The organism is Nonomuraea sp. NPDC003709 (assembly GCF_040610775.1).
In the GTDB taxonomy this organism is placed as follows: Bacteria; Actinomycetota; Actinomycetes; order Streptosporangiales; family Streptosporangiaceae; genus Nonomuraea; species Nonomuraea angiospora_A.
In genome coordinates, this window is record NZ_JBEXMW010000013.1 from 1 (window position 1) to 114,093 (window position 114,093).

Here is a 114,093-nt window from a genome sequence, read left to right on the forward strand (position 1 = left end):
ACGATCACCAGGTCGTGGCCCGCTGCCCGGCAGGCGGTGATGACCTCGTCGACCCGGCGCGCGGCGCCCGGGTCGCGACGGCCGGGTCCACCGCATCGGGCCTGGTCACGGACGGCACCGGCGGGGTCCGCTCGCGGCCAGGTTCCTCGGGGGCGCGCGGGGGCCGTTCCATGTCGATCTCGTGCTCCTCGTACGCCTCCGTCTCCTCCGCCGCGGGCCGTCGGAGTCTCGTCGCGGGGACGGCGGGCGGCCGGGCGGCCGGGGCGGGGTCCGGCGCGTCGGAGAAGGCGGGCGGTTCGGCCTGGGCGCGGCTCATCGGCGGCTGGTCCTCGTACAGCGAGGCCGGGCGGGGGCGGATGCCGGTCACCGGTTCGCGGCTGCGCGCGATCAGCCGCTGGACCAGGCCGCTCACGATCTCACCAGCCCCAGGTAGCACTGCCGCCGCCAGGCGCTCAGCGCGAGGACCTGCGGCTCGGTCCAGCCGTAGGCGGCGGCCAGGTCGTGCACCTCCAGCAGGGTCCTGCGGCACCAGCCGTCCAGCTCCGACCACAGGTAGCTGACGATGTCGAAGGACTCGGCCCACTCCAGCCCGCAGCCGGGGCACGCCAGGCACAGCTCCACGTCCACCAACGGGTCGGCCGCGGCCCAGGCCGCGGCCGTCTTCTCGATGTCATCCGCTTCGGAGCAGCGGCCGACGAGGGCTTCGCACGGGTCGCGCTCGGACAGCGCGGCGGCGACGTCGGCGCTGGTGGGCAGCCGGCACGGTGCCGAGGACGGCGGGTCGAGCAGTTGCTCCTGGTCGAAGGAGACCTCCACGTCCGTGCCGCACTCCGGGCACGTGGACACGCCGTCCAGGCTGGAGCCGAACAGCGCGGCGCGCAGCTCGAACAGAGCCCGGTCGCGCTGCCCGACGGTCAGGTGGGCCAGCTCGCCGGGGGTGCGGCCCGTACCGGCCGCGAGCAGGGCGAGGCCCCGCTCCAGCGGCGTGCGGTCCCAGCCCGCCTCCCACGCGTCGAGCAGCTCAGCAGCACCGGCCACCACTGTCACCAGGACCGCCCCTCAGGAGTCCTGCTCGGTGGGCTCGGTGACGCTCAGGTCGCGCACCCATCCCTCGTTCTCCAGCTTCAGGTGCTGGATCGCGATGGCGTTGGCGTTGGCGTCGAGGTCGGGCAGCGCCTGGAACTCCGACACCCAGCAGCGGAAGACCTGGTACGCCAGCACCTTCTGGCCCGCCTCGTTGAAGACCTCGATGACGAGGTCCTTCCTGAAGGAGGCCAGCGCCACCTCGCGGTCGCGCTGGTCGGGGCCGGCCTGGGCGTTGGCGTAGTTCCACACCTTGTTGGCCCACTGCTCGAACTCGGGGTCGTGGGTGACCCCGCGTTCCAGGGTGATCGGCTCGTACTTGGTGCGGCCCGGCGACTTGCGCGAGCTGGAGTGGTCGCCGCCGTCGCGGTGCTCGACCACCTCCGTGGTCCGGCGCAGGGCGCTGACCTTGCTGATCCCGGCGACGTACTTGTTGTCCCACTTCACCCGGAACTTGAAGTTCTTGTACGGGTCCAGGCGAGTGGTGTTGACGGAGAACTGAACCAATGTCGCTCCTAGGGAGTGGCCGATCGTCAGGCGTCGGGACGCTTCTGCTGGATCCGGATGCGCACGAACTCGGCGGGTTTCAGCGGCTGGAAGCCGACGTCCACGTTGACGACGCCGACGTCGATGTCGGCCTGCGGGTTGTTCTCCCTGTCGCACTTGACGAAGTACGCCTCCCGGGCCGTCCTGCCCTGGAAGGCGCCCTGGCGGAACAGGCCGTCCATGAAGGCGCCGACGTTCAGCCGGATGGAGGCCCACAGCGGCTCGTCGTTGGGCTCGAACACCACCCACTTGGTGGCGCGGAACAGCGTCTCCTCGATGAACAGGGCGAGCCTGCGGACGGGGACGTACTTCCACGGGTCGCCCACCTCGTCGTTGCCCCGGCAGGTCCGCGACCCCCACAGCACGTGCGAGTAGACGGGGAAGGTGCGCAGGCAGTTGACGCCCAGCGGGTTGAGGCCGCCGTTCTCCGCGTCGGTCAGCGCCACGGTCGCCGAACGTACGCCGGCCAGCGCCGCGTCCACCCCCGCCGGCGCCTTCCACACCCCGCGCAGGGTGTCGGTGCGGGCGAACACCCCGGCCACGGTGCCGATGGGCCCCACGGTCAGGTCGGGGCCGCCCGCCGGGTCGGAGATCGTGAGGCGCGGGTAGAAGACGGCGGCGTTGCGCCCGGCGACGCCGGTGACCGGCAGCCCCGCGCCCGCCCCCGAGGTCGCGTTGGCGACGGTGGTCCAGGAGAAGGGCGGATCGAGCAGCAGCATCGCCCTGCGGTCCACGCACAGCCGGGCCGCCGCGTCGATCACCGGCGCCCAGCGGGCGTCCCTGTCGTCGGGGGTCCCGGAGGCGGGGGGCGCGAGCTGCGGCGGGATCACCAGCAGGTTGAAGATCGGCACGTCGAGCAGGGCCTGCATGCCGGTGCGCCGGACCGGGTCGCCGATCACGTCGGCGGCGTTGAGCGTCACGTCGGCCGCCGCAGTGACGGTTTTGTCCCCTTCGGGGGGCCGCTTGTCGACCGCGCTGCCGTCGGCCGGCCCGACCAGCCGGGAGGTCTCCAGCGCCCGGTCCAGCCACCTGCCGCGCAGGGCCGCGTCGATGGAGATCTCGTACGTCTCGGTCGCCTTGCCGGAGACCTTGATCGTCAGGGTGTAGTGCTTGCTGTCGGCGGGGTCGTGCTTGACGGTCGCCGTCAGCGTGTTGCCCGCCGTGCCCGGGGCCGTGGCCCGCAGCTTGACGCCGTCACCGAGGTCGATGGTGGCGTACTGGGTGTCGGCGCCGACCCGTACGACGATCGCCTTGGCGCCGCCGTTGAGGAAGAACTGGTAGACCGCGTAGCTCAGCTCGCTGCCGGTCCACAGCCCGCCGAAGGTGCTGTCGTACTCGGTCCAGCTGTTGATCGTCGTCGGGGTGCGCGGACCCTCCAGCGCCAGGCCGACGAACGCCGCCACGGACGTGTCGACGCCGACGATCGGCCGGACCGCGCTCTCGATCTCCTCAAGATAGACACCGGGATAGGTGAATCTCGTCGCCATCGGCCTTCCTCGTCCTGTAGCCGCAGAGCCTCTGCCGGTAGTGTCGGCCCAGGCCATAACCCGGCCGTCACCTCACCGTCACTGCGCCATCACCCAGGCCCTGGACGAGCCCTTTCCCGGCTGGACCGCCGCGGGCCCCGTGGGGCCGATCGGGCACACTCGTCCTATGCGTAACGGACGGCTCTTCACCATCGTGGGCGGGATCTTCGGTCTGATCGGGCTGGTGCTGCTCTGCGTCGGCATCGCGATCGCCGCCTCCACGGCGGGCTTCCTGGCCTCGGCCGAGCGGACCGACGGCACGGTGGTCGAGCTGACCGCGCGGACCAGCACGACCCGGAGCTCCGACGGCCATACCCGCCGCGCGACGTACTGGTACCCGACCGTGGAGTTCACCGTCGGCGGCAGGCGGTACGCGTTCCAGAGCTCCACCGGCAGCAACCCGCCGTCCCATCAGAAGGGCGAAAGCGTGCCCGTCGCCTACGACCCGGCTGATCCGTCCGACGCGCGGATCGCGTCGTTCTCGTCGGCGTTCCTCGCTCCGCTGATCGTCGGCGGGCTGGGGGTGGTGTTCACCCCGATCGGTACGGTCCTGTTCGTCAAGGGACGGCGGATCGCCCGGCTGCGTGCCTGGCTCCGGGAGCAGGGACAGCAGGTGTGGGCGGAGATCGAGCACGTGGGACGCGACTTCAGCGTGCGGGTGAACAACCGGCACCCGTACGTCGTCCATGCGACGTGGCAGGACGAGCGGACGGGCCGGACGTACACCGCGGCCAGTGACCACCTCCGCGACGACCCGGGTCCCCGCCTGCGGGGCCGGACCCGCGTTCGCGTGCTGTACGACGCCGCCGACCCCGATCGCAACCTGATCGACCTGGACGCGCTGCCGTCCCCGTCCTGACGGGCCCGCGAGCCGGCTAGAGTGGCGCGCCGATCGCGAACACGTCCATCAGCTGCGCGAGAGTGCGGTAGTAGCCGATGAGGACGACCAGCTCCACGACACCCTCGCGTCCGAGCGGTCCCGCCGCGGCTGCGTACTCCTCGTCGTCCAGCGGGCGCGGGTCGTCCTGCAGCCGCCGGCACAGGCGGTAGGCCGCCGCCTCGGTGGGATCGGCGGAGGTGAAGGTGCCGGAGGCGAGCGTGGACAGCTCCTCTTCGGTGAGCCCGGCCGCGCGGCCCACCCGCTCGTGGGCGTACCTCTCGAAGTCGCTCCCGGTCGCCGCGGCAACGGCGAGAATCGCGATCTCGCGGGTGCGGGCGCTCATCCGCGTGCGGTAGCGCAGTGCCGCGCCCAGCTCCTGGAGCGGGCCGCCGAGGAGGGGCGCGTGCAGCATCACGCCGAAGGGCCCGTTGAGCGCCCCGTCCTGGTCCTGGAGCGCGAAAAGCTGGGGCCCTGCGGCGCGGGGACCCGAGGTGATCTGCCGGTAGAGGGCCAGCTGTTCCTCGCTCAGCTCGGCCTCGGTCAGTTTCGGAAGCCGCGGGGCGGGCGTGTCGCGCACGTCGATGTCCTGTTCGCCGGTGTGACGGTGGGCGGGGCGAGCGTACCTGTCATCGCCCTGAGGTGATCGCCGGCTCCCGCCGCACCGGCGCGAGCCGCTCGTGGAATCCGCCGTCCGGGGACCGCACGATGATCCCGGTCTCCACTCCGTGCTCGGCCACGTCGCGATCCGTCTGCTGGAGGGCCAGGCAGATCCACCGGGTGATGACGAAGGCGATGACGGGGCCGATGAGCACGGCGTACCTGAAGAAGATCGTCACGGCATCGACCGTGAGCTGGAACTGGTGGGCGAACTGATCGTTGGCCGCGGCCGCCCACAGCAGGCCGTAGAACGTGACGCCGGCGACCGCGACGGCCGTCTTCACCGGCGTCTCGCGGGGCCGATCGAGCAGGTCGTGCGCGAGCGTCTCGCGGGCCATGCGGCCGGTCGTCTTGGGCCGGCCCAGCGCGTCGCGGCGGCCGCGTCGCGAGGCGAGGAAGCGCTCGGCCATCGGGTACGCGGCCAGTGCGGTGAAGAAGACCCCGGGGATCACCAGCGTGGGGACGATGACCGCGAGGCTGAGCGTGTAGTCCCCGACGGTGAGCTCCCATCCGGGCATGATCCGCAGAGCGCCGTCGAGGAACCCCATGTACCAGTCGGGAACCGAGCCCGCCGAGATCTGCGTCGGCGTCGCCGGGCCGTACAGCCATATGGGGGCGATCTGGAACCCGAACCCGAGGATGATCAGCATGCCGATCGTCGCGAACGCCATCGTCGGGCGCACGCTCCGCCGCGCCGGCAGCGAGGCGACGAACCGGGAGTGGCCGTGCCGCCGTACCAGCAGCTCCCGGGCGATCAGCAGCGCGGCCATGATCACCGCGACCAGCAGGTGGCCCCCGTACATGACCGGAATGACCCTGTCACCGGGGAAGTCCGGGCCGAACAGCAGCGACAGCGCCCAGGTGCCCACCACGGGGATGGACTGCACGACCGACTTGATCAGCCACAGGCTCCCGCCCGACAGCAGGTCGTCGGGCAGGGCGTTGCCGGTCTCGCCCGCGGCCATGCCCAGCGCCAGCAGGGTCACCCAGATCAGCCACTGCCCGGTGCGCGGGCGGCGGAACGCGCCGGTGAGGAACATCCGCAGCAGCTGCACCGCGACGGCCGCCACGAAGACGAGCGCCGCCCAGTGGTGGACCTGGCGGATGAGCAGGCCGCCGCGCACCTCCAGGCTCAGGTGCATGGTCGAGTCGAAGGCCCTGCTGACGAGGAGTCCGCGCAGCGGGCCGTACGAGCCGTCATAGGTCACCTGGGACATGCCGGGGTCGTAGAAGACCATCAGCACCGCCCCGGTCACCGCCAGGACGACGAACGACCAGACGGCGATCTCGGCGAACATGAACGACCAGTGGGAGAACTGAAACGAGCGGCGCTTGGCCGGCAACGAACGCATGTGAGCCCCCTAAAAGTGCCTCACTCACAAGACGAAATCGGGACGGGAGGTGTGACACCGAAGAGGCGCCGGTGACGGTGATTCACGTCACCACGGCCCGAATCACCGGCGGATTTCGCGGAGACCCCAACCGTTCACCGCCTCCCGAGCGTCTTGTTTACATGACGGATTCCGAGGCGTTCGAGGCCTTCGTCACCGCCTGGCACCCGCGGCTGCTGCGGGCGGCCATCCTCATCAGCGGTGACAGGCATCTGGCCGAGGACGTCCTCCAGGATGCCCTGATCAAACTGGCGCGCCGCTGGTCGAAAGTGCATACCGACCCGGTCAATTACGTACGTACCACCCTGTACAGGGACGTGGCGTCCAGCTGGCGGAGGCGGCGGGAATTCGCCTACGGGGAGCCGCCCGACCTGGCGGATCACGACACCTCGGGAGCGTCGGACCTGAAGGTGGTGTTCGCCCGCGCGCTGGCCAGGCTGCCGGTGAAGCAGCGGGCGGTGCTGGTGCTGCGCTTCTACGAGGACCTGCCCGTCGGGGAGGTCGCCGCGATCCTCCGGGTCTCGCCCGGGACGGTGAAGAGCCAGACGCACGCGGCGCTGAAGCGGTTGCGCGAGGTCGCTCCCGAGCTGGAAGAGGTGTTGATATGACGGACCAGAGGCTGCGGGAGCTCTTCGACGATCTCGCCGAGACGCTGCCCGAGGGGCCGTCCCGCGCGGGCGAGTTGTGGCGGCAGGGCAGGCGGAGCCGGGCCCGCCGCCGGTGGACGGTGGCCGCGGTGGCCGCGACGCTCACCACGCTCGTCGCGGTGGAGATCGTCGTGTCCCCGGAGCCGGTCGAGCGCGGCATCACCGTGTACCCCAGCGCCACCCCCACGCCCACGATCCCGTCGACCCCGCCCATGGACACGGCGCCGCCGCCCAGCGGCGAGGCGGGGCTGCCCGCGCTGGCGACCGGGCTGCCGCAGAAGTGGGCCGGCATCCCCGTCGTGACCTCGGTTCCCGGACCCGTGCTGGCGCTGGCCGAGTTCGGCGACGGGCGGATCTACCTGGTGAAGGCCGACGGCCGCGTCCCCCTCGATGTGAAACTGAGCGATTCCGTGGACTCGGCCGGCAACGGCGGGACGGCGCTGAAGCCCAACTCGCTCTCCCCCGACGGGACGATGGCCGCCTTCCCGCAGAAGGACGCGGTGGTGGTCGTCGACCTGGTGATCGGCCAGACCAGGCGCTACAAGGTGCCGGGGTTCAACGAGGTGGTGCTCTGGCGCGGCGAGCAACTCCTCGTCGAGCAGGAGAAGGCGAACTACCTGCTCGACCTGGCCACGGGGAAGGCGCGACGGCAGTCGTACCAGGGCTTCACGGGTGTCGCGGGCTATCGCGACCTGAGGATCGTCTCGCCCGGCGAAGGCGGCCGGACGGTCATCCAGGAGGGCGGGTCGGAGGTGGCGCTGGACGTCCGGGGCCTCACCGGCGAGGGCGGCATGCCCGTGGGCGTCCTGGGCAACCACGGATGGCAGCGCGGCGACCTCGTCGCCAGGTCGGCGTTCGCCCGCGGAGACCAGTCGGAGAACGCCGACGTGGTCGTCGTGGCCGACGCCGACACGGGACGGGTGGTCAGGACGCTGCTCCTGCCCTGGGGCGACGCTCCTGACACGAGGTGCGGGAAGGGCGGCTGCCCCGTACGCGGCTGGATCGGCCAGGACACGGTGATCATCGAGAGCGGGGACAGGCTGCTCGGCTGGAACATCGGCACCGGCGCGCTGTCCCGCGTCGCCGAACTGCCCGATGAGGTGACCGCCTACTCCCTGCGCGGTTGGTGAGCCCGCGATTTGATCATCAAATACCCAGACAGGAGAGTTTACCGGAACAATTCCCCGCTAGTCAGATCAGTAATATGGCCAAATCCCAATTCTTATACGGAATGCACACGCACAATCACATACCTTCCGTAACTCATGTGTAGTGATTAAACTCACACAAATGACGACGCATCTAGCTCGTTACCTCACACCGATGGAGGACAGCTCTCGGTGGGACGGGTTCCAATTCCGGCCTGGCGACATCGTCATCAATTCCCCGGCCAAGTGCGGCACCACCTGGACCCAGATGATCTGCGCGCTCCTGGTCTTCCAGACGCCTCAGCTGCCCGCGCCGCTGTCGAGCCTCTCACCGTGGATCGACATGCTCGTACGTCCGAAGCAGGAGGTCTGGGACCACCTGTCCGCGCAGCGGCACCGCCGTTTCATCAAGACCCACATCCCGCTCGACGGCATCCCGGCCGATCCGCAGGTCACCTACATCACGGTGGGCCGGGATCCGCGCGATGTCGCCATCTCCCTGCGCAGCCACGGCAAGAACCTCAAGCGTGAGGTGATCCGCCGGCTGATCCACCAGGCCGCCCAGCCCGGCAACGGGGCGGCCGAGGCCCCGGTCGACGGTCATGACGAGAGGGACCTCCTCGACGAACGGACGTACTTGTTACGTTGGGTCGACAACGACGACTCGCCGTACGCCAACCTCGACTCGCTGCGCGCGCTGATCTGGACGCAGAGCCGCGCATGGGTCCGCCGCTCGGAGCCGAACGTCATCCTGCTCCATTACGCCGAGCTCTCCGAGGACCTCCCCGGCCAGATGCGACGGCTCGCCGGACGGCTCGGCATCGAGATCGACGAGAGCAGGTGGCCGGAGTTGGTCGAGGCGGCAACGTTCCAACAGATGCGAAATCGCGCGGACGAACTCGCACCCGATGAGCAACTGGGCTACATCCGCGATCGCGAACGCTTTTTCCGCAGCGGTAAGTCGGGCCAATGGCAGCAGTTCCTCACCGTTGAGGATCGAGCGCACTACGACCGCCGGATAGCCGAGTTCGCGGAGCCAGACCTGCTCGAATGGCTCCATCACGAGCCCGGCTGACCGTGACTGCGGTGTTTCGATGACGCACCAGAAAATTCCAGAAATACAGCCAGAAGTGCCCGGGCTCGTGACGGTCGAGCGCGTCCCCTCGTTGGACGACATCGCCGGGCGCGCGTGGGATGACGTCGCCGACCCGCGGGACCTGTTCCAGAGCCGCGCGTGGCTGCGGGCTCTGGAGCAATCCGGCGAAGCACCCGTCACCTACCTGATCGCCCGTCAACCCGGGCATCCTCGAATCCTCGGCGCCCTTCCCCTCTATGACTCGCTCCCCAGTCGTGGTGACTTCCTGTACTGGCCGGAGCTCCACTTCCAGGACCTTCTGCACGCCGCGGGTCCGCCCGGCGGCCGGCTGGGACTGCTCGCCGGTTCCCGTGCGGGATTCAGCACGCGGCTCATCGTCGACCGCACCCTGCCGGCCACGACCAGGACGGCGGTCCTGCACGCGCTTCGGGACGCCGCCTGCGCCGTGGCGGTCGAGCGCGGGCTCCCGTACACCTTCTTCCTGTTCCTCGACGCCTCCTCATGGAGAGATCTCGCTCCGGTCGTCGGCGACGGAGATCACCACCGGCTGGCGAGCGTCGCGCAGACCGAGCTGGAGCTCCCCGGTGGGGGCTTCGAGGATTACCTCGCGACGCTGCCACGGAACACCCGCACCAGCGTCCGCAGGGAGGTGGGGCTCTTCGCCAGGACCTGTGCGACCGAGACCGTCCCTCTCCGCGAGGCCATCGCGACCGTCGCGCCGATGATCGTGAACGTGCGGGCCAAGCACGGGATGGCGTACGGCGTGGACGCGGTCACGCGCCGCCTCGCGCAGTACTCGGCCGCGCTGGGAGACGCCGCGGCGACGGCCGTGCTGTGCCGGGTGCGGGGCCACGTCGTCGGCGCCGGAGTCCTGTGCCGCTGGCATGACCGGCTGTACGTGACGGACTTCGGGCGCCTCGACGACGGCGCGCCGGACCCGTTCGTGTACTTCAACGCCGCGATCTACGAACCCGTCAGGCACGCCTATGCGATGGGGCTGTCGAGCGTCGTCACCGGGGCCGGGGCGGAGCTGGGCAAGGCCAGGCGTGGTTCGGCCGTGCTCCCGCTGACGCACCTGGCGTGGGCGGCGGCCGGGGATCGCCCGGCCCGCCGGATCGACACCGCGCCGGCGGAGCAGCGCAGGAAGCACTGGAGCGAGCTACGCGGCGCGCACCCCAGGTACTTCCACTCGGCGTGGGATGAGCTGTTATGACCCGATCCGAGGGAGGCTAGCGTGAGCCGAGGGGACGAGCTGATCAGTCCCGTCCGTGACCCGGCCGGCATTGCCGCGCCGGGGCTTCTCGGACGGGTGCCACGCGATCCGGGCAGGGTCGCCCTGGTCCACGAGGGCCGTGACATCACCTTCGGCGACGTCGCCGCGCTCAGCGAGGACGTCGGCGACGTCGTACGGGGTCACCGCCTGGAGGGCCGCGTGGTGGGCGTGCCGGCGGAGCGGAGCCCGGAGTTCGTCGCGCGGATCGTGGGGGTCTGGCGCGCGGGCGCCGTCCCGGCGATCCTCGGGGACTGGGGTCCTGAGCGGGTACGCGGAGCGTTGACGGCCACCGGTGCCGCGGCGGCCTTCGGGCCCGCCCTGACCGGTCTGGAGCCGCTGGACACCGGCCGGCAGCTCCATGGCCAGGACATGGGAGAAGTCAGCCATGTCCTCTTCACGTCCGGCACGACGGGCAGGCCCAAGGGGATCGTCGTCGGACGGGCGGCCTTCGAGGCCGCCAGCGTGGCGTTCTTCAAGGAACTGCCCATGGACGAATCCGATCGGATCGCCTTTCTCAGCAGGCCCGGCCACGACCCGAGCCTGCGGGAGCTGATCGCGCCCTGGCTCACCGGCGCGACGTTGTTCATTCCCGGCAGCCGCACGGCCTCGGATCCCCGGCTGACGGCGGCCTGGCTCGCGAAGCATTCCATCACCGTGCTCCAGGGCTCGCCGGTCCTCCTCCAGCTCATGGCCGGCTCGTCTGGGCTTCCCGTCGAGAGCCTGCGGCTGGTCTGCTCGGTGGGCGCACGGCTCACGGCGGCGGCGCTGCGGTCGACGGCCCGGTTCGCCCCGCGTGCCACCATCGCCAACTGCTACGGCGCATCGGAGACCCCGCAGGTCGTGTGCATGCACCAGGTGCCGCCCGGTGAGGGGGTCGCGAGCGAGGACCCGGTTCCCATCGGACGCGCGCTCGGCCACGCCTCCGTCAAGATCGACAGTGCGGGCCGGCTGCACGTGGAAGCCGCCGCCTGCGCGCTCGGCTACACCGACGGAACCCCGCTGCCGGCTCCCGGCCACGACGGCCGGCGCTGGTACGACACCGGCGACATCGTCCGCCGGCTGCCGGACGGCTCGATGTGCTTCCTCCGGCGGGCGGACCGGCAGGTCCAGGTCAACGGCACGCGGGTGGAGCTGGACGAGATCGAGGGCGCGGCCGCCCGGGTCGCCGGCATCGTCGACGCGACGGCGACGTTCGTCGAGGACGGCAACGGGGTCGGATCCGTGCGCCTGACCGTCGTGCGCGGCCCCGCGGCGGCGTTCGACGGCGACGAGGTTCGTGCGGTGCTCAGCGACTTCCTGGACCCCGCGGTCATGCCTTCGAGCATCGAGGTGCGCGACTCGCCTGGCGGGCAGGGTGCGGACCGGGCGGCGACGCTGTGGGAGGTCCTTCACGAGAGCGCGCAATCCGCTCTCGGCCGAGGCGGAGGCGGAGGCCGGATCGACCCCGACGGCGGGTTCTTCGAGGCGGGTTTCACCTCGATGTCTCTCATGCGTTTCGTGGCGGAGGTCTCGGTGCGTCTCGGAACGGAGATCTCTCCCGTGCTCGTCTTCCAATATCCCACCCTGAATACCTTTGCCGATCACCTGCGGGAGAACCTGAAAGAAGGACGACATGGGTGACCTCGTTGAGCCGATCGCGATCATCGGGATGGCCGGTCGTTTCCCGGCCGCGGTCGACACCCGGCAGCTCTGGAGCAACCTCGTGGCCGGGGAGGAGGCCGTGCGCTTCCCGTCCGCGGACGAGCTCCGGTCGAGCGGCGTGTCACGCGAAGCGCTGGACGACCCGGCCTACGTGCGGGCGGTGGCGGAGCCTGAGGGCATCGACCTGTTCGACGCCGAGTTCTTCCGCCTGACCCGGCGCGAGGCCGAGGCGTGCGACCCGCAGCTGCGGCTGTATCTGGAGACCTCGCACGCCGCCGTCGAGAACGCCGGCTACGACGCTTCGAGGCTCGGCAGAGCGGGCGTGTTCTCGTCGGTCGCCGCGAACCGCTACGGGATCGGCCGCGTCCTCGGCAGCCTGGAGGCGCTGCGGAGTGCCACGGGCATGGCGGCCGGCATGTGGAACAACCCCGACAGCGCCTCGACGCTGGTCTCGTACAAGCTGAACCTGCACGGCCCCAGCATGACCGTGCAGAGCGCGTGTTCGAGCTCGCTCGTGGCCGTGCATCTCGCCGTGAACGCGCTTCGGCTCCACGAGTGCGACGTCGCCCTGGCCGGCGGCGCCGACGTCGAGTTCCCCGTCGGTCACGGGTACTGGTGGGCCCAGGACGGCCCGCTGAGCCGGGACGGCCACTGCCGCCCCTTCGACGCGGCGGCCGGCGGCACGGTCTTCGGCAGCGGCGTCGGCGTCGTGGTGCTCAAGCGGCTCGCCGACGCCCTGGCCGACGGCGATCGGATCTCCGCGCTGATCCGCGCCGTGGCCGTCAACAACGACGGCGCGAACAAGGTCGGCTTCACCGCGCCCAGCGCCGATCGGCAGGCGGAGGTCGTGCTGAGGGCCATGGAGGTCGCCGGCGTGGGTCCCGGGGACATCGGGTACGTCGAGGCGCACGCCACCGCGACCCGGCTGGGTGACGCCATCGAGATCGCGGCGCTGCGGAAGGCGTTCGGCGCCCGGGAGACGTCGGGGCAGTGCCCCATCGGATCGATCAAGGGGAACGTGGGCCACCTGGGTCACGCGGCGGGGATCACCTCGCTGATCAAGGCCGCGCTGTCGCTGGCCCATGAGCAGATCCCCGCGAGCATCAATCTCGAGGAGGTGAACCCGCTCCTCGGGCTCGGGGACTCACCGTTCTTCGTCAACGACACGCTGCGGCCCTGGCCTCGATCGGCCGGCCGCCGCCTGGCGGGGGTCAGCTCGTTCGGGATCGGCGGCACGAACGCGCACGCGATCCTCGAAGAGGCGCCGCCCCGCGCGGTCGCCCCGGCTCCGGGACCCACGCAGCTGATCGTGTGGTCAGGACGGACGCCGTCCGCGGCCGAGGCCTACCCGGAGCGGCTCGCCCGTTCCTTCGAGGAGAGCGCGGACCCGCTCTCCGATGTCTCGTTCACGCTGCAGAAGGGACGCACGCCGCACCCGGTCCGAGGCGCCGTGGTGGTCGAGAGCCTGTCCGACGCGGCCACCGCCGTGCTCGACCGCGCGAGGCGAATCGTCACGCCGGAGGAGCCGGCGGACCGGAGCACGGTGTTCCTGTTCCCGGGAGAAGGGGCGCAGCACGCCCGCATGGCGGCGGAGCTCTATCGCACCGAACCGGTGTTCGGCGCGGCACTCGACGAGTGCTTCGAGCTCTTCGAGGCCCACGGCCTGGCGCAGCGGCAGATCTGGGAGGGGGCGTCGGAAGGGCTGGAGGACACCACCTTGCTCTTCAGCGTCGAGTACGCGCTGGGGCGCCTGTGGCTGGCGCTCGGCGTCGAGCCCGACGTGCTGCTCGGCCACGGCATCGGGGAGTTCGCGGCCGCCGCGCTCGCCGAGGTGTTCACCCTCCAGGAGGCGGTGCGGCTGGTGAGCGCCCGCGCCCGGGCGATGGGCGAGGCGCCCCAGGGCGCGATGGTGGCGGTCGCGGCCGACCTGGACACCGTGACGCCGCTGCTCTTCGGGAGCCTCGGCGTCGCCGTGGTGAACGGCGACCGGCAGACGGTCGTCGGCGGCTCGGTGGAGGACGTGCGCCGCTTCGAGGACGAGGTCCTCGCCGGGACGGGGCTCGCCGCCTCCCGGCTGAGAGCGCGGCACGCCTTCCACACCCCGGCCATGACGGGCGCCGCCGAGCGGTTCCGATCGGCCTTCGACGGCATCCGGCCACGCAGCCCGCGTTGGCAGGTCTGCTCCGCGTCCGCGGGCGGCCTGGTGGAGGCGGCGCAGGTGCGCAGCGTGGACTTCTGGGTCCGGCAGCTCACCCGGCCCGTCCTGGTCAAGCAGGCGCTCGATGCCGTGTTGTCCGGCGGTGACCGGGTGCTGGTGGAGGTGGGCCCCGGGCGGACGCTCACGACCCTCGTACGGTCACATCCTCAGGTGCGCGCCACGCGGCACCTGGCGGTGCCGACGCTCCCGAACGGGCCGTCGAAGGGCGCCACCGAGCGCGCCTCGTTCCTTCACGCGCTGGCCCGGATGTGGACCCTCGGCGCGGACGTGAACTGGTCGGCGCTGAGTGCCACGGGTCCTCGGCAACGCGTGCCCCTGCCGGGCTACCCGTACCAGCGCGAGCGGCACTGGATCGAGCAGGCGTCGCCGGGCGGTTCGCCCGCTCAGGAGGCGCGGGAGCCGGCGGGCCGCGCGGTGTACCGGCTGCCCACGTGGGTGGAGGCCGCACCGGGCGGGCACCGCGACACCCCCGCTCGGGACCGGCCGCTGGTGTTCCTGCCCGACGATCCGCGACGGGCCGGCGAGCTGGCCGCCCTGCTCGGCAAGGCCGGGTGGGACGCGTTACGGGTGCGGCACGGCTCCTCGTATTCGGAGGCGGCGGACGAGTTCGTGATCCGCCCCCGGCACCCGGCGGACGTCGTCCGGCTGCTGGACGAGCTGAGAGAGTCGCGGCGATACCCGGACCTCATCGTCGACGCGACGCAGCTCGGAGACCCGGCCGAGCCTGACCTGGGCAACATCGACGACCAGCTCGACGCCGGTTTCCACCGGATCGTCGAGCTGCTGCAGGAGGCGGCCCGGCGGGCGCCCGACAAGCGCGCCCGCGACGTCCTGGTGGTCACCGAGCTGTCCGCGGACGTGACGGGCGGCGAGAGCGTGCATCCGGTGCGGGCCATGCTGCTCGGGCTCCTGCGGAGCTACATGCTCGAGAACCCGCGTGCCAGGTGCAAGCTCGTCGACGTCCAGGGTGGCGCGATCGACGATCGGCTGCTCGGGGAGCTGCGCGGCCCCGAGCGATCGGAGATCGTCGCCCTGCGGGGGGATCGGCGTTGGGTCCCCGGCGAGCGGGAGCTCGTCCCTGGCGGGGTGGGCCCTGCCGACCTGCGGCGCGGGGGTGCCTACGTCATCACCGGCGGGCTCGGCGGCCTCGGCCTGGCCGTGGCGCGCGGCCTGGCGGACACCGGCCTGCGACCGCGGTTGCTGCTGCTGGGCCGCCATGCGACAGGCGGGCACGACGCCGAGCTCGCCGAGATCCGGGCCCTCGGAGCCGAGTGCCGCGTCGAGGCCTGCGACGTGACCGACGTGGAGGCGCTGCGGCGCGCGATCGACCGGGCGTCGGACTCCTTCGGGGGCGTCAACGGGGTGTTCCACCTCGCCGGCGTGGCGGGAGGGGGCATGCTCCAGTTCCGGACGCGGGAGCAGGTGTCGGCGACGCTCGCGCCGAAGGTCCACGGTACGTTGGCCCTGGTCGAGGTGCTGCGGGGCCGGACGGACCTCGACTTCTTCGTGGCCTTCTCCAGCCGCGCGGCGCTCAGGGGCCTGGTCGGCAGCGCCGACTACGCCGCGGCGAACGCCTTCCTCGACGCGCTGGTGCGCCGCCAGCCCCTGGCCGGCTGCGCCTCGATGACCATCAACTGGCCGTCCTGGGCCGAGGTCGGCATGGCCGCCCGCCAGGGGCGGCAGCCGCAGGCCGGGCGCTCCGGACCGGGGGCGGAGGTGCGCCGGTGGTCGACCCCGCTGTCGGCCGAGGACTATCCGATCCTGGACGAGCACCGGATGAACGGCGTGCCGGTGCTGCCGGGCACGGCCCAGGTCGACTTCGTCCTGCGCGCCTTCCGCGAGGCGATCGATCACCCGGACGGGCGGCCCGCGCAGCTGCGCCACATGGTCTTCCGGCAGCCGATCACCACCCCGGAGCCCGTGTCGCTCGAGGTGGGCTTCGAACCGCATGAGGACCTCTGGCGATTCACCGTCCGCTCCGCGCCGCTCTCGCCGTCCCCCGGCGCGTCCGGCGACTACCGCGTCCACACGACGGGTGAGATCCGGCTGGCGGACGCCGGTGCGGGCACGGTGGACCTGGACGGGCTGCGCGCGTCGCTGCCCGAGCGGCGGGTGCCCGCGAACGATCCTGACAACCGGCTGTTCACCATCGGTCCGCGATGGCCGGGAGAGGAGATCTGGATCTCCGGGGAGGACGCCGGCACGAAGCTCGCCGTACTCACCTTTCCCGAGGCGTTCGACCATGAGCTCGACGAGCACGCCCTGCACCCCACCCTGCTGGACGCGGCGGTGTCCCTGGCGCGGGATCCTGACCACGAGCCCCCGCACGCGCCCTTCGCGTACCAGTCGATCGTGGTGCACCGGCCGATACCGGGGCTCGCGTACAGCCACATCCGCCGGCGTCCGAGCGGTTCGGACACGATCGTGGCCGACATCGACGTGCTGACGGCCGGCGGTGACGTCGCCGTCGAAGTCAGGGGCTTCACCATGCGCCGCGTCGACGAGTCCATGGTCGCCCCCGAGACCTACCGTGAGGAGCGGGACCCGGGGATCACGCCCGCGGCCGGGGTCGGCATGTTGCTGCGCATCCTGGGCGGGCCCGGCCACAGACAGGTGGCGATCACCTTGGCGGGCGAGGACGCGGTGCTGAAGAACCCCGAGGTCACGCCGGACGATGATGCGGAAGAGGACGCATCGCCCGATCGCGTCACGGATGAAACGCCGTCGGACGGGGCCTCGCTGGAGGCCCGGCTGACGGAGATGTGGTGCGCCGAATTCGGTGTGGAGTCGGTCCGCCCCGACGAGGACTTCTTCGAGCTGGGCGGCGACTCCTTCGCCGCCGTGGGGCTGGTGGAGGAGATCCGCAGGGGTTTCGACGTGGACGTCGGCATCGCCGTGATCTTCGACCACCCGACGGTGGCCGAACTGTCCGCCGAGCTGCGACGGCTGCTCAGCCGCGAACCTTCCTGACCCATTCGCGAAGGGTCTCGGCAGGCAACTCCTCGACGATCTGGTGACCGCCGTCGATCAGGTGGACCGAGAGCCACTCCGTCGTGTACTGGCTCCAGTCGTCGAGGCACTCGGCGTCCCAGGAGCTCGCATCGTCTCTGGCGCCGACCGCGACGATCGGCGCGTTGAGCACCGGGCGCGGGTCCGACTCCAGATAGCGGTTGAGGAGGCGGTACTCGGACCGCCAGAGACGTGCGTACTCGGGGAGGGCGACCGTGTCCAGGATGTGCGGCGGCGCCTCGATCTCCTCGGCCAGCGCCCGGTCCGGCAGCTCCGCCAGAGGCGAGACAGGCGTGCGATGCGGCGGGTACTGGCACATGACGACGATGCCGCGAAGCTGCCGCTCCAGGTGTCTGGCCGCCTCCAGGCAGACCAGAGCACCCATGCTGTGCCCCACGAGCACGACCTCCGTGACACCGGAGTCCGCGACGAGGGACGCGAGCACCGCGCCGCGCTCGTCGACGGAGGGCACGCTCATCGGCTCGCTCCAGCCGGCCCGGCGGATGACAGGTTCCCGGCCCGGTTCGTTCCACCGGTCCACGAACTTCGTCCGGCCCCCCAGGCCGGGAACGAAGATGACGGCCTGGTCGCCATCGAGTGACGGGCTGACGACGTAACTCGCAGATTCCTGACCACTCATGTAATTCGCTCCTAATTAACCCCTGACAATACTGGATCATTTAAATGGATCTATGGCAAAGTGTGATAGGTGTCCACGCTGCTTGCCGCCGCCGTGATCATCCTGATTGCTTCAACGGTGCACGCCGTGACCGGATTCGGGTACGCCCTCGTCGCCACCCCGCTGCTGGCCCTCGCGGTCGACCCCCATACAGCGGTGGTCTCCACCACGATGTCCGCCCTGGCCATGACCATCACGATCGCCGTGCGCCAGCGTCACCACGCCGAGTGGAAGGTGGCCATGATCGCTATGGCCGGCATCGTGCTCGGCCTGCCGATCGGCCTCTGGGTGTACGGGGTGACGTCCGAGCGGTTGCTCACGGCGCTGATCGGGGTCGGAGTCTTAGGCTGCACGGTGATGGTGTGGCGGCGCGTGAAGGTGCCCGGAAATGTCCCCGTATTGGTGGGAGTCGGTCTCGTGTCCGGCGCGCTTTCAACGTCCACCGGCACCAATGGGCCGCCGATGGTCGCCGCCTTCCAGGGCATGGGCTATGAGCCCGCCAAGTTCCGCGCCACCCTCTCGGCGGTGTTCGCCGGCACCAGCGTGTTCAGCCTGATCGGGTTCGCCGTGGCCGGCCAGGTGAACACCCAGTCGCTCTGGATCGGGCTGGTGGGCCTGCCCGTCGTGCAGCTGGGGTGGTTCGCCGGCAACGCGATCTTCAGCCGGATCGATCCGGATCGTTTCCGCAAGGTGGTGCTGGCCGCTCTCCTCGTCAGCGCGGCCGTGACCCTCGCCAGCGCGCTCAACGGCTGACGCCGGCGAGCGAAACGCGCACTCGGGGACAATAGTGACGGAAGTCTTACGGGACTCCGCCTTTCCGCGCAGCCAGGAGCCGCGGGTGCTCGAATCGCCCATGTGACCCATGAACGACATTCAGCGGAGAGCGGCCCGCCCATCGCGCGACGGGTGATGCTCTCGATGCTCGGCGCGGGCGCCGCCGGCCTCGCCGCCGCGCCTCTCGTGCGGAGCGGCTGGGAACGGCTCCTCGGGGCGGCCTCCCAGAACGACCCCACCGGGCTCAGCGGGCTGCTGCCCAACCCGGGCGGCTTCCGGTACTACAGCGTCGCGGCCTCGGTGCCCAGGAAGACCGCGGCCGACTACCGGCTGGAGATCGGCGGCCTGGTCGAGCGGCCGGGGACGTACACGCTGGACGGGCTGCGCGCGCTGCCCCAGACCCGGGTCGTCGGCGAGGCACGGTGCACCGACGGCTGGCGGGTGCCGGACGTCCCCTTCTCCGGGGTGCTGCTCTCGCACCTCCTCGACGCGGCGGGGGTGCGTCCCGAGGGCAAGGCGGTCCGCTTCACCTGCTTCGACGGCGTCTACAGCGAAAGCCTCACGCTCGAACAGGCCCGCCGGGCCGACGTGCTGGTGGCCCTGGACATGCTGGACGCGCCGGTCACGCACGCCCACGGCGGCCCGGTGCGGCTCTACGTCGCCCCGATGTACTTCTACAAGTCCGCCAAATGGCTGTCCGGCATCTCCGTCACCGACCAGGTCATCCCGGGCTACTGGGAGGAGTACGGCTATGACGTCGACGGCTGGCTCGACCCGGCGGCCTGAGGGCTCGCGGCGGCGGTTCAGCCGGGGCGAGCGGCTGGTTCACCGCGCGACCGCCGGGCTCATGCTGCTGTGCGCGGGGACGGCGGCCTGCCTGTACTTCCCGCCGCTGGCCCAGCTGGTCGGCCGCCGCCATCTGATGGTCGTCGTGCACGAGTGGTCGGGGCTGCTGCTGCCCGTGCCCGTCCTGCTCGGTCTCGCCTCGCGGGCGTTCCGGGCCGACCTGCGCGGGCTCAACCGGCTGGCGCCGTACGACAGGGAGTGGCTGCGCGGGGTACGCGGGCGGATCCCGGGACCGCGCCCGGCCGGCAAGTTCAACGCCGGGCAGAAGGTCTACGCCGGATGGATCGCCGGGGCTGTGCCGGTCATGACGTTCACCGGCCTGCTGATGTGGTTCACCGGCCTGCTGCCGGGGATCCCCCGCGCGAGCGCGATCTTCGTGCACGACCTGACGGCGGTGGCGATCGCCGCCGTCGTGGTCGGGCACATCCGGCTGGCGTACCGGGACCCGGAGGCGCGGCGCGGGATGCGTACGGGCTGGGTGACGACCGCGTGGGCCAGGAAGCACCATCCCCGCTGGCTCGACGACGGGAAAGACGGCCAGTCACCGGCTTGAGCAGTGACGGAGATTGCACGGCGAGACGTCACCTGTCAAACTGGTGATGTGAAGCATGTCTTTCTGTGCGGCAACCCCGCGCTCGACCTGGCCTGCACGCTCCGGGCGCGCCGCACCACGCGCTTCGAGACGCTGGACGCCCCGGACCGGCTCGACGCCTGGTATCTGGAGTCCGGCATCGTCGACGCCGTCTCCCCCTGCCAGGAGGCGGACCTCGTCCATGCGGTGGCGGTGCGGGAGGCCGTCTACGCGCTGGTCACCGCCCGGCTGGCCGACGACGGATATGACGACGAGGCGCTCGCCCTGGTGAACGAGACGGCGCGCAAGCCGCCGGCGACACCCCAGCTCACCGCCGAGGGGCGGTGGGTCGAGGCGACGCCGGCGCAGGCACTGTCCACCGTGGCGCGGCACGCGATCGAGCTCCTCAGCGGCCCGGAGGTGCCGCTGATGAAGGAGTGCGCCAACCCCGAGTGCACCAAGGTCTTCATCGACCGCTCGCGGGGCGGGCGGCGGGAGTGGTGCGGCATGGAGTCCTGCGGCAACAAGATCAAGGCGGCGGCCTACCGGGCCCGCAAGAAGGAGACGGCCGGGGCCCGCTGACCCCGGCCGGCGGCGATCAGGCGGGGTAGTCCTTGGGGTTGATCTGCGAGGTCTGCGCCTTGCCGCCCTTGACCGGGTGGAGGGTGATGGTCCAGATGCTGTACGAGGTGGCGGTGGTGACGAACTTCAGCCGCTGGTTGAAGCGCTGGTAGGCGGCCCCCACGGCGAACCTGCGCTTGCTGGTGCTGAAGCGGGAGCCGGTGGTGAAGTAGATCCGGTACGAGCCGTCCCTGACGTCCTTGATGCTCGCGGACGACTTCGCTCGGACGTAGATGCTGATCGCCTTGGTCCTGCCCTTGACGAGGGTGACGACGCCGTCCCTCGGCGTGCCGTTCTTGATCTTGAGGACGCCGCGGCCGCCGCTGAGGCCGTCGTAGATGATCCTGCCGTTGCCCGGGCGGGCCGCGGCGGCGTTCTGCGAGGCCAGGGCGACGGACTCCGTGCCGGTCGCGGCGGTGGCGCCGGCCGGGGAGGCGGTCAGCAGGCCGGCGGTCAGCGCGACGGCGACGGCACCGGCCCGCAGGGCGGCTCCTTCAAGAGGCTTCTTCACGACGAACATCTCCTTGGGCACATGGTCACAGCCAGGGACAAACATAGAAGAAACCGGGCGGATCGCGTACCTGTTATGTCACAGGAGTGCTCTTCACGAAGTCGCGGAGGTCGCCGGACAGCTCCCGCAGGCTCGCCTCCACGCTGTACATCATGTGTCCCCCGGCGTAGGCGGCCGTCCTGACGCGTGCCTGCCCGCCGCCTACGCCGCCCGCAAGCCGAGCGCGCTGTCCGGTGGCGAGCGCCAGCGTGTCGCCATCGCCAGGGCCATCGCGGTCCGGCCCCGCCTGCTGATCTGCGACGAGCCCGTGGCCGCGCTCGACGTGTCCGTCCAGGCGCAGGTGCTGGAGGTGCTGCGCGAGGTACGCCGGGAGCACGGCACCAGCATGCTCTTCATCACCCACGACCTGGCGGTGGTGCGGCAGATGACCGATCGCGCCATCGTGCTGCGGCACGGAGAGATCGCCGAGAGCGGGGACACGGGCACGATCCTGGACTCCCCCCGGCACCCGTACACGATCAGCCTGGTCGAGTCCGTGCCCCGGCACGAGTGAACACTTCGACATACTGTTGAGATCGATCCTGCGAGACACGAGACAGGGGTACGGCCAATGACAGCCACGTCCGCGGACGGCGAGCCGACGTTCACCACGAACGAGCGGGCCCACGCCGCCCTGGTGGTCGAACTGCTGGGCCCGGTCATCCCGGCGCTCGCCCAGGCCATGGGCCCCAAGACCGAGGCGGTGCTGCACAACCTGACCACGATGCCCAACACGATCGCCGCCATCGGCGGCACGCTGACCGGCAGGGACATCGGCGGTCCGCCCACCGACCTGGGGCTGCGCACGTTCAAGGCGGGCTGGACCGAGCACCTGATCGGCTACCGGTCGGAGACCGCCGACGGGCTGGTGATGCGCTCGTCGAGCATCTTCTTCCACGCTCCGTCCGGCAAGTCGGTGGTGTGCCTGTGCGTCAACACCGACATCGGCGACCTGAAGCGGGCCGAGGAGATCCTCCATGCGATGACCGCCCTCGCACCCGGGGCGGGCCCGATGCTCGACACCCCTCCCGGCAGGCCGGCGGAGACCTTCCCGGTGTCGCTGGAGAGCCTCGGCGAGGGGATCCTCGACAACGCGATCAACGGGGCCGGGGTGCCGGTCGACCTGATGAAGAAGTCGCACAAGGTCGCGGTGGTCGAGGACCTCAACAAACGCGGCTTCTTCACCCTGCGCGGCGCGGTGGACCAGGCGGCCCAGCGGCTCAACGTCAGCCGCTTCACGATCTACAACTACCTCAACGAGCTCCAGGCCGAGACCGTCGACTGAACGTCCGGCCTCAGGTGTCGTCCCGCGCTCCCACGACGATCACGCCGGCCGTGTGCAGGCTGGTCAGCAGGGTCCAGTCGTCGGCCGGGTCGAGCCAGACCTGGAGCTCCGCCGGCCCCGACGGCCGCGGCAGCGCCCCGGCGGGCTCGTAGAAGGCCGAGACCAGCACCAGGGGCACCGGCGCCGCCCATCGGGAGGGGGCCGGTGGCTCGTGCCGGCCCCCGAGCAGAATGGCGCGCTCGGCCTCGTCGCAGGCGTCGAGCTGCGGCCCGGCCGCGAGCTGGGCCTGCACCCTGACCTGCACGTCCATCGCGAGGCCGACCCGCGCCGCGGCCCGCTCGCCGTCGGTGGCGAGCGAGGCGTAGCCGGGGATGAGCATCCCGGTCAGCTCGGCGGCGTCGTCGGCGTAGCCGCGGTAGGTCCCGTCCGCGTAGATCATTTCGTAGCGGTACGGCCGGCCGTCGCCGTTGACCGGGGCGGGCGGAGGCGGCTCCGCCGCCGAGGAGTTGCGGATGATCACGGCCACCGGCCGGCCTCCCGTTCCGTGGTGAGGTCGTTCATGCCGCGGGCGCCCAGCGGGTGGCGGCGAACAGGGCGGTGAGCTGCTCCTTGTCGGCGGCCCGCCAGAACAGCTCGTCCATCAGGACTCGGAAGGAGAGGCTGCCCCGCTCGGTGAGGTCCAGCCCGGGCTCCAGCTTGAGGAGCTCGGCGTGGGCGCCCAACTGGTCGAGCCGGCCCAGGTTGGGCAACTGACCCAGCGTCGCGGTGCGGAAGGCCGCCTCGACCTCCGCGAGCGACACCTTCACACGGGACTGGATCACGGCGGGGTCGAGCGAACCGTCCCACAGCCGCCACTCGACGTGGTCTTTCGCGGTCCCCTTCATGCTCTCCATGTTCATCGCGGACTTGCGGCCGTTGAGATTGCGCACCGGGGCTATCGACCGGTAGCCCTCCGTGGGGAGCCGGTTGGGCTTGCATTGCGCCACGCCCCGGTGGCTTTCCCGCTCCGGATTGTGCCCGAGCCTGAACAGGGTGTCGGTGTGCAGGCCCCCGTGGTTCAGCAAGCTGGTGTAGTTCTCCACGATGTGGTCGAAGTCGTGCGTGCTCACGTGGACGTGCCCGCCGGTCGAGGCGCCGGCCGTGCCGCCGTGCGCGCGGATGATCTCGGTGGCGACGAGGAGGTTCTCCCACGTCGCCGGCTCGTCGTACAGGATGGGCGAGATCAGCTCGCCGTCGACCGTGCCGTCCTGCTCCAGCCTCCAGAGGCCGCGCCCGCCGTTCTTGCCCGACCGGTAACCCTCGTCCCGCATGGTGTGGTAGTTGTCCACCTTGGCATCGCCGGTCAGGCCGGCCTTGTGCAGGGCACGGGCGATGGCCTGCAGGGCCTGGCGGGCGTTGTGCTTCGGCAGCTCGAACTCGATCTCCACCCCGAAACCGCGCCCACCGTCCCGGGCCCCCAGGGACGCGGTGGCGTTCTCCCGCATGTAGGGGATCACCGCCTCGCCCCTGACCGCGCGTTGCACCGCCTGATCGTAGGCGTGCCGGTACGCCGCGAAATCCCCCGTGAAAGAGACCTCGGGGCGCTCCGGCCAGCGCTGCCACGCCCGGGTGCGGGCCTCCAGCGAGGCCACCATTTCCTGCCTGGCCACGACCAACGGGTCCTGGCCGACCAGGCGCGACACGGTGCGGCGCAGGGAGGACTGGTGGAAGGCCTCCTTCGCCTGCGCGTGCGCGTGGACCGCGGCCTGCCGGGCGTCCCGGACGGCCGCGGGCGACAGGTCGTGCAGGCCCGGCGGGACCTGCTGCGGGTCCGGCCGTACGACGTGCGTAGACAGGACGTCGAGCACCTGCTGCCTGTCGAGCGGCCCGAAGGGGTCGACGCCATGCGGTAGTGCCACGGCGGCATACCGCACCAACTGCTCGACGGAATGGTGGTGACCCGTGTCCCCCGCCAAGCGGCGCAGCGGATCGAACACCCACATCCGGGACGGCGACTCGGAGGCGGTGATCTCGGCGAGGCGGGAGAGGATGCGCGCCTCGTCGTTGCTCAGCCGCGTGAGGCCGCGCTCGGCCGCGATCCGCAACCCGTCCCAAAGGTACGGGTCGCGCGCCCGGTAGGCGGCGAGGCGGCCGACAAGATCCGCGCGGTCGGCCGCCCGTGCCAGGTCGGCGCCGTCCGCCTGCGCGTCCGCGGCCAGGCGGACGAGCTGCTCGGCGGAGCGGCCCAGCCCGAGGTCGCCGGCCAGGCTCTCCAGCGGCGGGACGGCGTCACGGCCGGAGTGCGCGACGATCTCCTCCAGGCGCGCGGACAAGCGCGCGGTCGGGTCGTGCAGATCGGGCAAGGAGTATCTGTCGGCGAGCAGCACCCCGTTCCACAGGTACGGGTCGTCCTGCCAGAACCGGTCCATGGCCGCGCGGAACTCCGCCTCGGTCGTCCCGGCCGGGAGGTAGCCCTTCTCGTGGGCCGCCCGGACGACCGGGAGCAACTCCCTGACGTCGCCGATGCCGTGCCGGTCGAGCACGGGTTTGACGAAGTTCCGGACCTTGGCGGAGGTGACGGGCTCGCCCATCATCTCGACCATGAGCCCGATCGTGCGGGCCTGCGCGGGGGTCGCCTCGGGGAGGGAGAAGCGGGCTTGGTAGTGCTGCCCCGTCCAGCGGTAGGAGTCCGCCGCCATGGCCGTTCTGAGAGCATCGACCAGGCCCGTACGGCCGCTCGCTTCGTCCGGGTTCACGCCGAATCGCCGGGCGTTCTCGTAGACCTCCACCAAGGCGTCGAGATCGAGGTTCAGGCCGAGTTCGGAGGCCAGGTCGTGGAGGGCCCTGCGCGGGTTCGGCCAGTTGAGGGTCCGGCTCATCGAGGCCAGGGCTCTTGCCGTCGTGTCGCTCCCGTCGATGACGGGCAGCTCTTCCACGAGGCGCCGGCCCTCCGCCAGGAGGACGTCGTCCGCCGCGGCCGGGGGGTTGCTCAGCAGGTGTTCGATCCGGTTCGGCGGGCCGCCCTGGTGCGGGCCGTTCTGGTGCGGGCGGTCGTTGCCGGGCGACCAGCGGTGGACGGTCGCCGCGGCTTCCGCGAAGTTCCGTGGCCGCGGATCCGCGATCGGCGAGAATCCGTCGGTGTCGGGCAAGCCGGGCATCTCGTGCGTGTTGGCCGGGTGCGGTGGCCTGGGACGCGTGTCGGGAGCCGCCAGGACGCGGTCGAGTTCCGTGCGTACGTCCGGCCAGGCCCGGGCGAGGTCGGGGTGCAGGTTGAGGGCCGGCACCTCCTCCAGCGGCACCCACACGTTCTCGAGCGACTCCCGGGAGGCAGGCCAGACGTCGGCCTGGTGGGACATCTCGCCGATGACGGTGTCGTACGCCCAGCCGCCGTGGTCGTCGTGGTGGACCCCGCGCACCTTCACCTCGCTCGGGTCCAGCCGGTTCTCCTCGCCGGCTTCACGGAAGCCGCCGTCGACCGGGTCCTCGCCGCGGTGGAGGGCGCCGCCGGGCAGCCCCATGGTCCCTCCGTGCTGCGTCTCCATGGAACGCAGCTGCATGAGGACGTGGACCTCGCCGCCGGGAGCGCGGTGGAAGAGCAGCAGACCGGCCCCGCCTTCCGTGCCCCAGTGCCGGTGGCCCTGCTCGCACTGGGTCCATCCGTCGCTGGGCTTCGAGACCTGCCAGCCGGGCGGAAGGTCGGAATACGTGGTGGGCGTCTCGCCGACGTGCGGGGGTCGCAGCACGGTGACCTCGCCGGGCGTGGCGAGCACGACGAACTCGTTGAGAGGCAGCTGGCCCATCCCCGTCCACGGGGTGGACAGCACCTGGGAGGCCGGGAAGACCCCCGCCATGACCGCCCCCTCCCCCAGGCCGGTGTACCGCTTGGCGACCCCGGGCATGGCGCTCCACGCCTGCAGCGGCAGCGCCGGCGGGGCCGGCACGACGTCGCCGTTCGCGGCCTCCGCCAGGACGGGGACCGGATGCTGGTCGAACGTGATCCCCCGGTAGAGCACCAGCTCCTCGATGCCGCGGCTTTCGAGCTCGCGCTGCGTCTGCGCGTACTGCTGCCGCAGGAAGTCGCGCAGCATGTCCCCGGAGCGGGCGTGGATCTTCGCGGCCGTCCTGGCGCGGTTGAGGTCACCGTACGCCGACAGGTCGAGGACCCCGGTCAGCCCGAACTCGTCGAGCGCGGCCATGTGCATGGCCAGCCGCTCCGGCAGCATCTCGCTCGCGCCGTATCCCCACGTGCGCAGCAGCTCCTCGACGGCCAGCCGCCGCGCCGTCCGGTGCGCTTCGGGCGAGTCGAACGGCAGTTGCCGGATGATCTGGCGTTCGCCTTCCGCGTACGTGCGGGCGCCTTCCACGAAGGCCGGGAGCTCGCTCCGTTCGACCGCCTGCCAGGTCCTGACGGTCTTTCCCATGACGCGGACCTGGCTCTGGACGAGGTCGCTGGCGGGGTCGCCGACCGCCGCCTGCAGACCTCGTTTGCGGCCCACGCCGAGCATGTCCTTCGTCGAGGACCGCATCGTGTCCGCGAGCCGGTCCACCGTGGCGGTGTGGGCGGCCTCCCAGGCGGGGCCGCTGATCGGGTCGTAGGCGCCGTCCCGGCTGAGCAGCTCCGCCACCTGCCGCGACACCGGCTCGATCCGGCGCGGGTTCTCGGGCAGCGGGCTGGACCTGGGCACGACGGTCTGGCCGCCCTGGAGGTCCGTACTCGCGTGCTGGGGCGTCGTTGTCTGCCGGCCGGTGACCGGCGGATCGCTGTCCTCGCGCGCCGAGGGAGTGGAGTCGTCCGTGTGCCGATCTTGGACGGCCGGCGCGGTTTCGGCGTCTTTGGGAGGCGGGCTGTCCTGGCCCTGGTGGTGGTTGTCCTGTTCGCCGGCGCCGGGGCTGTCGGGGGTCGGGGTGATGATCGCCGGGACCGTGGCCGGGAGCAATGACGTGTGAGGGAGGCTGCCCGGAGTCGCGGGCTCGGCCCGCGGGACGGCAGGGGCTGTGTCGCCGATCGGGGGCCGGACGGCGGGGAGGTTCTGCTGGGGTCGTGCGAGGGTGCCGCCCGGCTCGGCTGGGCTGTGCAGGAGCACGTCGTGGCGCCGGGTGACCTCGCCGACGATCACCTGGCCCTGGTGCGGCTGGGGGAGGTTGGTGCCCGGTTCGGACGGCCGGCGGTTGATCAGGGTGGCGACGTCGGCGTGCTGGTCGGGCCGAGGGTGGTGCTGTGCCAGGGCGGTGGCGTCGTGCCCTGTGAGCCGCGGTGCGGCGTCGTGCGCCACGGGCGCCGAGGCGGCGTCGTGCGCCACGGGCGGCCGGGCGGCGTCGTGCGGTACAGGCAGCGGGGCGGCGTCGTGCGGTACGAGTCGGGGCGAGGACGGGAGCGCAGGCGAGGGTGAAGGCGGGGGCTGGTTGCCGGATGACGGCGGCGGGTCGGCATGCGGGGCCGTGGCGGACGGAGTGTCGCCGAGCTCCGCGACCGCCCGCATCGGGTAGTGGCTCACCCGTGCCGACGCGGGGATGTCGAGGCCGCCCGCGACACCGGAGATGAAGGTGTACGCCAGGTGCTCGCCGTCGAGTTGGCCACTGATCGCCAGCCCCGGGACGGCTCCGGCGGTGCCCGCCACTCCGCCCAGCAGCGCCTGGCCGTACATGCTCTGCGCGATGGCCGCGATCTTGTCGCGTACCGCCAGTTCGGCCTCGGAGGCGACGTACACCATCCGCCGGCTCAGCAGACGTGACAGGGCCGCGTTCGCGCCGGCGAACAGGGCACCGGTCAGCGCGCCGCTGCCCACCGACATCGCCAGCGACGCGAGGTCGAAGTCCCCCGCCTCGCGATCCCCCCAGATCTGCTGCGCCACCTGCACGCCGAAGTCCAGGCCGCCCATGATCCCGGCGAACTTCAGCATGTTGACAAGGATCAGCCGCTTCAGCGTCTGGATGTTCACCTGGGTCATCAACGTGTTGTGCTGGATCAGCCGGAGAACGGCCGGGCCGTTGACGTAGATCCACACCAGCAGCTTGACGATCATCGCGCCGAGCAGCGCGAGCGAGGCGTAGATCATCCACTCGGTGTGCTGCATCCGCACGCCGTGCTCGCGCAGGGATGCCGCCTCCTCCCGGAGCGCCTTCTCCATGAGGTCGATCAGCGTCTCGTCCGAAGGGGGGCCGTCCGCGTCCGGCTGTCCGCCGAGCACCTTGAAGACCTGCTCGAACGTTTCCTTGGCGGCGCCCTGCCATTGGTGATCCCGCAGCGACCGCACGACCGCGGCGGCGTCGTCCGACTTGATCGTGGCCAGCAGGTCCGCCAGGTTCTCCAGCACCTGCGCCTCGGCGATGACCCCGTCGACGTCGGTCTCCGGAAGCGCCCCGCCCGTCAGCGGCAGCGCCAGCGGCCGCACGATCTCGGGCACCAGACTGAGGTCGAGTCCCATCACCGCGGCTCGGGCGTACCGGGGTGCGGCAGGAACGACTCGAAGTTCGTTCCCTCGCCGAACAGGTCCTCGAACGGGAGATCCGACACGCCGAAGGGCTCCATCAGTTCCTTCATCTCGGTGGAGACCTGCCTGGTCGCCCGCCCGATCTGCTCGACGACGGAGGCGGACAGCTCCGACGGAGACAGCTTGCGGTAGACCCGGGGGTCGAACTCGATCGTGCGCACCTCACCGCGGGGACCGACGGTCACGGTCACCATGCCGTCCTTGGACTTCGCCGTCGCCGACAGCTCCCGAACCCTCTCCTGCATCTTCTTGAGCTGTTCGGTCTGCTGGTTGACCTCCTGGACGAGTTGTTCCAACAGCCGCCACGGTTCGTCCATCGTCACCTCCGTCCCTCACGAGCACCAAAAACCTCAGAAGCACCATTCTTTCCCGATTCTTCCACTCATGTCTGCACATGCCAGCTAGGCTCCCGAACCGTGGTGTTCGACGGCGTCGTCTACAGCAAGACCCACCTCCACCGGCTGGCGAGCGCGGCGGACGGCATGGCCGGTGACGTGTCCGGCGCCCACACCCGGTTCGAGGCGGCGTCGAGCGCGGCACACACCGCCGTCGGCGACGACGACTACGGCCGCGCGTACTGGCAGGCGCGCGGGCAACGGATGGAGAGCATCGGCAGAGGGCTCGACCTGCTCGCGAGCGCGCTCAGGGAGCAGGAGAACCGGCTCCACCTGGCGTCGAAGACGTACAAGGCCGGCGAGGACGCCAGCACCCTGCGCACCTGAGCCCGACGGCGGGCCGGACCGCCTACGTGTCAGTGCGTACCGGGCCGAGGTCCTTGACGATGGCGCCCGCCTTCATGACGAGCTCGATGTGCCCCGGGTCGGCCAGCGCGTGGATGTCCCCCAACGGGTCGGCGTCGGTGACCACGAGGTCGGCGAGCTTGCCCGCCTCCAGCGTGCCCACCTCGCCGGAGATGCCGAGCAGTTCGGCGGCGGTCCGGGTCCCGGCGACGATGGCGGCCATCGGGGACATGCCGAGCTCGACGAGATGCCCGAGCTCGCGCAGGTTCTGCCCGTGCGGGCACACGCCGGCGTCCGTGCCCAGCGCGATCCTGGCTCCGCGCGCGATCGCGTGGCCGATGTTCTGCTTGGTGATCTCGGACCACTTCACCTTCTTGGCGTAGTGGTACGGCTGCATCGTCTCCTTGTTGATCGCGAACACGGTCGACAGCGTCGGGACGAGGAAGGCGCCGCGCTCCTCCAGGAGGTCGAGTCCCTCGTCGTCGATGCCGTACCCGTGCTCGACGCTGGTCACCCCGCCCCGGAGGGCGGTCAGGATCCCCTTGCGTCCCTGCGCGTGCGCGGCGATGGGCTTGCCGCCGTGCCGGTCGAGCTCGTCGGCGATGGCCCGCACCTCGTCCAGGCGCAGGCCCTCGTCGTCGGGGTGGTCGTGCCTGCTCCCCATGCCGCCGGTCGTGCAGATCTTGATGAGGTCGGCTCCCTGGCGCAGCACCCGGCGCGTCGCCTTGCGGACCTCGTCGACGGTGTCGGCGATCTCGATCAGCTCGGGCACGGTGGGCGCGATCGTCCCGCCGTACAGGTGCATGTCCCCGTGCCCGGCGGTGTGGCTGATCGGGCTCACCGCGAGCTTCAGCCGCGGGCCCGGGATCAGCCCGCGCTCGATCGCCTCGCGGAAGCCCGAGGACAGCCCGCCGAGGTCGCGCGCGCTGGTGACACCGGCCTCGAGGGTCGCCCGGAGCCGCGCGGCGGACTCGAGGACGGTCAGGGCGGGGTCGTTCTGGAGGGCGTGGAAGGGGCCGTTCCCCAGGGAGAAGCCCATATGCACGTGGCAGTCGACGAATCCGGGCAGGAGCGTCCTGCCGCGCAGATCGCGTACGTCGGCGCCGTGGACCTCCGGGGCCTCGGCCGCCGGGCCGGCGAACCCGATGGCGCCGTCCGGGGTCACGTCGAGGACGCCGTCCTCGACGGGCGGCGCGCCGGTGCCGTTGATGATCCTGACGTTGGCGAGGCGGAGCTTTCGATGGGTGGTCAAGCGGAGTCCTTCTGACGGGGTTCGATGTCGAAGCCTGGAGCGCCCGGTACGGAGTCGAGCAGGGTGCGGGTGTACGCGTGCCGCGGACTCCGGTAGAGGTCCGCGGCCGGGGCGTGCTCGACGACGTCGCCGTGGTAGAGCACCACGACCTCGTCGCTCACGTGCCGGACGACGGCGAGGTTGTGCGAGATGAAGAGCATGGTCAGGTTGAGTTCGCGGCGCAGCTTGGCGAGGAGGTGGAGGATCTCCGCCTGGACCGAGACGTCGAGCGCGGAGGTGATCTCGTCGGCGATCACCACCTCGGGCCCGATCATCAGACCTCGCGCGATCGCGACCCGCTGGCGCTGCCCGCCCGAGCACTCGTGGGGGTAGCGGTCGATGGTGTCGGCCGGCATCCTGACGGCCTCGAGCCACCGGACGATCTCGTCCCGGTGCCGCCGCACGTCCGCCCGGCGCGGGTCCACGGCCTCGGCGAGCGCCTCGCCGATCGTGCGCCTGGGGTCGAGCGACGAGTACGGGTCCTGCGGGATCATCTGGACCTTGCGCCGCAGCGCCCGGCGGCCGGCGCCGCGCGCGGAGGAGATGGGGACGCCGCCGATCCTGACGCTCCCCGCGGTCGGCCGGACGAGCCCGACCAGCGCCTTGGCCAGCGTCGACTTCCCCGATCCCGACTCGCCGACGATGCCGACCGTGCGGCCCCGGGCGACGTCCAGGGTGATGCCGTGCAGGACACGCGTCGCGTTCTTGCCCCACCCGTAGCCCACCTCGAGGTCGCGCACCTCGACGGCCGTCTCCTCATCCATGCGAGTGCTCCTTCGTGCGCGGCGGGGTCCACGACGCGTCGATGTCGGGGGTGGCCTCCAGCAGGGCCCTCGTGTATGAGTGGCGGGCGGTCTCCACGGTGAGCTCCCCGGCGGCGACCTCCTCGACGATCTCGCCGCGGTACATCACGAGGACGCGGTCGCACAGCGCGCGGACCACCCCGATGTCGTGCGAGATGAACATGATCGAGGCGCCGAACTCGCGGTTGACGCGCTTGAGCTCGCGCAGGATCTCCGCCTGGACGGTGACGTCCAGGGCCGTGGTCGGCTCGTCCGCGATGATCAGACGCGGCTCGACGGCCAGCGCGGCGGCGATCATGGCCCGCTGCCGCATGCCGCCCGAGAGCTCGTGCGGATGCTGCTTCATGCGCTGCTCGGGCCTGGTCAGGTGGACCACCCGGAGCGCGTCGAGGATGCGCTGCGCGGCCTGTCGCCCGCCGAGGCGCTTGTGGGTACGCAGCACCTCCGTGAGCTGGGTGCCCATGCGCAGCGCGGGGTTGAACGTCGAGCCCGGGTCCTGGTAGATCAGGCTGACGGCCTCCGCCAGGAGGGCCGGCGGGACGGGCCGGCGCAGGTCCAGGTCGCCGACCGCCATGCGGCTCGCCGTCGAGGTCAGGCCGTCCGGCAGCAGCCGCGCGAGCGACATCGCGGTGAGGGTCTTGCCCGATCCGCTCTCCCCCACGATGCCGACGATCTCACCCCGCCCGATGCCGAAGGAGATGCCCTTGACCAGCGGCGTGTCGCCGGCGTGGATCCACAGGTCGCGGACGTCGGCGAGCTGGTCACTCGTCGCCTCCTGCGCGGCCGGGGGTGTCTCGCTCCGGCCCGGCGCCGTGTGCCCCCGCGGGTTCGCCGCCGCGGCGAGGCCGTCGCCGATCAGGACCGCCCCCAGCCCGGTCAGGACGATGAGGCAGGCCGGGCCGACCATCTGGAAGGGCCGGTCGGCCAGGAGCGAGGGCAGGGCCTCGTTCAGGAGCTTGCCCCAGTCGTAGGAGGGCGACTGGACGCCGAGGCCCACGAACGACAGCGCGGAGATCGCCGTGAGCGTGGCCGCGAACGTCGAAGCCGTCAGCACGAGCAGCGGCTCGGCCATGTTCGGCAGCATGTGCCTGATCGCGATCCGGGCGCGGCTGACGCCCAGGAGGCCCGCGGTCGACACGTACTCCTGCTGCGAGACCTTCGCGGCGAGGTTCGCCGTGAGGCGCGCGAAGTAGGGGATGCCGGACAGGCCGATGGCGATCACCGCCGAGGAGCCGCCCGCCCCGAGCACGGCCGCCACGACGAGCGCGAGCAGGAGCCCGGGGAAGGCCACCATCGCGTCGATGACGCGCAGGCAGACCTCCCTGACGCGGGGCCGCACGAGCCAGACGCCGGTGCCCAGGACGACGCCGAAGACGACCGACATGGCCGTCGCGCCCACGGTCATCAGCAGGGTGAGGCGGGTGGCGACCAGGCTGCGCAGCAGGACGTCATGGCCGGCCGCGTCGGTGCCGAGCCAGTGCCCGGACGAGGGCGCGGCGAACCGCGGGCCCAGCACGGCCGCCCGCTCCGTGAACAGGATCGGGGCCGGCACGGCGATCAGCACGATGCCGCCCAGCAGGGCCAGGCCGAGCACGAGCCCGGGGTTGCGGCGGCGCGGCCGGCTACGCGGAGACATGCGACCCCCCGAGGGTCCGCTGGTCGATCAGCCCGAGCAGGACGTCGACGAGGAGGTTGACGAGTGCCGCGATCATGCCGATGACCAGCACCATGCCCTGGATGACCGGATAGTCGCGGTCGAGGATGGCCTTGATGATGCCGCTGCCCAGGCCGGGCAGCGCGAACACCGACTCGATGATGATCGCGCCGCCGATCATGCCGGTCAGGATCAGCCCGCTCAGGGTGAGCGTGGTGGTGAGCAGGTTCGGCAGCGCCCATCGGACGTGGCGCCGCAAGGCGGGCAGCCGCCAGCCGCGGGCCGTCCGCATGTAGTCGGTGTCGAGCACGACCGCCGTCTCGCGGCGGACGACCCGGGAGATGGTGCAGATCGGGCCGATCACGATCGCCGCGACCGGAAGCACGAACGACGCCGCCCCGAAGCGGGGCGCGTAGGCCGGCGGGAAGAGCGGCACCAGCCCGATGCCGAGGGCGAACATCACGACCAGGAACGACGCCATGATGTAGCCGGGGATCGAGTCGAGGAAACCGGTGACCACCCCGAAGGCGGCGTCCAGCCACCTGCGCCGGCCGCCGCGCGTGAGGACGCCGATGACCATGCCGAGCGGTACGGCGACCAGCAGGACGACGGCGATTCCCGTCACCGCGATGGTGGCGGTGAAGGGGAGACGGTTCATGATGATCGTCTCCACCGGCTGCCGGTACATGAACGACGTGCCGAGGTCCCCGGAGAAGACGCCGCCCGCGTGGACGAGGAACCGTTCCCAGATCGGCCGGTCGAGCCCCAGCTCGGTCCGGACCCGCTGGACGTCGGCGAGATCGGCGTTGGCCCCGGCGACGCCGACCGCCGGGTCACCGGGAATGAGCTGGACGATGAGGAACGACACGACCAGCAGCGCGACGAAGATCACGACAAGGCTGGTGAGCCGCCGCACGGCGAAACCGAGCCAGGCGGAGGAGCCCCGCGACCGGGCGCTCGGACCAGGCGTGGAAAGACTCGGACCAGGCGTGGAAAGAGAGGTCATGTCGGCTACTTGAGGATGCGCAGGGTGGCGGGGTCGAGGTAGTCGTCGAAGGTCCGGATGGCGAATCCGTCGGCGACGACGGTGGTGGTGGGCAGGGTCGACAGCGGGATCGCGTCGACCCGCTGGAGGAACGACTTCTGCGCGGACTGGAGGGCGGCGCACTGTCCGCCGCTGTCGGTCACGCTCATGGCCTGGGTGACGAAGCCGTACCCCTTCTCGTTGACCGATCCCGTCTTGTTGCGGCCGCCCTTCTCGGTCACCGGGCCCATCACCCGGAGCAGGGAGGAGGTGAGGGTGCCCAGCTGGTTGTTGTCGCCCTGGACGTTGATGTCCCAGTCCGAGCCGCCGGCCGTGGTCACCGTGGCCCAGTTGGCGTTGTCGAGGGAGCTGACGGTGACGTTCGCGCCGGCGTTGCGCAGCGCCTCGCCGATGTAGTCGTTGCCGCCCTGCAGCAGGGTCGTGCCGACGATGCGGACGCGTACCCCGGCCAGGGTCTTGGCGGCGGCGCCGGAGTCCTGCGGGACCAGCAGCGACCGGTCGGTGTTCACGCAGGGGAGCTTGGCCGAGCCGACGGACAGGATCGTGCTGCCCCGCTTGCCGCTGATGATGTCGCTGAACGCCTGCGGATCGACGGCCTGGGCCACCGCGGCGCGCAGCTCGGGCCGGTCGGCGAAGGCCGTTCCCGGACGCTCGTTGAACAGCAGGTACGTCGTGGTGTTGGAGGCGCTCGACGTGGAGAACCGGGTGTTGCCGTCGAACCGGGCCACGTTCTCGTCGGAGACCACGCCGACGTCCAGGCTGCCGGCCAGCAGCTGGGTGGCGATGGTCGCGTAGTCGGTGATCGGCGTGAGGTTCAGCTGCTTGGCGGGCACGCCTTCCAGGGGCTTGGCGAACGCCGGCCAGCCCGCGTAGCCGTCGCGCAGCGTCAACTGGTAGGACACCGCCGCCTGGGACGAGGTCAGCGTGTAGGGGCCGGAGAACGCCCCGGTGGCCTTCCCGGCGGCGAGTCCCTTGAGATCGCTCAGGCCCGCCGGGCACACGATCCCGGCCTGCGGCAGCGTCAGCCCGGTGAGGAAGTCGGACCACGGGACGGACAGGGCGGCCTTCACCGTGTTCGCCTTGTCGTCGGCGGTGAACGTCGCGGTGCCCGATCCCAGCGCCAGCGTGCGGCCCGAGGAGCCCGTCTCCTTGGCCGCGAACCGCGTCAGCGAGGCGGCCACCACCGACGGAGTGATCGGCTTGCCGTCCGAGCAGGTCAGACCGCCGCGGATGGTGAAGGTGTAATGCGCGGCGTCCTCCGCCTGCCAGGCGGACGCGATACCGCCGACGAGGGAGTTGCCCGAGTCCTTGCGCACCAGCGTGTCGAACAGCAGCCGGGCCATGCCGAAATCGTCGCCGCCCTTGGCCAGCGCCGGGTCGAAGGTCGCCGGATCGGTGTTCAGCGACATGTTGATGGTGTCGGTCGCCCCTTCGGCGACACCGCATCCGGCCAGGCCCGCCACGAGCGCCATCGCGAGAATGGAATTGCGAAACACTGATCCTCCAGCGCACTCGCGAGAATGAATGGCGCCGAGCCTAGGTGTCGCCTGCCGAATCCAGGTCTTCCGTGACGCAGAGCGCACGGAATTGAGTGATATCGCGGCCCGGGCGCACGATCTTTCCCGCGGGCTTCGCCGGAGGTTTCCCTCGCGTTACGGCTTCCTGCACATGACCGTGTAGCTGTGAGCCGATCCTACGCGGCGGTCCGGCAGGCGATACACGCTCATGGGCGGATCCGGCGTGTCCGTGCAGGATGAGGCGCATGGTCGACGGGCTGGACTTTCAGATCATCAACGCGCTCCAGATCCATCCCCGGGTCCCGTGGGTCCAACTCGGGAGGATCCTCCGGGTGGACCCTTCGACGATCTCGCGCCGCTGGTCGGCCCTCACCCAGCAGCGGCAGGTGTGGACGAGCTGCTTCGAGTGCGAGCCGCGCACCGGCCAGCAGGAGATCTCGGCCCTGGTCGAGATCTCCTGCGCGCCCGGCCAGCGCGGCGACGTGATCGCCGAGCTCAGCCGGCAGGGGCCCATCATCAGCGTGCACTGCACGTCGGGCGCCCGCGACCTCTATGTCATGATCTCGATGCGCACCCTGCTCTCCATGGACCGCTACATCGACGAGCACATCGCCGGCGTCCCCGGCATCGTCGGCACCCGTACCCACTACCTGCGCCGGATCTTCCTGGAAGGGTCGGGCTGGCGGCTCAACGCGCTCTCCGACGAGCAGGCCCGCGCGTTGCACCTGCTGCGGCCGTCCGAGCCGCCCGAGCACCGCAAGCCCGCCCACCTCGACGTCATCGCGGCGCTCAGCACGGACGTCCGCCGCACCGCCGCCGACATGCAGCGGGAGCTGGGCCGCTCGATCTCGGTCATCTCCCGGGACATCGACGCGCTGCTCGCGGCGAACTGGGTCCGATGGCGCGTGGACCTCGCGCACACCCTCCTGGGCTGGTCGGCGGCGGCGGTGCTGTGGCTCGACGTCAAACACCCCGACCTGGAACGCCTCATCTCCTCGCTGCGGCTGCTCTGCCACGTGCGGATGTGCGCCTCGGTGACCGGTGAGGCCAACCTCGCGGTCTTCCTGTGGCTGCGCAACCTGCAGGAGCTGGACGAGATCGAGGGCAGGCTGTCGTCGATGTTCCCGAAGCTGCTGGTCAAGGACAGGTGGATCGTCCCGAGGATCGCCAAGCGCACGGGCTACATTCTCGATCTCGACAGCCGGCGCCTGCGTTACGTGCCCGTCGGCGGCCAGCCGGTGTTCGACGACCAGCTTCGTGCGGGCTCGGCTCGAAAATCCGATGTTTCATGCGGGATCAACGCCGATCGACGCCCATTCGCGGCGCCTTTCCTAGCCTGAGCGAAACGACCGCCCGGCCGTTGATCAGTGCGCAGAGAAAGAGGTCGTGTGGACATCGAGGAGCTCAGGGCATTCCGGCGAGAACTGCACCGCAATCCGGAACCCGCATTCGTGGAGATCGGGACGGCGGCCCGGATCGCGCGGGCCGTCGAAGACCTGCCGGTGACCGTCCTGACCGGAAAGGACGCCCACGACCTCTCCCCCGTCGTGAACTACCCGTCGCCGCGCACGCTCGCCGAATGGGCGGCCCGTGCCGTCGATTCCGGCATCCCGCCGGAGAAGGCCCGGTACTTCCAGGAGAACGGCACGGCGCTGGTCGTCGACCTGGACGGCGTCCGGCCGGGGCCGCGATGGGGCCTGCGCGCCGACATCGACGCGCTGCCGATCCGGGAGTCCGCCGATCCGGCCCATTTCCCGGCCGCGAACGGCTTCGCGGCGGCGAACGGCGCGATGCACGCCTGCGGCCACGACGCGAACGCCACCATCGGCGTGGGCCTGCTGCACCGCCTCGCCGACCGCGACTTCGCGGGCTCGCTGAGGGTGCTGTTCCAGCCCGCCGAGGAGGGGGTACGCGGAGCGCAGACGATGATCGACGCCGGGGTGGCCGACGACATCGACGTCATGCTCGCCGTGCACATGGCGGGCGAGCTGGGCGTCGGCGATGTCGTGGGCAGCTTCACCGGCGGCATGGCCACCCGCAAGCTGAAGGTCGACTTCACGGGCCGGGCCTCCCATGCCGCCGGCTCGCCCGAGTCGGGGCGCAACGCGCTGCTCGCCGCCGCCATGGCCACGCTGGCGATCATGGCGCTCCCCCGCTACGGGTCCGCGGACACCAGGCTCAACGTCGGCACGCTCGTCGCCGGTGACGGCGTGAACATCGTCCCGGCCTCGGCGGTGATGACCTGCGAGGCGCGCGCCACCGATGACGAGGTCGTCGACGAGCTGGTCGACCGGATCCGGTCCATCGTGGACGGCGCCGCCCGCACGCAGGACGTCGAGGCGGCGCTGGTCGTGACGGGCCGCTCCGCCACCGTGACACCCGACGATGACCTGGTCGACCGCATCGTGGACGTGGCCGGAGCGCACCCCGGCGTCGTGGAGGTGATCAGGACCCAGGCGTTCGCCGGCAGCGACGACGCCAACCTGCTCATCCGGCACGTCCAGCGGCGCGACGGCAAGGGCGCGTACCTGATGATCGGAGGCGGCAGCCCGGGCCCGCACCACAGCGCGGGCTTCGACGTGGCGGAGGAGTCGATCCCGCTCGGGATCGACCTCCTCGAATCGCTGATCCGGCAGGGCTGATCAGCGGAAGGCGGGGACGGTGGGCGGCAGGCCCATGAGTACGGCGCCCGCGGCGTCGTACATCGCCGGGCTGAGGAAGGCATGCTCCTGCGGCACCAGCGCGTCGCCGAGCAGGGCGGGCAGCGGGTGGTCCTGGTAGATCGCGGCGGTGCCGGACAGCGAGACGACCTTGTGGACCACCTCCGACGCGGTCCGGGCGAGGTGCGCGGCGGACAGCCGCAGGTGCGCGTTCTGCTCGTCGCTGACCAGGCCGCCGGCGACGAGCGTCTCCCAGGCCTCGTCGGCGGCCTCGTAGAAGTAGGCGCGGGCGGAGCGCAGCGTGGCCTCGGCCTCGGCGATGCCGGCGCGGTAGTAGGCCCGGTCGGCGAGCCTGGGTGCGCCGGTGATGCTGCCCCGGCCGCTGCCGACCCCCTCGGCGAAGTCGAGGGCGGCCCTGGCGACCCCGGCGGAGACCACGGAGAGCGACTGGGCGACGTACGTGATCGCGGGGTAGCGGTAGAGCGGCTCGTCGACCACCGGCTCCCCGCCGCGGATGAAGGTCCACTCCCGGTCGACCTCGACGTCCTCGGCGATCAGGTCGAAGGAGCCGGTGCCGCGCATGCCGACGACGTCCCAGTCCTGCACGATCTCCAGGCGTTCCGGACGTACCAGCGCGCCGCGCGGCTTGCCCGAGGTCAGGTCGTCGCCGGGGATGCCGACGCAGATGATGTCGGCGGCCATGCAGCCGCTGGCGAACTTCCACCGGCCGTTGACGAGGAAGCCGCGCTCCGTCGGGGTGGCCTGCTGGATCGGGAACAGCGCCCCGGCGAAGACGACGTCGGGGCCGCCGGCGTACAGCTTGGCCTGGGTCTCCAGCGGCAGCGAGCCCAGGTAGACCAGCTGGGAGCCGAAGCTCGCGACCCAGCCGGTGGAGCCGTCGACGGCCGAGATCCGCTCGATCTTCTTCAGGAACTCGGCGGGCGCCATCGTCTCGCCGCCGAACCGCTCCGGCGTCGCGCAACGGTACAGGCCGAGCCGCTTGAGCCGCTCGACGAAGTCTCTGGGGACGTAGCGCTGCTCGCGGAACTCCTGGCGACGCTCGGCCAGCTCGGCCAGCATCGCGTCGAACGCGGCGGGATCGTCCTGCGCCATCCTTGCTCCTCATGGGTCTGACGGTGTGCTCCGAGGTTAGGAAGAACGCTTGCGCCCGTCAGTCGTCATTTCCTCACCTTGACGTAGGGGATATCTTCATCCCCGGCCCCCACACCGGGTGACCTACCCTGTGTCGGTGCGAGTAGATCCGCGGGCTCCCGAGCTCGTCGCCGCGGACTTCGTCGCGATGATGAACGCCTCCCGGATGTGCGTCCTCATCCACGACGCGGCGACCAAGGACATCCTGTGGGCCAACCCGGCCGCCTGCGAGCTGCTGGAGTTCGGCCTGAGCGAGATCCGGCCGCTCAAGGCCGATCACATGAGCAGCTCGGCGCAGCAGTACGACCGGGTGATCGGCCGGGCCTGGCTGCAGGACGCCGTCGAGAAGGGCGCCAGCCGGATCGAGTGGCACTACCGCTCCAAGTCCGGCCGGGTGATCCCGACGGACGCGCTCGCGGTGCGGGTCGAGCTCGCGCAGGGGCCGGCGGTGATGGTGCAGTTCCGCGACATCGAGCGGGAGCAGCGGGTGGAGCGCGAGCTGCGGCTCACCACGTCGTACGTGGACGCGCTGGCCCACTACACCTCCACCCTCGCCCTGATGCTGGACGAGACCGGCACGATCAGGTTCGCGACCGACACCGCGCTCACCGCGATCGGCGCTCCGGTGGACGGGCCGATGCGGCCCTTGACGGCGTTCGCCCGGCTGCGGCTCGACGGCCGCGACGCGAGCTGGGCGGACGTCCTCGCCCGCGCCACCCCGGTCACCCCCGTCCAGCTGGAGGCGGGCCGCGTGTGGCTGGAGGGCTCGCTGGAACGGCTGCGGGAGGAGGACGCCACCGCGCTGCTGATGATCCTGCACGACGTCTCCGACCGGGTCCAGGACCAGGTCCGCCGGGCCCGGGAGCTGCACCGGGAGAACTACCTGGCCCGCTACAACGCGATGGGCGACATGGCGATGGCGATCGCCCACGAGCTCGGGCAGCCGCTGGCCGCCGCCGCCAACTTCCTGGCCGGCGTGCACACCCGGGCCGCCCGGCTGCCGGAGGCGTCGCCAGCGCGGTCAGCCAGATCGAACGCGCCGCGGCGATCGTGAGCTCGGTGCGTGCCTTCGTCGGCCATCTGGAGCAGGTGGAGCAGGTGGCCGACCTCAACGACGTCGTCGAGGAGTGCCTCTACTTCGTGCGGCTGCGGGCGGCGCCGCTCGGGGTCGAGGTCCGGGTCCGGCTCGCCCCCGAGCCGGTCCTGGTGCGCTGCGAACGGGTGCTGACCGGCCAGGTGGTGCTCAACCTCTGCTTCAACGCCGTCGACGAGATGGAGCAGTCGCCGGCGGCCCCGAAGCGGATCGACGTGGCCACCGCCCCCGACGGCACCTTCACCGTCGACGACCGGGGCCGGGGGCTGCCGCGCGACCCGTTCGCGGAGTCGTTCACGTCCAAGGAGCACGGCAGCGGGATCGGCCTGGCGCTCAGCCACCGGATCATCACCCGCCAGCACGGCACGATCCGGGCCGAGAAAAGGGCGGAGGGCGGGTCGCGGTTCGGGTTCACGCTGCCGCTCGCCGAGCCGGGCGCGTAGGGGAAATCCTCAGCCGGCGTGGATGAAGTCTCGATTTCGACGCCGAGGGCCGCGGCCTAGGTTCGGAGGCAGCCGATCACTTTCAGGAGGCAGCCGTGACCGAGGCGCAGCGCCGTTTCCGTGCCGCGATGGCGAACCTGTCCGCCGCCGTCAACGTCGTCACCACCGATGGCCGGCATGGCCGGGCCGGGGTGACCGTGAGCGCGGCATGCTCGGTCACCGACTCCCCGCCGACCATGCTGATCTGCGTCAACCGCTCCAGCAGCTCGCACGACATCGTCATGGCCAACGGGCGCGTCTGCGTCAACGTGCTCGGCACCGACCAGGAGGAGCTGGCGATGCACTTCGCTGGTGCGACGAACGTGCCCACCTCCGAACGGTTCGACGCGGGCTCCTGGGACTTCGGCACCTACGGCGTGCCGGTGCTGCGCGACGCGCTCGCCTCGGTCGTCGGGCGGATCGTCACCAGGCGCCGGCAGGGCTCGCACACGGTGGCCTTCGTCGAGATCGACGCGGTCACCTCACGCCTGGACAGCGGTGCCCTGGTCTACTTCCAGCGGCGCTTCCACAGCCTCACCGCCTGACGCCGCCGGGCTCGTCAGAGCTCGATCCGGCACTGGAGGACGTCGCGGACCAGCGCGCCCAGGCTGTCCGCGCCGGTCTTGGCCTTGATCCGGGCCCGGTGCACGTCGACGGTCTTGACGCTGGTGCCGAGCCTGCGGGCGATGAGCTGGCTGGGCAGGCCGTCCACGACCAGCCTGAGCACCTCGCGCTCCCGCGTGGTGAGCGACTCGACCCGCTCGCCGACGGCCCGCCGGTCGGCGTGCTCGCGGAAGCGTCGCTCGGCCTCCCGCAGCTGTTCCTGAACGACGTCGAGCATCTGCTGCGGCTTGTACGGCTTCTCCAGGAAGTTGACCGCGCCCTGCCGCAGGGCCCGTACCGACATCGCGATGTCACCGTGGGCGGAGCAGAAGATGATCGGGGCGGGATAGCCGAGCCCGAGCAGCCGCTCCTGCAGCTCGAACCCGCTCAGGCCGGGCATCCGCACGTCCACGATCAGCACGGCGGGCTCGGCGGCGTCGTACTCGGCCAGGAACGTCGCGGCGTCGGGATAGGTGAGCGCCTGGACCCCGACGCTCTCGAAGAGGAAGACGAGCGAGCGCCTCAGGTCGTGGTCGTCGTCGACGATGTGCACCACCGGGCCTGCCAGGGCCGATTCAGTACCGCTCATCTTCCCGTCCTCCGCAGGCCACGTGCTCGTACTATGCGCAGCCCGCCGGATCGGGGCAATCCCCCCGGTTCGACCAGCGGACTGGCGAGCTTGGTGAGCGGGCCGCGCCGGACGTTGACTTCCATCGGTCCCGTACGCAACCAGAAGGACGGAAAACACGTGCACCACCGCATCGGCATCCTCGGCACCGGCAACATCTTCGGCCGCTACGTCACCGGCATGGCCCGCTACCCGGAGCTGGAGATCGTCCGCGTCGGCGACATCGACGTCGACAGGGCCAAGCGGGCCGCGGAAGAGCACGGCATCCCCGCCTGGGGGGACGGCGACGAGCTCTACGCCGACGACTCGATCGACATCCTGGTGAACCTGACCCCGCCGGCCCACCACGCGAGCACCGTCATCCGGGCCCTGGAGTCCGGCAAGCACGTCTATGTCGAGAAGCCGCTCGCCGCGACCGTCGCCGAGGCGCGGGAGGTGCTGGCGGCGGCCGGGAGCAGCGGCCGCGTGCTGGGCTCCGCGCCGGACACGTTCCTGGGCAGCGCCTCCCAGACCGCGCGCAAGGCGCTCGACGACGGGCTGATCGGGGAGCCCATCGGCGTGTCGGCGTTCATCCGGCACAGCAAGGCCGAGACCTGGCATCCGGACCCGCGGTTCCTCTTCCAGCGCGGGGGCGGGCCCGTCCTGGACATGGGGCCGTACTATCTGGCCATACTGGTGAACCTGCTCGGCCCGGTCAGGTCCGTGGCGGGGGCCGCTCGCGTCGGCGCGCCGGTGCGCGCGGTGACCGCGCCGGACCGCGTCGTGGACCGGATCGACGTCGAGGTGGCGACCCATGTCTCCGCCGTCCTCGTCTTCGATTCCGGGGTCATCGGCACCACGCTGATGAGCTTCGACGTCTGGGACAGCGACCTGCCCGCCATCGAGGTCTACGGCACCGAAGGGACCCTCACCTTGCCCAACCCCAACCACTTCGACGGCGACGTACGGGTGCGACGGCACGGGGACGCGGACTGGTCGGTCCTGCCGCCCGTCGTCGGCCTGTTCGGCGCGGTCGGCACCAAGGAGCAGGCCCGCCGCGGGCTCGGCGTCCGGGATCTGGCCGACGCGATCGAGGGCGGCCCCCACCGCGCGAACGCCACGTTCGCCTTCCACGTGCTCGAGGCCCTTTCCGCGATCGACGGGCCCGGCCAGGTCGTCCGCCTGGAGAGCACGTGCGAGCGCCCGGCCCCCCGCTTCGCGGAGTGACCCCGGGGCAGGCCGCGACGCTGGGCGCGGTGGTCGACACGATCGTCCCCGCCGACGATCATCCGAGCGGCACCGAGGCGGGGGTCCTGGACTACCTCGCCGGGCAGTTCGGCCGTGACCTGGCCGGTCTGCGCGCCTACTACGAGGCGGGGCTCAACGCCGTCGAGGCCGAGGCGCGCGAGCGGCACGGCGCCGGCTTCCCCGAGCTCCCGCCCGGGCGGCGCGAGGAGCTGCTGCGGGCGCTGGAGGCGGGCGACACGCGCGTGCCGTGGCCGTTCGACGCGGCGGCGTTCGTGGAGACGGTGGTCGGGCACGTCATGGAGGGCTTCTACGGCGACCCGGGCAACGGCGGCAACCGCGACGCCGCCTCCTGGCGGATGATCGGATTCGAGGTACGGGACTGATGCGGGCCGTGACCGGATGCGAGGTACGGGGCTGATGCGGGTGGACGCGGTCGTGATCGGGTCGGGCGCCGGGGGCGGGGTCGCCGCCGCGGTCCTGGCCGAGGCGGGCAAGCGCGTGCTCGTGCTGGAACGCGGCCGCGACCTCACCTTCGAGGAGATCGGCCGCGACCATCTGCGCAACCACCGCCTCACCCGCTATCCGCACCGCTCCGGGCCCGACTACGAGGACGGCCCGCGCGTGGTCGTCGACGCCACCGGCGGCGAGCACGTGGTACGCCCGCACGAGCCGGGCTTCCACGGCAACGCCACGCTGGTCGGCGGCGGCACCCGGCTCTACGGGGCGCAGGCGTGGCGGTTCCTGCCCGCCGACTTCACGATGGCGAGCACGTACGGCGTGCCCGCGGGCAGCAGCCTCGCCGACTGGCCCATCGGATACGACGACCTGGAGCCCTACTACGGGCGCGCCGAGAGGGAGATCGGCGTCTGCGGCGACCACGCGGCCGGCAGCCGCCACTGGAGGCGCGCCAAGCCGTACCCGATGTCCCCGCTCCCGGAGGGCCTGCAGGCCGCCGCCCTGCGCAGGGGCGCGGCCGCCCTCGGCTGGGACGTGCTGCCGGTGCCGCTGCTGATCAACTCGGAGCCGTACGGCGGACGGGCCGCCTGCACCCGCTGCCAGCACTGCATCGGCTTCGCCTGCCCGGCGGACGCCAAGAACGGCTCCCACAACACCGTGCTGAGCCGCGCGCTCGCCACCGGCCGTGCCCGGCTGCTGCCGGAGGCCGTCGCCGAACGCGTCGAATGCGACCCGTCGGGCCGCGTCACCGGCGTGCGCTGGGTGGATCGCTCGGGGGCCCGCCACGTCGTCGAGGCCGAGGTCGTGATCTGCGCGGCCGGCGCGATCGAGACGGCCCGGCTGCTGCAGAACTCCCCGACCCGGCGCGAGCCGCACGGGCTGGGCAACAACCACGACCAGGTGGGACGGCACCTGCAGGGCCACGCCTACGCGTGGGCGCTGGGCGAGATGGCCGAGCCCGTGCACGACGGGCTGGGCCCCGGCGTCTCGCTCGCGACGCTCGACTTCGTCCACCACAACGACGGCCTGGTCGGCGGGGCGATGCTGGCGGACGAGTTCACCGTGCTGCCCCTGGCCTTCTGGGCCCGGAACCTGCCGCCGGACCTGCCCCGCTGGGGCGCGCGCAACAAGCAGTACATGCGCGACAACTACCGCCGCGTCATGCGGGTGGGCGGGCCGGTCCAGGAGATCCCCAGCCCGGAGGCGAGGACGCGGCCCGACCCCCGCGTGCGCGACCGGTGGGGCATCCCGGTCGCCCGCCTGTCCGGCACGACCCATCCGGAGACCCTGCGTACCGGGGACTTCATCGCCGAGCGCGCCCGTGAATGGCTGCTCGCCTCGGGCGCGCGCCGGGCGTGGGCGGCACGGGCGCCCCTGGGCCTGCACGCCGGGCAGCACCAGTCGGGGACGTGCCGGATGGGCGACGACGAGCGGACGTCGGTCGTGGACCGGTGGGGCAGGGTCCACGGGCACGACAACCTCTATGTCGCCGACGCCTCCGTGCACGTCACCAACGGCGGGGTCAACCCCGTGCTGACGATCATGGCGCTGGCGTTCCGGACCGCCGAGCGGCTGTGCGCCGAGTGGTGACGCCTGCTCAGGATGATCGCGTGGTGACGTCGAGCACCACCTTGCCGGTGGCGTGGCCGTCCTCCACGAGCGCGAGCGCGTCGGCCGCCGCGGCGAACGGGAACACCCGGCCGACGCGCGGATCGAGCTTCCCCGCGACCACCAGCCCGGCCAGGGCCGACAGCGTCTCCGGGCCGCCGACGCGAGAGAGCGGGCGGGCGCCGAAGCGGGCAGCGGTCTCCTCGCCGGCCACGGTGAGCACGCGCGTCCCGGCGGTGAGGACCTCCGCGACACCATGGAGGGCGTCGCCGCCGACCAGGTCGAGAACGGTGCCGGCGCCCTCGGGAAGAAGCTCCCGCAGCCGGCCCGCGACGTCCTCGCGATCGTAGGCGACCGCCGTGGCGCCGAGTGATTCGACGAACGCCCTCTTCGCCCCGCTCGCCGTGCCCACGACGCGTACCCCGTCCATGGCCGCGAGCTGGGCCGCGACCGTGCCGACTCCCCCGCCGGCGCCCAGGATCAGCAGCGTCCGACCGGGGGCCGGGGCGAGGGCGGCGAGCCCCTCGTAGGCGGTCCCCGCCGCGATCGGCAGCGCCGCCGCGTCGGTGAAGCTCAGCCCGTCCGGCAGGCGCGCGGCCCGGTCCTCCGGCAGCACCGCCAGCTCGGCGTACCCGCCGCTCCCGCTGGCCGTGCTGCCGAAGACCGCGTCCCCGACGGCGATCCCGGTGACTCCCGGCCCGATCCGGACCACGGTCCCGGCCACCTCGCGCCCGAGGATCGCGGGCAGGCGCAGCGGCAGGAAGGCCCGATGCATGCCGGCGCGGACCTTCCAGTCCACCGGGTTGACGCCGGCCGCCCGCACCTCGACGAGCACCTCGCCCGGTTGCGGCTCGGGCGCGGGAACGTCGAGGTAGCGCTGGACATCCGGACCGCCGTAGTCGATGAACCCGTAAGCGAGAGGCATGGTCAGGGACGCTACCGACCGGGTGCGAACCGGGGTGAAGGCCTGTTCCGGTCAGCGAACCGGCGCGGGAGCCGCCCGAATCGTCCGGCTCTAGGGTTTGAGCCCACCACCTGAAGAACGGTGACTCCGCGTCCGGCAACAATTCGGGCAATTAGTACGATGCCCGACACCTCGTTACACCGCACGCCCCCAGATTGTCTCGAGGAGTACCTATGTCACTGACGAAGTCAGTATGGCGCCGTCGACTCGCCGCGGGCGCCACCGGCGCGGCCATGCTCGCCTCCGCCGCGTGCAGCGCCGCCAACCAGGGCGCCATCGGGAACTCCGCGAGCGCGAGTACAGGCCCGGTGCGCGGGGGCGGCACCCTCATCGTCGCCCAGACGAGCGACGCCGACCCGGGTTCGTTCCTCAAGACCTCCTTCGGCAACGTCGTGGCGGAGTACGCGGTCTTCGAGACGCTGACCCTCATCGACGGCAAGACCGGGCAGCCCAAGGGCGTCCTGGCCGAGTCGTGGACCCTGGCCCCCGACGGCAAGAGCCTGGATCTCAAGCTCCGCGACGACGTGACCTTCCACAGCGGCCGCAAGCTGACCGCGGACGACGTCGTCTTCGCCATCCAGAAGGTCCAGGACCCGGCCACCGGCGCGGCCAACCAGTCGATCGCCGCCCAGATCTCCGACATGAAGACCAAGGGCGAGCACGAGCTGACGCTGACGTTCAAGCAGCCGCTGCCGAACATCTTCGACCTCTTCGAGACGATGCCCATCCTCAACAAGGACTCCTACGGCGACTACGCCGCGGGCACGAAGGTCGACGGCACCGGGCGCTTCACGTGGAAGTCGTGGACTCCCGGCGGCAAGCTGGTGCTCGGCAAGTACGCGGGCTACCGCGACGCGGCGGGCACCCAGCTCGACACCATCGAGATCAACCTGATCAAGGACCCGACGGCCATGGTCGCGGCCATCCGCAGCGGCCGCGTCCAGTACGGCGTCGGCATGGCGGCCCTGGACGCCAGGACCCTGAGCCAGCAGCCGGGCTTCTCCCTCGTGACCTCGGGCGGCGCGGCCATCCCGCTGGCGTTCGACGTGACCAAGCCGCCGTTCGACAACAAGGCCGTGCGCCAGGCGGTCCATTACGCGATCGACCGCGACCGCATCGTGCAGCAGGTCATGGGCGGCCAGGCCGACCCGACCAACGTGCCGTGGCGGGCCTCGACGGTCGGCTACGACGCCGCCCAGGCCAAGCAGTACGCCTACCAGCCGGACAAGGCCAAGCAGCTGCTGGCCGAGGCGGGGGTGAAGAACGTCTCGTTCGACGTGCTCACGCTGAACTCGCCCGAGGCCACCGGCGTCTTCCAGATCGTCAAGAACAACCTGGCCGCCGTGGGGCTGAACGCCAACCCGGTCGTCGTGCCCGTGGCCGACTACGACGCCAGGATCGCCAAGAAGGACCTGGGCGCCCCCGCCTTCCTGATGCAGAACAGCAACGGCCTGTCCCCCGCGACCGCCGTCGTGAGCCGGCCGGAGCTGCTGGCGGACGGCAACGTCTCCCACTTCAAGAGCCCCGAGTACACGAAGCTGGTCAAGGCGGTCACCAGCGCCAGCACCACGGAGGACCAGCAGAAGGCCCTGCGCGACTATGACGCCTACTTCATCGACCAGGCGTTCGTGCTCCCGCTGGTCACCCGCCCCACCCTCACCCTGCGCGCGAACTCCGTGAACGGCATCAAGTCCACGCAGATGGGCTTCCTCGACCTCAGCCAGGCCTGGCTGTCCAAGTAACCGGAGGCAGGACGATGGTCCGGTTCCTGATACGCAAGCTCCCTTCGCTGGTGTTCGTGCTGCTGGCCAGCTCGATCGTGGCCTTCGCCCTGCCTCGCCTGGCGCCGGGCGACGTGGCGGTCACGCTCGCCGGAGCGGACCCGACCGCGGCCAACATCGCCGCGATCAGGCAGCAGCTCGGCCTGGACCGCCCCCTGGTGATCCAGTACGCGGACTGGATGGCCGGGCTGCTCCGGGGCGACCTCGGTCAGTCCTACCTGCTGCGCCGCAGCGTCGCAAGCCTCATCGGCGACCGGCTGGGGAGCACGGTCGAGCTGGCCGCCCTGGCCACGCTGCTGGTCATCGCGATCGGCACGGCCCTGGGCGTCGTGGTCGGCTCGGTCCGCAGCCGCTGGGCGCGGGCCGGCCTCGACCTGGTCAACAGCGTCCTCGTGGCGGTCCCGTCGTTCGTCACGGGGCTGGGGCTGATCCTCGTCTTCGGCGTGCTGAACCGCTGGCTGCCCGTCAGCGGCGAGGTCGCCTTCCTCGACAACCCGGTGATCGGCTTCCAGTTCCTGATCCTGCCGGCGATCGCGCTGGCGCTGCCGCCCGCGGCGGTCGTGGCCCGGCTGCTGCAGGCGGAGATGCTGGTCGCCAGGAACGAGGACTACGTGGACCTCGCGCTCAGCAAGGGAGCCTCGGGCGCCCGGATCACGATCCGGCACGTGCTGCGCAACAGCGTGGGCACCGCGGTCGTCGCGGTGGGCCTGCAGGTCGGGAACCTGCTCGCCGGCGCCGTCATCATCGAGGCGATCTTCAACCGCAACGGCCTCGGCCAGCTCGCCGTCTCCAGCGTGCAGACCCGCGACTTCACCGTGCTGCAGGTGCTGATCCTGGCCGTCGTCTTCGTGGCGGTGATCTGCCAGATCCTCACCGAGATGATCCTGGCAGCACTCGACCCCCGGATCACGTTGGGAGCGTAGGTATGGCAGACATTCCACTCGAAGGGGGAATCCCGCGCGCACGCCGGCTGAACCCGACGCTGGCGCGCTACCTGTCGGCGTTCCGCACGCCGAAGGGCGTCATCGGGCTGTCGATCCTCGCCGTCATGAGCCTGGCCGCCCTGCTCGCCCCCGTGCTCTTCCCCGGCGGGTACGACGAGCAGGGCCGCGAGGCGCTGACCGGGATCTCGGCCGGGCACATCTTCGGCGTGGACGAGTTCGGCCGCGACATCTTCGTCCGCAGCATCTACGGCCTGCGCATCGACCTCAGCCTGATCTTCACCGCGGTGCCGCTCAGCATGGCGATCGGGGTCCTGCTCGGGCTGAGCGGCGCGCTGTCGGAGCACCTGGGGTCGGCGGTGCAGCGGCTGCTCGACGTGATCATCGGCTTCCCCGGCCTGATCCTGGGGATCTGCCTGGTGGCCATCCTGGGGCCGGGCTGGCCGGCGCTGTTCCTGACCATCCTGATCAGCGGACTGCCCACCGCCGGCCGGCTGGCCCGCGGCGCCTGGCTGGCCCAGCAGAGCAGGGAGTACGTCCTCGCCGCCCGGGTGCTCGGCGTCTCCCGCCCGCAACTCCTGGTCCGGCACGTCCTGCCGAACGCCATGGACTCGGCCGTCGTCAACGCGGCCGTGTGGATGGTCGTCGGCGTCTACATCGAGGCCGGGCTGAGCATCGTCGGCCTCGGCGTGCAGCCGCCGACACCCTCGCTCGGCGTACTCCTGAACAACGGGCTGCGGTTCGTCACCCAGTCCCCCACCTACATCGTCGGCCCCGCACTCCTGCTGCTCCTGGTGGCGGTGGGCTTCAGTCTGGTGTCCGACGCGCTCAACGAGGCGGTGAACCGCCGGTGACCTCCACCGAATCCCTGGCCCCCGTGACGGCGAAGGACGTGCCGTTGCTGCGGGTCGAAGGCCTGCGCACCGAGTTCCGGCTGAGGAACGGCGGCGTCAAGGCCGTCAACGACGTCAGCTTCGACATCTACCCGGGCGACGTGCTCGGCATCGTCGGCGAGTCCGGATCGGGCAAGTCCGTGACGGCGCGCTCCATCATGCGCATGCTGCGCCCGCCGGGCGAGGTCGTGGCCGGCTCCGTACGGCTCGGCGGCGAGGACCTGCTCGCCCTGCCCGAACGCGAGATGCGGCGCCGCCGCGGCAGCAAGGTCGCGATGGTCTTCCAGGACCCGCAGGCCGCCCTCAACCCCGTCATGAAGGTGGGCGACCAGATCGCCGAGGCCATGACGCTGCACGGGGTCGACAGGCGGACCGCGCGCGGGCGCGCGATCGAGCTGCTCGACCAGGTCGGCATCCCCGACGTCCGGACGAAGATCGACCATTACCCGCACCAGTTCTCCGGAGGCATGCGCCAGCGCGTCGTCATCGCGATCGCCCTGGCCAACGACCCCGCGCTGCTGATCGCGGACGAGCCCACGACCGCCCTCGACGTGACCATCCAGGCGCAGATCCTGCGCCTGCTCGCCCGGCTGCGCACCGAGCTCGGCATCGCCATCGCGATCATCACCCATGACATGGGGATCGTGGCCGAGCTCTGCACCGACGTCGTCGTCATGTACGGCGGCCGCACGGTCGAGAAGGGCACCGTCGAGCAGGTCTTCGAGCAGCCGCGGCACCCCTACACCGCGGCGCTGCTGGCGGCCATGCCCCGCCTCGACGACGACCGGATCGGACAGCCGCTGCCCGCGATCCCGGGAGCGCCGCCCGACCCGGCCGCGCCGCCGCCCGGCTGCCCGTTCGCCCCCCGGTGCCGCTTCACCGAGGACGTCTGCGAGCACGAGCCGCCGGAGCTGCTCCAGATCGGCACCGACGGGCAGTCGGCGGCCTGCTTCGTCGCGCAGCGCGCCACCACCGACGTCTCGGTCCGCGCCCCCGAGCCGCCCCCGGCCGACATCTCGGTCCACGTCCCCGAGGCGGCCACCCAGGACGCCACGACGCCCGTCCTCGAGGTGCGCGACCTGCGGATCGACGTCGGGTCCCGGCGGCGCGGCCTGTTCCACCGCGACCCACCCGTGTACGCGGTCGACTCCGTGAGCCTGTCGGTGCACGCCGGTCGCACGCTCGGGCTGGTGGGCGAGAGCGGCTGCGGCAAGTCGACGCTGTCCAGGAGCATCGTCGGGATCAACCGGGTCTCCGGCGGATCGGTCCTCGTCGACGGCGCCGACGTGAGCACGATGGGGCAGGCGGATCTCGGGCGGGTCAGGTCCTCGGTGCAGTACCTGTTCCAGGACCCGTACGCGTCGCTGAACCCGCGCCGCACCATCAGGCAGTCGCTGTCCGAGGCGCTCGCGTTCAGAGGCGTCGGCCGGCGGGAGCGCGAGGAGATGGCGCGGTCGCTGATGGCGCAGGTCGGGCTGCGCGCCGAGCACCTCGACCGCTACCCCCACGCGTTCTCGGGCGGCCAGCGCCAGCGGATCGGCATCGCCCGCGCGCTGGCCAGGCAGCCGCGCGCGCTCATCCTCGACGAGCCGGTCTCCGCCCTGGACATGTCGATCCAGGCGCAGATCATCAACCTGCTGGAGCAGCTGCAGAACGAGCTCGGGCTCGGCTACCTGTTCATCGCCCACGACCTGTCGGTGGTGCGGCACCTCAGCGACACCGTCGCGGTCATGTACCTGGGCCGGATCGTGGAGTACGGCGACGCCGCCGACGTCTACGGCAACCCGCAGCACCCCTACACCGCCGCCCTGATGTCGTCCTCACCCGTCCCGTCGGTCTCCGCGCGCACGCGCGAGCGCATCGTCCTCCCCGGTGACCTGCCCAGCCCCGCGAACCCGCCCTCGGGCTGCCGGTTCCGCACCAGGTGCCCGATCGGCCCGCTGGTCAACCCGGAACGGACGATCTGCACGGAGATCGACCCTCAGCTCACCCTCACGGCCACCGGCCAGCGGGCCGCCTGCCACTTTGCCGACAACGGAAAGGAAACCGAATGACCGCGAAGATCGCGCTCAACCCGATCCAGTGGATGGCCAGCGCCGACGGCTGGCTGGACCCGTCGCTGGCCCCCGCGCCGAAGGAGCTGCTGACCCAGATCAAGCGGGCCGGGTTCGACCACGTCATGTCGGAGGTGCCCGCCGGCCTCGACGTCGAGCAGTACCGAACGCTGCTGGACGAGGTCGGCCTGTCGCTCGCGCCCGGCTACTTCCCCTGCCGCTCGGACGGCAGGGACGGCAACGAGGACACCGTCGTGGCCGCCGCCGCCGAGGTCGCCCGCACGCAGGCCCGGCTCGGCCTGACCGAGATCGGCCTGGGCCTGGGCATGGGCAAGGAGGCGCCGCGCGTCCTGAACCCCGCGCAGGGGCACGACGCCGACCCCTCGCGCGTCGAGGCGGTGACGGAGCTGATCGGGCGGATCTGCGACGCCATGGTGGCCGAGGGCGTCCGGCCGTGCCTGCACCCGCACGTCGGCACGTGGGTCGAGACCGAGGAGGAGGGCCGGGCGGTGCTCGAGGCCCTGCCGGAGTCCCGGCTCGGCTTCCTGCCCGACACGGGCCACCTGGCGTGGGCGGGCGCCGACGTCGCCCGGCTCGTGAAGGACTACGCCGAGCGGATCCCCTTCGTGCACGTGAAGGACTGCCGGCTCAGCGTCGCCGCCGAGGGTCGCGAGAAGGGGTGGGACTACCGGCAGACCGTGCTCGCGGGGCTCTGGGTCGAGCCCGGGCGGGGTGAGCTCGACCTGACCGGCATCATCGGCAACCTGCCCGAGGCGTTCGACGGGTGGCTGATGGTGGAGGTGGACCGGCCCGACATCGCCGACCCGTACGAGAGCGCGCAGGCGTCGGCCGGCTGGATGCGCAGCGCCTTCTGAAGATGATCGTCAGCACTCCCGCTCGACGGCGCGGGAGATGCCGTCGGCCGCCGCGAACAGCCCGGGCAGCAGCCGCTTCGCCACCAGGCGCGACAGCGGCGCGGCGGCCGACACGGACGCGAGGACCGTTCCATCGGCCCCCGCGACGGGCACGGCGATGCTGCCGAAGCCCAGCAGGATCTCCTGCCTCTCGATGGCGTAACCCCGTTCCCTGACGACCGCGAGCTGCCGGCGCAGGTCCTCCACGGACGCGACGGTGCGCGGCGTCAGGCGCGGCAGGCCGGTCCGGGCGAGGCGGCGCAGCCGTTCCTCGAGGTCGGGGAGGTTCGCGAGCAGGGCCTTCCCCGTCGCCGTGCACGCCGCGGGCAGGCGCCCGCCCACCCGGGAGTGGGTGTTCACGTTCTGCTCCCCGGCCACCTTCTCCACGTAGAGCACGTGACCTCGGTCGAGGACCGCCAGGTGGATGGTCGCCCTGGTGGCGGCGAACAGGTCGGTGAGGAGGGGCCGGGCCACGCGGCGCAGCACGGCGGAGACCGGCACCCGCTGGCCCAGCTCGAACATGCGCATGCCGAGCTGGTAGGAGTCCCCCTTGCGCTCCAGCAGCCCCCATTGCACCAGCTCCTGCGCGAGCCGGTACGCCGACGCCTTCGGCACCCCCGAGCGCCGGCTGAGCTCGGTGAGCCGGAGCTGGACCGCCCCCGACTCGAACGCCCCGAAGATCAACTGGGCCTTGCCGAGCACCGAATTGGGGTATTCCTCCTCATCGTCGGGGCCGGCCGGCGCCGCCACGAACACCTGTGAGGACATCGGAACTCCCCTCGCGACCACTTTCCATTTGTCCCATGAATAGTGCAGAACGTCTGGAATGTATAGGTTTCGCCGGGCGGACCGATGTAAAGATCAGGTGACGACCCGGCATGAGGGAGGACCCCTTGGACATCACGGCGCCGCCGCGCTTCGGGTACGCGGACTCGCCCTTCGGCCAGCTCCACTACGCCGAGCAGGGCACGGGCCGGCCCCTGCTGCTCCTGCATCAGACCCCCCGATCGTGGGACGAGTTCCGCGAGCTGATGCCCCTGCTGGCGCCCCACCGGCGCGTCCTGGCCATGGACATGGTCGGCTTCGGGGCCAGCGCGAAGCCCCCGGCGCCCCACACGATCGAGCTGTTCGCGGCCGGTGCGCTGGCGCTGCTGGACGGCCTCGGCATCGAGCGGGCCGACGTGCTCGGCCACCACACCGGCGGCGCGGTGGCCGTCGAGCTGGCGGCGTCCGCGCCGGAGCGGGTGGGCCTGCTGGTGCTGTCGTCGGCCCCGTGGGCGGACGCCCGCTACCGCGCCTCCCACGCGCACGGCCCGGGGGTGGACGAGGCCGAGCCGTCCCCGGAGGGCGAGCACCTGGTCAAGTTGTGGCGGCTGCGGCAGCCGTACTATCCCGAACCGGTCACCGGCCTCCTCGACCGGTTCGTCCGCGACGCCCTCGCGCCGGGGGTCGATCCGGCGGAAGGCCACCGGGCGTGCGCGCGCTACGTCATGGAGGACAGGATCGGCCTGGTGACGGCGCCTGTGCTGCTGCTGGCGGGCGCCGCGGACCCGTTCGCGCTGCCGAACATGACCCCGCTCCGGGAGCATCTCACCGGGGCGGCGAGCGTGACGTCGGCCGTCATCGAGGGCGGCACGATCCCGCTCATGGAGCACAAGCCCGCCGAGGTCGCGGCGGCCGTGGCGGCGTTCCTGACGGCCTGATCAGGTCCGGCCGCCGTCGGCGGCCATGATCGACTTCGTGATACGCCTGCTCACCATGCTGAGCAGGCCCACGTACTTGTTGACGTCGGCGCGGAAGGTCGGCGCCGTCACCGACAGCGCGGCAACCATGGTCCCGGTGGCCCCGGTGAGCGGGATCGCCACGCTGAGGTAGCCGACCCGGGTCTGCTCCCGCTCGACGGCGTACCCGGCCTTCCTGGCCTGCTGGATCTCCTGGGCGAGCAGCTTCGGGGCGGTGACCGTGCGCGGCGTCACGCGGGCCAGCGGGGTGGCCACGACGTCGCCGAAGAGGGCCGCCGGGCCGAACGCCAGCAGGGCCTTGCCGGTCGCCGTGCAGTGCAGCGGCATGCGCCCGGCGACGCGCGACGGCCTGGACACCTGGCCGTGGCCGGAGACCTTCTCCAGGTAGATGACCTCCAGCCCGTCCAGCACCGCCAGGTGGATGGTCTCCCCCGTCGCCTGGTAGAGGTCCTCCATGAAGGGCCGCGCCGCCTCCCGCAGGATCCGCTGGCGCGGCACGCGCTGCCCGATCTCGAACAGGCGCATGCCCAGCCAGTATTCGGACCCGCGCCGCTCCAGCAGGCCCCACTGCAGCAGCTCCTGGGCCAGCCGGTGGACCGACGCCTTGGCCACGCCGGTGCGGCGGACGATCTCGGACAGGCCCAGGCTCTCGTCGTCGGGGCCGAAGGCCTCCAGGATCAGCCGCACTTTGCCCAGTACGCTGTTCGCCGCCGCGTCGTGCTCGGGTGAAGGGACGATGGCCAGGGGCTTGACGTCAGGTGACGACGGGGAGTGCATAAGAGCCATTGCCCGATAATCGGGCCCATGTCCGTTCCGGACAACGGCCCTGTCCCGCTGAGCGGAACGGGCCCGGCGGCTATCCGAACGTGACGACCGCACGCCCGCGCACCCGGCCCTCGCGCAACAGCTCCAGGGCCTTGGCGATCTCGGCCAGGTCGAACCGCTCGACCTCCACGCCGAGCTCGCCGGAGGCCAGGCGGCCGACCAGCGACGGGGCCACCTCGCGCGCCCGGCGCTCGTGCCGGACCATGTTCACGGGCAGCAGCGCCACGTCGTCGAGCAGCCACGACGGGAGATCGACCGTCACGGACGCGCCCAGCACGTACCCGATGACGACGGCCCGGCCGCCGGGTCGGACCCAGCGCGTGCGCTCGACCAGGCCGGCGCCTCCGAGCGTGTCGACCAGCAGGGACGCCGAGCGCGCCGAGGCCAGCTCCGCGACCGCCGCGGCGTCGTCGGCCGCCACGCCGCGCACCCCCTCGGGCACCCGATCGAGCTGGTCGGACCGCCCGACCAGCCCGGTCACCGTGGCCCCGGCCAGCCGCGCCTGCTGGGCGACCATCGCGCCGACCGCCCCGGTGGCGCCGGTCACGACGACCTCCTCCCCCGGCTCCAGGCGGGCGACGTCGTGCAGGGCGACGTACGCCGTGGTGGCCGGGACGAAGAACGACGCCGCGACCTCATGGGGCAGCGGCTCCGCCAGCGGGCTGACGGCCTTGGGGCTGACGCTGACCCGTTCGGTCCAGCAGCCGTCGCGCAGCAGGCCCAGCCCGCCCCCGCGCAGGAGCACCTGCGTGCCGGGGGCCAGCTCGTCGGCTTCCAGGACCACTCCGCTGGCCTCGACCCCGCCCACGTACGGGAGGGCCGGCTTCATCGCGAAGGACCCGGTGGCGACGGTCAGGTCCAGATGGCCCAGCGCCGCCGCCTTGACCTCGACCAGCACCCTTCCGGGCTCGTACGCGGGTTCGGGGATGTCCTCCACGACAGGGGCCGCGCCCCACTCGTGGAAGCGCGCCGCGCGCGTCATCGGCCCGACATCCGGCCAGTGATCCGGCCCGAGAAGCCCGCCGCCGAGCTCTTGGCCAGGAAGGACAGGCTGAGCGGGTTGTAGCGCGCGGCCTGCTCGTGCTGCGGCCAGTGGCCGCACTCCTCGAACAGCTCCAGCTGCGAGCCCGCGATGGCCTCGTGCATGGCGGTCGCCTCCGGCACGTCGCCGAACGGGTTCTTGCGGCCCCAGACGATCAGCGTCGGCTGGGAGATCCCGGCCAGGTCGCCGGGGCGCAGGATGTTGCGCTGCCGGGTCTCCATGTCCTGCAGGCAGAGCAGGTTGTCGACGCCTGCCACGAACGCGGGCTCGTGGTAGATCGCGTGGCGCACCTCCACCAGCTCCTCGGTGGCGTCGGCCGGGTCGGCCATCAGCAGCCGCAGCCGCTTGCGGGTGAGCTCCACGTCGTCGCTGAGCACGGCCTCGCGCGTGCTCGTCCTGATGCGCTCCATGACCTGCGGGTTGGCGACGGTGCCGCCCGCGCAGAGCAGCTGCAGGCTCGCCACGCGGTCGGGGTGGTCGATCGCGGCGCGACCGCCGACCCAGCCGCCCAGCGACTCCCCCACGATGTGCGCGCGCTCGATGCCCACCGCGTCGAAGTACGCCAGCAGGTGCTCGACATAGCGCGGGATCTCGTACGGATAGTCCGGCTTGCCGGTGTAGCCGTGGCCCAGCATGTCGATGGCGTGGCACTCGTACTGCTCCGCGTGCGCGGCCAGGTTGCGGGTGAACGCCTCCAGGTGCCCGCTGGTCCCGTGCAGGAACACCACGGGCTCGCCCGATCCGGCCCGCAGGCTGCGGGTCGGCACTCCCCCCGCGTCCACGTACGAGACGCTCAGGCTCAACGGGCTCAGCTCGGTCCATATGGTCATCGTCACGTCACCTTCAACGGTCGAGAGCGGGTTTGTCCTGGTTGATGCGGTGCACCTGGGTGTTGCTGCGGGCCGCGAGCAGGCGGGCGAGGAGCACGGCCAGCACGACGGCGGGCGCGGCGATCAGCAGTCTCTTCATCGGCCCGCCCCTGTCAGGAATCCGGTGACCACGGCGTGGTAGGCCTCGGGACGCTCCTCCTGGAGGTGGTGTCCCGCGTGATCCATGACGTACAGGTTGCCCCGGGGCACCATGCGCGCCAGCATGAGCGGATAGTCCGGCGTCAGGAACGCGTCCTGCATGCCCCACATGAACAGCGCCGGCGCCTGGATCTCGGCCAGCTCGGCGGTGAGGTCCTGCCATTCGCCGCGCGGCGAGTCGGACATGGCGGCCAGCGCCCGCTCCTCCGGGTCCAGGCTCTGCTCGTAACGCAGGTCCAGCGTGGACTCCGGCAGCCGGTCGCCGTCGTACCACTCCAGCCGGGTGATGAGGTCGCGCATCTTCTCCCGCGTGGGCCCCTCGCCGCCGTAGTAGACGTCCCGCGCGTTGCGGCCGCGCCGGCCGCCCTCGGGCAGGGGCGCGAGCGGGCCGTAGAAGACCGGCATGCTGCCGGTGATCACCAGCGAGCGCACCCGGTCGGGGTAACGCGCGGCCAGGCACAGCGCGATGGTGCCGCCCCAGGAGTTGCAGACGAAGTCGGCCCGCTCCACACCCAGCGCGTCCATGAGCGCGACAGTTCTGGCCGCGTGGAAGTCCCACATCGGGCCGGTGATGACGCACTTCTCCGACTTGCCGTACTGCAGGATGTCGACGATCAGGCAGCGGCGCTCGGCGGCGAACAGCGGCGCCACCGGGCCGAAGTCGCTCCATCCGGTGCAGCCGGGGCCGCCGCCGTGCAGGAAGATCGTGTCCGGTCCCGACCCCAGGTCGAGGTAGTGATATTTGACGCCGTCGGCGTCGGCGTACGAACCGCTGGGCGGTTCCATGGCGCCTCCTCAGTCGTTGGTCTCGTCGATCTCGGCGCGCGTGCGCGTGACGGTGTCGGCCGCCACCCGCAGGAGCACCTCGCACAGGCGGCGCATGGCCCTGACGTCGACGGTGTTCATACCGAGGGCGAAGTCATCGGATACGGCCTTCGGCATGCCCACGCGGGCCGTCGGGATCCCGCGCGCCCGCAGGATGTTGGCGTCGGTGGCGCCGCTGTTGCCGTCGATGGGCTCGTGCGGGCGCCCGTTCACGCTCTCCCAGGCGCGTACGGCGCTGCGCACCACCCAGCTCTCCGGCGGCGTGCGCGTGCCCGGGACGGCCAGCACCATCTCGACCGCGAGCTCCGCGCCCAGCTCCGCCGACACCTGCCGGACGTACGCCGCGAGCTCCCGCTTGGCCTCCAGCGGCGTCGTGCCGGGCGCGATGCGCAGGTCGAGGCGGATGCGGCAGGCCGCAGGGGTGACCGCGAGCATGCGCTCCCAGCCGCCCGCGATCGACCCGACGATCCCCTGGGGGGCGGCGGTCGCGGTGCGGTGTCGCTCGGGGTAGTCCGCCAGCCACCGTTCCAGCCGCGTCACGACCTCGGCGGCGGTCACGATCGGGTTCCGGTACGGCAGGCGGTGCCGGCTCCCCGCGTACGTGTGGGTCCCCGGGACGACGATCTCGAACCAGCACAGGCCCACCTCGTCGTGCGCGACGTAGTCCCCCGGCTTGGCGATCACCGCGTGGTCGGGCTGCCAGCCGCGTTCGAGCAGGAACGAGCAGCCGACCCCGTGGCCCGTGTTCGCCCGGCCGTCCGGGGCGATGGCGTTGGTGGGCATGCCGCCGGCCCCGAAGGCCACCAGCAGGTCCCCGGCGAGCTGCGGGCGCAGGGCGGCCAGGGCCTCGCCCACGACCAGGACGCACGCGGCGTGGCCCTTGGGGTTGCTCGCGCCGAGGCCGCTGACGTAGGGGCCCTCGCAGCGGGCCTCGGCCCGCATGTCGGGGCGCAGCTCCGGGCCGATCCAGGGCACGTCCAGGTCCGGGTCGCCGGTGGTCAGGGTGTCGATCGGGGCGTACAGCATGAGGTCGGCGCCCGTGCCGTCGCCCCTCAGCCGGCCGACCGCGTTGGCCTGGCCGTCGTCGATGCGCTGCGCGTGCGCCTCCAGGCCCGCGGCGGCGAGCCGGTCGGCCAGCCACCGGGCCAGCGGCGCCTCGCCGCCCGTGGGGCTGGCGATGGAGGTGACGTCCACCGCCGCCGCGCGCAGGCGGTCCTCGGTGATCGACGCGAGGGCCTGCCGCATCAGCTCGTCGCGGTTCATGACGCCGGCTCGATGACGGCGACTCCCATGCCGGTCAGCCACTCCGGCATCGGCTCGTACGCCAGCCTCCGCCCGGGCGCGAAGCCCAGCGCCGCCGCCATGGCCAGCCACGACCGCAGCTCCTGGCCGCCGTTGCCGGCTGCCTCCTCGATCTCCGCCGTGGACAGGCCGGCGTAACGCTCCAGCTCGCCCCGCTCCAGCGCGGCCAGGAACTCCTCGTCGAACTCGGGGAAGATGACCGGCCGCGCGGCGGTGATGATCTGCCGGCGGCGCGCGTCGTAGCGCTCCCAGTCGCCCCGGCCCTCCCGCCAGGCCTCCACCAGGAACTCCTCATCCGGCCCGTGCGGGTCCTGCCAGCGGCTCGGCCACGGCAGCCGGTGCGAGAGCCCGCCCGAGGCGATGACCGCCACCCGCAGTCCCTCGGGCAGCGACTCCACCGCGGCGGCGAGGTTGCGCCCCAGCTCGACGCAGCGCCGCATCAGGGGCAGCGGCGTGGCGAACACGTTCACCACCAGCGGGATCACGGGCACGTCGAGGTCGCGCAGCAGATACTGGACGGCGTGGCTCTGGCCGTGGTCGATCTGCAGCTTCGCCGAGATCGCCACCTCGGTGCCCGCCGCCACCAGGGACTCCGCGATGCTCTGGGCGAGGTCGGGGCGGGTGCGCTGCGGGCCCGACGGCGTGCCGGACTCGCCGGACGCGATGACCTCGTCCACGCCGAGGGTGAAGGCGGGGATCAGGTCCAGCCAGAAGCCGCGGAAGTGGTTCGACCCGATGATGACCGCCACGTCAGGACGGGCCGCGGCGAGGGCGTCGCGGGCCGTGCCGAGCGCGTCGCGGAAACGTTCCGCGCGGTCCTTGTGCTCGACCTGGTCCCAGTGGGTGTTCATGAGCGTCGAGTGGGACGCGCCCACGCCCAGGACGATCCGGCCCATCAGCCGAGGTCCCCGGCGCTCTTGAGGCGTTCGGCGCGCTCCTCCGTGATCTCCTCGGCCAGCTTGCGCCACTGCAGGAGCGAGTCGTCGGGACGGTAGAGCCGCTCCGGCGGCGCGTCGGTCACCTCGACCATCCACTTGTCCTGGCCGGAGAACTGGCCGTGGAAGAGCCAGCGCACGGCGCCGAGGTATTTGGCGTAGAAGGGCAGCGTCCTGATGCCCTTCTCGAAGTTGGCCATCACACCGACGTAGAGGTGGTTGTCCGCGTCGACCGGCACGTAGAACTCGTAGTGGATGAAGGTCGGGTAGACGATGCGCAGGACCCCCGGCATGCTGACCGAGGCGAACCCGGGGAACTCCTCGGCGGCGATGGCCGGGTTCACCTTGCGGTGGCTGCCCGTGTTGCCGATGTTGGCGACCTGCTTCGGCGGCTTGAGCTTGAACCACGCCTGGTTGCTCCATTTGCCCAGGCCGGGGAAGTCGGCGTCCCAGTGCTGGGCGTCCTGCACCCGGTAGATCCACCGGCCGCGGCGGACGATCCGGGTCTCGTTCCACACCGGCATGGCCTTGAACAGCCGCCACAGCGCGGTGCGGTGCAGGTACTTCGCGTGTCCCTCGTCGTAGCCGTTCTCGCAGGCGAAGCGCCAGTTGCCCACGCGGGACTGGATGCGCGCGCCGATCACGGCGGGGTTGTCGCGCAGTTCCTCGGGGAGCTGGTCGTCGATGGGCGGGGCGTCCTCGCCGTCCCCCACGAAGATCCACACCATGCCGAGGCGTTCCTCGGCCTCGTAGGTGGGCTGGGTCACCTTCCCGCAGATCGGCGACTGCGGCCCGTCGGTGATCACCGCCTTGAGCTCACCGGTCTCCAGGTCGAACGTCCAGCCGTGGTACGGGCAGGAGATCGTGCCGGGGAACTGCTGGTTGCCGTAGCTCAGCGGCACGCCCCGGTGCGGGCAGCGGTCCTTCAGCGCGTAGACCTTCCCGTCATCACGGATGACGACGATGCGCTCGCCGAGCAGGGTGATCGCCTTCGGCTTCCCGGTGATGTGCGAGGAGAACGCCACCGGATACCAGTAACCGCGGAACCCGCTGGCCGCCGCCTGGTAATGGGGCCAGCTCGACCAGTCCTGCCGGCCCGGCAGGCGGCCCCGCCGCGATGGCCGGCGCCTGGCGTCTCCCCCGATCGCAGCCGGCGTACCCGCCTCCGCACTCATTCTCGCCTCCGCTTCCATGGCTTGTCCGCGGCTCCCGATGCGCCGCGACACGCAGTTCACCACCCGCGGGGCCGAGCGGCCCAGTGCGGCATCCCGCCCAGCGGACCGTGTCCCGCTGAGCGAGCCGTGTTCCGGTCAGCGGGCCGCGACCCGCGGGCAGGCGCCCGGGCCCTGTGTAGCTTCCGTGGCCGGAAAGGAGAGCGACGTTGGAGATCGAAACCGATATCGCGATCATCGGAGCGGGGCCGACCGGGCTCTACGGCGCCTACTGCGCCGGGTTCCGCGGTCTGCGCACCGTACTCGTCGACGCGCTGCCCCAGGTCGGCGGGCAGATCTCGGCACTGTACCCGGAGAAGGAGATCCGGGACGTGGCCGGCGTCCCCGGCGTCCTCGGGCGTTCGCTGGTGGCGGCGCTCTCGGCCCAGGCGGCCGCGTACGACCCGGTCCACCTGCTCGGGCGGCAGGCAGTCGAGCTACGCCGCGACGCGGACCCCCGGCCGGTCGTGGTGCTGTCCGACGGCACGGCGGTCCGCGCCGGGGCCGTCGTGCTCACCTCGGGCATCGGGACGTTCACCCCGCGTCCGCTGCCGGCCGGCGAGGAATGGCTCGGGCGGGGGCTGACGTACTTCGTGCCGGACCCGTCCGCGCACGCCGGCCACCACGTCGTGGTCGTGGGCGGCGGGGACAGCGCGGTCGACTGGTCGCTGGCCCTGGCGCCGCTGGCCAGGTCGGTCACGCTGGTGCACCGCCGGGCCGCGTTCCGCGCGCACGCCGGCGGCGTCGCGGCCGCCCGCGCGGCGGGGGTCCGCATCGTCGTCGACAGCCAGGTCGTCGGCCTGTCCGGCGCGGAGCGGGTCGAGCGGGCGCACCTGCGCACGCGCGGCGAGGCCGACAGGACCGTGCCCGCCGACTCGGTCATCGCCGCGCTGGGGTTCATCAGCGATCTCGGCCCGCTCGCCGGCTGGGGGCTGTCGCTGCGCGGCAGGTCCGTCCTGGTCGACCAGCGCATGCGTACGGGCCTGCCCCGGGTGTACGCGGCCGGCGACCTCGCCGAGTACGACGGCAAGGTCCGCCTCATGTCGGTGGGCTTCGGCGAGGTCGCCACCGCGGTGAACAACGCCGCCGTCGAACTGGACCCCGAGCTGTCCCTCTTCCCGGGGCACTCCACGGAAAGCGTCTGAGCACAGGAGAGATTCATGAGCTACGTCATCGGCCCCGCGTGCGTCGACGTCAACGACCGCGCGTGCGTGGACGTGTGTCCCGTCGACTGCATCTACGTCGGCGACCGCAAGAGCTACATCAACCCCGCCGAGTGCATCGACTGCGGGGCGTGCGAGCCGGAGTGTCCGGTGGACGCGATCTTCGTCGACCGCGCCGCCCGGGGCGACGAGACGCGCACGCTCTTCCTCGACGACGCCAAGGCGTTCTTCGCCGAGGTGCTGCCCGGCCGCGACGCGCCCCTCGGCACCCCGGGAGGCGCCCGCAAGGTCGGCGACCTCAACGCCGACACCGCGCTGGTGACCGGGCTGGTGACCGGCTACGGCGCCTGATCAGCGGCCGGTGAACCGCGGAGGGCGCTTGTCCAGGAACGCCTGGAGGCCCTCCGCGGCGTCCTGGGTGTGGATCAGCTCCAGGACCGCCTGCCACTCCAGCTCCAGCGCGTCGTCGAGAGGCAGGTCGTACCCGGCCTCCACGACGCGCTTGAGCAGGCCGATCGTCGTGGTCGGCCGGGCCGCCAGGTCCTCGGCGTGCCCGGCCACCACGCGGTCGAAGTCGTCGTCGTCCGCCACCACGTCCACCAGCCCCAGGCCGAGGGCCTCGGCGGCGGACAGGCGGGCGCCGTCGATCATCAGGCGCTTGGCGCGATGCGGGCCGAGCAGGCGCGGCAGCCGCTGGCTGCCGCCCGCTCCGGGGAAGAGGCCCAGGCTCGTCTCGGGGAAGCCGATGGTCGCCGAGGAGGCCAGGATGCGCAGGTCGCAGGCGAGCGACAGCTCGGCCCCGCCGCCCAGCGCGTGGCCGTTCATCGCCGCGATCACCGGCTTGGGCGCGCGTTCGAGCAGGCGCTGGACCTCGACCCAGCGGCGCATCTTGACGTGGTTGGCCACGGACAGGTCGCGCATCACGGCGATGTCGGCCCCCGCGACGAAGAAGCGGCCGGTCCCGCGGATGACCAGGCAGCGGACCGAGGTGTCCTCGGCCAGCGGAGGGATCACCTCCAGGAACTCCTCGATCAACGCCGGGTCGACGGCGTTGGCGGGCGGCCGGTCGATGACGATGGTCGCCGTCCCCCCGTCCCTCCGCACATCCAGATATTTCGTCATCTGCGCTCCTATTCCAGTGCGCCGGCGTCACGCAGCCGGGCGAGCTCTTCGTCGTCCAGATCGAGCAGGTCCTTCAGCACGCGGTCGGTGTGCTCGCCCAGCAGCGGGGCGGGCGCCGTCAGCGCTCCGGGGGTGCCGGACATGCGCACCACGATTCCCTCGTGCCGTACCGGGCCGATGAGCGGGTGCTCCAGCACCGGGTAGAAGCCGCGCGCGGCCAGGTGCTCGTCCGCCTCCACCAGGTCCCGGCCGGTCGCGACGACGGCGGCGGCGATGCCGAGCCCCTGCAGCTCGGCCGCCAGCGCCTCGCCGTCGCGCTCCGCGCACCAGGCCGCGAGCGCGGCGTCGATCTCGTCCTCGTGGCGGCGCCGCTCCTCCAGGTCCGCCGAGGCCGCCTGCGAAAGCCCGGCGTGCGCGGCCAGCCGCCGCCACTCCTCGTCACCCTGTACGGCCAGCGCGATCCAGCGGTCGTCGCCCCTGACCGGGTAGACGCCGTGCGGGACCATGCGCGGGTGCCGGTTGGGCCGGGACCCGGGTGGTGGGCAGGTGCGGCGTTCGCCGAGCTCCGCCTCCAGGACGGCCGGTCCCATCGACGCGGCCATCGCCTCCAGCTGGGAGAGGTCCACGTGTCCGCCGCGCCCGGCCGCGACCAGGTCCAGGACGGCGAGCACGGCCGAGTTGGCCGCCACCATGTCGCCCAGCCCGAACGTCAGCCCCTCCGGCGCCTCGCCGGGATCGGCGGTCTCGCTGGTGAGGCCGGACATCGCGGCGAGCGTGTCGGCGAAGGTCACCGCGCTCCGCCAGGGGCCGCTCTGCCCCACCCCGGCCATCGACACCAGGATGACGCCGGGCCGCAGCTCCGCCAGCCGGTCGTAGGACAGCCCCCATCTGGCCAGGACGCCGGGGCTGAAGTTCTCGATGACCACGTCGCACTCGGCGGCCAGGCGCCGCAGCACCTCGAGGCCGGGTTCGGTGCGCAGGTTGAGGGCGACGCTGCGCTTGCCGCGGTTGAAGTTGACGAAGTAGCCGCCGTCGTCGATCCCGGCATCGGGACGCAGCCGCATGGACGGGGCGAAGCGCGTGGGGTCGCGCCGGCGCCGGGATTCGATCTTGATGATGTCCGCGCCGTGCTCGGCCAGCGTCTTGGTGGCGTACGGGCCGGCCAGCACCCAGGTCAGGTCCAGGACGCGGATCCCTTCGAGCGGGCGCGCGCCGGGCCCGCGGACGCCGTCACAGCGGCCCCGGGGGCGTTCGCTCCGCCAGGGCGCCTCGGCGGGGGCGGGCCGCGGCTCGGTGAGGCGCACCGGGCGGGGCAGGGCCGCGAAGGGGAACCCGACGTCCGTGACGCCCTCCTCGGGCAGGCCCGCGCCCAGGACGCGGGCGAAGAACCCGCGCTCGGCGAGCTGCGGGTTGCCGGTCAGGCTCGTGGCCGTGGAGACCTCCGCCCACGGCAGCGCCCGGGCCCGCCCCTGCTCGGCGAGGGAGGCGGCGGAGCGCCCGGCGACGAACCTGGCCACGACCTCGTCCACGTGCTCGCGCCCGCGCCAGCGGAAGACGGGGTCGGACCACTTCTCCTCCGTCAGGTCCTCCGCCTCGCCGGATTCCGCCATCCAGGCGAGCAGGTCGGTCCACATCCGGTCGCTGCCGGAGTATCCGCCCGCGACGTGGCCGTCGGCGGCGCGGAAGACCCGGTGGGCCACGTGTTCGTACACGCCGCCGGTGCGGGATGGGTACCGTCCGGCGTGGATCCAGGCGATGGCGCCCGTCTCGAGCGTGGCGGCCACCGCCTCCTGCGCGGAGACGTCGATGAGCTGGCCCTGCCCGATGCGGTCGCGGGCGATGAGGCCGAGCAGCGCGGCGATGGCCGCGTGCGCCCCCGCGAGCTGCGTGGCCTGCTCGCGGGGAGGGGGCTTGGGCGGGCCGCCGGGCTTCCCGCCCAGCCAGGCCATGCCGCCGGCGGCCGCGGCCACGAGATCGTCGGCGCGCCAGTCACGCCGGGGGCCGGTCGTGCCGAACGGCGTGACCACGACGTGGACGGCCCGCGGCCAGCGCGACGTGACCGTGCCGGAGCCCGTGCCGGGGCCCGTGCCGGAGCCCGTGCCGGAGCCCGTACGGACGCCGCGGAGCTCTCCGAACGGGCCGCTCTCCATGATCACGTCCGCCTGCTCGGCGAGCCGGTCGAGCGCGGCGGGGCTCACCGGCGCGCTCACGACCCGCTTTCCCGCGTGCCAGTGCAGAGCCTCCGCCCGCGACAGCCCCGGGCTCCGCGGACGCTCCACGCGTACGACGTCGGCGCCGAGGCCGACCAGCAGCCTCGCCCCGTTGAAGGCCAGATCGTCGGTGAGGTCGAGAACCCGCAACCTCGTCTCCTCCCGTGTGTGCCGGAGGCTCGACGCTAGAGCGCGCGATCGCCGGGGCGCGACCCTGCCGGTCTGTCCAGCGGTCCGCGCGATCAGGCCGTACGGGCGTCCCACGCGTCCGGCGGCACCCCCTGGTCGCGCAGGTCGCCCTTGACCACCTTCGTCGAGGCGTTCCTCGGCAGGGCGTCGAGCACGCGCACGTACCGGGGGACGGCGTGGCGCGGGAGCCGGTCCAGGCACCAGGCGTGCACCTGCGGCGGGCTGAGCGTGGCCCCGGGCGCCGCGGTCACCGCCACCAGCACCTCCTCCTCGGTCAGCTCCGACGGCACGCCCACCGCGGCCACGTCGAGCACGCCCGGCATCGCGGCCACCGCCTGCTCGACGTCCCAGGTCGGGATGTTCTCGCCGCGCCGCCTGATGACGTCGGCGCGGCGGCCGGCGAAATGGAGGAAGCCGTCGTCGTCGAGCCGGCCGCGGTCCCCGGTCACGAACCAGCCGTCACGCAGGGCCTTCCCGGTGGCGGCGGGGTCGCCCGCGTACCCGCTGAAGATCATCGACTCCGCTCGGGGCCGGACGGTGATCTGCCCGATCCGGCCCGCCGGCACCGGCTGGCCGTCGTCGTCCCTGATCACCACCTCGTACTCCGGGACGGGCCGCCCGGCCGCGCCCGGCCGCCGGGTGCCGGCCGTGCTCGCCGCCACGTCGCCGAGCTCGGTGCACGCGTACGCCTCCAGCAGCAGCACGCCGAACCGCTCCAGGAACCGCCTCGACAGGCCCTCCGGCGCCGGTCCCCCGTAGGCGCGGCGCACCTGGTGAAGGGTGTCGGAGCCGGTGGCGGGCGCCCGTTCCAGGATGGCCGCCACGGCGCCCATGAAGTTGAACGCGGTGACCCCCTCCCGCCGGCAGATCTCCCAGAACCGGGAGGCGGAGAAGCGCCGGTGGGCCACCAGCGTGGCGCCGGAGATCAGCGCGGGCAGCAGGCCCGCGTGCCGGACGTTGATGTGGTTCCAGGGGAAGACGTTGAACAGCACGTCCCCCGCCTCGTAGCCCATGGTGCGGGCCACCCGCCGGGCGTGCCGGACTCCGGCGAAGTGCGGCAGCAGCGCTCCCTTGGACCGGCCCGTGGTCCCCGAGGTGGCCATGACGACGGCGGGGTCCGCCGGTCCCGGACGCCGCGCCGGAAGGCGGTGTGGCGCGGCGAGCAGGTCGTCCAGATCGGCCGAGCCCGGCAGCTCGGCCGCCTCCCGCCCGGTCACGAGCACCACGCGGTCCATCCCCGCGGCCAGCTCGACCAGGCCGGGGTTGGCGCGCACGGCGTCCGTGCCGGCGATGAGCACGCGCGCCCCGGCGGCCCCGGCCAGCCGCCGCGCCGCGTCGAGCCGTACGTCCAGAGCCAGCGGCACCTCCACGGCGCCGAGCCTGGCCAGGGCGAACATCACCTCGACCAGCCGCGGCCCCGGCGGCAGGCACGTGAGGACCCGGTCTCCGCCCGTCACCAGGCCGGCGAGCCCGCCCGCGGCGGCGGTCGCCCGCTCCAGGCACTCGCCGACCCGCAGCGAGGCGCCGCCCTCGAACCGCACGAGCTCCGCCTCCGGAGCGCCGGCCGCCCGGCGCTCCAGAAGGTCGAGCATCGTCTCCGGCGCGGCCGTGACACCGTCCGTGGCATCGTCCATGTTCTCCCTCACGAGATGACAGGATGTCCCACCGCCGTCACGGGGACCACGGCGGGTGGATCGATGTACGGACCGCGAGCCGCCGGGGAACGCGTCTAGTCCACCTCCACGACGGCCTCGGCGAACTGGGCCGAGTACAGGCGGGCGTAGGCCCCGCCCTCGGCCAGCAGCGACTCGTGCGTGCCCTGCTCCACGATCCGGCCGTCCTCCATGACGAGGATCAGGCTGGCGTCGCGGATCGTGGACAGCCGGTGGGCGATCACGAAGCTGGTGCGCCCCTCGCGCAGCGAGCTCATCGCCCGCTGGATGAGCACCTCGGTGCGGGTGTCGACCGAGCTGGTGGCCTCGTCCAGGATCAGGATCGCCGGCTCGGACAGGAACGCCCGGGCGATCGTGATCAGCTGCTTCTCGCCCGCGCTGACCGTCCCGCCCTCCTCGTCGATCACCGTGTCGTAGCCGTCGGGCAGCGTGTGCGCGATGCGGTCCACGTGGGCGGCCTCCGCGGCTGCCTCGATCCGCTCGCGGGTGGCGCCTTCCGCCCCGTAGCCGATGTTCTCCGCCATCGTGCCGCCGAACAGCCAGGTGTCCTGCAGCACCATGCCGATGTTGGCGCGCAGCTCCTCCCTGGACATCTCGGCGACGTCGACGCCGTCGAGCGTGATGCGGCCGCCGGTCACCTCGTAGAAGCGCATGATGAGGTTGACCAGCGTCGTCTTGCCCGCTCCCGTGGGGCCGACGATGGCCACGGTCTGGCCGGGCTCCACGGTCAGCGACAGGTTCTCGATCAGCGGCCGGTCCGGCGCGTACCGGAAGGACACGTTCTCGAACGCCACCCGTCCCCTGACCTGCGCCGGCCGCTCCGGCTTGGCCGGCTCCGGCGACTGCTCGGGAGCCTCCAGCAGCTCGAAGACCCGCTCGGCCGAGGCGACACCCGACTGCACCAGGTTCGCCATGCCGGCCACCTGGGTGAGCGGCTGGCTGAACTGCCGCGAGTACTGGATGAAGGCCTGCACGTCGCCCAGCGAGATCGAGCCCGAGGCCACCTTGAACCCGCCCACCACGGCGACCAGCACGTAGTTGAGGTTGCCGATGAACATCATCGCCGGCTGGATGATCCCGGAGATGAACTGGGCGCGGAAGCTGGAGGTGAACAGGGCGTCGTTGTGCTGCTCGAAGATCTCGGCGGCCTCCTTCTGCCTGCCGAACACCTTGACCAGCGTGTGGCCGCCGTACATCTCCTCGATGTGGCCGTTGAGCTTGCCCGTCGAGGACCACTGCTTGATGAACTGCGGCTGGGAGCGCTTGCCGATGACGGTGGTGACGTAGACCGACACCGGCACGCTGACCAGCGCGATGAGGGCCAGGACGGGCGAGATCCAGAACATCACCACGAGCACCCCCACGACCGTCAGCACCGAGGAGATGAGCTGGCTCATCGTCTGCTGCAGCGTCTGGGCGATGTTGTCGGTGTCGTTGGTGGCGCGGCTGAGGATCTCGCCGCGCGGCTGGCCGTCGAAGTAGCTCAGCGGCAGCCGCGCCAGCTTGGCCTCGATCCGCTCGCGCAGCCGGAACGCCGCCCGCTGCACGACGGTCGTGGTCAGCCGGAACTGCACGATGCCGAGCAGCGCCGCCAGCACGTAGATCGCCAGCACCCAGGCCAGCACCTGGGCCAGCGCGGTGAAGTCGATGCCCTGGCCGGGCACCACGTTCATCGACGAGACCAGGTCGGCGAACGTGCCCTGGCCCCTGGCGCGCAGCCCCGCCACGGCCTGTTCCTTGGTGGCCCCGGCGGGCAGCTGGGCCCCGATGATGCCGGCGAAGATCAGGTCCGTGGCGTGGCCGAGGATCTTGGGGCCCGTCACGGTCAGCGCGACGCTGGCCGTGCCGAGGGCCAGGACGACGGCCAGCAGCGTGCGCTCGGGGCGCAGCAGCCGCAGCAGGCTGCGGAGCGTGCCGCCGAAGTCGAGGGCCTTCTCGGCGGGCCCGGACATCATCCTGCCCGGCCCGAAACTGGGCTGGGGCCGGCGCGCGGGCGCTTGGGTCGTCATGCCGCGGCCTCCTGTTCGGTGAGCTGGGACAGCACGATCTCCCGATAGGTCGGGCAGGTCGTCATGAGTTCGGCGTGGGTGCCGCTGCCGACCACGCGGCCGTCGTCGAGGACGAGGATGCGGTCGGCGTCGCGGATGGTGTTCACCCGCTGGGCCACGATGACGATCGTGGCGTCGGCGATCTCCTCGGCCAGCGCCGCGCGCAGCCGGGCGTCGGTGGCGTAGTCGAGGGCGGAGAAGGAGTCGTCGAACAGGAAGATCTCGGGCCGGTGCACCAGGGTCCTGGCGATGGCCAGGCGCTGGCGCTGGCCGCCGGAGACGTTCGTGCCGCCCTGGGAGATCGGCTCGTCGAGGCCGCCGGGCATCGCCTCGACGAACTCACGGGCCTGGGCCACCTCCAGGGCCTTCCACAGCTCCTCGTCGGTCGCGTCCGGCTTGCCGTACCTCAGGTTGGAGGCGACGGTGCCGGAGAAGAGGTAGGGCGACTGCGGCACCAGGCCGACCGCCCGGGAGAGCGCGGCCGCGTCGAGCTCGCGCACGTCGACGCCGTCGACCAGCACCTCGCCGGCGCTCGCGTCGAACAGGCGCGGGATGAGGTTGAGCAGCGTCGTCTTGCCGCTGCCCGTGCTGCCGATGATCGCGGTGGTACGGCCGGGCCGCGCCGCGAAGCTCACGCCGCACAGCACCGGCTCCTCGGCACCCGGATAGCGGAAGTCCACCGACCGCAGCTCCAGCTCGCCGAGATGTCTGTCTGGGGTGACGGGGGCCTTCGGCGGGTGCACGGTCGGCTCGGTGTCGAGCACCTCCTCGATGCGCTCGGCGCAGACCTCCGCCCGCGGGATCATCATGAACATGAACATCGCCATCATCACCGACATGAGGATCTGCATCAGGTAGGAGATGACCGCGGTCAGCGCGCCCACCTGCATGCTCCCGTCGGCGATGCGGTGCCCGCCGAACCACACCACGGCGACGCTGGAGACGTTCACCACCAGCATCACGGAGGGGAACATCAGCGCCATCAGCCGCCCGACCCGCAGCGACACGTCGGTCAGCTGGTCGTTGGCCACGCCGAAGCGCTCGCGCTCGTGCTTGTCGCGGACGAAGGCCCTGATGACCCGGATGCCGGTGATCTGCTCGCGCAGCACCTGGTTGATCCGGTCGATGCGCTCCTGCATCGTGCGGAAGAGCGGGCGCATCAGCACCACGATCACGCCCACGATGACGATCATCACGGGCAGCACGACGAGCAGCAGCGACGACAGCGCCGCGTCCTGGCGCAGCGCCAGCACGATGCCGCCGACGCACATGATCGGCGCCGCCACCATCATCGTGAACGTCATCAGCACGAGCAGCTGGATCTGCTGCACGTCGTTGGTGGTCCGGGTGATCAGGGACGGGGCGCCGAACCTGTTGACCTCCTGGACGGAGAAGTCCTGCACCCGGCGGAAGATCGCGGCCCGCAGGTCCCGGCCCAGGGCCATCGAGGTCCGGGCGCCGTAGTAGACGGCCACGATCGAGCAGACGATCTGGATGAGGGTCACACCGAGCATCACCAGCCCGATGCGCATGATGGTTCCGGTGTCGCCCTTGACGACGCCGTCGTCGATGATGTCGGCGTTGAGGGTGGGGAGATAGAGCGTGGCCAGGGTCTGCACGAACTGGAAGAGGACCACGAGTGTGATCTCTTTCCCGTACGGCCTGAGCTGGACCCGCAGGAGACGGAGCAGCATCAAGAGGCGCTTTCTGTCGATGGGGTGGGGGAGGGCCGCACGAGCAGCCCGTCGAGCAGAACGGAGACGATCTCCTCGTCGTCCAGGTCGCCGAACTCGCCGATCCGGCCGAAGCCGCGGTGCTCGCTCGACGCGATCAGCACGAGCAGCAGTTGCGCCGTGGCCTCGGGCGAGCGGCGCAGCCGGTCGCGGTCGGGCTCGATCAGGGCGGCGAGCCCGTCCACGATCAGGCGCCGGCCCTCCATGATCTGCTTGAAGAACTCGGCGTCGTCGGCCATCAGCTCCTTGGGCACGGCCAAGAGGTTGACGTTGGCCCTCATCCCCGTCCGCAGCATCGCGACCGCCTCGCTCAGCCGCGTGCGCAGCTCGGCCCGCGTGCCGATGCCCGCCAGCGCCTGCGCCGCCGGCCGCGAGTCGAACGCGACCATGAGCGTCGCCCGCAGCAGCGAGGCCTTGTCGGGGAAGACGCCGAAGATCGTGCCCTCGGCCACGCCCGCGGCCTCGGCGATCTGACGGGTACTCACCGCTGCGCCGTACTCGCGCAGCAGCGGGAGCGTGGCGGCGATGAGCGCGGCACGGCGGTCTTCCGGCGCCATGGCCGGCACCCTTCGTCTCCTCCTGTTCATAGCGGGCAATCCTAATGAGCGAGTACTCACTCGTTCAAATGGTTATACGTCAGGACCAACCGCTACGCTCCATCCGTGCTCAAACCTTGGTTGCCCGGTTTCCTGCTGCTCGCCGCCATCTGGGGCAACAGCTTCTTCTTCATCAAGGTCGCGGTGGAGGCCCTCCACCCGCTCCAGGTCTCCTTCGGCCGGATGGTCATCGGGGCGCTGGTGCTCCTGCTGGCCGTGCTGCTCGGCGGGAAGCGGCTGCCGCGCGACCCGCGCCTGTGGGGCCACTTCCAGGTCGCCTCGATCGTGCTCACCACGTTGCCGTTCACCCTCTTCGCGTACGGCGAGCAGTACGTCTCCTCCGTGGTCGCCGCCATCTGGAACGCCACCACCCCGCTCTGCACGCTCGCCTTCACCCTGCTGCTGCGCACCGAGAAGGCGACCGCCGGCCGGGTGGCGGGCCTCGGCCTCGGCTTCGCGGGCGTCATGGTCGTGCTCGGGATCTGGCAGCCGATGGGCGGCGGGCAGCTCGGCGGCAGTCTGGCCTGCTTCGCCGCCGCGGCCTGCTACGGGATCGGCGGCGCCTACATGGGCCGCTTCATCACCGGCCGGCGCCCCGAGCCGCCGGTCGTGCTGGCCGCCGGGCAGTTGCTCAGCGGCGCGGTCCAGCTGGCCGTGATCACGCTGCTGGCCGGGGTGCCGCTGGTGGACCCGCACGCGCCCGCCGCGGTCTGGTGGAGCCTGGCCGGGCTCGGCGGGCTGGGCACCGGGCTGGCGTACCTGCTGCTCTACTGGGTGCAGGTCCGCGCCGGGGTCACCACGACCTCCACGGTCACCTACCTGCTGCCGGTCTTCGCGGCGGTCTCCGGGGTGGCCATCCTGGGCGAGGGCCTCAGCTGGAACCAGCCGGTCGGCGCCGTCGTCATCCTCGCCGCCATCGCCCTCACCCAGCGTGCCGCGCCCCGTCCCGTTCCCGCTCCGCCCGAGCAGGCCCCCGGCGCGGTGGATCACCCGGCGCCCCAACCGTGAACGGGGGATGAATTCTGCCGTAAGGTCGCCTTTCCGACCGCGCGGACGCGGCAATCGCCATTCCATAATTCCAGCCATGGGGGTTATTTCTAGAAACAGGATGCGATGAAGCGCTGGATCGGTGTCATTCTGGCGGCGGTTCTGGCCGGGGTGGCGGTCGTGGCGATCCTCTTGGGGAACCGGGCGGACGAGGCCCCGGAGGCGCTGGTGGTGCGGGGGGTCATCGGGTCGGAGAAGAAGCCGTTCTTCGACGACCCCCGGGTCAAGGCGGCCTTCGCCAAGCACGGGCTGCGGGTCGAGGTGGACACCGCGGGGTCGCGGCAGATCGTCACCGCCGTGGACTTGAGCCGCTACGCCTTCGCCTTCCCCTCCAGCGTTCCCGCCGCCGAGCGGATCAAGCGCGACCGCAAGGCGGTCACCACCTATTCGCCGTTCTACTCGCCGATGGCGGTGGCCACGTTCGAGCCGATCGCGAAGCTGCTGGTGGGGGCGGGCGTGGTCCGCGATTCCGGCAAAGGCTACCAAATCCTCGATATTAGGAAATATCTGGATTTAATAGGCAAAGGCACTCGTTGGGATCAGCTTCCCGGCAATTCTGCTTACCCGGCTCGTAAGCGGGTCCTCCTCACCACCACCGACATCCGTACCTCCAACTCGGCCGCCATGTACCTGTCGGCCATCGGCTATGTCGCCAACGGCGAGGACGTGCCCACCTCCGACGCCCAGATCGCCAAGATCGCCCCGATGATCGCCCCCGCCGTGCTCGACCAGGGCTTCTCCGAGTCCACCAGCGAGGCGTCGTTCGACGACTACCTGGCGCTCGGCGCGGGCAAGACGCCGCTGCTGGTCGTCTACGAGGCGCAGTACCTGGCGCACGTCTTCGCCGGCGACGGCGCGATCAAGCCCGAGATGCGGCTGATCTATCCCTCGCCGACCGTGCTCAGCAAGCACACGCTGGTCCCGCTGACCCAGCCGGGCGACCGGGTGGGGCAGCTGCTCACGAAGGACGCCGAGCTGCAGAGCCTGGCGGCCGCGTACGGCTTCCGCACCACCGACCCTCAGGCGTTCGCCGGCCTGGTCGCCAAGACCGGGGCACCTGCGGCGGCCGAGCTGGTGGACGTCGTCGAACCGCCCACGTACGAGCGGCTGGACCAGCTCATCACCACCATCGACTCAGCCCGGCCCTAGCAAGGAGATCCCGCACGTGTCCGATCTGGTGCTCACGCCGCCCGAGCCGGTCGCCCCGGTCCCGGCCGAGACGGCGGCCACCATGCTGCCGATCGCCGGCGAGCGCGCCGCCGAGCTGGCTGCCAAGGCCCGCGACTTCGCCGGCGAGCTGAGCGGTCTCGACCACCGCTCCCCCGAGTTCTCCCGCAAGGTGCACGACATCTCCTCGATGGGCGACACCGAGATCAAGTCGGCCTCCCAGGTGGCCAACCGCATGCTCAAGCGGCCGGTCGCCGCCCTGGACGCGGCCCGGGGCGAGGGCGCCGACGCCCAGGGCAGGGTCGCCAAGGAGCTGGTGGCGCTGCGCCGTACCGTCGTGGACCTGGACCCGAAGCAGGCGGTCAGCGGGACGCGCAAGCTCCTGGGCCTCATCCCGTTCGGCGACCGGCTGCGCGACTACTTCGCCAAGTACCAGTCCGCGCAGAAGCACATCGACGACATCATCCGCGCGCTGAAGTCCGGCCAGGACGAGCTGCTGCGCGACAACGCCGCCATCGAGGGCGAGAAGGCGAACCTGTGGGAGACGATGACCCGGCTGCAGGAGTACGCGGTCCTGGCCCAGGCCATGGACGCCGCTCTTGAGGAGCGCATCGCGCTGGCCGACGAGGAGCGGGCCACGGCGCTGCGGTCCGACGCCCTGTTCACCGTGCGCCAGCGCCACCAGGACCTGCTCACCCAGCTCGCCGTGTCGGCCCAGGGCTACCTGGCGCTCGACCTCGTACGCAAGAACAACCTGGAGCTGAGCAAGGGCGTGGACCGCGCCACCACGACCACGGTCGCGGCGCTGCGCACGGCGGTCACGGTCGCGCAGGCGCTGGCGAACCAGAAGCTGGTGCTCGACCAGATCACCGCACTGAACGCCACGACCGGTGACCTGATCCTGGCCACCAGCGAGATGCTGCGCACCCAGGCGGGCGCGATCCAAAACCAGGCGGCCTCGACGACCGTGGATCTGGACACGCTGCGGCAGGCGTTCGACAACGTCTACGCCACGATGGACATGATCGACGCGTTCCGGTCGAAGGCCGTGGACAACATGGCGGCCACCGTCGACAGCCTGTCCGTCGAGCTGGGGCACGCCAAGGCGTACCTGGAGCGGGCCCGGGAGGGCGAGCGATGAGACGAGTCCTGCCTCTCGTCCTGCTCGCCGCCCTGCTGGCGGGCTGCGGCGGGGGCGAGGAGCCCGCCGACGCGCCCGACGTGCTCCGCGTGCTGGCCGGCAGCGAGATCAAGGACCTCGAGCCGCTGCTGCGGCGGGCCGAGGCGGAGGCCGGCGTCAAGGTGCGGCTCACCTACACCGGCACGCTCGACGGCGCCGAGCAGGTCGCGAGCGGCCGCGCCGACGGCCGGCTGGACGCGGTCTGGTTCTCCTCCAACCGCTACCTGTCCCTGATCGACGGCGCGCAGGCCAGGCTGTCCACCCAGTCCAAGATCATGATCTCCCCCGTCGTGCTGGGGCTGAAGCCCGCCAAGGCCCGCGAGCTCGGCTGGGACGGCAAGCAGGTCACCTGGGCCGACATCGCGCGGGCGGCCAAGGCGGGCAGGTTCGGCTTCGCCATGACGAACCCCGCCTCCTCCAACTCCGGCTTCTCCGCCCTGGTCGGGGTGGCCGCGGCGCTGTCGGACGCGGACGGCGCGCTCAGCGCCGAGCAGGTCGCGTCGGTGACGCCGCGGCTGAAGGAGTTCTTCTCGGCGCAGCGCCTGACGGCCGGCTCGTCGGGGTGGCTGGCCGACGCCTACGCCCGCGACCGGCGCGTGGACGGCATGGTCAACTACGAGTCGGTCCTGCTGGGGATGCGCGAGCCGCTGACGCTCGTCTACCCGTCCGACGGCGTGGTGACCGCCGACTACCCGCTCACGCTGCTCGCCTCGGCCCCCGAGCCCAAGAAGGCCCTGTACGGCAAGCTCACCGCCTGGTTACGCAGCCCCGCCGTGCAGAAGGACATCATGACCGGCACCCACCGCCGGCCGATCACGCCGGGCGTGGCCCCGGACCCGCGCTTCGGCGGCAGGCAGCTGATCGAGCTGCCGTTCCCCAACCGGCGCAGCACCGCCGACGAGCTGATCGCCACCTACCTCAACCAGGTGCGGGTCCCGGCGGAGACCCGGTTCGTGCTGGACACCTCGGGCTCGATGGCGGGCGAGCGGATCGACGCGCTGCGGCAGGCGCTGGTCGCCCTGACCGGCGCCGACACCTCCGCCACCGGCGCGTTCTCGCGCTTCAGCAACCGCGAGGCCGTCACGATGATCCCGTTCAGCAACGCGCCGATGCGGCCGGTCCCGTTCACCGTGCCCGAACGCGACCCGCAGCCGGTGCTCGCCCAGATCAAGGCGTTCGCGGAAGGGCTGTCCGCGGGCGGCGGCACCGCGATCTACGACAGCCTGACCGCCGCCTACGAGCGCCCGGTGACGCCCGGGCACTACACCTCGGTCGTGCTCATGACCGACGGCGACAACACCGACGGCTCCGACTACGCCGCCTTCGAGGCCCGTTACCGGGCGCTGCCGGAGGACCGGCGGGCGCCGGCGTTCGTGGTGCTGTTCGGCGAGAGCGACGTCGAGGAGATGCGCAAGGTCGCCGAGCTGACCGGCGGCGCCGTGTTCGACGCCCGCAAGACGTCGCTGAGCAGCGCGTTCAAGGAGATCCGTGGCTATCAGTGAGCGCGTCGTGCGCTACCTGGGCTCGAACCGGAACATCGCCGGCTCCTGTCTGGCGCTGCTCGGCCTGGTGGCCCACTTCCTGGGCCTGGCGGGCGCGTTCTGGCCGGTGGTCGTGGTGGCGCTGTACGGGGTGGGCGCGCTGCTGGCCCCGCCGGACCGGGTCCGGCTGACGATCTCGCACGCCGAGGTGGAGACGCGGGCGCTCAGGGCCGACCTGGACGAGCTGCTGCGGCGGATCGGCGGCCGCTTCCCCGTCGACGTGCACGCGGCCGTGGCCGCGCTGGCCGAGGTCCTGAGGGGCGTGCTGGACCGCGCCGAGCAGCTCACCGCCTCCCCCGACCAGCTGCACGTGGTGTCGCAGACGATCCGGCTGTACCTGCCCGCCAGCCTGGAGGCGTACGCGAACCTGCCGCGCGGCTACGCCCTCACCCGCCGCGGCGGGCGGGAGCGCAGCGCGCACGAGGAGCTGCTCGCCCAGCTCGGCCTGCTCGACGCCCAGCTGCGCAAGGTGGCCGAGGCCATCCACCGGGGGGACGAGCAGGCGCTGCGCGATCAGGGCCGGTTCCTGCGGGACAAGTTCGGCGGCTCGGAGCTGGACCTGAGCTGAGGGCTTGTGGGCTCCTGGGCTCGTGGGTTCAGCCCGCGGACCGGTCGGCGGGCAGGCGGCGCCGGCGGGCGGTGTCCGTCAGCGCCGGGCGGCGCCAGGCGCCGTCGGCGCGGTAGAGGTCGGTGCCCGGCGGGATGATCTCGTCGATACGGTCGAGGGTCCGGTCGTCGAGGGTGAGCGCGGCTCCCTTGAGCGTCGCCTCCAGCTGCTCCATGGTGCGGGGGCCGATGATGACCGAGGTGACGGCCGGGTGCGCCGCGGGGAAGGCGACCGCGAGCTCGGGCAGCGAGCAGCCGAGGTCCGTCGCGAGCTCGATCAGCTCCTCCACCACCTCGAGCTTGGTGGCGTTCTCGGGGATGGAGGGGTCGAAGCGGTTCGGGCTGAGCGAGGCGCGGCCGGTGGTCAGGTCGATGGGCTGTCCCTTCCTGAACCGGCCGGTCAGGAAGCCGGACGCGAGCGGGCTCCACGTCAGCACGCCCATGCCGTACCGCCGGCACACCGGCAGCACGTCGGCCTCGACGCCGCGGGCGAGCAGCGAGTACGGCGGCTGCTCGGTCCTGAAACGCCGCAGGCCGCGGCGTTCGGACACGTGGTGCGCCTCGACGATGTCCTCGGCGGGGAACGTCGAGCAGCCGAACGCCCGGATCTTGCCCTGCCCGACGAGGTCGCCCAGCACGTCGAGGGTCTCCTCGATGTCGGTCGTGTGGTCGGACCGGTGCACCTGGTAGAGGTCGATCCAGTCGGTCTGGAGCCGCTTGAGGCTCTCCTCGACCTCCTTGAGGATCCAGCGCCGCGAGTTGCCGCCCCGGTTCGGCCCCTCCCCCATCGGGAAGTGCACCTTCGTGGCGAGCACGACGTCGTCACGGCGGCCCCGCAGCGCCTTGCCCACGATCTCCTCGGACTCGCCCGCCGAGTACATGTCGGCCGTGTCGATGAAGTTGATGCCCTGGTCGAGGGCGTGGTGGATGATCCGGGCGCAGTCGTCGTGGTCGGGGTTGCCGACCGCGCCGAACATCATGGCGCCGAGACAGTGGACGCTCACCTCGATGCCCGTGCCGCCGAGGACGCGGTAACGCATGATCAGACTCCTAGCGATGTGGATGGGGTGCGGGGCGCGCGACGGAGCCTACGGGCTAGAGCCGACTCTAGATCAAGCAGCCGCCGGGAGCCGCAGGTGGACGGGGAGGGCGGACAGGCCGTTCATGAGCAGTGACGGCGTCCGGGTCAGGCTCTCCGCGGGCACCGCCAGGCGAAGGTCGGGGAAGCGGTCGAGCAGCGTGCGGAACGCGATGCGGGCCTCGACCCGGGCGAGCGGCGCGCCGACGCAGTAGTGGATGCCGTGCCCGAAGGCGACGTGCGTCGGGGCCTCCCGGGTGACGTCCAGCGCGGCGCCCATGGGGAAGACCCGCGGGTCGCGGTTGGCGGCGACCAGCGCGAAGTACACGACCGAGCCCGCCGGGAGCCTCACCCCGCCGGCCTCCACGGGCTCCACCGTGCGGTACGACAGGGTGGTCTGCACGGGCCCGTCATGGCGCAGGAGCTCCTCGATCGCCGGGTCGAGGAGCTCGGGGCGCTTGCGGAGCAGGGCGAGCTGGCCGGGGTGGGTGAGCAGGGAGCGCATGCCGTTCCCGATGAGGTTCACCGTCGTCTCGTGGCCGGCGATCACCAGCAGGAAGATCATCGACGTCAGCTCGTCCTGGCTGAGCCCTTCGCCGTCGTCGCGGGCCGCGATCAGGTCGGACAGCAGGTCGTCCTGCGGGTCGCGGCGCTTCTTCCCGATCAGTTCGCGGCTGTAGGCGAGCAGCGAGGCGACCGCCGCGTGGAATTCCTCGTAGCTGTAGATGCCGGGGGAAACGGCCGGCAGGGTCCATTCGCGGAAATCGGCCCGCTCCGCCTCGGGGATGCCGATCAGCTCGCAGATCACGCCGATCGCCAGCGGGTAGGCCAGCGCCGAGATGAGATCGACGGTCCCCCGGCCGTCGGCCTCGGCGAGCAGGTCGTCGGTGAGCTGCCGGATCCGCGGGACGAGCTTCTCGACCCTGCGGCGGGTGAACGTCGAGGTCACCAGCCTGCGCAGCCGCGGGTGGTCCGGCGGGTCGCTGTTGAGCATGGTCGTGTGGATGCCGCGCGCCACATCCTGGGGCAGTTGGTGCGCGTACGCCCCCGATGTCCAGCCGCCCTTGACCAGCCGCGGGTCGGCCAGCAGCGCCCTGGTCTCGGCGTAGCCGGTCACCAGCCACGCCTGCGTGCCGGCCGGCGTCGTGATCGGGTGGACGGGCCCCCTGGCGGCGAGGTCCGCGTAAATGTGGTGCCGCTCGTCGCCGCGAATCGCGGTGAACGGCGCCGGCCCGGATTCTCTGGGCGCGGAATCAGACAAGGCAATCCCCCATTGCTTTGATTAGTGAATTCGCGGGGGGAAACGTTACTCATGGGCGATATGCGGGCCGTTGACAGAAGGTAGACGCCCGGGACTACGTACTTACGTTCGACGGCTAGGTAGTGATCCGGGTATCCCTCCCGTGCCGCTCGCGGCGCCGCCGTACGCACGCTGGATCCATCGACAACACCATCGAGGAACGAGGAAAACATCAACCATGTGCAAGCACCGGCCACGGTGCTCATCCGCATACGCCGCCTATCGACTCGCAGGTGGGAGTCCCGCATGAACGACCACGCCTTCATGAACCACGGCGCTGGACACCATCTCGACCTGAGCGTCCTGAGCCGGGCCTGGGACTGGATCAAGTCCAGGGCCCTGGGCTCCGACGAGAGCGAGGTTCCGGGTGAGCGGGTAGCCACCTGGTCGCTGTCACCGGACACGCGCGCGCGGCCTCTCATCCACGCCCGGCTGGCCTCATGGGGGCTCGACGGGCTGGCAGAGGCCGCCGAGCTGCTGGTGGAACAGCTGGTCGCCGACGTCGAGGAGCACGCGCCCGGGCCGTACCGGCTGACCGTCTGGGCCACCGACGGCATGCTGCGCTGCGAGGTCGAGGCGGAGGCCGCGGACGACTCGCCGATGCCGCATGATCTGCGGGTGTTCCGGCGGCTGGCCTGCTGCTGGGGCGCCGCGGGCAATGCCTTCTGGTTCGAGATCCCGATGAACGCTCAGGACAAGTGCCGCAACTCCGGTTGGGCCTCGGGAGGCCGGATCGCGTAGGTGACGGCGCGGTCGACGCCCAGCTTCGTCCCGTGGCGGAAGGCGGACGTGAACGCCGGTTTCCCGAGCGCCTGGCGGGCCTGCCGCGTGCAGCGTTCGTGCCAGGCTGCGCAGTAGCAGAGCCGTTCGGGTGAGGCGCCCGCCGCCTGCCACAACGCGTGCGCCGCGCCGAGGAGTTCGGCGGCCCTCTCGTGCTCCTCCCGGGCGCCGGCGATCCAGGCCAGCACTTCCAGGCACTGGGTCAGGCACCACCGGTCGTCGATCTCTCCGGTGAACCGCGCGGCCGACGTCAGGAGAGTCTCGGCCTGCTCGTAGTCGCCCAGGTTCCACCGCGCGACGCCGAGCGCGAACTGGGCATACGCGCGTGACACCAGCGCATGGTGGGACTCGCTCAGGGCCAGCAGCTCCTCGCCGAACTCCGCGGCCAGGCCGGGGTCCTCGGTCGATCCGTACGCGGCGGCGAAATAGAGGTTGAACATGAGCCCGTCCATGTCGTTCAGGGACCGGTGGAGGGCGAGCGACTCGCGCAGCAGCGCGAGGCCGCGCCGGGTGTCGCCGGCGGTGCAGGCGGCCACGCCCGCGGTCCGGACGGCGTACGGCACGAGGTCCTCGTTCCCCGATCTGCCGGCGAGGGCGCGGCAGTCCTCCAGCAGCGGCATCGCCGCGTCGAGATCTCCCTGGCGCAGGGCGAGCATGCTGTCCGCCCAGAGCGCCGTCGCCCTGGCCCGGCCGGGCTCCGGCACCAGCTCCAGGCCGCGCTCGATCCAGTAGCGGCCCTCTGTGAGCGCGCCGGCGAGCACCCAGAAGCACCACATCGCGGACGCGGTGCCCAGGCCCAGGGGCGCCAGCGCGGGCTCGTTCAGGCACGCCTGGAGCGCGACGCGGATGTTGGGCAGCTCCTGGCGCAGGGCCAGGTACCGATCCAGCTGGTCGGACACCAACTGGTCGGTCCGGTGCGTCTCCGTCAGCTCGCGGTAGTGGCCGACGAAGCGCCTGCGCAGCCATTGCCGCTCGGCGGGCGTCAGCTGCTCGCAGCCGTACGCGCGCAGGCTCTCCAGCATGCGGAAGCCGAGCCCGCCCGGGTACAGGACCGACTTGTCCACCAGCCCGGCCAGGAGGTCGAGCACGTCGGCCGGATCGATGCCCTCGCCCGCGCACACCGTCTCCGCGGTGTCCAGATCGACCCCTCCGGCGAACATCGACAGCCGGGCCCACAGCCGCCGCTCCTCGGGCGAACACAGCCGGAAGCTCCATTGGATGGTCGCCCGCAGCGTCTGGTGCCGCGGCAGGGCCATGGGGCCGCCGGTGGCCAGCACGTCGAAGCGCTGGTCCAGCTCGTACGCGAGCTCCTCCAGCGACAGGGTGCGCAGCCGGGCCGCGGCCAGCTCGATCGCCAGCGGGATCCCCTCCAGCCGCCGCACCAGCCGCACCACGCAGGTGAGGTTGCCCGCGTTCAGGGAGAAGCCCGGCACGACGTGCGCCGCGCGCTCCACGAACAGGCGCATCGAGTCGTGCCTGGCGGCCTCCCGTACGGTGCGGCTGGGCGTCTGCGGGCCGGCCGGTGCCTCCTCGTGAAGCGCCGGGCCCCCGTGGAGCACCTGGACAGGGCCGGGTACGGACAGCGGCGGGACCGGGAGCACCTGCTCGCCGTGCACGCCCAGCGAGTGCCTGCTGGTCACCAGGACCCGCAGGCGGGGTGTGGCGTGCAGCAGCCGTTCCACGAAGTGCGCGCAGAGCATGTCCAGGTGCTCGCAGTTGTCCAGGACCAGCAGCATCCGCCTGTTGGACAGGTGCTCCACCAGCAGCCCCATGGGATCCGGGTGAACTCCGCGCAGCCCCAGGGCCTCGGCCACCGCCGGCTCCAGCAGCTCGCCGGTCTCCAGGGTGGCGAGCTCGATCACCTCGACGCCGTCCCGGTACTTGTTTCGCAGGTTGTCCGCGAGCCTGAGCGCCAGCCGGGTCTTGCCGACCCCGCCGGGGCCGGTCAGGGTGAGCAGCCGCGTCCTCGACAGCGCCTTGCGCGCCGCCGACAGTTCCCACCTTCGCCCAATGAAGGTGGATTTATCCAACAAAAATGTCATGAGGGCCCTGCCACTCCCGTGAGACACCGAACGGCGCCAAGCCTCCACACCCCAGAGTATTCCTGGCCCGTTTCACGGCACAGCCGTCCGGAGCCGCCGGAGTCGCGTCTTATCATTTCCCAGCAAAAGGCGTCCTGCACCATTTTGCCAATGCGAGCCAACAAATTTGCCGGACACTTGATTTCGATGAATCGCATCGGCTCCATGTGATTCCTTATTCATCATGAACCTCACCGCGGAGCCGGCCGTCGTCCGCCGCCCGTATCGCTGGGTCGTGCTGGCGCTGGCGTGGGCCGCCTTCACGATGACCGCCGTGGACCGATCCACCTGGGGTCCCGCCTCGGTGGCGGTGGGCGAGCACCTCGGCGTGTCGCTGGCCGGGCTCGGCGTCTTCGCCACCGGCTACTACGTCGGCTACGTCGTCTCCAATGCCGGGGGCGGCGTGCTGACCGACTGGCTGAGCCCCCGGGTGGTCGTCGGCTGCTCGCTCTTCCTCGCCGGCGGGTTCATGATCCTGTTCGGCGGGACGGACTCCGTGGCGATGGGCATCGCGTTCCAGGCCGGGGTCGGGGTGTTCGCCGGGTGCGACTACTCGGCCGGGGTCAAGCTCATCTCCCAGTGGTTCCCGTCCAAGGACCGCGGGTTCGCCATGGGCGTGTTCATGACCGCCACCTCGCTGGGCACGGTGATCGCGAACGCGGTCGTCCCGAGCCTCATCGCCGCCTCCGGGTGGCGTACGTCCTACCACGTGTTCGGCGCCGCCTCGATGGTCGTCGCGGTGTTGTGCCTGCTGCTGCTGCGCGACGGCAAGGCCACATCCGCCGCCCGCGCGGTGCCGGACCTGCGCCCGCTGGCCCGCGACCGGGACCTGTGGCTGCTCGGCCTGGCCGGGTTCGGCGCGCTGTGGGGCACCTACGGCTTCATCACCTGGTCCAACGCGCTGATGATCAAGGGCGGTCACCTGACCCCGGTGCAGGCCGGCACCGTGGTCGCGATCTTCGGCGTCGCCGCCATCGCGGCGAAGCCGTGCATGGGCATGGTGTCCGACCTGTTCGGCGGCCGGCGCAAGCTCCCGGCCGTCGCCGTGCTCGCCGCCTTCGTCGTGACGCTGCTGGTGTTCGGCACCCGCGACAGCCTGACCGGGTTCCTGTGGGTGGCGCCGTTCCTGGGGATCGCGGCGTACGTGTACAGCCCGCTGATGATCGCGCTGATCCCGGAGCTCGCCGGGGTCCGGCTCGCCGGGTCGGCGGCCGGCGCGACGAACGCGTTCTGGCAGCTCGGCAGCACGACCGTGCCGGTGGTGCTGGGCCTGGTGTTCCAGGCGACCCACTCGTTCTTCTGGGCCTTCGCCACGCTCGCCGCGGGGCCGCTGCTCGGCCTGGTCCTCCTGCTGGGGGTCCGGGAGCACAGGCTCGGCGCGCGCGTCCCCGCCGTGACCGCTCTCACGGGGTGAGGACCGCGCACCCATCCCGCTTCTCTCGATCGAGGACGCCGGCGGTCGACAAGATCGCGCTCGAAGAGCACTTCGGGGCCACCGACCCGGACACCGTCGAGCAGTCGGCCACGCACTTCACGGCCCATGCCTGGCCCGCGCACCGCGAGCCGACCGGGCGTGCCGCCTCAACGACCACGCGGCCGAGCAGATCGCCCGGCGGCCCGACCGGCTCGCCTTTTTCGCCGCGCTGCCCATGCGGGGCCCCGACGCGGCCGTGACCGAGCTGGGGCTGGTGTGCGCGCTGATCAACGGGTTCTCGCAAGTCGGCGCATGTTCTCGGCCGACTACGCGAGGCCGCCGCCTGGAGCCGAACGAGAACGACCTCGCCAAGATCGGCCGTACGAACGCGCGGCGGCTCCTGCGGCTGTGAGCTCCGGTCGGCACATCGAGGGAATGCGGGTGAAGGGATTCTGGAGCGTGGGCGCCGACTGCGTCGGGGCGGGGGCGGCTCCAACGGCCGAGCCCACGACGCCGGCGCAGACCGAGAAGGCGGAACGGCCGACGAGGCCACCCTCGGCACCCAGGCGGACGCCCCGCCGAAGACCTCGGCGCCCGCCCCCAAGCCAACCCGCACCAAGAAACCCGCGAGCGCCGCGGTGAGCAACGATTCAGGGGTCGGCCCGACCCCCGTCCCACCCCCGTCCCGACCCCCGTCCCGACCTCCGTCCCGACCTCCGAAGATCCACCGGAGCGGCGCGCGGAGACCAGTGACGGAGGGCACGAGAGGCTGTGAGGTCACGCTCTGCTCGGAGGCGATCCCACCGGCTGGCCACCCCCGTTGATCAACAGGACGCCCGCGACGAGCAGCGCCGCCGCCGGGACACCGGCCGACGCCAGGATCGTCGTACGGCGAAGCCCGGACGCCGGAGGGCGCGGACACCGGAGGGTGCGCGGACGAGGGCAGCGCGGTCGGTGACGGCAGCGCGGTCGGTGACGGCAGCGCGGTCGGTGACGGCAGCGCGGTCGGCGAGGTCAGCCGGGCGACCAGGTCAGCCGGGCGACCAGGTCGTCGGCGCTCGGCCGCTAGGCGGGATCCTTGGACAGACTGGCGGTGACGAGTTCGAGCAGCGTTCCGGCCGGCCCGGAGATCTCCGGCTCGTACGGCCCTCGTCCTCCACCGACGGCTGATTCACCGAGCCGCCAACAGACCGGGCAAAAAGCTGCCAGCGCGACAGTCGGAATGTCCCACACTCGCGATCAAGAAGCACTTGTTTTCCACGGAGATCACAATCTCCGTACAAACGCGGACAAATGTTGACCGTTCCACTTTCCTGATGGTTAATCGGAAGGGAGTGCGCCGCTTTCAACGGGGGAAGCGGCTCTTCATGGCCATGGGGGAAACATGACCAGGAGTCTTGTCGGCATGCTCTTAGCCGCCACCGTCGCGACCGGGGTCATCGCGGTGACGCCGACGGCGGCCTCGGCATCCGAACTGGGGCAGAGCGCCGCTCGTCCACACCTGCTCGACTACAAGATCTACTTCGGTAAGTGCGAGGACACCTGCCGCATCAAGGTGCGGATCAAGAGCGTCACTCGCCTGAAGCTCTACGATGTCAGCCTGAACGCCCGGCTCTGGGTCAACGGCAAGAAGGTCGGGTCCTGCTACGACTACGTCGGCAGCATCCGTCCCAAGGGGGTCCGCTGGGCCGGCTGCACCGTACGGTCGTCGAAACTGTCCACCATGTGGAACCGCTACCTCGACGGCGAAATCGACTTCAACACCGAGACCAAGACCAACGTCCACTACGAGTGGTATTCGTGACCGGCGGCCCAGGGGCCCTCTGCCCTGCTTCAGCGTAGGAGGCAGGCCGTCTGATCATTCCGTACGGATTCCGCAGCGAGCGTTGGGTGATCATGATTCCCCCAACGCTTGCTCAATGCGTTGGTCGGCCGCCTCGCGCTCGCCGCAGCCGGTCATCCCTACATAGTGGATGTCGGGCTGCGTGCACCACTTGGAGGACGACTCATCGTGGAGAGGGAAAGCGGCCATTCAAGGGAAATCTCGCGGCACACAACCGGGAAGCCGTCCCAGACGAAAGTTCTGATCGCATCGCGGAGATTCCGGGCTCAGCCCGAAGGTGCCAACGCAAGGGCAGGCCGCCCCGGCGAAGGCTTCCGATCACAGCACCAGCGTCGGGCTTTCGCCCCGGGCGATAGATAATCTGGCGTTCATAGAGGCTAGAAGCAGTCCTTTTGGGGCGTGCGTCCCGAGGCCTCGATCTCGACGGTCTTGCTCTTGGAGCTGCCGGGGGCCGTGAGGATCATCGCGATATGCAGCTTCTTGCCGGCGTGGCTGCCGCTGCCGCTGCCGCAGACCGAGCGCGCCTGCTTGGTGAGGTGGTGGAAGCGGTAGATGACCTTCTTCCAGTTCTTCTCCGGCGTCATGACCATCCACTCCTCACCGTCGGTCTTCTCGTCCGTACAGTGGCTGACGCCCTGGCAGGGGTGGGTGTACTGCTTGACGGACGCCTCGGCGGGGTGGCTCAGCAGCGCTCCCGTGGCTGCCGCGGCCACCAGGCCCAGGGCAAAGGTCTTCATCATGTGCACTTAGATGTTCGCGGCAACCTCAAGGTTCGCGACTGCCCGGGCTTACTTGCCATCGCTCTGCGCTCACTACGTCCACTGGCGAGCAATGCGGTGAACCTTTCCGGTCGCCGCACCAGCTGTCACTGCTCGGCGCGGCGATCCCAGGCCGAGGCGGTGCTGGATGAGCCGTTCCTGACGGAGTTTCCGCAGCGTGATGGCGATGGCGGCCAGCCCGTACGTATCCATCAGCTCCTGCTCGGACGGGAGCGGGTCGCCCAGCTTGAGCCGACCGGAGGTGATCGCGTCGCGCAGGTCCTCAACCAGGCGCCACGACGACGATACGGGGGCGCTCGTCATGCCGCCGGTCACGTACGTGCCCTTCGCGCGCACCGTCTCGACGCGGCCCTGCTCGCGCAGCTTGATGGCGTCCCGCACCGTGTTGCGGCTCACCTGCCAGCGGGCGCCGAGCTCCACCTCGGACGGCAGCTTGTCGCCGGGCTGCAACCTGCCCTTGTCGATGTCGGCGGCGATCTGCGGGGAGACGGCGTCCGCGTGGGTGCGCCGCCGGTCCCGGATCATGAGGTCCACCGCACCCAGATGGGGGACCTGTGTATACGTGCGCCAAGGCCCCGGCGGGAGGCGGTGGACGTCCTGCCAGGGCCTTCGCGGGCACGGATTGCAGATCACGCGCGCAGGCACCCTACGTGGCTGTCCGGCCGGTTACTGGACCGGCGCGCGGAGTATGCAGTTGGCTTCCTCCCGCGGGGATGTTCACGAGTTGATCCGACCTGGAACGGAGCGGAGCGGAGGCGTGTTGCTCGGGTTCGCATCAACCCGGCCAGTGCTCCCACGAGCCGGCGTGTAAGTGCTCGGCACAGGTGCCTGAACGAGATTCTCACCGACGGGCTGAAGTCCTGAAGGTCACCAGCCCACGGGGCCGTTCACGTCGAAGAAGCTGCCGCTGGGACCGTCCGCCGGGAGCGTGGCGGCGCGCACGACGACCTTCGCGCCCTGTGATGGATGCAGCGTTCCGAGGTTGTTGTTCAGATCGGTGGCGTTGTACCCCGGGCACACCGAGTTGATCTTGATCGGCGTGTCGTTGAGTTCGACGGCGAGCCATCCGGTGAGCCCGTTGAGGAGGGTCTTCGACGTGGGGTAGGCGAAGGACGGGAACGCTCCCAGAGGGTTGCCTGGAGACACGAGCGTGGTGATCGACCCCACCGTGCTGCTCACGTTCACGATGCGCCCGGCCTGCGCCTTCTGCACGAGCGGCAAGAACGCCTGCGTGACGCGCAGTGCCCCGTAGAAGTTCACGTCGAACGTGTGCTGGATCGTTTCCAGCCGCACGGTACCGGGAAGGCCTTCACCTTCCCCGATCGCAACCCCCGCGTTGTTGACCAGCACGTCCAGTGCGCCGGTCTCGTCGCCGACGTGCACCGCAGCAGCCCTGACGCTTTCTGCGTCGGTCACGTCGAGGCTGACGAAGCGAACGTCTCCGTCATTGGCAAGTTCCTTTGCCGCGGCTTCGCCACGCCCCTGGTGGCGGCATCCCAGCCAGACGGTGAAGCCCTGCTGCGCGAGCTGACGTGCGGTCTCAAATCCAATGCCCTTATTCGCGCCGGTGACGAGCGCCGTTTGCTTCGTGATGTACATGAACTCAATGCTGCAGCACCAGGGCGGTACGATCCATCATGTGAAGTCTCCGATACTTTACGCATCGTCCAGGAAGGGATCAGCGCTCGGCTCCAACGATCCGATCGCTGACGCCATCGGTCTTCTGCGGCCCCACGTCGTGGTCGAAGCCGGCCTCCACGCTGCGGGGTCGTGGGCGGTGCGGTTCGATCCGTTCCCGCACGTGAAACTCGGCGTCGTCGTGTGGGGCGAATGCTGGCTGGCCCTCGAAGGGCACGAACCTGTGCTCCTCAGAGGGGGCGACTTCTTCCTCCTGGGCAACCCCCCGCCCTACATGCTGGCCAGCGAGCTCACCGCGACACCGCGCACCGCGAAGTCGTTGTGGGACAACGCTACGAACGGCGCCGTGCGTATCGGACCCGAGGCCGAGGAAGACACATTCCTGTGCAGTGGGCACTTCTCGTTCGACGACACGAATGCCTCGATCCTGATCGATGTTCTACCGCCGCTCGTGCACGTCCATGCCGCAGATCCGCGAGGCAAGCTGCTCGCACACCTGAGCGAACTGCTGGTCACCGAGGTCGAGACCACCTCCGTCGGGGGCTCTCTGGTCCTGGACCATCTCGCACAGATCCTGTTCGTTCATATGCTGCGCGCCCACGCCGACCAAGCCGGTCGGCCCACCGGCTGGCTGGGAGCGCTCAGCGACGACGGCATCGGTGCCGCACTTCGCGCCATGCACGCAGACGTGGCGCACCGTTGGACGCTCAAAGAGCTCGCCGGTATCAGCTGCATGTCCCGCTCGGCGTTCGCCGCATCCTTCAAGAAGCAGGTCGGAACCGCACCACTGGAGTACTTGATCGAGTGGCGAATGAGCCTCGCCCGCGATGCCCTGCGTCGCGGCACTCGATCGATCTCCGAACTCGCATTCGCGACCGGCTATGAATCCGAGAGCGCGTTCAGCACCGCATTTCGCCGCGTAGTCGGCTCCTCACCCAAACGATTTCGCGATGCGGCACATCGCGCTGCTTCGTGGCAGGACGATGGATCAGGCACCCGGCGGGTCGGCGAGATCGGACGGGAGGAGGTCGAGTGAGCGGGCCTTCTGCAGCGTGTGGGGTGCGAAAACTCGGATGTGGCCTCGGTCTGCGGTTATCCGCCCCGTCTATGCGGCCGGCTGTGGTGGACATGAAGCCTGATAGCCCGGCCTACGACCCAGGCCGCCTACGCCGCGGCCGATGGCCCTTACGCGAATCTGTCCCACTATGGTCGTACTAGATCGACGACAACAGTGCCAAGGATACGACCGTGAGGATGGCCGATGGCGCGCCGTACAGAGAAGGAAACCGTATGACCAGCACCGCGCTCATCGTCGGCGACCTGCAGGCGGGCATCGTGGACAACTACTCCTTCGCCGCCGGCGTGCTCCCCGTCGTGGAAAAGGTTCTCCCCGCGGCCAGAGCCGCCGGAATCCCCGTGATCTTCATCCGTTTCGGGCTCCGGGCCTCAGGCCTTGATGTGGCAGCGGGAAACCAGCTGATCACCGGCCTGCACGGGGCGGGGACGCGGTTTCACGAAGATTCTCCCGAGACGCTCGTGCACCCGCGCATCGAGCCGTTGCCGGGCGAGGCCGTCGTTCTCAAGCGCCGCGCCAGCGCGTTCGCGGCGACCGACCTCGATCGCCTCCTGCGGGCCCAGCACATCGACTCGATCGTGCTGACCGGTGTCGCGACCGGGGCGATGATCGCCGCTACCCTGTACGACGCCTCCGACCGCGATTACCACGTGACCGTGCTCAGCGACGCCTGCGCCGACGGGGAACCGGACGTGCACGATTTCCTGATCAACCGCGTCTTCCCGGCCAGGGGCGCCGACGTCCTCACAGGCCACGCGTGGACCGCCCGCCTATGAGCAGCCGTCAGCATTGAAGAACAGGAAATTTATCCCAGGCGGGCCGGTTCAGAGATGAGGGCTCAGGCGCTTGGCGATCCCGTCGGTCTCATCGAGGTCCAGACGAGGGACCTCGCCTGACCGCGTGCCGCCGTCGGGCAGAGTGCCAGCGACATGGAAGTGAACATGGGGGACGGTCTGGTGCGCGGGCGCTCCGTTGTTCTGCCAGACGGCGATGCCCCCGGGGTCGTAGGCGGCTGTGATGGCCCGGGCCGCCCGCCGCACGGCGTTCATCAATTGCTGCTCCTCCGCCGGGACCACGTCCATGACCGTCGGGCGGTGGGCGACCGGGATCACCAGCACGTGCCCCTGCCCACGCTGCCAACGGGTGACCAGGATGGCGACCTGCTCCCCCTGTTCCAGGATGGTGGCGGGGTGCAGCCCGGCGAGGTAGTCGCAGAAGGGGCACGGGTCCACGGATGGCATGGATATCGGCATGTTCCGATCTTCCCGCATATCCCGTAGGTGGCGTCAAAACCCCCAGGCCACAGCACTGGTGGCGGCGTCATTCGGCGCGCCACTCTCGGTGATCCGCACCAACGTCCCCGGCACCTTGCGGTGGGAGAATGATCTGCCGAGCACACCCGGCGCAAACCGTACAGCTGCCACCAGAAGAACGGCTGATCCTGCGAGAACAGCCCATCGTTGGGGAACTCCACCGTGCACGTAACGAGACCCACTTGCTCGTGACCCGGCGGGCCAGGAGCCGGGCCTCCTTGGCCCCTGGCGTCACCTATCTGAGGGCGAAGACCGCGGAGGTGGAGTCGCTCTCGCTCTGCCGTACGGTGCCCGCGGCCCAGACCTCCGTGGTGCCGGGGACGAGCGCCAGGTCCCACAGCTTGATCACCTTGCCGGCGACCTGAGGGGCGCTCACCGACCACTGACCCGTGGCCGAGCGGGACAGCACGCGGGAGCTCGTGTCATCCGGTGGATCCGCGATCACCCGGATGCCGCCCCGGCCGTCCGCGACCGCGTCACCGAGGCGCCACGCGGGTGTCACCGGGGCCGGGAGTGCGACGTCGACCGGTGACCAGGCGCGGCCGTCGAAATACGCGGCGAACAGCTTCTCGTCGCGGTCGCCGAAGACCCAGACGTCATTCTTGGCCACCGCGAGAATGCCGGTCAGGCTGACGGTCTCCTTGTCGCGGCCGGTGGGAAAGGCGGCTTTCTTCCAGGCTTTGCCGTCGAAGTGGGCGACCCTGCAACAACCGATCGCCCAGACGTCCTTCTGCGACACGGCGCTGGTCCGGACGACGTCCCTCGGCGCTCGACGCTGCCAGGTGCGGCCGTTCCAGAACCAGGACGCCGAATGGCCGTCCGAGCCGAAGGCCCAGACGTGGTGGCGGCCGAGCACGAGGCCGCGGCTGAGGTTGGGGTGGGGTCCCATGGCGGATCTGCCCGCGTCCGTCCAGCGACGGCCGTCGTAGCGGAGGGCGGCGGACTCGCCGGTGTCGCTCGTGGTGAAGGCCCACACGTTCCCGGACGAGGACGCGCCCGCCGAGCCGATGGCACCGTAGTGGCGGCCGGGCAGCTCCGCGGCCCGCCAGGCTCGGCCGTCCCAGTGCTGCGCCACCGGACGGGCGGTCCCCGCGCATTCGTCGTCGATGGGCTCGCTCTGGCCGAAGACCCAGACGTCGCTGCGGCTCAGCGGAACGACCGCCGACATCGAGTCGCAGCCGCCGAAACTGTGCATCCGGATCACTTCCCAGACCGGCTGGTTCACCGGGGGCGGGACCGCGACCAGACCGACCGTCAATAACATTCGTGTCAGCACAGCACCCATCATGCTGTCCGCGCGTCACCCGAGCAGCCAGACCCCCGCCAGCGAGATCGTTCCGATGAGCCCGGTGGCGATGCCGCCGAGCAGCATGACCCGGCCGCCCTTGAGCAGCTTCCGCAGATCGATGCCCGTGCCGAGGGCGAACAGGGCGGCGGCCATCAGCGCGTTCGTGACCGCCGGGACGTTCCCGGTCACCACCGGGGGCAGCAGGCCCGTGCTCCGTACGGCCACCATCGCCAGGAACCCGGCCACGAACAGCGGCACGATCGGCGGCCTCCTCCCGGGAGCGGCGGCAGGCGGTGCCACCGGACGGGTGAGGGTGGCACCGCGCTCAGCTGCCCCGGCCACCGCCGGGTGGGCGGGCCCGGCCAGCCCCGGCCGAGCAGGCGCGGCCACCAGCGGCCGGGAGGGCACGGCCGCCGCCGGCTGAGCCGGCACGGCTACCGTCGGCTGGGCGGGAGCGCTGCGCGGGCGGCGCAGGGACGTGGTGACCGCGACGATGGGGGCAAGCAGGACGACTCGGGCCAGCTTGACCGTCACCGCCGTCGCGAGCACGCCCGTGGCCGCGCCGATCGCCGCCACCTGGGCGACCTCGTGCACGGCCGCTCCCGCCCACACCCCGAGCTGCTCGTACGACAGCCCCAGCCAGGACGCCAGCAGCGGCAGCACCACGATGGCCGCGCTGCCGTAGAGGACCACCACGCTCAGCGCGCCCGCGGCGTCCTCGTCCGAGCTGTCGGCACTGTCGTGCATGGCCGCGATCGCCGCCGCCCCGCAGATCGACACGCCGGTGGCGACCAGCAGCGACGTACCGGGGGAAAGGCCGAGGCGGCGACCGGCCAGTGGCGTGAGCACGAACGTGAGCCCCGTGGCGGCGGCCACGACCGCGAGCGCCTGCCACCCGAGCGCGAGCACCTGCGGCACCGCGATCTGCAGCCCGAGCAGCACGATCGCCGCGCGCAGCACCCGCCTGGAGACGAACATCAGCCCGGGACGCAGCGGCGCGCGGATCACCCCGGCGGTGGCCAGCGCCGCCCCCAGGACCACCGCGGCGGTGGCCGGGCTGAGCCCCGGCACGAACCGGTTGACGGCCAGGGCGGCCACCGTCGCCAGCGCGCACGCCACGATGCCCGGCAGGCAGGACGTCTTGGAGGGGGTGGGAAGCATGATCCCAGTCTTCGGGGCGTTCGACAGGCCCGGTAGCCGCGCATTGCCTGGGAGGTCATAGCCTGTGGCTATGACTGTGCTGCCCGATCTCGACTCCCTCAAGCTCCTCGTGGACGTGGGCGAGCTCGGCAGCCTCGGGCAGGCGGCCAAGCTGGCGGGCATCGCGCAGCCGTCGGCGAGCAAGCGCATCGCCCAGCTCGAACGGCGGCTCGGCCTGCCGCTGCTGGAACGGACGCCGCGCGGCTCCACGCTCACCGCCGAGGGCAAGATGGTGGCGGGCTGGGCCGCGCAGGTGCTCGCGGCGGCGCAGGAGCTCATGCGGGCCGCCGAGGCCGTCCGGCACGGCGAGGCGGCGCACCTGCGGGTGGCCTCCAGCATGACGGTCGCCGAATACCTGGTGCCGCGCTGGCTCGGGGAGTTCCAGAGCCGGGAGGCCGGGGTCCAGATCGGCCTGGACGTGCTGAACTCCGCCGACGTGGCGGCGCTGGTGCTGTCGGGGGCCGGGGGCGTGGAGCTGGGGTTCGTGGAGGGGCCGACCGTGCCGGACGGGCTGGCCAGCCGGGTGGTCGGCACCGACAGGCTGGTCGTCGTGGTCGCGCCGGGCCACCCGTGGGCGCGCCGCCGCACGGTGCTCAGGGGCGCCGAGCTGGCCGCTACTCCGCTGGTCGTACGCGAGCGCGGCTCGGGCACCCGCGAGACCCTGGACGTCGCCTTCACCGGGCTCCACCAGGCCAGCCCGCGCCTGGAGCTCGGGTCGAACTCGGCCGTCAAGGGCGCCGCCCAGGCGGGCGCGGCCCCGGCGGTGCTCAGCGGGTACGCGGTCGAGGCCGAGCTGGCCACCGGCCGCCTCGTCGAGGTGCCGCTGGCGGGCCTCAACCTGGTCAGGAACCTGCGCGCGGTCTGGCGCCGGGGCCGCTCCCTGACGGGCCCCGCCGCGACCCTCCTGACCATCGCCAGCCGCCCCTGACGGGGTCTGCGCGCTTACCGAACAAACAGGGGAGAATCCTCAGCGATGAACATTACTCCCGCCCAGTTGCGCGACCTGGCCGGCCGCGCCGACGCACTCCAGGCCGAGGCACGTGCCCTCTACGCCGGTCTGCCCGCCGACTCACCCGAACGCGCCCATCTCCAGGCGGCGCACCACGCCGCCGAATGGCTGAAGCGAGCGGGCGAGGACCTGCTGCGCGCGGCCGGAGACCTGGCCCAGTATCGGGCCCTGGCCGAGTCGACGTGCGCCTTCCCGTGGGGTGTCTGTCCCGAGCACGGCAACACGCTCTCCTCCATGGCCGACGTGTCCACCTGCCGGGTGTGCCGCCGTACCTGGAACTACAACCGGCGCGGCCAGAAGTGCGGCGAGCCGGTGACGTGGAAGGTGACCGACCGGGTGGGGACGGAGTCGCTGATGTGCGACGGGCACGTCCTCGGCGCCCGCGCGGCCATGCAAGGCGCCACCTTCATGCGACTCGACGCAGGGACGTAACCGGGAAATTACCCCCTCATCTCGCCACAAAAGCGCTGATCAGCGACCTGCAACAGCCGTAAACAGCCCCCAGATCAGCGATGCATCCTGCATCCTGGGCATGCATTCGCGTTTTCCCCCTTCAAGGAGCTGCCGTGACCCGGTATGCCGTCGATCACGCCCGAAACGCGCTCGTCGCCCACTGGAGCACCGGCATCGGGGACGTCGCGGTCACCGTGGCCACTCTTTCCCCGGCCCGCGCCTCGGACGCCCTGCGTCTGGCCGCCGGACTGACCGAGCTGTCGCAGGCCTGCTGGCGCTGCTACACCCACCCGGCGAGCATCTCCGACCAGCATGGACCGGGCAGCCTCGGCTGGCACCGGCAGCGCGAACGCGACGCCTTCGCCGGAGTCGTCCCGATCCTGACCGCCTCCACGCACGTCCCCGTACCCGCCAAGATCGGGGAGATAGCCCAGCGCACCGGCCGCGCGCTGCGCGCCCTCGACAGCCCGGAGCTCACCGTTCAGGTCGTCGCCGACGTCGCCGCCGAGCTGTCAGCCGTCGAACAGGCCGAACGCGGCGACCTGTCCGGACGCGCCCAGCAGGCCGTCACCCTCAGCCGCGAGGACGCCTCACCCCTGCAGGTCGCCCAGGCGGACGCCTTCCTCAACCGCCAGCCCTTCGGCTGCGAGGAGCTGATCACGCAGATCGACCCCGCCGCGGCCGCCATCGCCGCCGCGCACTGGCTGCACGCGGCGGCCGCCGCGACGGGCCGCCGCGTGCGGCAGCATCCGGTGCAGGTCGTGGCCGAGGGCGACCACCTCAGGCCCCTCGCCGTCGAAAGCCTCGTCGAGATCGTGAGCGCCATCAGCTTCGGCGCCACACCGCGCCAGACGGTCATGCCGCTCATCCGCCACACCCTGCACGTCGCCGAGGGCCACCTCTGCGGCGTGACCGACGCCAAGCGGCGCATCGCCGCCGCCGAACGCCTCGTGGCCAGGACCCGGATCGACCACCCCCACTCCGACTCCGTCTGCCTGCCCATCACCTCGCTCGACCCGGCCCGGCCGGCCCTCGACCTGCTCGACAACCTCATGGCCGGCATCCACGGCTGCTGGCTGCACTACGCCGGCCATGCGCGCACGCAGGACGCCTTCTCCTGGCACGATCCGGACGACGACCGGCGGCAGGAACGCCATACCGAGCTGTTCCTCACCGAGGTCCGGCAAGAAGCGGCCACCCGCCACCAACACCTGCTCTGACGCGCCTGCGCCCTCAGCGAGGCGCGGCCGGCCCATCGAGTCGTGGGTCCTTCACGCCCGGCCGAGGTGCTCGTCCAACCGGCGGGCCGCGCGGATGAGCCCGCTCGACCCGTCACGCGCGGCGATGCTGGCGACCTCGGGGATCGTGCCGCGCGCCCCGGCCCAGCCGGCCACTTCGGCGGCGAACTCCAGCGCCCGGGTGTGGGCGGCGTTGGCCCGCTCCCCGGGCCGCGGCAGGAAGACGGGCAGCAGGCCGCTCATGATCTGCCAGACCTCCCGGTGCGCGCCCCGCCGCGCGCACTCGTCGAGCGCCCGCAGTACCGGGCCGAGCTTGACGTCGAGCAGGCGCAGGCAGCGCCCCAGCTGCCGTCCGCACTCCGCGGCGGGCAGGGCCTCGGTGGCGACCGCCCGCAGCAGCAACTCCCGGCTGTGCTCGGCGTTCCAGCCGCGCTCGCCCAGCATGATGCCCACAAGCAGCGCCATCCCTTCGCCCGCGGGCCCGTCCTGGTGGCAGAGCCGGGTCGCGTGCGGGCGCAGGTGGCCTGGCCCCTCCCAGCCGTCGTACAGGTGCGGGATGAGGTGCATGGCCACGACCTCCCGGTCCGAGGGCAGCACGAGCCACCACGACGACTCGTAGGAGCCGTGGTGGCTCGGCCTGTGGAGGGGCGGGTCACAGAACAGCGCGTCCACGAACGCCACCCCCGTCGGCTCCTGCCGGATGCGCGGGCGCGGACGGCCGCCGCCTCTGGGTCGTCAGGGTAGCGGGCGGCGGGGGCGCGCGGGTGAGAGGCGGGCGGCCTCGTCCGCATCCGGCACCCGGTGCAACCGCCGTTGTCCTCGGCGTACGCGGACCGCTTCCCGGGGCAGGAGCGCGGGGCTCCAAGGGCCGCGATCTAGCGCAAGAGGAAGCCGAGGACGAGCGTGTACGGGCGCGGGCCGAGGATGCGCTTCCCCGGCCCGCCCTACCGGCCCCCTCCTATGACGTCATCCGGGTGAACTGGCTGATCGCCCCACGCGCGTGAACACCCAAGCTGTAGACGACCTGCGAACTGGCGGGAGCGAGCACCGGGCCGGCGTGGTTCATCACCCCCGTCGGCCCGATCGGGCGGCACCATTGCGGCAGGCCCTCCCCGATGCACCCGGCGTACGTCAAGTCCCCTTGGGGGGAACGGCGCAGGTGGGTGACTGCTCCCCACGCGAAGGCCTGGCCTTGGACGCTCCCGTAGACGCTCGTGCCGTCGGCGCTGACCGCCACGTCGACGTACTGGCCCTGGGGACCGGCGGCACGGCACCCTGCGACGTAACCGATGCAGCCCCAATAGGCGATATCGCCGGTGGTGGTGTCGCGGTGCAGATGAGTGACGCCACTCGGTCCCGACACATAGAGGCTGTCGCCGGCCTGGGTGATCGCGCCCTGGGTGATGCCGAGCAGGCCGTCGGTGACGGGGATCGCGCAGCCACCGACCCCGGACTCACCCACACAGCCCGCCTCCGTGAGCGAGCCCGTGGTGAGGTCGCGCCGGAAGTGCGTCACCGAGCCGGGCCGCTGGGCCACGACGTAGAGGCTGCGCCCGTCGGCGCTGACGACGACGTCGCCCGAGGAGGTCATGACGCCGGTACGGCCGATCGAGGTGCAGCCCGGCATCGCCTCCCCGATGCAGCCGCTGTAAGCGAGGCGACCGGTGACACCGTCGCGCCGCAGGTGGTAGACCGCGCCTTTGCCGCCACCTGCCGCGTACAGGTACAGGTCGCGGCCGTCCGCGGTCGCCGTCAGCGCGTTCTGCGACGTCGCCCAGGGAGCGAGCCCGGGCAGGGCCGCCACGCTGCCGCACGACGGGTCCCAAACGCAGAAATCCGTCACGAGGTCGCCGTTGGCCGCCGTGCTGAAGCCGACCACGGCGGCGGGAGTGGACACGTACACGTGGACGCCCGCGGTCACCACAGAGCCGGCGGCGTACAGGCGGCCCGGGGTCTCCACGTTGTCCACCTTCGTCGGGCGGCACCCCGCAAGCCCACCCATGCAGCCGGTGAGGGACAGCGTGTCGTTCGCGGCCCGGCGGAACGTGGAAATCGCCGGCTGCGCCGTGCCCGACCCGCCATCGTCGCCGGCCACGACGTAGACGGTGCTTCCGTTGCCCGACAGCGTCGCCGCCGACGCCCAGTCCAGCGGATTGACCGGGCCGATGTCCACGGCACCGGGCACGTTCTGCGCGATCGTCCGGACGAAGACGAGGTCGCCCACCGCTGCCTGCGCGCTGGTGGGCAACCCCACGATCAATGCCAGTGCCGCGGCGATCCCCGCGGCACACCGTCTTGTACGGCCAAGTGCCAGCACGTTGCGCTCCTTTCGTCAGATCGACGATCGGAGATGGCCTTGCCGTTGGGAACGCGCTCCGAATTATCCGTACAAGACCGTACAGGAGCCGGCCACAGGGAGGGCGCGGCAGCGTCGCGGTGATGGCGCGTAAGTCGATACAGCCGGACGGACATAACAAACACATCGACAAAAGCCCTTACAGAGCAAGCGGGACGTCCTTGACTTCCAGCATCTGGCCACCTTTTCCCGAGAAACCTAAAATAAAGAGCCCGGCACACAGTAAGCGAGCCGCGCCGATCCCCTATTAGCGACAATTTGGTCAAATACCGCAGCCGAACAAAAACACAGGAAAGGCCCGAAACGCGATGGTCGACACTCGCGGCATCAGAGCTGAGGCCGGGTGACGGACGGTGAGGGGCGAATCGCCCGTGAGCTGCGCGCGGCGCTCGGTCCGCCCGCCACTCCGGCCGACGTGGGCGCGGCGATCTCGCAGATCGTCGGACGCCAGGTGCCGCACGACGCGCTCCGGCTGGTCGCCCTGAACCCGGCGATCGGCATGGGCCTGGGCGCGTTCAGCTTCTGGCACGAATACCAGCCCGCGCTGATCAGCGCCCTGGTGCTCAACGGATATCTGCACGGCGACCCGTGCCCGCTGCCGGCCCTCGCCCGGCAGAGCATGCCGGTGTGCGTCGTCGGAGCGGGCGCCGGCGACGGCCGGCGCAACACTCTGATCCGGCGGGTCCTGGCCGCCCACGGAGCCGGCAGCGAACTGCGCCTGGTGATACGGGACCGCCACGGGGTGTGGGGCCTGCTCGGCCTGCTTCGCGCCGAGGGCGCCAGGCCCTTCGGCGAGCGGGACTTCCACCGGATCCAGCGACTCGCCCCTGCCCTGCCGGCGGCGTTGCGCGGGTATGTGACGGCCGGCCCGCTGACACCCACCGTCCCGGCGCTGCCGACGGGGGTCATCACGATCAGCCCTGACCACACGGTCCGCTCCATCTCGCCTCAGGCAGGCGCGTGGGTGCGGCAGATGTGGCCCGCCGCCGGGAGCGGGGTGCCGGACTGGATCGCCGACGCGTTCTGGGTCGGCCTGTCCCTGCACGTACGGGCGCATACTCGCGATCCGCGCGCGTGGACACCGCTGATCTGCGCGCCGGCGGCGAATTTCGGGCGCTGGATATTGATCCATGGCCAGCCGCTGGACGAGAACGGCGACAGCGACGTGGCCGTTCTCATCCAGGCGGCAGGCGGCAAACTGTTGCTGCCGTCATTCTGCGATTGGTACGGCATCACCACCGGCGAACGCCGCGTCATCGAATACCTGTACGCCGGGGCGTCGGCGAAACAGATCGCCCGAATTCTGGACCTGTCCACCTACACCATCAACGACCACTTGAAATCGGTGTACCGCAAGACCCGGGCACAGAGCCGGGACGAACTCATCGCGGCGATCGCCGGCTGACCGCCCGTTCCGGGAGGCACATCACGGCCACCCGGCTCCAGGCACCTCGACCTCGACCGTGAGCACCTGGCCGGAGCCGGGCACGACCAGGTCGGACGACGTCATGCCCTGCCACTCCGCCGCCACGACGAACAGCGTCCTCCCGTCCGGACCGCCCAGAGCACAGGCGAAGCCGCCCCGGTCGAGCTCGACGGTCTGCAGCGCCTTGCCGCCTTCGGCCACGCGTACGCAGCGCCGGTTGGGCACGTCGGCGTACCAGACCGCGTTCTCCTCATCGACGCAGATGCCGTCCGGGGTGCCCTCGCCGAGCTCGGCCCAGACCCGGCGGCCGGACAGCGAGCCGTCCTCCGCGATGTCGAAGCCCACCAACCGGTGGCGGTAGGAGTCGGCGACGATGAGGGTGGAGTTGTCGGCGAGCACCGCCATCCCGTTCGGGAACGCGATGTCGTCGGCCACCTGCCGCACCGCCCCGCCGGGCGTGACCTGGTAGACGTAGCCGGGCTTGAACGACTCCCCCGCCATCGGGTCGAAGCCGCAGCGGTTGACGAAGGCGTTGCCGCGGCCGTCCACCACGATGTCGTTCCACCCGGTCCGGCCGAGATCCGCGTGGGTGACCGGCGACCCATCGGGCTCCAGGCGCAGCAGCCGGCCGTCCGGGGACGACACGATCAGGAGCCTGCCTTCCGGCGACCACGCGGTGCACAGCGGCAACGACGCGACGCGCGCCACGACCTCGCTGTGACCGCCCAGATCGACGGCGATGACCTCACCCGCCGACCAGTCGGAGAAGTACAACCGGTCACCGTGCCACCGCGGCGACTCCACCAGCCCTCGACCCGTCAGCAGCGTCCTTGTCCCGCTCATCCGCACCGCGTCCTTCTTCGTCATGAGACGTCGTCCTGTCGTCTTCCATACGAACGGCCGCCGGTCAGATCGACAGATTGAGCGGCGCCCACCCACCGGCCCCGCGGACCAAGCTCGGACCGGTGGGCGGGCACCGCCGGCATCGGGCCGTCAGGCGCCGCGGGCGGCGTCGTAGCGGGCGATGACGTCGTTCCAGTTGATCAGGCCCCAGAGCTTCTCGACGTAGTCCGGGCGCACGTTGCGGTACTGCAGGTAGTAGGCGTGCTCCCAGGCGTCGAACACCAGCAGCGGGGCGGTGTTCATGCCGACGTTGCCGTGGTGGTCGTAGACCTGCTCGACCACCAGGCGGCGGCCGAGCGGCTCCCAGGCCAGCACACCCCAGCCGGAGCCCTGCACGGTGGCGGTGGCGGCGGTGAGCTGCTTCCTGAACGCGTCGAAGGAGCCGAAGTGCTCGGTGATCGCGTCGCCCAGCTCGCCGTCGGGGCGGTCGCCGCCGTCCGGGGACAGGTTCTGCCAGAAGATCGTGTGCAGGACGTGCCCGGACAGGTTGAACGCGAACGTCTTCTCCAGCCCGACCAGGCCGCCGAACTCGCCCTTGTCGCGCGCCTCGGCCAGCCGCTCCAGGGTGTCGTTCGCGCCCTTGACGTAGGCGGCATGGTGCTTGGCGTGATGCAGCTCCAGGATCTCCCCGGTGATCGCGGGCTCCAGGGCCGCGTAGTCGTACGGCATGTCCGGAAGGGTGTATTCGCCCATCGGCGTCTCTCCTCGAAAGGTGCTACTTGCAAATATCTTGCAATAACAATAATCATGCAAGTAGCGCACGTCGACATCGGCGGCAGTGGCCGCGCAGCACCTGGCCGACGGGGTCCATCGCGAAGCCGGTGCTCTCCATGACCGTCGCCTCCGCCGTGGCGAGGTGGTCCGCGGGGAGCTCGACGAGTACGTCGCAGCGGCGGCAGATCAGGTGGTGGTGAGGCGTCGTCGAGAGGCCGAAGAGCGTCTCACCGGCGTGGTCGACGCTGTGCAGGACGCCGCGGGCGGTCATCACCGTCACGTTCCGGTAGACGGTGGACACGCTGATCATCTCGTACGTGGAGGTCACCAGCCGGTGCAGGCGCGGCACGCTGAGGTGGGTCGCCGCGTCGCGCAAAGCGGTCAGGATCGTCAGCCTCGGCACGGTCTTACGCAGGCCGAGCCGGGTCAGCGTCTCCCCCAGGTCCGCTTCCTCGCTCCTGCCCACCCGGCCACGGTCGCGAACCCGCCTCGCCCCGATGTGCGCCCCCTCCCCGTTACGCCTCCAGATGATCAGTTTGCAGTGAATATGCTCTTGCAAACAACGGGCGATTAAGCGACCGGGGAGGGACCGTCAGTGCTCCAGGCGACGCAGCAGGTACGTGTCCATGATCCAGCCCTTGCGGGCCCGCGCCTCGGCGCGCAGTTCGCGGATGCGGTCGCCTACCTCGGCCACCGGCCCGGAGACCAGGATCTCGTCGGGCGTGCCCAGGTAGGCGCCCCAGTGGATGTGGAAGTCGTCGAGCCCGGCGAACGAGCAGTGGGCGTCGAGCATGACCACCACGTCGTCGGCGGTGGGGCCGTGCTCGGCCAGGCGCCGCCCGGTGGTGAGGTGCACGGGCCGCCCGACCTGGGTGAGGCCGGTGCGGTGGCGGGCGGTGAGCGCAGCCACGCTGCTGATCCCCGGGACGACCTCGTACTCGAATGTCACGTTGCCTCGCAGGAGGATCTCCTCGACGATGGCAAGCGTGCTGTCGTACACGCCGGGGTCGCCCCACACCAGGAACGCCCCGGTCTGGCCGTCGCGCAGCTCGTCGCGGATGAGCGCCTCGCAGGCGAGCGCGCGGCGCGAGCGCCAGTCCTCCACGGCGGCGGTGTACGCCGGGGTGGTCCGGTCGCGCTCGGGGTCGCGGGCCTCGGCGATCCGGTACGGCGCGCGGCCGTGCTCGGCGATGAGATCCAGCCGGAGCTGGACCAGTTCATGCTTGACCTCACCCTTGTCCACGATGAGGAACACGTCCGTGGCGCCGATGGCCTTGACCGCCTGCAGGGTGAGATGGTCGGGATCGCCGGCGCCGATACCGATGACGAGTAGCCGCTTCACCCGCACGATTCTGCCAGAACGGCAGATATACGATATGCCTCGCAAATCACCCAAGGAGGGCCGTGAATCTCGTCGAACAGGGCGACGCCTTCGCCGCGTTCTGGCAGGAGCGGCACTTGTGCACGCTCTCCACCACGCGCCCCGACGGCCCGCCGCACGTGGTGCCGGTGGGCGCGACGCTGGACCTGGCCACCGGCATCGCCCGGGTCATCACCTCGGGCACCTCGGTCAAGGCCGGGCTCATCGGGACCGACGGCGCGCCGGTGGCGCTCTGCCAGGTGGACGGCCGCCGCTGGTCGACGCTGGAGGGCCGGGCGGTGCTGCGTACCGAGCCTGAACAGGTGGCCGACGCCGAGCACCGCTACGCCGCCCGCTACAAGCCGCCGCGCCCCAACCCGGCGCGGGTGGTCGTGGAGATCCAGGTGACGCGCGTCCTGGGCAACGTGTGATCACGGTCGTCGGCGTCGGCGCGGACGGCTGGGACGGGTTGTCCCCGGACGCGCGGCGCGTGCTGGAGGCCGCCGAGGTGCTCATGGGCGGGCGCAGGCAGCTCGACCTCGTGCCCGTCCCGACCGCCGAGCGCGTGGCCTGGCCCTCCCCGCTGCTGCCCGCGCTGCCCTCCCTCATGGAGACGTACGCCGGGCGCGAGGTGTGCGTGCTGGCCAGCGGCGACCCCATGTTCTACGGCATCGGCGCCACGCTGGTGCGCTTGCTGGGCTCGGCGAACATCCGCGTGGTGCCGCACGTCTCGTCGCTGTCGCTGGCGTGCGCCCGGCTCGGCTGGCCGGTGGAGCAGGTGGACGTGGTCAGCCTCGTGGGCCGTCCCCCTGCCGCGCTGAACGCCGCGATCCTGCCCGGGCGGCGGCTCCTCGTGCTCGGCGCCGGCCGCGACTCCCCGTCCCTGGTGGCCGGGCTCGCGACCGGGCTCGGGTACGGCCCCAGCCCCATGACCGTCCTCTCGGACCTGGGCGCGGGCTCGGAGAGCGTACTGACGGGGACGGCGGAGACCTGGGAATCACGGGAAGCCGCCCCCTCCGCGCTGAACGTGATCGCCCTCGAGTGCGTCCCCGCACCCGGCGCCGAACCCCTCCCCCGCGTGCCCGGCCTGCCCGATGCCGCGTTCGAGCACGACGGGCAGCTCACCAAGCGGGAGGTCCGCGCCGTCACCCTGTCGCGGCTCGCCCCGCTGCCCGGGGAGACGCTGTGGGACGTGGGCGCGGGCGCGGGCAGCATCGCCGTCGAGTGGATGCGCAGCCATCCGGCGTGCGCGGCCGTGGCGATCGAGAGCAGGGCCGACCGCGCCGCCGCCATCGCGCGCAACGCCGACCGGCTCGGCGTGCCGGCGCTGCGGATCGTCGAAGGCCGGGCGCCGGGCGCGCTGAAGGGGCTGCCGGCGCCGGACGCGGTGTTCGTCGGCGGCGGCCTGACCGTGCCCGGGCTGCTGGAGACCTGCTGGGCGGCGCTGCGGCCCGGCGGCAGGCTGGTGGCGAACGCCGTCACCCTGGAGTCCGAGTCCGTCATGGCCCAGTGGTACGCCCGGCTCGGCGGCGATCTGGTCCGCCTGGCCGTACAGCGGGCCTCACCCGTCGGCTCCTTCACGGGCTGGCGGGCCGCGATGCCGGTGACCGTGTGGTCGGTCACCAGGAAGGACGTGCCGTGACCGTGTACTTCATCGGAGCGGGCCCCGGCGCCGCCGATCTGATCACGCTGCGCGGCCTGCGGCGGCTGCAGTCGTCGCCGGTCTGCCTGTACGCGGGTTCGCTCGTGCCCCGCGAGCTCCTGGACGCCTGCCTCGTCGGAACCAGGCTCGTCGACACCGCGAACCTCACCCTCGACGAGATCGTGGTGGAGCTGCTGGCCGCCCACCGCGCGGGCCTGGACGTGGCGCGGCTGCACTCCGGCGACCCGTCGGTGTTCAGCGCGGTGGCCGAGCAGATGCGCAGGCTGGACGAGCTCGGCGTGCCGTACGAGGTGGTCCCCGGCGTGCCGGCGTTCGCGGCGGCGGCGGCCGCGCTGGGCAGGGAGCTGACCGTGCCCGGCGTCGGGCAGACCATCATCCTGACCCGCACCTCGGCGCGGGCCACGCCGATGCCCGAAGGGGAGGACCTGAAGACCCTGGGCGCGAGCGGCGCCACGATCGTGCTGCACCTGGCCGTGCAGCGGATCGAGGCGGTGGTGGAGGAGCTGCTGCCCTCGTACGGGCCGGACTGCCCGGTGGCCGTGGTGGCCCGGGCCAGCAGGCCCGACGAGGTGATCCTGCGCGGCACGCTGGCGGACATCGCCGGGCAGGTCCAGGCGGCCGGGATCCGGCGTACGGCGGTGATCGTCGTCGGCCGGGTGCTGTCGGCCACGCAGTTCCCCGACAGCCACCTCTACAGCGCGGAGCGGGAACGGCCGTGCGACGGGTCCTGATCCTGGGCGGCACGGCCGAGGCGCGGGCGCTGGCCGCCGAGCTCTCCGGCGGGCTGCCCGCCGAGCTGCCCGCCGAGTTGTCCAGCCGGGGCGTTCACGTGGTGTCGTCGCTGGCCGGGCGGGTGAGCAACCCGCGCTTGCCGGTCGGGGAGGTGCGCGAGGGCGGGTTCGGCGGGCCGGACGGGCTGGCCGCCTGGCTGGCGGCCGAGCGGATCGACGCCCTGGTGGACGCCACGCACCCGTTCGCCGCGCGGATGACGGCCTCGGCGGCCGAGGCGGCGGCGCGGACGGGCGTGCCGCTGCTGGTCCTGCGCCGCCCGGGCTGGCGGGAGGGACCGGGCGACACCTGGCAGCGCGTGCCCTCCCTGCACGCGGCCGCCGCACGACTGTCTGAGACGGCCACACGACTGTCCGAGGCGGCCGCCCGACGGTCCGAGGCCGCCGTACGGCCGGGCGGCGGCCCGCTGCGGGTGTTCCTGACCACCGGCCGACGGAGCCTGCCGGTCTTCACCGGTCTGGCCGGGGTGTGGCTGCTGGCCAGGTCCGTCGATCCGCCCGAACCGCCGGTCCCGGACCACGTGCACGTCCTGCTGGACCGCGGGCCGTACACGGTCGATGGTGAACGCGCCCTCATCCGCGAGCACCGGCCGGACGTGCTGGTCACCAAGGACAGCGGCGGGCCGATGACCACCGCCAAGCTGGTCGCGGCCCGCGAGCTCGGACTGCCGGTGATCATGGTGGACCGGCCACCACTGCCCGCAGGCGTCCGGCTGGTGGAGACCGCCGCGGAGGCGGCCGCCTGGGCTCAGGGATAGCGGCGCGGCGTGTAGACGACGCCGCGCTCGGTGACCCGGGTCGTCGAGGAGCCGACGATCAGCAGGCAGCGCATGTCCACCTGCGCGGGGTCGAGCTCGCCGAGCGTGGTGACGGTGACGCTCTCCCGCTCGCCGCCGACACTACGCCCGATCACCACCGGGGTGGCGGCGTCGCGGTGCTCCAGCAGCAGGTCACGGGCGGCGGCGACCTGCCACGTACGGCTGCGCGAGGCCGGGTTGTAGATCGCCAGCACCAGATCCGCCTTCGCGGCGGCGCTCAGCCGGCCGGCCACCACCTCCCACGGCTTGAGCAGGTCCGACAGCGACAGCACGCAGTAGTCGTGGCCCAGCGGCGCGCCGACCCGGCTGGCCACGGCCTGGGCTGCGGTCAGCCCGGGGACGATCCGCACCGGCACGTCCGGGAAGCCGGCCGCGGCCTCCAGCACGGCGCTGGCCATCGCGAACACGCCCGGGTCGCCGGAGGACACCACGGCCACCCGCGCGCCGTCGCGGGCCAGCTCCAGCGCGTGCCGGGCGCGCTCGGCCTCCACCCGGTTGTCGGTGCGGTGGCGGCGCTGGCGCGGGTTCGGGGCGACGCGGTCCACGTACGGGCCGTACCCGACGAGGTCCGTCGCCGCCGCCAGCGCCTCCTGGGCCTCGGGCGTGAGCCACGGCCGCCCGGCGGGCCCGAGACCCACCACGGCCACCTCACCCCGGGTCTCGGTCGGCGGCGGTTCGGGGACGAAGGTCCGCTCGGCGGGGCTGGCGAGCAGGGCCAGCGAGAAGTACGGAACGCCGTCGGCGTCCACGTCCTTGAGCGGCGCGACCCGTTCGGCTCCCATGGTGGCGCGCTCGACGTACCAGGCGTCGTCCAGCCGCCCGGCCTCGGCCAGCGCGTCGCGGACCTTCTCGAACGTCCGGCCCAGCTTGAGCACCGCCGCCGAGTCGGTGCCGCGGAGCCTGTCCGCCAGCACCTCGGCGGGCAGCGTGCCGGGCAGCACGGTCAGCACCTCGTCCCGCTCCACCAGCGGCCGGCCCAGCACGGCCGAGGCGGCGCTGACGGAGGTGACGCCGGGCACCACCTCGGTCGGATAGCGGTGGGCGAGCCGCTTGTGCATGTGCATGTACGAGCCGTAGAACAGCGGGTCGCCCTCGGACAGCACGACCACGGCCCGGCCCGCGTCCAGGTGGGCGGCCAGCCGCTCGGCGCAGTCGGCGTAGAAGTCGTCGAGCGCGCCCTGGTAGCCGCCGGGGTGGTCGGTGGTCTCCGTGGTCAGCGGGTAGAGCAGCAGCTCCTCGATCTGGCCTTCCTTCATGTACGGCAGCGCGATCGAGCGGGCGATGCTGCGGCCGTGCCTGGCGGCGTGGTAGGCGATCACGTCGGCCTCGCCGATCAGCCGGGCCGTCTTGACCGTGACCAGCTCGGGATCCCCGGGACCGAGCCCGACCCCGTACAGCCGTCCCGTCATCGCCATCACTCCGTCTCGTTCGCGATGGCGTTGACCGCCGCCGCCGTCATCGCACTGCCGCCGCGGCGGCCGTGCACCACCAGATATTCCAGGTCGCTGTCCGCCAGCGCCCGCTTGGACTCGGCCGCGCCGATGAACCCCACCGGGATGCCGAGCACGGCGGCGGGCCTGCCCGCGCCCTCGGCGACCAGTTCGAGCAGCCGGAACAGCGCGGTCGGCGCGTTGCCGATGGCCACCACCGCGCCGTCGAGGCGGTCGCGCCACAGCTCCAGCGCGGCGGCGCTGCGCGTGGTGCCGAGCCGTTCGGCCAGCTCCGGGACGCCGGGGTCGCCCAGCGTGCACACCACCGCGTTGTCCGCGGGCAGCCGGCGCCTGGTCACGCCGGAGGCGACCATCTGCGCGTCGCACAGCACGGGCGCGCCCCTTCGCAGCGCCGCGCGCGCCCGGACGACCACGGCAGGCGACCAGTCCAGGTCGGTCACGAGGTCGGTCATGCCGCAGGCGTGGATCATCCGCACCGCCACCTGCGCGACCTCGGGCGGCATCCCGGTGAGGTCGGTCTCGGCACGGATGGTCGCGAACGAGCGCCGGTAGATCTCGGCCCCGTCGCGGATGTAGTCGCTCACTGATGCCTTTCCTGGTATCCGTCGCCGGTGGCGACCATCTGGACGACCCGGCCGCGCGGCAGCCCGCAGCGCCGCTCGCAACCGGCCCAATGCACGGGCGTCGCCGGAGGGCCGTCCAGGGTCGCCACCCAGCGCCGCGCGTCCTCCTGGACGTCGGCCAGGGACTTGGCGCAGCCCGGACGGCCGGTGCAGGCGCTCACCCCGGCCCACGGCGACGCCGGGTCCGTCACCAGCCCGGCCGCCTCCAGCATTCGCGCCGCCCGGCCGGCGGCGGCGGGCGGCAGATCGAGGAGTACGACGGTCCGCCACGGCGTCAGCCGGACCGGCACGCCGGTGGCGTCTCCCGGGTCGGACGCGCCGGCGGCGCCTCCCGGATCGGGCACGCCGGTGGCGTCTCCCGGACCAGGCGCGCCGGTGGTGCCGGCCGGGCCGTTCGCCTCGGCCGCTGCGGCGATGGCGCGCGCCTGGACGGCGGACAGCCGTCCGAGCGGCACCACGACCTCCAGCGCCACCCGCCCGTCCCGCTGCTCGATTCGCCCGGCACGCGGCGCCGAGACCGTATCCCGGACGACCGGAGCGGGCGGTGCCCACATCTCGGCGTCCGGGGCCGGCCCGGCGTGCGGCTGGTGCTCGGAGCGGGCATCGGCAGCGCGGTCGGCAGTGCCGGTGCAGTCGTGGGGGGCGGTGCCGGTGCGATCGCGGGGGGCGGTGGTGGTGCGGAGGTGGGTGGCGATGCGGGCGGGGCCGTTGTCCAGCTCCGCGATCCGCCACGCGCACCGATCCCCTTCCGGCCGTTCGTCGAGGAACGCCTCGGCAGCGGCGATCATGAGTTCGGCGGCCGCGTCCGCCCCCACGGCGAGCCCGGCGTCCACGCCCGCCAGCAGCAGCCGCCCGTCGAAGAATGTGACGTCGGCCCCCAGCGCGAGCATGTCACCGCTGCCCTCGTCCACCGCGAACAGGAACCGCCCTGGCAGCCCGGCCAGCCGGGGCCGCGAGCACAGCGCCCGGTCCAGCGCCGCCACCAGGGGCTGCGGGTCCAGCAGGCCGGGGCCCGTGCGACCGCCGAGCGGCGAGGCCACGATGTTGCGTACGCGCTCGTGCGCCTGCGACGGCAGCAGTCCGGCGGCGGCGATCCGCTCGGCGAAGGCGGCGGGTGAGCGCAGGCCGCGCACCTGGACGTTCGCCCGGGAGGTCAGCTCGATCACGTCCGAGCCGAGGTCGGCCGCGCAGGCGGCCAGCTCGCGCAGCCGGGCGGGTGAGATCGCGCCGCCGGGCAGGCGGACGCGGGCCAGCGGGCCGTCGGCGGCCTCGTGCACCTGTAGCGCCCCCGGACAGGCGTCGGGGCGCATACGTCCGGAAAAGTCGGCTATGGACACGATCAGGATGGTAACGCCACTTCTGGCGGGGGCCGCTCTTGTCGTAGGCTCCCTGTAGGCGATGGCTAGGGAGGAAGCCGGTGCGAATCCGGCGCGGTCCCGCCACTGTGACCGGGGAGCGAACCCCACCGCAGGCCACTGCCCGGCGACGGGTGGGAAGGCCGGGGTGAGCGCTGATCCGGGAGCCAGGAGACTCCGGCCGCCGCGACACCCGCGACCGGGGCGAGGACCCCGAGGGAGGATTGCGCCGTGCCTGGCGACAGCCGTACCGTCCTGCTGCTCTCGACCTCCGACACCGACCTGCTCAGCGCTCGCGCGAGCGGTGCCGCCTACCGGCTGGGCAACCCGGCCCGGCTGGCGGCCGAGGACCTGCCCGCCCTGCTGGAAGGCGCCGACGTGGTCGTGGTGCGCCTGCTCGGCGGGCGGCGCGCCTGGGAGGAGGGCCTGGACGCACTGCTGGCCGGCCCTCTGCCGGTGGTGGTGCTGGGCGGCGAGCAGGCGCCGGACGCCGAGCTGATGGAGCTGTCCACGGTCAGCGGCGGCGTCTGCGCCGAGGCCCACGCGTACCTGGCCCACGGCGGGCCGCCGAACCTGGCCGAGCTGCACGCGTTCCTGTCGGACACGGTGCTGCTGACCGGGCACGGGTTCGCGCCGCCGGAGGCCACGCCCTCCTGGGGGCTGCTGGAGCGCGACGCGCGGCCCGGGCGGGGACCCGTGATCGGGGTGCTCTACTACCGGGCGCATCACCTGGCGGGCAACACCGCGTTCGTGGAGACGCTCTGCGCGGCCGTCGAGGAGGCGGGCGGGCAGGCGCTGCCGGTGTTCTGCTCCTCGCTGCGCACCGCCGAACCCGAGTTGCTCGACACGCTGCGCGCCGCCGACGCGCTGGTGGTGACCGTGCTGGCGGCGGGCGGCTCGCGCCCCGCGACGGCGGGCGCGGGCGGCGACGACGAGGCGTGGGACGTGGGCGCGCTGGCCGCGCTCGACGTGCCGATCCTGCAGGGGCTCTGCCTGACCACCGGCAGGCAGGCGTGGGAGGAGAACGACGACGGGCTGTCGCCGCTGGACGCCGCCTCTCAGGTGGCCATCCCGGAGTTCGACGGGCGGATCATCACGGTGCCGTTCTCGTTCAAGGAGATCGACCCCGAGGGGCTGACCGTCTACGTCGCCGACCCCGAGCGGGCCGCCCGGGTGGCGGGCATCGCGGTACGGCACGGGCTGCTCCGGCACACCCCGCCCGCCGAGCGCCGCCTGGTCGTGATGTTGTCGGCGTACCCGACCAAGCACTCCCGGGTGGGCAACGCGGTCGGCCTGGACACCCCGGCCAGCACGGTCAGGCTGCTGGCCAGGCTCGCCGAGGCCGGCTACGACCTGGGCGAGGGCTTCCCGGGCGTGGCCGAGCAGGACGGCGACGCGCTCATCCACGCGCTGATCGCCGCCGGCGGCCAGGACCAGGACTGGCTGACCGAGGAGCACCTGGCGGGCAATCCGGTACGCATCTCCGCCGCGTCCTACGAGCGCTGGTACCGCACCCTGCCCGAGGGCCTGCGGACGGAGATGGAGCGGCACTGGGGGCCGCCGCCGGGCGAGCTGTTCGTGCACGAGGGTGACATCGTCCTCGCGGCGCTGCGGGCGGGGAACCTGGTGGTGATGGTGCAGCCGCCGCGCGGCTTCGGTGAGAACCCGATCGCCATCTACCACGACCCCGACCTGCCGCCCAGCCACCACTACCTGGCCGCCTACCGCTGGCTGTCGGCCGAGTTCGCGGGCTCCGGCGCCCACGCCATGGTGCACGTGGGCAAGCACGGCAACCTGGAGTGGCTGCCCGGCAAGTCGGCCGGCATGTCCGCCGCGTGCGGCACCGACGCGGCCATCGGCGACCTGCCGCTGGTCTACCCGTTCCTGGTGAACGACCCAGGCGAGGGCACGCAGGCCAAGCGGCGGGCGCACGCCGTGCTGGTGGACCACCTGGTGCCGCCGATGGCACGGGCGGAGACGTACGGCGACATCGCCCGGCTGGAGCAGCTCCTGGACGAGCACGCCACGATCGCGGCCATGGACCCGGCCAAGCTGCCCGCCATCCGGGCGCAGATCTGGACGCTCATCCAGGCCGCCCGGCTCGACCACGACCTGGGGCTGGCGAACCGGCCGCACGACAGCGAGTTCGACGACTTCATCCTGCACGTGGACGGCTGGCTGTGCGAGGTCAAGGACGCGCAGATCCGCGACGGCCTGCACGTGCTCGGGCAGGCTCCGGCCGGGCAGGTGCGCGTGGACCTGGTCCTGGCGATGCTGCGCGCCCGGCAGATGTGGTCGGGCCGCGAGACGCTGCCCGGCCTGCGCGAGGCGCTCGGCCTGGCCGAGGACGGCACGGCGGGGCTCGGCAGCGTGGACCGGGCCGAGGCGGCCGCCCGGGCGCTGGTGGAGGCCATGGAGGAACGCGGCTGGGGGACGGAGGCGGCGGCGGAGGTCACGCGCGAGCTGCCCGGCGAGCGGCGCGACCTGGTGACGCGGGTCCTCGAGTTCGCCGCCACCGAGGTGGTGCCGCGCCTGGCCCGCACCACCGACGAGCTCGACCACATCCTGCACGCCCTGGACGGCGGCTACGTTCCCGCCGGGCCGAGCGGCTCCCCGCTGCGCGGCCTGGTCAACGTGCTGCCGACCGGCCGCAACTTCTACTCCGTCGATCCCCGAGCAGTCCCGAGCCGGCTCGCCTGGGAGACCGGCCAGGCCATGGCCGAGTCGCTGCTGGAGCGCTACCGGTCGGACACCGGCGAGTGGCCGCGTTCGGTGGGGCTGTCGATCTGGGGCACCAGCGCCATGCGCACGGCGGGCGACGACGTGGCCGAGGTGCTGGCCCTGCTCGGCATCCGCCCCGAATGGGACGAGGCCTCACGCCGGGTCACGTCCCTGGAGCCGATCCCGCTCGCCGAGCTGGGCCGTCCCAGGATCGACGTGACGGTGCGGATCAGCGGTTTCTTCCGTGACGCGTTCCCGCACGTGGTGGCCATGCTCGACGACGCCGTACGGCTGGCCGCCGGGCTGGACGAGCCGTACGAGGACAACTACGTGCGCGCCCACGTCGCCGCGACCGGGGGCGACGAGCGCCAGGCGACCATGCGTGTCTTCGGGTCGGCGCCGGGCGCGTACGGGGCCGGGCTGCTGCCCCTGATCGACAGCCGCAACTGGCGCGACGACGCCGACCTGGCCGAGGTGTACGCGGTGTGGGGCGGCTTCGCCTACGGCCGCGACCTCGACGGCGTGGCGGCCCGCCCGCAGATGGAGGACGCCTACCGCAGGATCGCGGTGGCCGCCAAGAACGTCGACACCCGCGAGCACGACATCGCCGACTCCGACGACTACTTCCAGTACCACGGCGGGATGGTCGCCACCGTCCGCGCGCTGACCGGCAGGGCCCCGGCCGCGTACGTCGGCGACAGCACCCGCCCCGACGCCGTCCGCACCCGCACCCTGTCGGAGGAGACCTCGCGTATCTTCCGGGCCAGGGTCGTCAACCCGCGCTGGCTGGCCGCGATGCGCCGCCACGGCTACAAGGGGGCCTT

102 protein-coding genes and 1 riboswitch (1 of these 103 only partly in view) are annotated in these 114,093 nt (G+C 71.7%); of the genes, 50 read left to right on the forward strand and 52 right to left on the reverse strand.

The genetic code is table 11. The features are described 5' to 3' along the window. Positions 1-4: 4 nt before the first annotated feature. From ABZX61_RS34190 to ABZX61_RS34205, 4 genes are read right to left on the reverse strand one after another with little or no spacing between them, the layout of a single operon-like run. Positions 5-412: a hypothetical protein gene (locus ABZX61_RS34190; RefSeq protein ID WP_355200228.1), complete on the reverse strand. Its 408-nt coding sequence runs from the start codon at positions 410-412 to the stop codon at positions 5-7. Then, positions 409-1,047: a hypothetical protein gene (locus tag ABZX61_RS34195; RefSeq protein ID WP_355200229.1), complete on the reverse strand. Its 639-nt coding sequence runs from the start codon at positions 1,045-1,047 to the stop codon at positions 409-411. Before ABZX61_RS34195 ends, ABZX61_RS34190 begins: the two co-directional genes overlap by 4 nt. Positions 1,048-1,059: 12 nt before the next feature. Then, on the reverse strand, positions 1,060-1,590 hold the full coding sequence (locus ABZX61_RS34200) for a phage tail protein (protein WP_192784721.1): 531 nt from the start codon (positions 1,588-1,590) through the stop codon (positions 1,060-1,062). Between the two features lie 26 nt (positions 1,591-1,616). Then, complete coding sequence (locus tag ABZX61_RS34205) at positions 1,617-3,116, reverse strand: phage tail sheath C-terminal domain-containing protein (RefSeq protein WP_355200230.1); 1,500 nt, start codon at positions 3,114-3,116, stop codon at positions 1,617-1,619. A gap of 166 nt (positions 3,117-3,282) precedes the next feature. Between ABZX61_RS34205 and ABZX61_RS34210 the strand changes: the two genes are divergently transcribed. Further along, positions 3,283-4,014: a DUF3592 domain-containing protein gene (locus ABZX61_RS34210; RefSeq protein WP_355200231.1), complete on the forward strand. Its 732-nt coding sequence runs from the start codon at positions 3,283-3,285 to the stop codon at positions 4,012-4,014. A 16-nt stretch (positions 4,015-4,030) separates the two neighbouring features. On the opposite strand, the gene ABZX61_RS34215 is transcribed toward ABZX61_RS34210, so the two are convergent. Next, on the reverse strand, positions 4,031-4,612 hold the full coding sequence (locus ABZX61_RS34215) for a carboxymuconolactone decarboxylase family protein (protein ID WP_355200232.1): 582 nt from the start codon (positions 4,610-4,612) through the stop codon (positions 4,031-4,033). A gap of 49 nt (positions 4,613-4,661) precedes the next feature. Next, complete coding sequence (locus tag ABZX61_RS34220) at positions 4,662-6,044, reverse strand: cytochrome b N-terminal domain-containing protein (RefSeq protein WP_355200233.1); 1,383 nt, start codon at positions 6,042-6,044, stop codon at positions 4,662-4,664. A 161-nt stretch (positions 6,045-6,205) separates the two neighbouring features. Here ABZX61_RS34220 and ABZX61_RS34225 point away from each other — a divergent pair, with 161 nt between their 5' ends. The 6 genes from ABZX61_RS34225 (at position 6,206) to ABZX61_RS34250 (ending at position 17,076) form a co-directional block, all read left to right on the forward strand. After that, the gene (locus tag ABZX61_RS34225; RefSeq protein ID WP_350727519.1) at positions 6,206-6,691 is read left to right on the forward strand and encodes a SigE family RNA polymerase sigma factor; all 486 of its coding nucleotides are present in this window, start codon (positions 6,206-6,208) and stop codon (positions 6,689-6,691) included. Beyond that, positions 6,688-7,860, forward strand: a complete 1,173-nt coding sequence (locus tag ABZX61_RS34230) for a hypothetical protein (RefSeq protein ID WP_355200234.1) — start codon at positions 6,688-6,690, stop codon at positions 7,858-7,860. Before ABZX61_RS34225 ends, ABZX61_RS34230 begins: the two co-directional genes overlap by 4 nt. Before the next feature lie 160 nt (positions 7,861-8,020). Then, positions 8,021-8,953, forward strand: coding sequence for a sulfotransferase domain-containing protein (locus tag ABZX61_RS34235; RefSeq protein WP_350727517.1), 933 nt, complete (start codon positions 8,021-8,023; stop codon positions 8,951-8,953). Positions 8,954-8,972: 19 nt separating this feature from the next. Next, on the forward strand, positions 8,973-10,187 hold the full coding sequence (locus ABZX61_RS34240; protein ID WP_355200235.1) for a peptidogalycan biosysnthesis protein: 1,215 nt from the start codon (positions 8,973-8,975) through the stop codon (positions 10,185-10,187). Positions 10,188-10,208: 21 nt separating this feature from the next. Next, positions 10,209-11,867: a non-ribosomal peptide synthetase gene (locus ABZX61_RS34245; RefSeq protein ID WP_355200236.1), complete on the forward strand. Its 1,659-nt coding sequence runs from the start codon at positions 10,209-10,211 to the stop codon at positions 11,865-11,867. Then, positions 11,860-17,076, forward strand: a complete 5,217-nt coding sequence (locus ABZX61_RS34250) for an SDR family NAD(P)-dependent oxidoreductase (protein WP_355200237.1) — start codon at positions 11,860-11,862, stop codon at positions 17,074-17,076. The genes ABZX61_RS34245 and ABZX61_RS34250 overlap by 8 nt, the downstream gene beginning before the upstream one ends. On the opposite strand, the gene ABZX61_RS34255 is transcribed toward ABZX61_RS34250, so the two are convergent. Continuing rightward, a complete protein-coding gene (locus tag ABZX61_RS34255; RefSeq protein ID WP_355200238.1) occupies positions 17,057-17,755 on the reverse strand; it encodes an alpha/beta fold hydrolase in 699 nt (232 codons plus the stop codon). The two genes, ABZX61_RS34250 and ABZX61_RS34255, sit on opposite strands and share 20 nt — an antisense overlap. A 69-nt stretch (positions 17,756-17,824) precedes the next feature. Between ABZX61_RS34255 and ABZX61_RS34260 the strand changes: the two genes are divergently transcribed. The 4 genes from ABZX61_RS34260 to ABZX61_RS34275 all read left to right on the forward strand — a co-directional run bounded on the left by ABZX61_RS34260 (position 17,825) and on the right by ABZX61_RS34275 (position 20,567). After that, the gene (locus ABZX61_RS34260) at positions 17,825-18,547 is read left to right on the forward strand and encodes a sulfite exporter TauE/SafE family protein (protein ID WP_350727512.1); all 723 of its coding nucleotides are present in this window, start codon (positions 17,825-17,827) and stop codon (positions 18,545-18,547) included. A gap of 102 nt (positions 18,548-18,649) precedes the next feature. Further along, on the forward strand, positions 18,650-19,354 hold the full coding sequence (locus tag ABZX61_RS34265) for a molybdopterin-dependent oxidoreductase (RefSeq protein ID WP_355200239.1): 705 nt from the start codon (positions 18,650-18,652) through the stop codon (positions 19,352-19,354). Then, positions 19,320-19,967 (forward strand): cytochrome b/b6 domain-containing protein, encoded by a 648-nt coding sequence (locus ABZX61_RS34270; RefSeq protein WP_355200240.1) that lies wholly within the window; start codon positions 19,320-19,322, stop codon positions 19,965-19,967. The genes ABZX61_RS34265 and ABZX61_RS34270 overlap by 35 nt, the downstream gene beginning before the upstream one ends. Before the next feature lie 48 nt (positions 19,968-20,015). Next, complete coding sequence (locus tag ABZX61_RS34275) at positions 20,016-20,567, forward strand: CGNR zinc finger domain-containing protein (RefSeq protein WP_355200241.1); 552 nt, start codon at positions 20,016-20,018, stop codon at positions 20,565-20,567. Positions 20,568-20,583: 16 nt separating this feature from the next. Here the strand turns inward: ABZX61_RS34275 and ABZX61_RS34280 are convergent, their stop codons facing one another. Next, a complete protein-coding gene (locus ABZX61_RS34280; protein ID WP_355200242.1) occupies positions 20,584-21,117 on the reverse strand; it encodes a hypothetical protein in 534 nt (177 codons plus the stop codon). Between the two features lie 154 nt (positions 21,118-21,271). On the opposite strand from ABZX61_RS34280, the gene ABZX61_RS34285 reads away from it, so the two are divergent. Together ABZX61_RS34285 and ABZX61_RS34290 are read left to right on the forward strand one after the other, a co-directional pair. After that, entirely contained in the window at positions 21,272-21,670 is a 399-nt protein-coding gene (locus ABZX61_RS34285) for an ABC transporter ATP-binding protein (RefSeq protein WP_355200243.1), read from the forward strand. A gap of 57 nt (positions 21,671-21,727) precedes the next feature. Continuing rightward, positions 21,728-22,441 (forward strand): PAS domain-containing protein, encoded by a 714-nt coding sequence (locus ABZX61_RS34290; protein ID WP_355200244.1) that lies wholly within the window; start codon positions 21,728-21,730, stop codon positions 22,439-22,441. 10 nt (positions 22,442-22,451) lie between these two features. On the opposite strand, the gene ABZX61_RS34295 is transcribed toward ABZX61_RS34290, so the two are convergent. Genes ABZX61_RS34295 through ABZX61_RS34305 form a run of 3 tightly spaced genes read right to left on the reverse strand, consistent with a single transcriptional unit; the run spans position 22,452 to position 29,228 of the window. Next, complete coding sequence (locus ABZX61_RS34295) at positions 22,452-22,967, reverse strand: hypothetical protein (RefSeq protein ID WP_355200245.1); 516 nt, start codon at positions 22,965-22,967, stop codon at positions 22,452-22,454. Between the two features lie 31 nt (positions 22,968-22,998). After that, positions 22,999-28,845: an NUDIX domain-containing protein gene (locus ABZX61_RS34300; protein WP_355200246.1), complete on the reverse strand. Its 5,847-nt coding sequence runs from the start codon at positions 28,843-28,845 to the stop codon at positions 22,999-23,001. Further along, positions 28,845-29,228 carry a YbaB/EbfC family nucleoid-associated protein gene (locus ABZX61_RS34305; protein ID WP_355200247.1) on the reverse strand — a complete coding sequence of 128 codons (384 nt, stop codon included), beginning with the start codon at positions 29,226-29,228 and terminating at the stop codon, positions 28,845-28,847. Before ABZX61_RS34305 ends, ABZX61_RS34300 begins: the two co-directional genes overlap by 1 nt. 99 nt (positions 29,229-29,327) lie before the next feature. Between ABZX61_RS34305 and ABZX61_RS34310 the strand changes: the two genes are divergently transcribed. After that, entirely contained in the window at positions 29,328-29,633 is a 306-nt protein-coding gene (locus tag ABZX61_RS34310; RefSeq protein ID WP_355200248.1) for a hypothetical protein, read from the forward strand. A gap of 22 nt (positions 29,634-29,655) precedes the next feature. Here ABZX61_RS34310 and ABZX61_RS34315 read toward each other — a convergent pair whose 3' ends face one another. The 5 genes from ABZX61_RS34315 to ABZX61_RS34335 are packed head-to-tail and all read right to left on the reverse strand — an operon-like array spanning position 29,656 to position 35,916. Then, on the reverse strand, positions 29,656-30,903 hold the full coding sequence (locus ABZX61_RS34315; protein WP_355200249.1) for an amidohydrolase family protein: 1,248 nt from the start codon (positions 30,901-30,903) through the stop codon (positions 29,656-29,658). Then, positions 30,900-31,706 (reverse strand): ABC transporter ATP-binding protein, encoded by an 807-nt coding sequence (locus ABZX61_RS34320; protein ID WP_355200250.1) that lies wholly within the window; start codon positions 31,704-31,706, stop codon positions 30,900-30,902. The genes ABZX61_RS34315 and ABZX61_RS34320 overlap by 4 nt, the downstream gene beginning before the upstream one ends. Then, entirely contained in the window at positions 31,699-33,381 is a 1,683-nt protein-coding gene (locus ABZX61_RS34325; protein ID WP_355200251.1) for a dipeptide/oligopeptide/nickel ABC transporter permease/ATP-binding protein, read from the reverse strand. The genes ABZX61_RS34320 and ABZX61_RS34325 overlap by 8 nt, the downstream gene beginning before the upstream one ends. After that, entirely contained in the window at positions 33,368-34,405 is a 1,038-nt protein-coding gene (locus ABZX61_RS34330) for an ABC transporter permease (RefSeq protein WP_355200252.1), read from the reverse strand. Before ABZX61_RS34330 ends, ABZX61_RS34325 begins: the two co-directional genes overlap by 14 nt. 5 nt (positions 34,406-34,410) lie before the next feature. Beyond that, positions 34,411-35,916 (reverse strand): ABC transporter substrate-binding protein, encoded by a 1,506-nt coding sequence (locus ABZX61_RS34335; RefSeq protein WP_355200253.1) that lies wholly within the window; start codon positions 35,914-35,916, stop codon positions 34,411-34,413. Positions 35,917-36,206: 290 nt separating this feature from the next. Between ABZX61_RS34335 and ABZX61_RS34340 the strand changes: the two genes are divergently transcribed. Next, positions 36,207-37,301 carry an Lrp/AsnC family transcriptional regulator gene (locus tag ABZX61_RS34340; protein ID WP_350727496.1) on the forward strand — a complete coding sequence of 365 codons (1,095 nt, stop codon included), beginning with the start codon at positions 36,207-36,209 and terminating at the stop codon, positions 37,299-37,301. A 48-nt stretch (positions 37,302-37,349) separates the two neighbouring features. Continuing rightward, entirely contained in the window at positions 37,350-38,603 is a 1,254-nt protein-coding gene (locus tag ABZX61_RS34345; protein WP_355200254.1) for an amidohydrolase, read from the forward strand. Here ABZX61_RS34345 and ABZX61_RS34350 read toward each other — a convergent pair whose 3' ends face one another. Beyond that, entirely contained in the window at positions 38,604-39,734 is a 1,131-nt protein-coding gene (locus ABZX61_RS34350) for an acyl-CoA dehydrogenase family protein (RefSeq protein ID WP_355200255.1), read from the reverse strand. 136 nt (positions 39,735-39,870) lie between these two features. On the opposite strand from ABZX61_RS34350, the gene ABZX61_RS34355 reads away from it, so the two are divergent. The 3 genes from ABZX61_RS34355 to ABZX61_RS34365 all read left to right on the forward strand — a co-directional run bounded on the left by ABZX61_RS34355 (position 39,871) and on the right by ABZX61_RS34365 (position 41,893). Further along, on the forward strand, positions 39,871-40,827 hold the full coding sequence (locus ABZX61_RS34355) for a PAS domain-containing protein (protein ID WP_355200256.1): 957 nt from the start codon (positions 39,871-39,873) through the stop codon (positions 40,825-40,827). Between the two features lie 5 nt (positions 40,828-40,832). Further along, a complete protein-coding gene (locus tag ABZX61_RS34360; protein WP_355200257.1) occupies positions 40,833-41,309 on the forward strand; it encodes an ATP-binding protein in 477 nt (158 codons plus the stop codon). Positions 41,310-41,404: 95 nt separating this feature from the next. Next, positions 41,405-41,893 (forward strand): flavin reductase, encoded by a 489-nt coding sequence (locus ABZX61_RS34365; RefSeq protein WP_355200258.1) that lies wholly within the window; start codon positions 41,405-41,407, stop codon positions 41,891-41,893. A 14-nt stretch (positions 41,894-41,907) separates the two neighbouring features. Here the strand turns inward: ABZX61_RS34365 and ABZX61_RS34370 are convergent, their stop codons facing one another. Continuing rightward, positions 41,908-42,540 carry a response regulator gene (locus tag ABZX61_RS34370; protein ID WP_355200259.1) on the reverse strand — a complete coding sequence of 211 codons (633 nt, stop codon included), beginning with the start codon at positions 42,538-42,540 and terminating at the stop codon, positions 41,908-41,910. Between the two features lie 159 nt (positions 42,541-42,699). Here ABZX61_RS34370 and ABZX61_RS34375 point away from each other — a divergent pair, with 159 nt between their 5' ends. From ABZX61_RS34375 to ABZX61_RS34385, 3 genes are read left to right on the forward strand one after another with little or no spacing between them, the layout of a single operon-like run. Beyond that, a complete protein-coding gene (locus ABZX61_RS34375) occupies positions 42,700-43,785 on the forward strand; it encodes a Gfo/Idh/MocA family oxidoreductase (RefSeq protein WP_355200260.1) in 1,086 nt (361 codons plus the stop codon). After that, positions 43,782-44,189 (forward strand): gluconate 2-dehydrogenase subunit 3 family protein, encoded by a 408-nt coding sequence (locus ABZX61_RS34380; RefSeq protein ID WP_355200261.1) that lies wholly within the window; start codon positions 43,782-43,784, stop codon positions 44,187-44,189. The genes ABZX61_RS34375 and ABZX61_RS34380 overlap by 4 nt, the downstream gene beginning before the upstream one ends. A 34-nt stretch (positions 44,190-44,223) precedes the next feature. Continuing rightward, positions 44,224-45,852, forward strand: a complete 1,629-nt coding sequence (locus ABZX61_RS34385) for a GMC family oxidoreductase (protein WP_355200262.1) — start codon at positions 44,224-44,226, stop codon at positions 45,850-45,852. 7 nt (positions 45,853-45,859) lie between these two features. Here the strand turns inward: ABZX61_RS34385 and ABZX61_RS34390 are convergent, their stop codons facing one another. Beyond that, positions 45,860-46,795 carry an NADP-dependent oxidoreductase gene (locus ABZX61_RS34390; protein WP_355200263.1) on the reverse strand — a complete coding sequence of 312 codons (936 nt, stop codon included), beginning with the start codon at positions 46,793-46,795 and terminating at the stop codon, positions 45,860-45,862. Positions 46,796-47,007: 212 nt separating this feature from the next. On the opposite strand from ABZX61_RS34390, the gene ABZX61_RS34395 reads away from it, so the two are divergent. The 5 genes from ABZX61_RS34395 to ABZX61_RS34415 are packed head-to-tail and all read left to right on the forward strand — an operon-like array spanning position 47,008 to position 53,378. Continuing rightward, complete coding sequence (locus ABZX61_RS34395) at positions 47,008-48,576, forward strand: ABC transporter substrate-binding protein (protein WP_355200264.1); 1,569 nt, start codon at positions 47,008-47,010, stop codon at positions 48,574-48,576. Between the two features lie 14 nt (positions 48,577-48,590). Further along, a complete protein-coding gene (locus ABZX61_RS34400; protein ID WP_355200265.1) occupies positions 48,591-49,538 on the forward strand; it encodes an ABC transporter permease in 948 nt (315 codons plus the stop codon). A 2-nt stretch (positions 49,539-49,540) separates the two neighbouring features. Continuing rightward, on the forward strand, positions 49,541-50,410 hold the full coding sequence (locus tag ABZX61_RS34405; protein WP_350727484.1) for an ABC transporter permease: 870 nt from the start codon (positions 49,541-49,543) through the stop codon (positions 50,408-50,410). After that, positions 50,407-52,503, forward strand: a complete 2,097-nt coding sequence (locus ABZX61_RS34410) for an ABC transporter ATP-binding protein (RefSeq protein WP_355200266.1) — start codon at positions 50,407-50,409, stop codon at positions 52,501-52,503. The genes ABZX61_RS34405 and ABZX61_RS34410 overlap by 4 nt, the downstream gene beginning before the upstream one ends. Next, a complete protein-coding gene (locus ABZX61_RS34415; RefSeq protein WP_355200267.1) occupies positions 52,500-53,378 on the forward strand; it encodes a sugar phosphate isomerase/epimerase in 879 nt (292 codons plus the stop codon). Before ABZX61_RS34410 ends, ABZX61_RS34415 begins: the two co-directional genes overlap by 4 nt. Positions 53,379-53,387: 9 nt before the next feature. On the opposite strand, the gene ABZX61_RS34420 is transcribed toward ABZX61_RS34415, so the two are convergent. Further along, on the reverse strand, positions 53,388-54,185 hold the full coding sequence (locus ABZX61_RS34420) for an IclR family transcriptional regulator (RefSeq protein ID WP_355200268.1): 798 nt from the start codon (positions 54,183-54,185) through the stop codon (positions 53,388-53,390). Between the two features lie 125 nt (positions 54,186-54,310). Here ABZX61_RS34420 and ABZX61_RS34425 point away from each other — a divergent pair, with 125 nt between their 5' ends. Further along, complete coding sequence (locus tag ABZX61_RS34425) at positions 54,311-55,120, forward strand: alpha/beta fold hydrolase (protein WP_355200269.1); 810 nt, start codon at positions 54,311-54,313, stop codon at positions 55,118-55,120. On the opposite strand, the gene ABZX61_RS34430 is transcribed toward ABZX61_RS34425, so the two are convergent. The 8 genes from ABZX61_RS34430 to ABZX61_RS34465 form a co-directional block, all read right to left on the reverse strand. Next, positions 55,121-55,945 (reverse strand): IclR family transcriptional regulator, encoded by an 825-nt coding sequence (locus tag ABZX61_RS34430; RefSeq protein WP_350727480.1) that lies wholly within the window; start codon positions 55,943-55,945, stop codon positions 55,121-55,123. A 70-nt stretch (positions 55,946-56,015) separates the two neighbouring features. After that, positions 56,016-56,966, reverse strand: a complete 951-nt coding sequence (locus ABZX61_RS34435; RefSeq protein WP_355200270.1) for a zinc-binding dehydrogenase — start codon at positions 56,964-56,966, stop codon at positions 56,016-56,018. After that, positions 56,963-57,856 carry an alpha/beta fold hydrolase gene (locus tag ABZX61_RS34440; RefSeq protein WP_355200271.1) on the reverse strand — a complete coding sequence of 298 codons (894 nt, stop codon included), beginning with the start codon at positions 57,854-57,856 and terminating at the stop codon, positions 56,963-56,965. The genes ABZX61_RS34435 and ABZX61_RS34440 overlap by 4 nt, the downstream gene beginning before the upstream one ends. A 13-nt stretch (positions 57,857-57,869) precedes the next feature. Beyond that, complete coding sequence (locus ABZX61_RS34445; RefSeq protein ID WP_355200272.1) at positions 57,870-57,995, reverse strand: hypothetical protein; 126 nt, start codon at positions 57,993-57,995, stop codon at positions 57,870-57,872. Continuing rightward, positions 57,992-58,840 (reverse strand): alpha/beta hydrolase, encoded by an 849-nt coding sequence (locus ABZX61_RS34450; protein WP_350727476.1) that lies wholly within the window; start codon positions 58,838-58,840, stop codon positions 57,992-57,994. Before ABZX61_RS34450 ends, ABZX61_RS34445 begins: the two co-directional genes overlap by 4 nt. A gap of 9 nt (positions 58,841-58,849) precedes the next feature. After that, positions 58,850-60,142, reverse strand: coding sequence for a peptidase dimerization domain-containing protein (locus ABZX61_RS34455; protein ID WP_355200273.1), 1,293 nt, complete (start codon positions 60,140-60,142; stop codon positions 58,850-58,852). Beyond that, a complete protein-coding gene (locus ABZX61_RS34460; RefSeq protein WP_355200274.1) occupies positions 60,139-61,077 on the reverse strand; it encodes a hypothetical protein in 939 nt (312 codons plus the stop codon). Before ABZX61_RS34460 ends, ABZX61_RS34455 begins: the two co-directional genes overlap by 4 nt. Further along, the gene (locus ABZX61_RS34465) at positions 61,077-62,291 is read right to left on the reverse strand and encodes an aromatic ring-hydroxylating dioxygenase subunit alpha (RefSeq protein WP_355200275.1); all 1,215 of its coding nucleotides are present in this window, start codon (positions 62,289-62,291) and stop codon (positions 61,077-61,079) included. Before ABZX61_RS34465 ends, ABZX61_RS34460 begins: the two co-directional genes overlap by 1 nt. Before the next feature lie 206 nt (positions 62,292-62,497). On the opposite strand from ABZX61_RS34465, the gene ABZX61_RS34470 reads away from it, so the two are divergent. Both ABZX61_RS34470 and fdxA read left to right on the forward strand, forming a co-directional pair. Beyond that, positions 62,498-63,472 (forward strand): NAD(P)/FAD-dependent oxidoreductase, encoded by a 975-nt coding sequence (locus ABZX61_RS34470; RefSeq protein ID WP_350727472.1) that lies wholly within the window; start codon positions 62,498-62,500, stop codon positions 63,470-63,472. A 15-nt stretch (positions 63,473-63,487) separates the two neighbouring features. After that, a complete protein-coding gene (gene fdxA, locus ABZX61_RS34475; protein WP_355200276.1) occupies positions 63,488-63,841 on the forward strand; it encodes a ferredoxin in 354 nt (117 codons plus the stop codon). Here the strand turns inward: fdxA and ABZX61_RS34480 are convergent, their stop codons facing one another. From ABZX61_RS34480 to ABZX61_RS34505, 6 genes are all read right to left on the reverse strand, one after another. After that, positions 63,842-64,612: an enoyl-CoA hydratase-related protein gene (locus tag ABZX61_RS34480; protein WP_350727470.1), complete on the reverse strand. Its 771-nt coding sequence runs from the start codon at positions 64,610-64,612 to the stop codon at positions 63,842-63,844. It abuts the gene before it with no gap. 8 nt (positions 64,613-64,620) lie between these two features. Next, entirely contained in the window at positions 64,621-66,972 is a 2,352-nt protein-coding gene (locus ABZX61_RS34485) for a CoA transferase (RefSeq protein WP_355200277.1), read from the reverse strand. Positions 66,973-67,064: 92 nt separating this feature from the next. Continuing rightward, entirely contained in the window at positions 67,065-68,645 is a 1,581-nt protein-coding gene (locus ABZX61_RS34490; protein ID WP_355200278.1) for an AMP-binding protein, read from the reverse strand. A gap of 95 nt (positions 68,646-68,740) precedes the next feature. Beyond that, positions 68,741-70,693 carry an ABC transporter ATP-binding protein gene (locus ABZX61_RS34495; RefSeq protein WP_355200279.1) on the reverse strand — a complete coding sequence of 651 codons (1,953 nt, stop codon included), beginning with the start codon at positions 70,691-70,693 and terminating at the stop codon, positions 68,741-68,743. After that, positions 70,690-72,426 carry an ABC transporter ATP-binding protein gene (locus ABZX61_RS34500; RefSeq protein ID WP_355200562.1) on the reverse strand — a complete coding sequence of 579 codons (1,737 nt, stop codon included), beginning with the start codon at positions 72,424-72,426 and terminating at the stop codon, positions 70,690-70,692. Before ABZX61_RS34500 ends, ABZX61_RS34495 begins: the two co-directional genes overlap by 4 nt. After that, entirely contained in the window at positions 72,426-73,022 is a 597-nt protein-coding gene (locus ABZX61_RS34505) for a helix-turn-helix domain-containing protein (RefSeq protein ID WP_355200280.1), read from the reverse strand. Before ABZX61_RS34505 ends, ABZX61_RS34500 begins: the two co-directional genes overlap by 1 nt. A gap of 105 nt (positions 73,023-73,127) precedes the next feature. Between ABZX61_RS34505 and ABZX61_RS34510 the strand changes: the two genes are divergently transcribed. From ABZX61_RS34510 to ABZX61_RS34530, 5 genes are all read left to right on the forward strand, one after another. After that, positions 73,128-74,069, forward strand: coding sequence for a DMT family transporter (locus ABZX61_RS34510; protein ID WP_355200281.1), 942 nt, complete (start codon positions 73,128-73,130; stop codon positions 74,067-74,069). A 105-nt stretch (positions 74,070-74,174) separates the two neighbouring features. Further along, complete coding sequence (locus tag ABZX61_RS34515) at positions 74,175-75,257, forward strand: hypothetical protein (RefSeq protein ID WP_355200282.1); 1,083 nt, start codon at positions 74,175-74,177, stop codon at positions 75,255-75,257. Between the two features lie 16 nt (positions 75,258-75,273). Next, positions 75,274-76,416, forward strand: a complete 1,143-nt coding sequence (locus tag ABZX61_RS34520; RefSeq protein WP_355200283.1) for a toxic anion resistance protein — start codon at positions 75,274-75,276, stop codon at positions 76,414-76,416. Beyond that, complete coding sequence (locus tag ABZX61_RS34525) at positions 76,413-77,957, forward strand: VWA domain-containing protein (protein WP_355200284.1); 1,545 nt, start codon at positions 76,413-76,415, stop codon at positions 77,955-77,957. The genes ABZX61_RS34520 and ABZX61_RS34525 overlap by 4 nt, the downstream gene beginning before the upstream one ends. Further along, the gene (locus ABZX61_RS34530) at positions 77,944-78,564 is read left to right on the forward strand and encodes a hypothetical protein (protein ID WP_355200285.1); all 621 of its coding nucleotides are present in this window, start codon (positions 77,944-77,946) and stop codon (positions 78,562-78,564) included. Before ABZX61_RS34525 ends, ABZX61_RS34530 begins: the two co-directional genes overlap by 14 nt. Before the next feature lie 28 nt (positions 78,565-78,592). Here the strand turns inward: ABZX61_RS34530 and ABZX61_RS34535 are convergent, their stop codons facing one another. Both ABZX61_RS34535 and ABZX61_RS34540 read right to left on the reverse strand, forming a co-directional pair. Next, on the reverse strand, positions 78,593-79,642 hold the full coding sequence (locus ABZX61_RS34535) for an aldo/keto reductase (protein ID WP_355200286.1): 1,050 nt from the start codon (positions 79,640-79,642) through the stop codon (positions 78,593-78,595). Between the two features lie 72 nt (positions 79,643-79,714). Then, the gene (locus ABZX61_RS34540; protein WP_355200287.1) at positions 79,715-80,941 is read right to left on the reverse strand and encodes a cytochrome P450; all 1,227 of its coding nucleotides are present in this window, start codon (positions 80,939-80,941) and stop codon (positions 79,715-79,717) included. A 285-nt stretch (positions 80,942-81,226) separates the two neighbouring features. Here ABZX61_RS34540 and ABZX61_RS34545 point away from each other — a divergent pair, with 285 nt between their 5' ends. Beyond that, the gene (locus ABZX61_RS34545; protein WP_355200288.1) at positions 81,227-81,721 is read left to right on the forward strand and encodes a hypothetical protein; all 495 of its coding nucleotides are present in this window, start codon (positions 81,227-81,229) and stop codon (positions 81,719-81,721) included. Here ABZX61_RS34545 and ABZX61_RS34550 read toward each other — a convergent pair. Then, positions 81,670-83,802, reverse strand: a complete 2,133-nt coding sequence (locus ABZX61_RS34550) for an AAA family ATPase (protein ID WP_355200289.1) — start codon at positions 83,800-83,802, stop codon at positions 81,670-81,672. The genes ABZX61_RS34545 and ABZX61_RS34550 overlap by 52 nt on opposite strands. A gap of 223 nt (positions 83,803-84,025) precedes the next feature. Here ABZX61_RS34550 and ABZX61_RS34555 point away from each other — a divergent pair, with 223 nt between their 5' ends. From ABZX61_RS34555 to ABZX61_RS34565, 3 genes are all read left to right on the forward strand, one after another. Then, entirely contained in the window at positions 84,026-85,255 is a 1,230-nt protein-coding gene (locus tag ABZX61_RS34555; RefSeq protein ID WP_355200290.1) for an MFS transporter, read from the forward strand. 235 nt (positions 85,256-85,490) lie between these two features. Next, entirely contained in the window at positions 85,491-85,667 is a 177-nt protein-coding gene (locus tag ABZX61_RS34560; protein WP_355200291.1) for a hypothetical protein, read from the forward strand. A gap of 972 nt (positions 85,668-86,639) precedes the next feature. After that, complete coding sequence (locus ABZX61_RS34565; protein WP_355200292.1) at positions 86,640-87,059, forward strand: hypothetical protein; 420 nt, start codon at positions 86,640-86,642, stop codon at positions 87,057-87,059. Between the two features lie 416 nt (positions 87,060-87,475). On the opposite strand, the gene ABZX61_RS34570 is transcribed toward ABZX61_RS34565, so the two are convergent. The 3 genes from ABZX61_RS34570 to ABZX61_RS34580 all read right to left on the reverse strand — a co-directional run bounded on the left by ABZX61_RS34570 (position 87,476) and on the right by ABZX61_RS34580 (position 89,476). Further along, on the reverse strand, positions 87,476-87,838 hold the full coding sequence (locus tag ABZX61_RS34570) for a hypothetical protein (RefSeq protein WP_355200293.1): 363 nt from the start codon (positions 87,836-87,838) through the stop codon (positions 87,476-87,478). Positions 87,839-87,910: 72 nt separating this feature from the next. Further along, positions 87,911-88,402 carry a GntR family transcriptional regulator gene (locus ABZX61_RS34575; RefSeq protein ID WP_355200294.1) on the reverse strand — a complete coding sequence of 164 codons (492 nt, stop codon included), beginning with the start codon at positions 88,400-88,402 and terminating at the stop codon, positions 87,911-87,913. Between the two features lie 342 nt (positions 88,403-88,744). Continuing rightward, positions 88,745-89,476 carry an SDR family oxidoreductase gene (locus tag ABZX61_RS34580; protein WP_355200295.1) on the reverse strand — a complete coding sequence of 244 codons (732 nt, stop codon included), beginning with the start codon at positions 89,474-89,476 and terminating at the stop codon, positions 88,745-88,747. On the opposite strand from ABZX61_RS34580, the gene ABZX61_RS34585 reads away from it, so the two are divergent. Next, the gene (locus ABZX61_RS34585) at positions 89,469-90,551 is read left to right on the forward strand and encodes an AraC family transcriptional regulator (protein WP_355200564.1); all 1,083 of its coding nucleotides are present in this window, start codon (positions 89,469-89,471) and stop codon (positions 90,549-90,551) included. The two genes, ABZX61_RS34580 and ABZX61_RS34585, sit on opposite strands and share 8 nt — an antisense overlap. A gap of 254 nt (positions 90,552-90,805) precedes the next feature. Beyond that, on the forward strand, positions 90,806-91,366 hold the full coding sequence (locus ABZX61_RS34590) for a cysteine hydrolase (RefSeq protein ID WP_355200296.1): 561 nt from the start codon (positions 90,806-90,808) through the stop codon (positions 91,364-91,366). A gap of 48 nt (positions 91,367-91,414) precedes the next feature. Here ABZX61_RS34590 and ABZX61_RS34595 read toward each other — a convergent pair whose 3' ends face one another. The 3 genes from ABZX61_RS34595 to ABZX61_RS34605 all read right to left on the reverse strand — a co-directional run bounded on the left by ABZX61_RS34595 (position 91,415) and on the right by ABZX61_RS34605 (position 94,352). Further along, on the reverse strand, positions 91,415-91,831 hold the full coding sequence (locus tag ABZX61_RS34595; protein ID WP_355200297.1) for an HIT family protein: 417 nt from the start codon (positions 91,829-91,831) through the stop codon (positions 91,415-91,417). A gap of 307 nt (positions 91,832-92,138) precedes the next feature. Beyond that, positions 92,139-93,167 carry a hypothetical protein gene (locus ABZX61_RS34600; RefSeq protein WP_355200298.1) on the reverse strand — a complete coding sequence of 343 codons (1,029 nt, stop codon included), beginning with the start codon at positions 93,165-93,167 and terminating at the stop codon, positions 92,139-92,141. A gap of 36 nt (positions 93,168-93,203) precedes the next feature. Then, entirely contained in the window at positions 93,204-94,352 is a 1,149-nt protein-coding gene (locus tag ABZX61_RS34605) for a putative sulfate exporter family transporter (RefSeq protein WP_355200299.1), read from the reverse strand. A gap of 70 nt (positions 94,353-94,422) precedes the next feature. Between ABZX61_RS34605 and ABZX61_RS34610 the strand changes: the two genes are divergently transcribed. The 3 genes from ABZX61_RS34610 (at position 94,423) to ABZX61_RS34620 (ending at position 97,073) form a co-directional block, all read left to right on the forward strand. Next, on the forward strand, positions 94,423-95,319 hold the full coding sequence (locus ABZX61_RS34610) for a LysR family transcriptional regulator (protein WP_355200300.1): 897 nt from the start codon (positions 94,423-94,425) through the stop codon (positions 95,317-95,319). A 45-nt stretch (positions 95,320-95,364) separates the two neighbouring features. Next, on the forward strand, positions 95,365-95,832 hold the full coding sequence (locus ABZX61_RS34615) for a hypothetical protein (protein WP_350727443.1): 468 nt from the start codon (positions 95,365-95,367) through the stop codon (positions 95,830-95,832). Positions 95,833-95,966: 134 nt separating this feature from the next. After that, positions 95,967-97,073, forward strand: a complete 1,107-nt coding sequence (locus ABZX61_RS34620) for a hypothetical protein (RefSeq protein ID WP_355200301.1) — start codon at positions 95,967-95,969, stop codon at positions 97,071-97,073. A 51-nt stretch (positions 97,074-97,124) separates the two neighbouring features. On the opposite strand, the gene ABZX61_RS34625 is transcribed toward ABZX61_RS34620, so the two are convergent. Continuing rightward, positions 97,125-97,772: a hypothetical protein gene (locus ABZX61_RS34625; protein WP_355200302.1), complete on the reverse strand. Its 648-nt coding sequence runs from the start codon at positions 97,770-97,772 to the stop codon at positions 97,125-97,127. Between the two features lie 277 nt (positions 97,773-98,049). Next, the gene (locus ABZX61_RS34630; protein WP_355200303.1) at positions 98,050-99,408 is read right to left on the reverse strand and encodes a hypothetical protein; all 1,359 of its coding nucleotides are present in this window, start codon (positions 99,406-99,408) and stop codon (positions 98,050-98,052) included. Positions 99,409-99,790: 382 nt separating this feature from the next. Here ABZX61_RS34630 and ABZX61_RS34635 point away from each other — a divergent pair, with 382 nt between their 5' ends. Next, the gene (locus ABZX61_RS34635) at positions 99,791-100,852 is read left to right on the forward strand and encodes a helix-turn-helix transcriptional regulator (protein WP_355200304.1); all 1,062 of its coding nucleotides are present in this window, start codon (positions 99,791-99,793) and stop codon (positions 100,850-100,852) included. 21 nt (positions 100,853-100,873) lie between these two features. Here the strand turns inward: ABZX61_RS34635 and ABZX61_RS34640 are convergent, their stop codons facing one another. The 4 genes from ABZX61_RS34640 to cobF all read right to left on the reverse strand — a co-directional run bounded on the left by ABZX61_RS34640 (position 100,874) and on the right by cobF (position 103,832). Beyond that, a complete protein-coding gene (locus ABZX61_RS34640; RefSeq protein ID WP_355200305.1) occupies positions 100,874-101,740 on the reverse strand; it encodes an SMP-30/gluconolactonase/LRE family protein in 867 nt (288 codons plus the stop codon). A gap of 126 nt (positions 101,741-101,866) precedes the next feature. Beyond that, a complete protein-coding gene (locus ABZX61_RS34645) occupies positions 101,867-102,469 on the reverse strand; it encodes a superoxide dismutase (RefSeq protein WP_355200306.1) in 603 nt (200 codons plus the stop codon). 52 nt (positions 102,470-102,521) lie between these two features. Next, positions 102,522-102,956, reverse strand: a complete 435-nt coding sequence (locus ABZX61_RS34650; RefSeq protein WP_350727436.1) for a transcriptional repressor — start codon at positions 102,954-102,956, stop codon at positions 102,522-102,524. A gap of 126 nt (positions 102,957-103,082) precedes the next feature. Further along, a complete protein-coding gene (gene cobF / locus ABZX61_RS34655; RefSeq protein WP_355200307.1) occupies positions 103,083-103,832 on the reverse strand; it encodes a precorrin-6A synthase (deacetylating) in 750 nt (249 codons plus the stop codon). A 62-nt stretch (positions 103,833-103,894) separates the two neighbouring features. Here cobF and ABZX61_RS34660 point away from each other — a divergent pair, with 62 nt between their 5' ends. Genes ABZX61_RS34660 through ABZX61_RS34675 form a run of 4 tightly spaced genes read left to right on the forward strand, consistent with a single transcriptional unit; the run spans position 103,895 to position 107,059 of the window. After that, complete coding sequence (locus ABZX61_RS34660) at positions 103,895-104,281, forward strand: pyridoxamine 5'-phosphate oxidase family protein (RefSeq protein WP_350727434.1); 387 nt, start codon at positions 103,895-103,897, stop codon at positions 104,279-104,281. Beyond that, positions 104,278-105,492, forward strand: coding sequence for a precorrin-6y C5,15-methyltransferase (decarboxylating) subunit CbiE (gene cbiE, locus ABZX61_RS34665; protein ID WP_355200308.1), 1,215 nt, complete (start codon positions 104,278-104,280; stop codon positions 105,490-105,492). The genes ABZX61_RS34660 and cbiE overlap by 4 nt, the downstream gene beginning before the upstream one ends. After that, positions 105,489-106,244: a precorrin-4 C(11)-methyltransferase gene (gene cobM, locus ABZX61_RS34670; RefSeq protein ID WP_350727432.1), complete on the forward strand. Its 756-nt coding sequence runs from the start codon at positions 105,489-105,491 to the stop codon at positions 106,242-106,244. Before cbiE ends, cobM begins: the two co-directional genes overlap by 4 nt. Beyond that, positions 106,229-107,059, forward strand: coding sequence for a cobalt-precorrin-6A reductase (locus ABZX61_RS34675; protein ID WP_355200309.1), 831 nt, complete (start codon positions 106,229-106,231; stop codon positions 107,057-107,059). The genes cobM and ABZX61_RS34675 overlap by 16 nt, the downstream gene beginning before the upstream one ends. Here the strand turns inward: ABZX61_RS34675 and cobJ are convergent. The 3 genes from cobJ to ABZX61_RS34690 are packed head-to-tail and all read right to left on the reverse strand — an operon-like array spanning position 107,050 to position 110,530. Beyond that, positions 107,050-108,528: a precorrin-3B C(17)-methyltransferase gene (gene cobJ, locus ABZX61_RS34680; RefSeq protein ID WP_355200310.1), complete on the reverse strand. Its 1,479-nt coding sequence runs from the start codon at positions 108,526-108,528 to the stop codon at positions 107,050-107,052. The two genes, ABZX61_RS34675 and cobJ, sit on opposite strands and share 10 nt — an antisense overlap. Positions 108,529-108,533: 5 nt before the next feature. Further along, the gene (locus tag ABZX61_RS34685; RefSeq protein WP_350727429.1) at positions 108,534-109,154 is read right to left on the reverse strand and encodes a precorrin-8X methylmutase; all 621 of its coding nucleotides are present in this window, start codon (positions 109,152-109,154) and stop codon (positions 108,534-108,536) included. Then, complete coding sequence (locus tag ABZX61_RS34690) at positions 109,151-110,530, reverse strand: precorrin-3B synthase (protein WP_355200311.1); 1,380 nt, start codon at positions 110,528-110,530, stop codon at positions 109,151-109,153. The genes ABZX61_RS34685 and ABZX61_RS34690 overlap by 4 nt, the downstream gene beginning before the upstream one ends. A gap of 70 nt (positions 110,531-110,600) precedes the next feature. Then, positions 110,601-110,726: riboswitch (cobalamin riboswitch) on the forward strand. A 53-nt stretch (positions 110,727-110,779) separates the two neighbouring features. Here ABZX61_RS34690 and cobN point away from each other — a divergent pair. Next, positions 110,780-114,093, forward strand: partial view of a cobaltochelatase subunit CobN gene (gene cobN / locus ABZX61_RS34695; protein ID WP_355200312.1) — the 5' portion only. The gene runs 283 nt beyond the window's last position; only the first 3,314 of its 3,597 coding nucleotides appear in the window; the start codon lies at positions 110,780-110,782; the stop codon falls past the right edge of the window.

What these genes read in the sequence shown, in the direction of transcription:
- ABZX61_RS34205 (WP_355200230.1), bottom strand. Translation starts at nt 3,116, where the DNA reads ATGGCGACGAGATTCACCTATCCCGGTGTCTATCTTGAGGAGATCGAG.
- ABZX61_RS34210 (WP_355200231.1), top strand. Translation starts at nt 3,283, where the DNA reads ATGCGTAACGGACGGCTCTTCACCATCGTGGGCGGGATCTTCGGTCTG.
- ABZX61_RS34220 (WP_355200233.1), bottom strand. Translation starts at nt 6,044, where the DNA reads ATGCGTTCGTTGCCGGCCAAGCGCCGCTCGTTTCAGTTCTCCCACTGG.
- ABZX61_RS34225 (WP_350727519.1), top strand. Translation starts at nt 6,206, where the DNA reads ATGACGGATTCCGAGGCGTTCGAGGCCTTCGTCACCGCCTGGCACCCG.
- ABZX61_RS34230 (WP_355200234.1), top strand. Translation starts at nt 6,688, where the DNA reads ATGACGGACCAGAGGCTGCGGGAGCTCTTCGACGATCTCGCCGAGACG.
- ABZX61_RS34235 (WP_350727517.1), top strand. Translation starts at nt 8,021, where the DNA reads ATGACGACGCATCTAGCTCGTTACCTCACACCGATGGAGGACAGCTCT.
- ABZX61_RS34240 (WP_355200235.1), top strand. Translation starts at nt 8,973, where the DNA reads ATGACGCACCAGAAAATTCCAGAAATACAGCCAGAAGTGCCCGGGCTC.
- ABZX61_RS34250 (WP_355200237.1), top strand. Translation starts at nt 11,860, where the DNA reads ATGGGTGACCTCGTTGAGCCGATCGCGATCATCGGGATGGCCGGTCGT.
- ABZX61_RS34255 (WP_355200238.1), bottom strand. Translation starts at nt 17,755, where the DNA reads ATGAGTGGTCAGGAATCTGCGAGTTACGTCGTCAGCCCGTCACTCGAT.
- ABZX61_RS34270 (WP_355200240.1), top strand. Translation starts at nt 19,320, where the DNA reads ATGACGTCGACGGCTGGCTCGACCCGGCGGCCTGAGGGCTCGCGGCGG.
- ABZX61_RS34290 (WP_355200244.1), top strand. Translation starts at nt 21,728, where the DNA reads ATGACAGCCACGTCCGCGGACGGCGAGCCGACGTTCACCACGAACGAG.
- ABZX61_RS34300 (WP_355200246.1), bottom strand. Translation starts at nt 28,845, where the DNA reads ATGGGACTCGACCTCAGTCTGGTGCCCGAGATCGTGCGGCCGCTGGCG.
- ABZX61_RS34305 (WP_355200247.1), bottom strand. Translation starts at nt 29,228, where the DNA reads ATGGACGAACCGTGGCGGCTGTTGGAACAACTCGTCCAGGAGGTCAAC.
- ABZX61_RS34320 (WP_355200250.1), bottom strand. Translation starts at nt 31,706, where the DNA reads ATGGATGAGGAGACGGCCGTCGAGGTGCGCGACCTCGAGGTGGGCTAC.
- ABZX61_RS34325 (WP_355200251.1), bottom strand. Translation starts at nt 33,381, where the DNA reads ATGTCTCCGCGTAGCCGGCCGCGCCGCCGCAACCCCGGGCTCGTGCTC.
- ABZX61_RS34330 (WP_355200252.1), bottom strand. Translation starts at nt 34,405, where the DNA reads ATGACCTCTCTTTCCACGCCTGGTCCGAGTCTTTCCACGCCTGGTCCG.
- ABZX61_RS34335 (WP_355200253.1), bottom strand. Translation starts at nt 35,916, where the DNA reads ATGGCGCTCGTGGCGGGCCTGGCCGGATGCGGTGTCGCCGAAGGGGCG.
- ABZX61_RS34340 (WP_350727496.1), top strand. Translation starts at nt 36,207, where the DNA reads ATGGTCGACGGGCTGGACTTTCAGATCATCAACGCGCTCCAGATCCAT.
- ABZX61_RS34350 (WP_355200255.1), bottom strand. Translation starts at nt 39,734, where the DNA reads ATGGCGCAGGACGATCCCGCCGCGTTCGACGCGATGCTGGCCGAGCTG.
- ABZX61_RS34370 (WP_355200259.1), bottom strand. Translation starts at nt 42,540, where the DNA reads ATGAGCGGTACTGAATCGGCCCTGGCAGGCCCGGTGGTGCACATCGTC.
- ABZX61_RS34385 (WP_355200262.1), top strand. Translation starts at nt 44,224, where the DNA reads ATGCGGGTGGACGCGGTCGTGATCGGGTCGGGCGCCGGGGGCGGGGTC.
- ABZX61_RS34390 (WP_355200263.1), bottom strand. Translation starts at nt 46,795, where the DNA reads ATGCCTCTCGCTTACGGGTTCATCGACTACGGCGGTCCGGATGTCCAG.
- ABZX61_RS34395 (WP_355200264.1), top strand. Translation starts at nt 47,008, where the DNA reads ATGTCACTGACGAAGTCAGTATGGCGCCGTCGACTCGCCGCGGGCGCC.
- ABZX61_RS34400 (WP_355200265.1), top strand. Translation starts at nt 48,591, where the DNA reads ATGGTCCGGTTCCTGATACGCAAGCTCCCTTCGCTGGTGTTCGTGCTG.
- ABZX61_RS34405 (WP_350727484.1), top strand. Translation starts at nt 49,541, where the DNA reads ATGGCAGACATTCCACTCGAAGGGGGAATCCCGCGCGCACGCCGGCTG.
- ABZX61_RS34415 (WP_355200267.1), top strand. Translation starts at nt 52,500, where the DNA reads ATGACCGCGAAGATCGCGCTCAACCCGATCCAGTGGATGGCCAGCGCC.
- ABZX61_RS34420 (WP_355200268.1), bottom strand. Translation starts at nt 54,185, where the DNA reads ATGTCCTCACAGGTGTTCGTGGCGGCGCCGGCCGGCCCCGACGATGAG.
- ABZX61_RS34430 (WP_350727480.1), bottom strand. Translation starts at nt 55,945, where the DNA reads ATGGCTCTTATGCACTCCCCGTCGTCACCTGACGTCAAGCCCCTGGCC.
- ABZX61_RS34435 (WP_355200270.1), bottom strand. Translation starts at nt 56,966, where the DNA reads ATGACGCGCGCGGCGCGCTTCCACGAGTGGGGCGCGGCCCCTGTCGTG.
- ABZX61_RS34440 (WP_355200271.1), bottom strand. Translation starts at nt 57,856, where the DNA reads ATGACCATATGGACCGAGCTGAGCCCGTTGAGCCTGAGCGTCTCGTAC.
- ABZX61_RS34445 (WP_355200272.1), bottom strand. Translation starts at nt 57,995, where the DNA reads ATGAAGAGACTGCTGATCGCCGCGCCCGCCGTCGTGCTGGCCGTGCTC.
- ABZX61_RS34450 (WP_350727476.1), bottom strand. Translation starts at nt 58,840, where the DNA reads ATGGAACCGCCCAGCGGTTCGTACGCCGACGCCGACGGCGTCAAATAT.
- ABZX61_RS34455 (WP_355200273.1), bottom strand. Translation starts at nt 60,142, where the DNA reads ATGAACCGCGACGAGCTGATGCGGCAGGCCCTCGCGTCGATCACCGAG.
- ABZX61_RS34460 (WP_355200274.1), bottom strand. Translation starts at nt 61,077, where the DNA reads ATGGGCCGGATCGTCCTGGGCGTGGGCGCGTCCCACTCGACGCTCATG.
- ABZX61_RS34465 (WP_355200275.1), bottom strand. Translation starts at nt 62,291, where the DNA reads ATGAGTGCGGAGGCGGGTACGCCGGCTGCGATCGGGGGAGACGCCAGG.
- fdxA (WP_355200276.1), top strand. Translation starts at nt 63,488, where the DNA reads ATGAGCTACGTCATCGGCCCCGCGTGCGTCGACGTCAACGACCGCGCG.
- ABZX61_RS34480 (WP_350727470.1), bottom strand. Translation starts at nt 64,612, where the DNA reads ATGACGAAATATCTGGATGTGCGGAGGGACGGGGGGACGGCGACCATC.
- ABZX61_RS34490 (WP_355200278.1), bottom strand. Translation starts at nt 68,645, where the DNA reads ATGGACGATGCCACGGACGGTGTCACGGCCGCGCCGGAGACGATGCTC.
- ABZX61_RS34495 (WP_355200279.1), bottom strand. Translation starts at nt 70,693, where the DNA reads ATGACGACCCAAGCGCCCGCGCGCCGGCCCCAGCCCAGTTTCGGGCCG.
- ABZX61_RS34500 (WP_355200562.1), bottom strand. Translation starts at nt 72,426, where the DNA reads ATGCTGCTCCGTCTCCTGCGGGTCCAGCTCAGGCCGTACGGGAAAGAG.
- ABZX61_RS34505 (WP_355200280.1), bottom strand. Translation starts at nt 73,022, where the DNA reads ATGGCGCCGGAAGACCGCCGTGCCGCGCTCATCGCCGCCACGCTCCCG.
- ABZX61_RS34515 (WP_355200282.1), top strand. Translation starts at nt 74,175, where the DNA reads ATGAAGCGCTGGATCGGTGTCATTCTGGCGGCGGTTCTGGCCGGGGTG.
- ABZX61_RS34525 (WP_355200284.1), top strand. Translation starts at nt 76,413, where the DNA reads ATGAGACGAGTCCTGCCTCTCGTCCTGCTCGCCGCCCTGCTGGCGGGC.
- ABZX61_RS34535 (WP_355200286.1), bottom strand. Translation starts at nt 79,642, where the DNA reads ATGCGTTACCGCGTCCTCGGCGGCACGGGCATCGAGGTGAGCGTCCAC.
- ABZX61_RS34545 (WP_355200288.1), top strand. Translation starts at nt 81,227, where the DNA reads ATGAACGACCACGCCTTCATGAACCACGGCGCTGGACACCATCTCGAC.
- ABZX61_RS34550 (WP_355200289.1), bottom strand. Translation starts at nt 83,802, where the DNA reads ATGACATTTTTGTTGGATAAATCCACCTTCATTGGGCGAAGGTGGGAA.
- ABZX61_RS34555 (WP_355200290.1), top strand. Translation starts at nt 84,026, where the DNA reads ATGAACCTCACCGCGGAGCCGGCCGTCGTCCGCCGCCCGTATCGCTGG.
- ABZX61_RS34560 (WP_355200291.1), top strand. Translation starts at nt 85,491, where the DNA reads ATGCGGGGCCCCGACGCGGCCGTGACCGAGCTGGGGCTGGTGTGCGCG.
- ABZX61_RS34565 (WP_355200292.1), top strand. Translation starts at nt 86,640, where the DNA reads ATGACCAGGAGTCTTGTCGGCATGCTCTTAGCCGCCACCGTCGCGACC.
- ABZX61_RS34570 (WP_355200293.1), bottom strand. Translation starts at nt 87,838, where the DNA reads ATGATGAAGACCTTTGCCCTGGGCCTGGTGGCCGCGGCAGCCACGGGA.
- ABZX61_RS34575 (WP_355200294.1), bottom strand. Translation starts at nt 88,402, where the DNA reads ATGATCCGGGACCGGCGGCGCACCCACGCGGACGCCGTCTCCCCGCAG.
- ABZX61_RS34585 (WP_355200564.1), top strand. Translation starts at nt 89,469, where the DNA reads ATGTACATGAACTCAATGCTGCAGCACCAGGGCGGTACGATCCATCAT.
- ABZX61_RS34580 (WP_355200295.1), bottom strand. Translation starts at nt 89,476, where the DNA reads ATGTACATCACGAAGCAAACGGCGCTCGTCACCGGCGCGAATAAGGGC.
- ABZX61_RS34590 (WP_355200296.1), top strand. Translation starts at nt 90,806, where the DNA reads ATGACCAGCACCGCGCTCATCGTCGGCGACCTGCAGGCGGGCATCGTG.
- ABZX61_RS34595 (WP_355200297.1), bottom strand. Translation starts at nt 91,831, where the DNA reads ATGCCATCCGTGGACCCGTGCCCCTTCTGCGACTACCTCGCCGGGCTG.
- ABZX61_RS34600 (WP_355200298.1), bottom strand. Translation starts at nt 93,167, where the DNA reads ATGTTATTGACGGTCGGTCTGGTCGCGGTCCCGCCCCCGGTGAACCAG.
- ABZX61_RS34605 (WP_355200299.1), bottom strand. Translation starts at nt 94,352, where the DNA reads ATGCTTCCCACCCCCTCCAAGACGTCCTGCCTGCCGGGCATCGTGGCG.
- ABZX61_RS34610 (WP_355200300.1), top strand. Translation starts at nt 94,423, where the DNA reads ATGACTGTGCTGCCCGATCTCGACTCCCTCAAGCTCCTCGTGGACGTG.
- ABZX61_RS34615 (WP_350727443.1), top strand. Translation starts at nt 95,365, where the DNA reads ATGAACATTACTCCCGCCCAGTTGCGCGACCTGGCCGGCCGCGCCGAC.
- ABZX61_RS34640 (WP_355200305.1), bottom strand. Translation starts at nt 101,740, where the DNA reads ATGACGAAGAAGGACGCGGTGCGGATGAGCGGGACAAGGACGCTGCTG.
- ABZX61_RS34645 (WP_355200306.1), bottom strand. Translation starts at nt 102,469, where the DNA reads ATGGGCGAATACACCCTTCCGGACATGCCGTACGACTACGCGGCCCTG.
- cobJ (WP_355200310.1), bottom strand. Translation starts at nt 108,528, where the DNA reads ATGACGGGACGGCTGTACGGGGTCGGGCTCGGTCCCGGGGATCCCGAG.